The organism is Bacillus sp. G1(2015b), from assembly GCF_001482475.1.
In the GTDB taxonomy this organism is placed as follows: Bacteria; Bacillota; Bacilli; order Bacillales; family Bacillaceae; genus Bacillus; species Bacillus safensis.
Genome location: NZ_LKIC01000010.1, coordinates 115,344 through 201,958, shown reverse-complemented (window position 1 = coordinate 201,958; position 86,615 = coordinate 115,344). Strand labels below are relative to the sequence as shown.

The following is an 86,615-nucleotide window of genomic DNA, read 5'->3' as shown; positions in this document are numbered from 1 at the left end:
AACCTTTGAAGTCTAGGAAGTTCGAGCACTGGAGCGGAGCGAATTTGACATTCGTGAGCACCAGCGCGCAGGACTGACACCGAATGCGAGGGTTTGTCTACACGCTGAAAGGAATAATAACTCGCTATTATTCCTTTTTACATGGTCAAAAGACGAGAATCGGCTGGATCTCACGTAATGCTTGTTTTTTGAAGTGTGCATCATATAACATAGAACGTAAAGACAAACTGAGAATAAAACGCCTAGGGGGGTCAAATATGAATAAAGGTCAAAGGCATATTAAAATTAGAGAAATCATTGCAAGCCAAGAGATCGAAACACAAGATGAATTGGTCGATATTTTGAAAGCCGATGGATATAATATCACACAAGCGACCGTTTCTAGAGATATTAAAGAATTACATTTAGTGAAAGTTCCGACGAATAATGGAACATATAAATACAGTCTTCCTGCGGATCAGCGGTTTAACCCGCTGTCAAAGCTGAAACGATCCCTAATGGATGCATTTATTAAAATGGATGCTGCCAGTCATTTAATTGTTCTGAAAACAATGCCGGGTAATGCTCAGGCGATAGGTGCTTTAATGGATAATTTAGATTGGGAAGAAATTATGGGGACGATTTGCGGAGATGATACCATTTTAATCATTTGCCGCACCCCAGATGATACAGAGACAGTTTCGAGCAAAATTTTAGAGCTTCTATAAAGAATCAGGTTTACTAAAAGAGGTGTCAAATGAGTGTTAGCAGAACTAACCATTAAAAACTTTGCAATCATTGAAGAGTTAACGGTTTCATTTGAAAAAGGACTCACAGTCCTAACAGGGGAAACAGGTGCCGGAAAATCCATCATGATTGATGCTGTCTCACTTCTCGTGGGAGGAAGAGGGTCCTCTGAATTTGTCCGCTACGGTGAAAAAAAAGCAGAGCTGGAAGGGCTTTTTCTTGTACCAGCCGATCATCCTGTATTTGCTCTATGCGAAGAGCAGGGAATTGACGCATCAGATGAAATGATGATCCTCCGCCGTGATATTAACAACAGCGGGAAAAGCATTTGCCGGATTAATGGAAAGCTTGTCACCATCTCACTTTTACGTGAAGTAGGACGGCTTTTGCTTGATATACATGGTCAGCACGATAACCAGCTGCTTATGGAAGATGAAAATCATCTGCATTTGCTCGATCAATTTGGAGCAGAAGAAATTGCACCGGCTCTCTTGCAGTATCAAGAAGCATATGATCAATATATGAAAACGGCTCAAAAGCTAAGACAGCTGTCCGAGAATGAGCAGGAAATGGTGCACCGCTTAGATTTACTGCAATTTCAGCTAGAGGAGATTGAGGCAGCGCAGTTAGAGCCGGGAGAAGATGAGCGGCTTCAGGAAGAGCGTCATCAAATCAGCAACTACGAAAAAATCTATTCCTCACTTCAAAACGCGTATAACGCCTTGCGTAATGAGCAAGGAGGACTAGATTGGGTTGGCATGTCCTCAAGCGAGCTTGAGCAAGTGTCTGAGATCAATGATGATTTGAAAAAGCTATCTGAACAAGTATCGAATTCCTACTACTTATTAGAGGATTCAACTTTCCAAATGCGAAGCATGCTGGATCAATTAGAATTTGATCCGGCTCGTCTTGATTTTATTGAATCCAGGCTGAATGAAATGAAGCAGTTAAAACGAAAATACGGCTCAACCGTTGAGGAAATTTTGGAGTATGCGGCGAAGATTGAAGAAGAAATAGATCAAATTCAAAATCGAGACAGCCATCTGCAGACGCTCAAGAATAAACTGGATGCGATGAGCCGTGATGCCCTGCTGGAAGCACTTAACGTTTCGGAGCTGCGTAAAAAATGGGCCAAAAAGCTAGCGAAGCAAATCCAAACGGAGCTCAAGGATTTGTATATGGAGAAGTCTTCATTTGACACAGCTTTTTCTATTCGATATGCGCCTTTTGGAAGCACCGATTGTCCGCTATTAGACGGAAAACCTGTCCAGCTCGGGAAAAATGGAATCGACCAAGCACAATTTGTCATTTCTACAAATACAGGCGAACCGATGAAATCTTTATCGAAAGTAGCCTCAGGTGGAGAAATTTCACGTGTCATGCTCGCTGTGAAGAGTATTTTCTCAGCCAAACAAGACGTCACATCCATTATTTTCGATGAAGTTGATACAGGCGTCAGCGGCAGAGTCGCACAAGCCATTGCTGAAAAAATTTACAAAGTAGCATCTGGATCACAAGTGCTCTGCATTACACATCTGCCTCAAGTAGCCGCAATGGCAGACACACATCTCTTCATTTCGAAACGCTCGAAAGCGGGCAGAACACTGACGAGTGTCAAACCATTAAGTCATGAAGAAAAAGTGAGCGAAATTGGCCGGATGATTGCCGGTGTGGAAGTCACTGAGCTGACAAAACAGCACGCAAAAGAACTATTGCACCAAGCAAATGATGTCAAAACAACAGGGTAGCTGAATCATCAGCTGCCTTTTTTATATGTTGTGTAAAAGCCGGCGTATATACCCATAAAATCGTCTTTTTCTTTTATCAATTTATCCAATCATTTTCTAAAGCTGCCGGTTATAAATCCTCTCGAAGAAGGCAAAAGTAAAGATGTAGCCAAAACATGAGTGTTCTGGTGTGGGTAAGGAGCGAGGAGAGTGAAAAATGAATGCCCGAAAAGATGAGAAAAGCCATTGGTGTGATTCTCCTTGTTTCTTTAATAAGTACAGGGTTTATGAGCATAGTGAAGGAATACATCAGCATTCCAACAAATGTTGCTGTATTTGAAAAACAGAAGCACTCAATTGACACATCGATTGAAGCGTCAGCCACTGCTTCTTCGCCAGCCTTTAGCCTATCAGAGAAAGAGAATCAGCTGGATATTACAGGACAAAAGGCGGGAAAAGCCGAAATTGTTTATGATTTTAAAGGATTTCCTATTAAGAAAACAAAAGTTGATGTTCTCCCTGAATTAAAAGTCGTTCCTGGAGGACAATCCATTGGCGTCAAGCTCCACTCTGTAGGAGTTCTCGTTGTAGGTTTTCATCAAATCACAACAGCAGACGGCAAAAAATCACCAGGTGAAGCCGCAGGCATTCAATCAGGGGATATGATCATTGAAATCAATGGTCAAAAAATGGAGAAAATGAATGACCTCACCCCATTTATTCAGAAAGCAGGGAAAACGGGTGAAACGCTTCGTTTGCTCATAAAGAGAGATCATAAAACCTTTCAAACAACATTAACACCCGCAAAAGATGCAAGTGAAGGCATCTATCGAATTGGTCTTTACATTCGTGATTCTGCAGCAGGAATCGGCACGATGACCTTTTTTGAACCTTCATCTAAAAAATATGGTGCCCTTGGGCATGTGATTTCTGACATGGATACAAAAAAACCAATTGTTGTCGACAATGGTGAAATTGTCAGATCAACCGTGACATCGATTGAAAAAGGTACAGGAGGCAATCCTGGAGAAAAATTGGCGAGATTCTCTTCTGAAAGAAAAACAATAGGAGATATCTCCCGCAACAGCCCTTTTGGTATCTTTGGTACGTTAACCGAAAAGCTTGAAAATCATGTAGCAGATAAACCACTTCCAGTCGCTTTATCAAATGAAGTAAAAGAAGGCCCAGCAGAAATTTTAACCGTTGTGGATCATGATAAAGTGGAGAAGTTTGATATTAAAATCGTCAGCACAACACCGCAGAAATTCCCAGCAACTAAAGGAATGGTATTAAAGGTAACAGATGAGCGGCTCTTAAGCAAAACGGGCGGAATCGTCCAAGGAATGAGCGGAAGCCCCATCATTCAAAATGGCAAAGTCATTGGAGCTGTCACACACGTATTCGTCAATGATCCGACTAGCGGGTACGGCGTACACATTGAATGGATGCTGTCAGAAGCAGGAATCGACCTTTATCAAAAAAACAAAAAAGCAAGCTGATCATTTAACTGCCGCGAATCTTCCGGCAGTTTTTTTCTACCCTTTCTTTCTCTTCCATCATGTTATAAAATAAGGAAAAAGAGATTTTTCGACAAAATGGAAAAAAGCATGTTGTCAAATTGCAATAATCGTCGATTCTTTAAGAAAAACATAGAAAAAGCTAGATAATGCTCTATTATTCGGAAAATTAAAGTTTTTTAAAGGGGATAGCATGGTTTTGTCGAATTGAACACTCAGAAGAGAAATGCAAAAGACTAAAGGAATCGACATTGGGGAGGAAAGAACGTGGAGAAAATTAAAGTGTGTGTAGCTGATGACAATCGAGAGCTTGTTGGCCTTTTGACAGAGTACATTGAGGGACAGGAAGATATGGAAGTACTTGGCGTGGCGTATAATGGTCAGGAATGCCTGACATTATTTAAAGATAAAGAGCCCGACGTTCTCCTCTTAGACATTATTATGCCTCATTTAGACGGTCTTGCTGTACTAGAACGCCTCCGTGAAAACAATGAAATGACAAAACAGCCAAGTGTGATTATGCTAACGGCCTTTGGACAAGAAGATGTCACGAAAAAAGCAGTTGATTTGGGCGCATCTTATTTCATTTTAAAGCCATTTGATATGGAAAACCTAGTAGGTCATATTCGTCAAGTCAGTGGAAACGGCACACAAGTTACCCATCGCTCTTCATCAATCCAAAACAGTGTTCTTCGCAACAAACCTGAACCGAAACGTAAAAACTTAGATGCGAGCATTACGACCATTATTCATGAGATTGGCGTGCCCGCTCATATTAAAGGGTATTTATACTTAAGAGAAGCGATTTCTATGGTGTACAATGACATTGAGCTTCTCGGAAGCATTACTAAAGTGTTGTACCCAGACATTGCAAAGAAATTTAACACGACCGCCAGCAGGGTGGAACGGGCGATTCGTCATGCCATTGAAGTCGCTTGGAGCAGAGGGAACATTGATTCCATTTCCTCACTCTTTGGTTATACTGTCAGCATGTCAAAAGCGAAACCAACCAATTCAGAATTTATTGCCATGGTAGCTGATCGTTTGCGATTAGAGCATAGAGCTAGCTAGTTTATTTTTCATGAAAAAACGTTTCTTCATTGAGACGTTTTTTTATTTTGAAACATGTTGTCAAAAATTGGTTAGGTTGATAAAATCATCTTAATGTTTAAATTGGACAAACGGGCTGCTTTATTTTCAGAATAACATGAAAAATAAAGCATGAAAAAAATAAAAAAGACATAAAGTAGTGGTAATCAGCTGCGCCAATCGATCATGAAGTCTTCAAAATAGAAGAAGAAAACGCTCATTCGTAAGAAAAAGGATGAGAGGAAAAGGTCTTATGGAAATGGTAATTAAAGCAAACGAGATCGAAAGTTCTATTTCTATTGACCTGATTGATTGGCGTTTTAAAGTCACTGGCTTCTTAGAGATTGTGCCATTTGAACTGAATATTCCCATTGTCGAATTTAATAATTTTCACATTCTTTTACTATGCTATAATAATGAAAAGAAGAGGGTGAGGTTATGGGAAAGCTGAAAATCCACTCTGCTGAGGTAGCGAACGAAATTAGCAAGTGGACGAGGGTCATTTCTCAGAATGACTTAGAAAAATCTGCTATCTATAAAGAGAAAATTCAGAATTTGCTAAAAAATACAGATGAAGACCGTGAAGTTCTCCTTTATTATCAGCTTGTTGACGGCAGACATGAAATGTTACTTGGAAATATTGAAAAAGCCAATCAAATTATGAAAAGTGTCGGAACGCTCGATGAGAAGGCAGATGACATTATTAATTTTTATTTTTACTTTTACAAAGGCCAATATGCTGCATATGTGAAAAAGTATGATGAAGCTATTAGTTTTTACAAAATTGCAGAACAGCGGCTAAAACGTGTGAATGAAGACCTTGAAGTAGGAACTTTTCACCATAAGGTTGCTTCAATTTATTACGAACTGAAACAAAATTTCATATCCATTAATCATATTAAAAAAGCCATCGATACATTTAAAGCGCATGAAGAGTATACAGCGCAGGCAATTGACAGCTTGATTTTACATGCAAGTAATTGTATTGATTTGTTCCAATTCGATGAAGCAGAGGAGAAGTATCAAGAAGCACTTGAGAAAAGTAAGCGCATTAACAATGAAGTGCTGATTGGGAAATGCTATCACAATTTAGCTGTTCTTTATTATGCAAAGCATGATTATGAAAAAAGCGCACATTATGCAAAAAAAGGAATGGGCATTCAAATTCACCGTGACAATAGTCATTATTACATCCAATCTTTATATGTTCTGGCAAACGCCTTAGTGCATCTAGGAGATCAAGAGGCGAGGGAATATATTAAAGAGGGTATTCTGTATAGCTGCGATATCCAAAATAATGAATATATAGTAAAATTTGAAATTTTGGATTTGATGTGCGAGAATAGTGGGGCAGCAGACGTATTCTCTGAAAAATTAGACTACATAGAAAAAAATAGATTATATGTGGAGCTTGAGGATTTGTCTGAACAAATATCGAAATACTTCAAGGAACGAAATGATTATCAAAATGCCATTCGTTTTCTTGAAAAGAAATTCGATGCACAAATACTTCAAAAGAAAGTGGAGGTTATCTTATGAAAAAGTTGTTGTTAGGTGTAACCGTTGTTACAGCAGTCGCAGTTGTTTCTTCCCTTTTTGCTCTTGACGCAGAGACGACAGAGCAAGCCATCAGAGCGATTACGTGATCGAATTTATCTGTCAACCTCTTCATGCGAATCAGAAGAGGTTTTTTTATGTGCTCAAAACTGGAAAAACGAAAAAAGACACGTCATAATGAAAGGAAGCATCATATTAGAGGTGACCTATGACGAAAATTTTTGCACACAGAGGCTTTAAAGGCATTTATCCTGAAAACACCATGATAGCCTTCGAGCATGCACTCCATTCGGGAGCTGACGGAATTGAGCTGGATGTTCAGCTGACGAAAGACGGCAGACTTGCTGTCATTCACGATGAGAAACTGAACAGAACCACGAATATGAAAGGTTTAGTGAAAGACCATACATATGAAGAATTAAAAGCGGGAGATGCGAGTCATTCTTTTTATGAAGAAACCGGTGCTGTATCCATTCCTCTTTTAGAGGAAGTATTAGAGCTAGTGACGCAGCAATCATCATTGATCATTAATATTGAACTGAAAAACTCCATTTATCGATATCCAGGTATCGAGGAGAAAGTAAAAAAGCAAATCGAGCATTTTCAAATAGAAGATCGTGTACTTGTTTCATCGTTTCATCACGGCAGTTTAGCTCTTTTTCACAAACTGATGCCGCATGTTGAACTTGCTGTACTCACAATGGATGTGATTCATCAGCCGGAGATGTATATAAAAACAGTACCAGCAAGAGGCTATCATCCAAATATTAAGGGTGCAGGCGTGACCAAAGAGGTTGTGTCAACTCTCCATGCATCTCAGCAAGTAATCAGGCCGTTTACAGTAAACAGTGAAAAGCAAATGAAAAACATGTTTTCCTTAGGTGTCGATGGCATTTTCACTGATTTTCCTGACCGAGCCGTGAAAATAAGAGAAGAAATGAAATAAAGACCTGCTATCATCAGCGGGTCTTTTTTCACGTTTTATCTCTGCTTAAAGCGAGCAGTCACTTTATTTCGTTTACGGTCTCTATATAAAATAAAGCCAGCCACTACATAAAGCCCTCCCCCTAAAAATAACAACCCTGCAATTCCTTGCAGCCATAAAAATGGAAATGGTGCAATGATGATGCCGAAAACAGTGTCACGCAGCAGCTTAATCCCAAGTGCAGCAAGCGCGCCAGGTATTAAAATAATCACTAGTGCAAGTATTCTCCCCATCAAATGTCCCCTTAAACGTCATTTACTTCCATTGTCTAATTCAAAAAATATTTTGTCAAGAAAGGAAAACGTGGTAATATAAGAGTTGTGCAATTTTTTGCAACGGAAAAATATGGTGTGCAAATTTTTTCATATAAAGGGGTAACGGGATGCAGAGAGTCTTGATTGTCGGTGCAGGACAGGGTGGATCAGCATTGCTAGAAACATTGCTGAAAACAAATATGATTCAAATCATTGCGATCGCCGACCTTGATCTTGAGGCACCGGGGATGGCAGAAGCGAAAAAGAATGGAATTGATACGACAACGGATTGGAAAGAATACATAAAAGATGACATTGATATCATCATTGAAACAACGGGCAGTTCAGCAGTGCTGAAAGAGCTGATGGAAGAAAAGCCGGAGCATGCTGTCATTGTTCCAAGTTCAATGGCTTACGTCATATCAGAATTAATGTCAGAAAAACAACAGCTAATTCAAATATTAAAGGAACAAACCTATAAGCATGACCGCATTTTTAATGCAACGAACGATGGGATGATTTTTATAAACATGGACGAAGAAGTCGTCCTGTTTAATCGATCAGCGGCCAAAATGGTTGGATGTTCGCAAAAAGATGCGATTGGCCGCGACATACGAGAAGTGATCCCAAACACAAAACTTCCCGACATTTTAAGATCGAGAGAGCCAGAATTTAATCAAAAACAATTTCTGAACCAGCAAATACAAATTGTCACAACGCGTTTGCCAATTATTGATGACGCGGGGAGAATGCTAGGTGCTTTATCCATCTTTAAAGATATTACAGATGCCGTTGAGCTTGCGGAGGAAGTAACGAACCTTAAAGAAGTGCGAACCATGCTGGAGGCGATCATTCAATCGTCAGATGAAGCCATATCGGTTGTTGATGAGCAGGGAAAAGGGATTTTGATTAACCGAGCTTATACGAAAATGACTGGATTAACAGATAAAGAAGTTGTGGGGAAACCTGCAGGTGCAGATATTTCTGAAGGAGAAAGCATGCATTTGAAGGTGCTTGAAACAAGAAGACCGGTCCGAGGCGTCAGAATGAAAGTCGGGCCGAATAAAAAAGATGTGATCGTCAACGTAGCGCCAGTCATCGTTGATGGCATCTTAAAAGGCAGTGTCGGCGTCATTCATGACGTATCAGAAATTCAATCACTCACGAATGAACTAAATAAAGCAAGGCAGCTTATCCGGACACTTGAAGCAAAGTACACATTTGAAGACATCATTGGAGAAAGTGAGCAAATGCTTGTGGCACTGGAGCAGGCAAAGCTAGGCGCAAAAACGCCAGCCACCATTTTACTCCGGGGAGAATCAGGTACTGGAAAAGAGCTGTTTGCCCACGCCATTCACAATGAAAGTGACCGAAAATATAATCGCTTTGTACGGGTCAACTGTGCAGCCTTATCTGAGACCCTTTTAGAGTCAGAGCTTTTTGGCTATGAAGAAGGAGCGTTTTCTGGTGCAAGGCGCGGCGGGAAAAAAGGACTGTTTGAAGAGGCGAATCAAGGCAGCATTTTTTTAGATGAAATTGGTGAAATGACGCCAAGTACACAGGCGAAGCTGCTGCGCGTCATGCAGGAGAAAGAAATTGTAAGAGTAGGCGGAACAAAGGCCATACCAGTCGATGTTCGTGTCATCACGGCGACAAATGTCAATATTGAAAAAGCGATGGCGGAAGGAAAGTTCAGAGAGGACTTATATTATCGCATGAACAGATACCCGATCTCTATACCGCCGCTAAGGCAGCGCCTTGAGGATATTGATTCGTTAAGCAAACGTCTCATCCAAAAGATCAATTTAGACTATGGACGGAATGTGCGCGGGTTAACAGAACAGGCGCTTCATAGACTGCGATCATATAAGTGGCCTGGAAACGTAAGAGAGCTTGAAAATGTACTTGGACGAGCCATGATCTTTTTAAACCCGCAAGAAGAATGGATTGATGAGGGGCATATTTCTTTCATGGAGTCTGAAGATCAGGAAGAAAAAGAGCAGCAGGAACTGGCTGTCAGTCAATTTGAGGGAGAGACGCTTTCGGATGCTGTTGAGGCATTTGAAGCGCAGCTGATTAAACAAACCCTTGAAAAGCATCAATTCAATCGCACGAAAACAGCGAAAACGTTAGGGATCAGCATACGGAACCTTTACTATAAAATGGATAAATATCAACTTGCAAAAGATAGCATGCAATAAAATGCATGTAAACTGCAAAAGATTGCACGAATGGCATGCGAACTGCCTCATTTTACTGTATTTCAAACTGGCACGTAACTTGCATATAAAACTTGAACCGAGCACAAGGAAAGGTGGGCATATATGAAGCTTGACGATCTGATTATGAAAGCCGCCCAGCTGCAGAATAAAACGGCGGCTGTGGCTCATGCAGAAGACGAAGAAGTGCTTCATGCCATCAAGATGGCAATTAAGCGAAAGGTCGCTCGCTTTCTCCTGGTTGGGAACAAACGCAACCTGAAGGAGCTAGTGAAACAGCATGAAATCGATGAGGACTGGATAGATATTATTCATTCAGATTCTCCCGAAGAATCTGCCAAAATAGCCGTGCAGGCAGTGAGCGAGAAGCATGCAGATATTTTGATGAAGGGGCATGTCCCGACAGCCGTTCTTTTAAAAGCGGTACTGAATAAAGAATATGGGCTCAGGACAGCAAGTGTCTTATCACATGTCGCAGCATTCGAAGTACCGGGCTTTGACCGCTTTATTTATGTCACAGATTCTGCGATGAACATCGCGCCCGATTTAAATATGCTGAAAGAGATTACGATCAATTCTGTTCAAGTAGCACAAGCTGTCGGAAACGACATGCCAAAGGTTGCAGTGCTCTCTGCGGTCGAGGTCGTGAATCCGGCAATGGATTCAACTTTAACTGCGGCAAGTCTTGCGCAAATGAATCGGCGGGGGCAAATTTCTGGATGCCTGATTGATGGGCCTCTTGCTTTAGATAATGCTATCTCTCAAACGGCAGCTTCTCATAAAAATATTACGAGTGATGTAGCCGGCCATGCAGATATTTTGCTTGTGCCAACAATTGAGGCAGGAAACATTCTTTATAAATCTCTCATCTACTTTGCACATGCGAAGGTGGGAGCTGTGGTGGCAGGAGCCAAGGCGCCGATTGCTTTAACAAGCCGGTCTGATTCAGCTGAAAGTAAGCTTTATTCAATTGCGCTTGCCATCTGTACATCAAATTAAGCGGAAGTAATAGGAGGAATAACACAATGGAACTTTTTAAATATATGGAACGATACGATTATGAGCAGCTTGTATTTTGTCAGGATGAGCAGTCTGGCTTAAAAGCGATTATTGCAATTCATGATACAACACTTGGGCCTGCACTAGGCGGAACGAGAATGTGGACGTATGAAAACGAAGAAGCAGCTATTGAGGATGCACTGCGTCTAGCAAGAGGAATGACTTATAAAAACGCGGCAGCAGGACTTAATCTTGGCGGCGGAAAAACAGTGATCATCGGCGACCCGAGAAAAGACAAAAACGAAGAAATGTTCCGTGCATTTGGTCGTTACATTCAAGGGCTGAATGGCCGCTATATTACAGCGGAAGATGTCGGTACAACGGTAGAAGATATGGATCTCATTCATGAAGAAACCGATTTTGTCACAGGGATCTCTCCTGCATTTGGTTCATCCGGAAATCCGTCTCCAGTCACAGCTTACGGTGTATATAAAGGGATGAAAGCCGCTGCCAAAGCTGCTTTCGGTACAGATTCATTAGAAGGAAAAACAATTGCTGTCCAAGGTGTTGGAAATGTGGCCTACAATCTGTGTAAACATCTGCACGAAGAAGGCGCACAGCTTATTGTCACAGATATCAACAAAGACTCTGTCAAGCGAGCTGTTGAAGACTTCGGCGCAAAAGCAGTCGATCCTGACGATATTTATGATCAAGCATGCGATATTTATGCACCGTGCGCACTTGGTGCAACCATTAACGATGTAACCATTCCTAAGTTAAAAGCAAAAGTGATAGCAGGTGCTGCAAATAACCAGCTAAGAGAAACGCATCACGGAGACCTTATCCATGAAATGGGGATTGTATATGCTCCTGACTATGTGATCAATGCAGGCGGTGTGATTAACGTGGCTGATGAGCTTTATGGCTATAATGCAGATCGTGCGATGAAAAAAGTCGAAGGCATTTATCAAAATATTGAACGTGTGATTGAAATTTCAAACCGTGATGCCATTCCAACTTATAAAGCGGCAGACCGATTGGCTGAAGAGCGAATTGAAAGAATGCGCAAATCAAGAAGTCAATTCTTGCAAAATGGTCAACATATTTTAAGTCGTCGCTAATTGGAAGAATGAGTTGAAACGGAGGTTTTGTTTTTGCTGACAAAAGAATGGCGTATTCTCACGATTAATCCTGGCTCTACTTCAACAAAAATCGGTGTGTTTCATAATGAACGTTCTATTTTTGAAACGACACTTAGACATACAGATGAGGAATTAAAGTCGTTTCCTCATATCATTGATCAATTTTCTTTCCGAAAAGAAACCATTTTGAAAACACTGCATGAACAGGGGATGAATATCTCAAAGTTTGATGCAGTGTGCGCGCGCGGCGGTCTTCTTCGTCCGATTGAAGGAGGCACATATGAAGTCAATGAGCAAATGGTGAAAGACTTAAAAGAAGGATATGCCGGCCAGCATGCATCTAATCTCGGCGGAATCATCGCGAGAGAAATCGCACTTGGCCTGAATATCCCAGCTTTTATTGTCGATCCAGTTGTGGTGGATGAACTAAAGCCAATTGCTCGTATTTCAGGGCTGCCAACGATCGAAAGAAAAAGCATCTTTCATGCATTAAATCAAAAAGCGGTCGCAAGAAAAACAGCGGCTTCTTTTGGAAAAAGTTACGAAGATTTAAACATGATTATTACTCATATGGGCGGCGGTATCACCATTGGTGTTCATGAAAAAGGGAAAGTCATCGATGTCAATAACGGTCTGCATGGCGAAGGTCCTTTCAGTCCTGAGCGTGCGGGAACCTTGCCGACAGGTGATCTTGTAAATCTTTGTTTTTCGGGTGAGTATACCCAAGAGGAAATGCTCAAACGCATTATTGGTGAAGGCGGGCTAGCGGGCTATCTTGGCACGACAGACGCTGTAAAAGTGGAACGCATGATTGAAGCAGGTGATGAGCGTGCGGCGCTCATTTATGAAGCAATGTGCTATCAGATTGCCAAGGAAATTGGTGCGGCTAGCGCTGTTTTAAAAGGAGTAGTTGACGTCATTGTATTAACAGGCGGACTTGCGTACAGCAAACAAATTACATCAAGTATTCGCGGCTATATTGACTGGATTTCAGATGTTGTCGTGTATCCAGGTGAAAATGAGCTGCAATCGTTAGCGGAAGGTGCGCTTCGTATTTTAAAAGAAGAAGAATCACCGAAAGAATACCCAAATGATCAACAGGAAAAGAAAGGAGTGACAAGTCATGGCAACTGAATATGACCTCGTCATTCTTGGTGGAGGCACAGGCGGCTATGTAGCAGCCATCCGTGCCTCACAGCTTGGATTGAAAACAGCAGTTGTAGAAAAAGAAAAGCTCGGCGGAACATGTCTTCATAAAGGCTGCATTCCGTCTAAAGCGCTGCTCAGAAGTGCAGAAGTATATCAAACCGTCAAACGCGCAGCTGATTTTGGTGTTGAGGCAGGCGGCATTGCCTTGCAATTTGCGAGTGTGCAGAAAAGAAAAACAGAGATTGTCGAAAAACTAGCAGGCGGCGTCAAACACTTAATGAAACAAGGGAAAATTGATGTATATGAAGGAATTGGCCGTATTCTTGGCCCATCTATCTTTTCGCCAATGCCAGGAACGATCTCCGTAGAAATGGCAAATGGAGAGGAAAATGAAATGCTTATTCCAAAGCAGGTCATCATCGCAACAGGCTCAAGACCGCGGGTGCTGCCAGGGCTTGAAGCAGATGGAACACACATCCTCACATCAGATGATGCACTTGAACTGCCAGAGCTTCCGCAGTCGATGCTCATTGTCGGAGGCGGAGTGATCGGAATCGAGTGGGCGTCTATGCTCAATGATTTTGGTGTGAACGTCACTGTGATTGAGTTTGCAGACCGTATTTTACCAACAGAAGATCATGACATTTCTAAAGAAATGGAAAAACTATTATCTAAAAAAGGCATCACCTTTGTGACAAATGCGAAGGTACTGCCAGAGAGCGTAGAAAAGCAGGAAAATCTCGTGACAATTCAAGCGGAAAAGGATGGAGACATTCAGACGTTTGAAGCGGAAAAACTCCTTCTTTCAGTCGGCAGAGTACCTAATATCGAAGGCATAGGTCTTGAAAACACGGACATCCAAACCGAAAAACAAGGCATTGTCGTGAATGAACATTATCAAACGAAAGAATCGCATATTTACGCAATAGGAGATGTCATTGGCGGGCTTCAGCTGGCACATGTCGCTTCCCACGAAGGTATGATTGCTGTTGAACATATGGCTGGGAAAGATCCAAAGCCGCTCGATGAAACGCTCGTATCTAAATGTGTTTACTCTCACCCAGAAACCGCTAGTGTTGGACTCACTGAACAGGCGGCAAAAGAGCAGGGCTTTGAAGTCAAAATAGGGAAATTCCCATTTATGGCGATTGGAAAAGCGCTTGTGTACGGGGAGTCTGATGGATTCGTCAAAATCATTGCCGATCAAAAGACAGATGATATTTTAGGAATTCATATGATTGGTCCTCATGTAACAGATATGATATCTGAAGCTGGATTAGCCAAAGTACTTGATGCAACCCCATGGGAAGTGGGGCAGACGATACACCCGCATCCGACCTTATCAGAGGCGATTGGCGAGGCAGCCCTTGCTGTTGACGGGAAGGCGATCCATTTTTAATCAAGGAGGGAAACATGATGAGTAACATGCGTCATCAGGAATTAGGATTATCAGATGAACAAGCAATTGATATATATAGAACAATGCTTCTAGCGAGAAAAATCGATGAACGGATGTGGCTATTAAACCGTTCAGGTAAAATTCCATTCGTCATTTCTTGTCAAGGGCAGGAAGCGCAGCAAGTCGGTGCTGCATTTGCCCTTAATAGAGAAGAAGATTACGTCTTACCTTACTACCGTGATATGGGGGTTGTCCTTGCTTTTGGGATGACAGCAAAAGATTTAATGATGTCTGGTTTCGCAAAACAAGACGATCCAAACTCAGGCGGAAGACAAATGCCTGGGCATTTTGGACAAAAAGCAAATCGAATTGTGACCGGATCTTCACCTGTAACAACGCAGGTTCCTCACGCGGTGGGAATTGCCCTTGCTGGACGATTAGAGCAGAAAAACTTTGTCAGCTTTGTCACGTTCGGTGAAGGCTCATCAAACCAAGGAGATTTTCACGAAGGCGCTAACTTCGCTGCTGTGCATAAACTGCCTGTTATTTTCATGTGTGAAAACAATAAGTACGCGATTTCCGTGCCATATGACAAACAAGTGGCTTGTGAACGCATTTCAGATCGTGCGATTGGATATGGGATGCCTGGCGTAACTGTAGATGGAAATGATCCGCTTGAAGTATATGCCGCTGTCAAAGAAGCGAGAGACCGTGCGGCTAGAGGCGAAGGCCCGACATTGATTGAAACAATCTCTTACCGTTTAACTGCGCATTCGAGTGATGACGATGACTCAAGCTATCGAGAAAAAGAAGAAGTGCTCGAAGCAAGAAAGAAAGATCCGCTCATCCAATATGAAACGTATTTAATCGAAGGAAACGTCATGACTTCTGAAATGAAAGAAGAGATGACAAAAGAAATCATGCAAATCGTAAACGAAGCCACTGATGAAGCGGAAAACGCAGCTTATGCTGAGGCAGAAAGCGCACTTCGTTACGTGTATGCGGAGTAAGGGGGAAGAAAAATGCCTGTTATGTCATATATAGACGCCATTACACTGGCGATGAAAGAAGAAATGGAACGAGATCCGAAAGTGTTTGTGCTCGGAGAGGATGTCGGGAAAAAAGGCGGCGTATTTAAAGCGACAGCGGGTCTTTACGAGCAATTTGGAGAAGCGCGCGTCATGGATACACCTCTTGCAGAATCAGCCATTGCTGGTGTAGGTATTGGGGCAGCGATGTATGGAATGCGCCCAATTGCAGAAATGCAATTTGCGGATTTCATTATGCCTGCAATCAACCAAATCATTTCAGAGGCTGCAAAAATTAGATACCGATCAAATAATGATTGGAGCTGTCCAATGGTCATCCGCGCACCATACGGAGGCGGAGTACACGGGGCACTTTATCATTCACAATCGGTCGAAGCGATTTTTGCTAACCAGCCTGGTTTGAAGATTGTGATGCCTTCTACACCTTATGATGTCAAAGGTCTTTTAAAGGCTGCAGTGCGTGATCCAGATCCTGTATTGTTCTTTGAACATAAACGTGCATACCGCCTTATTAAGGGAGAAGTGCCTGAAGAGGATTACACTCTTCCGATTGGAAAAGCAGATGTGAAACGTGAAGGCGATGATATTACGGTCATTACATATGGCCTTTGTGTGCATTTTGCGCTGCAAGCAGCAGACCGCCTTGCAAAAGACGGCATTTCTGCTCATATTCTCGATTTGAGAACAGTGTACCCGCTTGATCAGGAAGCGATTATAGAAGCGGCTTCTAAAACAGGGAAAGTGCTTCTGTTAACGGAAGATACAAAAGAAGGCAGCATCATGAGTGAGGTTGCGGCAATCATTTCGGAGCATTGCTTATTTGATTTAGACGCACCAATCAAACGCCTGGCAGGACCAGATATTCCGGCAATGCCTTATGCGCCGACAATGGAGAAATTCTTCATGGTCAACCCGGATAAGGTAGAAGCTGAAATGAGAGAGCTAGCGGCGTTTTAAGAAAGAGGAGGGTTTCAAAGTGGCAATTGAACAAATGAAAATGCCTCAGCTAGGTGAAAGTGTAACAGAAGGAACTATTAGCAAATGGCTCGTTTCACCTGGCGATCATGTGAATAAATACGATCCGATTGCGGAAGTCATGACGGATAAAGTGAACGCAGAAGTCCCGTCTTCTTTTACAGGAACGATTACAAAACTATCGGCTGAGGAAGGCGAAACGCTGCAAGTAGGAGAAGTGTTCTGTGAAATTGAAGTTGAAGGAAGAGAGCAGCAGAGCGAGAAAGAAGCAGCACCTGAGCAAAGCAAAGCGCCTGAAGCAGATCAAACAAATGAGAATCAAAGTCAAAAGAAACGTTACTCTCCAGCCGTTCTTCGTTTAGCAGATGAGAATGGCATTGATTTAGCAGCTGTTCAAGGTACGGGAGCAGGCGGCCGAATTACTAGAAAGGATTTGCTGCAGCTTATTGAAAACGGCGGCGTCAAAGAGAAGACAGCACCTGTCAATGAACGTGCTGTTCAACCGGAGCCTGCGCAGCCGACTCAAGCAAAAGCGGCTCCTGCCATCCCTTCCATGCCTGGTGATGTTGAGCTGCCAGTCACGCCGATCCGGCAGGCAATTGCGGCCAATATGCTGAGAAGCAAACATGAAATTCCGCATGCATGGACGATGATGGAAGTCGATGTGACAAATCTAGTGACAAGAAGAAATCAGCTGAAGGATCAGTTTAAAGCAAAAGAAGGCTTTAACTTGACGTTCTTTGCGTTCTTTGTCAAAGCAGTGGCTCAGGCCTTAAAGGAATTCCCTGAAATGAACAGTATGTGGGCTGGAGATAAAATTGTGCAGAAGAAAGCGATCAATGTTTCGATTGCTGTCGCTACAGATGACGCGCTTTTTGTTCCAGTCATTAAGGATGCGGATGAAAAGACCATTAAGGGCATCGCCAAAGAAATTCATGAGCTGGCGTCTAAGGTGAGACAAGGAACGCTCAAGCAAAGTGATATGGAAGGCGGTACATTCACTGTCAACAACACGGGATCATTTGGTTCAGTACAATCAATGGGAATCATTAATTATCCGCAAGCGGCGATTTTACAAGTAGAATCGATCGTGAAGCGTCCAATGATAGTAAACGGAATGATTGCGGCAAGAGACATGGTCAATCTTTGTCTTTCATTAGATCACAGAGTACTAGACGGTCTTGTATGCGGCAGATTCCTTCAGCGAATTAAACAAATCCTTGAAGGCATCGACGAGCAAACATCTGTTTATTAAAACAATTCATTTTCCCCCTCCCGGCATGAGAGGGGGATTTCCACATCTAGGAGAAAGGAGCGATGATATGTCTGGACTAGATTTTTTTGCTTTTCTAACGATTGGTCTCATGTTTATCACAGCGATTGCCTTCGCTTTTCTGCGGTACATTTCTAAATCACGCAATCATCCTCAACGATTACTGCTTATCATATCGATCGTTTCAATCATTCAAATCGTGTACTGTCTGCTGATTGTCGGTGGCTTCAAAGGAGCAGCCAATAGCTTTTTAGGAATATCACTTCTCGCTGGTACACTTCTCGGATATGCACTTGAATATTTATACAGACGCTATATCAAAAAAAAGCCCGAATCAAAATGATGTCGGGCATTTTTTTATTCTGCTGGAACAATAAAGGTCAAATGCTGTTTTAACACTTCTAAAGAAGAGGGAGCCTTCATATAAACCTCACCATCCGTATCAGCATCCATTTCCTCTTTTGTGTGGATACGAATACTGGACGCTTGAATGAGAGACAGATCGCCGGTGAAATCCTCCAGCTCTTCCCGGTTCATTGAGAAGATTTCTTTTAAAGCAGAGAAACTTGTATTTCTGCAAATTAAGATTTCAGCTTTTCCATCATCAATGGATGCATTAGGCAAATCAATTTTATTTGTACCGATAAAATGTCCATTCATGACAAGAACGATGACTGCTTCCTCTTCCCAGCTTTCCTCTTCGGTCTCAATCCGTACGTGAAAAGGATCTGTTTGCTGCAGTGTGCGCAGGGCACTTGTGAAGTAGCTGATTTTACCGAGTACGGCTTTTTCCTTGTCGTTAATGTTGTTGGACGTGTCTGCGATCAGCCCAATTCCCCAAAAGTTTAACACGTATCGATCTTCTGCTTTGATTAAGTCGACCTTTTTCTCTTTGCCGTCTACAATCATTTGAGCGGCTTTTTGCATCTGTTGAGGAATACCAAGTGTTCTAGAAAAATCATTGCATGTCCCGCCTGGTAATATCGCTACAGCGGGCCTTTTTTCTAAGCCGCCAATACCGTTCATACATTCATGCACGGTACCATCTCCGCCTAATATGATGAGCAATTCCACCGTCTCATCAATATGACGGCAGAAATTATAAGCATCATTTGGCTGCTTTGTTGGTTTAAGAATGAGTTCATCAATATGTAGAGAAAGAAGAGGCACTGTTTGACCGAGTGTTTTTTCCATGTTTTTTTGTCCAGCATTTCCATTATAAATGAGCATCGCTTTTTTGAATTGTGCCATCACGCAGTTCTCCCTTTCATCTCTTTATCATCACTTTTCCCCAATTTGACAGCTCATAAACGATGTTCGGAAAAAGAGGCGATGGATAAGACAACACATTTGCCCGCAGGCGTTTTCCTTGTTATGATGGAGTTAAAATGGTTATGGTACGCTAAAGGAGTGGACGGACATGAATATTGATTTTAATTTATTTATGAATGATATTGTAAAACAAGCGAGAGAAGAAATTAAGCAGGCAGGCTACACTGAGCTCACGTCAGCTGAAGAAGTAGACGAAGCACTGACTAAAAAAGGAACGGCACTTGTCATGGTGAATTCAGTATGCGGCTGTGCAGGCGGTATTGCAAGACCAGCTGCCGGCTATTCTGTTCATTACGATAAGCGTCCAGATCAATTGCTGACAGTGTTTGCTGGGCAGGACAAAGAGGCAACAGCAAGAGCTCGTGAATACTTTGAAGGCTTCCCACCATCTTCACCATCCTTTGCCTTATTAAAAGATGGAAAAATCATCAAAATGGTCGAGCGTCATGAAATTGAAGGGCATGAGCCAATGGAAGTCGTGTCAAAACTACAAGCCGCTTTTGATGAGCATTGCGAAGAAATCTAACATATGACTTTTGAATGAATAAATATAAAGCAGTCCGGTCTTTAGATCGGTCTGCTTTTTGTTTTATAAGACAATAGAATCAAAATAATTTTAGCAAAATACTATTGCATCTTAAAAAGAAAGTGTTTAAAATACATTATAGTGAATAAATATTCAAATCAATACATGATTTTAAATACTGGGAGGCATCATCATATGAAAAAGTGGTTATTATTACTTATGACAGCTGGTCTTGCAGCTGCACTCGCAGCATGCGGAACTTCTTCTAATAATTCAAACGCATCAGGAGATGACAAGACACTCGTGATGGCGACATCAGCAGATTATCCGCCATTTGAATCAAAAGACGGAGATAAAATTGTCGGTTTTGATGTAGATCTTGCAACAGCACTAGCGAAAAAGAACGGCTACAAGCTAGAAATTCAAGATATGGACTTTGCTAGCCTTGTATCAGCCCTTAAAACGAACAAAGCTGATATTGTCCTTGCAGGAATGACACCTACAGAAAAACGTAAAAAACAAGTTGATTTCTCTGATGTTTATTACAATGCTAAAAACTTGGTTGTATCAAAGAAATCTAGCGGTATTAAAGCAGAGAAAGATTTAAAAGACAAAACAGTCGGCGTTCAATTAGGTTCTATTCAACAAGATGAAGCAAATGGATTGCAAAAGAAATATAACCTTACAGTTGAAGACCGTAATAAAATTTCTGATATCATTCAAGAGATCAAAGCAGGCCGTTTTGATGCAGCAATTATTGAAGATAAAGTAGCTGCTGGTTACTTGAAAAAGGAAAAAGACTTCCAAGCATTTGGATTGAACAGCTCAAACGAAGGTTCAGCCATTGCATTCAAGAAAAATAGCGACTTAACAGCGAAGTTTAATAAATCATTAAATGAAATGAAAGATAATGGTGAACTTGATAAATTAATTAAAAAATGGTTTGCTGATGAAAAGTAAGTCAGGAAAAGGATCAGCGTCATTCAAGAAAATCAAGTAGAAAAGCGCTGAAAAGTTCAACTCGTGTTGAACTTTTTTCCTGTTTTGTATGAAGGCAAAAAAAAGGAGAATGTCATGTTTGATTTTAAAGATGTAATACCTCAGATGCCCTTTATTCTAGAAGGGCTTAAGGTCACACTTTCTATTGTAGTGGTATCCCTTTTCCTTGGATTTATCTTAGGAATATTATTAACGCTTTGTAAAATTAGTGTGTTTAAACCGCTCATTTGGATTGCAGACTTTTATACGTCAATTTTCCGAGGCACACCGCTTGTGCTTCAATTGCTCATTATTTATTTTGGTCTGCCTCAGCTTCTTGGGTTCCAAATCGATCAATACTGGGCTGCTGTAGCGGCATTTTCACTCAACTCCGCGGCATACGTATCTGAAATTATTCGTGCGGGTATTAATGCCATTGATAAAGGTCAAAAAGAAGCGGCCGTTGCTTTAGGCATCCCTTATGCTAAAATGATGAAGGACTTATTGCTTCCGCAGGCGTTTAAAAATATTTCACCTGCACTTGTGAATGAAACGATTACACTGACAAAAGAATCAGCGATTGTAACAGTCATCGGACTGGGTGATGTCATGAGACGAGCCTATCAAGCTGGGGCCGTCACGTATAATTATCTTGAACCGCTTATTTTTGCGGGTCTTATCTATTATGTCATCGTGCTTGTTCTCACCTTTGTCGGCAAATCGGTGGAAAGGAAGTTAAAATCAAATGATTAAAATAGAGAAACTCACAAAATCTTTTGGTAAAAACGAAGTTTTAAAGGGGATCGACACGACCATTAAAGAAGGGGAAGTTGTTGCGGTTATTGGACCATCTGGTTCAGGAAAATCGACCTTCCTCCGCTGCATCAACTTACTTGAAAAGCCGACTTCCGGTGTAATAACAATTAAGGACACCGAAATCACCAATCCAAAAACGAATGCACTAAAAGTGCGTGAGAACATCGGAATGGTATTTCAGCATTTCCATCTGTTCCCGCATAAAACCGTGCTGGAAAATATTACGTATGCGCCAATGAATGTGAAGAATCAATCGAAGGAAGACAGCATCAAGCAAGCTGAAGACCTGCTCAAAAAGGTAGGGCTTCTAGAGAAAAAAGATGATTTCCCGAACCGTTTGTCCGGCGGTCAAAAGCAGCGTGTGGCGATTGCACGTGCGCTTGCAATGACACCAGACATTATGCTGTTTGACGAACCAACGTCTGCCCTAGATCCAGAAATGGTCAAGGAAGTATTAGAGGTCATGAAAGAGCTGGCTCAATCTGGAATGACACTCGTCATCGTCACACATGAAATGGGCTTTGCAAAAGAAGTGGCTGACCGTGTGATCTTTATGGATGACGGGAAAATTGTAGAGGATGCAAACCCTGTACAATTTTTTGAATCACCGTCTTCACAGCGTGCGCAGGACTTCTTACAAAAAATATTATAAAGAAAAAGGGAAGGAGACTTAACATCTCCTTCTTTTTTTGATTATAATGGGGAAAGTAAAAAAAGTTCATCATTTCACAAAAGTGAATGGAAACAAGACAGAAAAGAGTGAATCACATCATGTTTAAAATCGGCTACCGAACGCTGAAAACAGCATTAGGAACAGCGATCGCTATTTATATTGCACAATTGCTTGGCTTGCAAAATTATTCAGCTGCCGGGATTATTACGATCCTGTGTATTCAGGTGACAAAGAAAAGATCACTCTTAGCATCGGGAGCCCGCTTTGCAGCATGCAGTCTTGCTATTTTATTTTCTTATTTATTTTTCGATCTGATCGGGTATCATCCTTTTGTGATCGGTTTGATGCTGCTTGTCTTTATTCCAACAACGGTTCTGCTTCGAATTAAAGAAGGGATTGTCACAAGTTCAGTCATCATCCTCCATTTATACATGTCTGGCGGGATTACCCCGCATCTCATTTGGAATGAATTGCTGCTGATTACCATTGGTGTTGGGGTAGCGCTGATTATGAACCTCTATATGCCTAGTGTTGATAAAAAACTCAAACACTACAGCGAACAGATTGAAGCCAACTTTGCTAAAATTTTTGAGGAAATCGAGCAATACTTAATGACAGGGAAGCAAGACTGGACAGGAAAAGAAATACCAGAGACACATCAATTGATTAAAGAAGCAAAAGCTCTCGCGTATCGTGATGTTGAAAACCATGTATTAAGACATGAAAACCTGTACTATCATTATTTCAACATGAGACAAAAGCAATTTGAAATCATTGAGCGTGTGCTGCCCAAAATTACGTCGATTTCCGTCACAACGGAGCATGGACAAATCATTGCAGAATACATTAGAGACTTACGCGAACATATTCACCCAGGGAACACAGCGCATAAGTTTTTAAGACGTCTCATTGATATGAAAGAAGAATTCGACGCACTTCCGCTCCCGCAAACACGAGAAGAATTTGAGGCAAGAGCGGCACTCTTTCATTTCCTCGGTGAAATGGAACAATATTTAGTACTGAAAAGCTATTTTAAAGGGATGAAAGAATAGAGACGCATGAGTTCCTCCTTCATTGGTCAATCTAATGAAAAAGGAGGAGCCTATGCGTCTTTTATTTTATACCGTACTGACCATGTCCCTTTCACCTATCTGGCCGCTTGGCCAAAACCCGCTGCCAGGTGACCCATTTGTCATTATTAATAAACAAACAAATGAACTTGCCTTTATTGATCAAGGGAAAATTCAAAAAGTATATCCTGCCTCTACAGGAAAAACAGCAGATTTAACGCCAGAAGGTGAATTTACCATTATGATCAAAGCGAAAGATCCCTATTACAGAAGAAAAAATATTGAAGGCGGTGCGAAGAATAATCCTCTTGGACGAAGATGGATTGGATTTGATGCACGAGGAACAGATGGCAGAACCTATGGAATTCATGGAACAAGTGATGAAACTTCGATTGGGAAATTTATCACGGCAGGCTGTGTGAGACTTCATAATCAAGATGTAGAGCTGCTGTTTGATCAGCTTCCAATTGGAACAAAGGTATGGATTACAAAATCAAGTGCTTCCTTTGAAACGCTTGCCAAAGACAAACAGGCCATTCGTTGATATCCCGAATCACCTGCTTGTCTGCTCTTATTCAATCCTTATAAAAAGGCTGCTGCTCCTGCTAAAAGTGAAGAAACTAACAGCAGGCTAATCATAAGCAATACCATAAATTTCATGAATTTTTGAGACATATCGCACCCCTATAACCGAAGATTTTTGCGACAAGCGCAGTTGTCTTTATTTTATCTGGTTTTTTCATATGCGACAAGTGATCAGCAAAGGAAGTGAACGGATGACACAAATCGATCATATTGCCATTGCCGTCTTTTCTATTAAAGAAACATCTCAAAAACTTCATCAGCTATTTAATTGGCATTTTTCAGACATACAGGAGATTCCTGAGCAGGAGATTAAAGCGTCCTTCGCTTCACTTGATGATCTGCACATTGAATTAATTGAGCCAATCTCAGCCCGCAGTAAACTACATAATTTCTTAACAAAAAGAGGAGAGGGGCTTCATCATATTGCGCTAAAGTCGGGTGACATTCAGGCTGATCTTAGCCGTCTCGATCACCTTGGCGTGCAGCTTCTCCAAAAAACAGCACAGTTGGGCGCCAGCGGCAAGCAAATTGCATTTATTTCACCTAAAGAAACGTCAGGTGTGTTATTTGAATTGTGCGAGTCCTTGAAAGGAGAGAAACATAGTGATGAATGAATCGTTCAATGACTTGTCTGAATGGCGGAAGAAAGCGTTAATGGGTGGCGGCGAAAAACGAGCAGCGGTTCACAAGAACAAAGGAAAGCTGACGGCTCGAGAGCGGCTTCATGAACTTCTTGACGAGGGCAGCTTGATGGAAATTCAGTCATTTGCAACAGGCGATCTGTCAGAGCATGTTGGAGACGGTGTCGTCATTGGAACGGGACTCATTCATGGAAAACCAGTATGTGTTTATGCACAAGATGCAACAGTATATGGGGGCTCATTAGGCGAAATGCATGCGAAGAAAATTGCCGCTTTAATGGATCTGGCCGCTAAAAATCAGATGCCGGTCATCGGTCTAAAAGACTCAGGTGGTGCGAGAATTCAAGAGGGTGTGGTATCATTAGAAGGATACGGACAGATTTTTAAACGGAATGTGCTGTACTCTGGTCGAATCCCGCAAATATCTGTTATTTTAGGTTCATGTGCTGGAGGTGCAGTCTATTCTCCTGCATTGACTGATTTTGTCTTCATGACAGAGCAAACAGCTCATATGTTTTTAACTGGTCCGAAAGTAATAGAAAAAGCAACAGGAGAAACGGTCTGTCCTGACCGTCTTGGCGGTGCAAGTGTTCAGCATCAGACAAGCGGGAATGTGCACTATACTGGGAAAGATGAGAAGGACGTGTTAAAAGCGGTTCGAACTCTTTTAACGTACATACAAACGAAACAACAGGCTGTCACACGCGCTGGGGTACGAAAGCACGATTCCGCCGATCCAGGCAGAATTCTGCCAAAGAATCCATCACGCACCTATGATGTCAAACAAGTGGTGACAGCGATAACCGATCCAGACTCATTCTTTGAAACGCAGCCTTGTTTCTCAAAAAATATTGTCACAGGTTTTGCCAGATTACAAGGAGCCTCCATTGGTGTTGTTGCCAATCAGCCAAAGGTGCTGGCAGGCAGCCTTGATCTTGACGCTTCCGATAAAGCGGCCAGGTTTATTCGATTTTGTGATGCGTTTCATATTCCGATCTTAACCCTTGTGGACGTTCCTGGTTTTTTACCAGGGGAGAAAGCTGAGCATGCAGGAATTATCCGCCACGGTGCAAAGCTTTTATATGCGTATGCTGAAGCAACCGTTCCCAAAATTACTGTGATTTTAAGAAAGGCGTTTGGCGGTGCTTATGTCGCGATGAATAGCAAGGGCTTAGGCGCTGACTTTGTTTATGCATGGCCAGAGGCCGAAATTGATGTCATGGGGAAAACGTTCGCAGACGAAATTGTTCATCCTGCTTCGCGCGAGTCTGAAAACAAACCAAGTGTATGGAAAGCGGCCCAGGCAGGTCTGATAGACGATATTTTTATGCCAGCTGAAACGAGAGAGCGATTGATCCGCTCATTTGATTTGCTTCGCAGTAAGGAAGAAGATAGACCGTTAAAAAAGCATGGCAACATGCCGCTATAAGAGGAGGAGCATCATCATGATCAATGAAAAACGCTTACTAGACGAATTTTTAGAATTAGTTCAGGTTGATTCAGAAACAAAACACGAAGAGAAAATTGTCGAAGTATTAAAAGAAAAATTCTCGCAGCTTGGTCTTAAAGTGGTTGAAGACGATTCAAAAGCGGCAACAGGCCACGGTGCAGGCAACCTTGTCTGCACATTAGAAGGGAACCAAGAGGCAGATACGATTTATTTCACTTCTCATATGGATACAGTTGTGCCGGGAAATGGCGTAAAACCAGTCATTGAGGACGGCTATGTGAAAACAGATGGAACAACTATTCTTGGTGCTGACGATAAAACAGGACTTGCTGCTATGTTTGAAGCGATCCGTGTGCTGAAAGAGAAAAATTTAAAGCACGGGAAGATTGAATTTGTGATCACAGCAGGCGAGGAATCAGGACTTGTTGGAGCAAAAGCGTTAGACCCAAATTTGATGACAGCGAAATACGGCTATGCCCTTGATTCAGATGGCAAGGTTGGTACGATTATCGTAGCTGCACCAACACAGGCAAAAGTACGCGCAACGATTTACGGAAAAACCGCTCACGCAGGTGTCGCGCCTGAAAAAGGTGTGTCTGCGATTACCATTGCATCAAAAGCAATTGCCAGCATGCCACTTGGCCGCATCGATGAAGAAACAACAGCGAATATCGGCCGTTTTGAAGGCGGAACACAAACGAATATTGTGTGCGATCAAGTCGATATTTTGGCGGAAGCACGCTCTTTAGAACCAGCAAAAATGGAAGCTCAAGTAGCGAAGATGAAAGAAGCCTTTGAAAAAACCGCTAAAGAAATGGGCGGAAGTGCCGATGTACAAATTGACATCATGTATCCAGGCTTCAAATTCTCACACGGCGATCAAGTCGTAGAAGTGGCGAAAAAAGCGGCAGCAAAAATTGGCCGTCCTTCAGAACTGCAGACGAGCGGCGGAGGCAGTGATGCAAACGTCATTGCAGGCAACGGCGTCCCAACTGTCAACCTAGCTGTTGGATATGAAGATATTCATACGAAAAATGAGAAAATGCCGATTGAAGAATTAGTCAAAACAGCTGAAATGGTTCTCGCCATTATCGAAGAAACGACAAATCCATCGTAAAGGCAGGAGACTCTGTGAGCGCGCAAAAGATTATTATTTTTCAGGTGGGGCAAGAGGAGTTTGGCATCAGTGTAGAGCATATTCGTTCGATTGAAAAGGTCCCTTACTTACAAGAAGTTTCGAACCTTCCAAAAGAAATTAAAGGGCTGATGTCATTAAGAGGAGAGGTCATTCCTGTCAGTGACACAGGTGTGATGCTTCACGGTAAGCCTCTTGATGTAAACGAGCAGTCAAAGGTGCTGCTATTTGAAGTAAACGATCAAATGATTGGCTGTCTTGTCTCAGATGCAAAAGATATTATCGATATCGAGCAAAGCGAGATCAAGCCATTTCATATGAACACGAAGGCCTCTGAATATTTCTTCGGCGTTGTGGAGAGAGAAAACAAAATGATTTTACAAGTGGACCCAAATAAGTTCCTTGGGAAAATTGAGGACCTCGATCAATTGCCAGACCGGTTGAAAGAAGAATTAGCATAATGAAAAGCCCCTTATCGTGAGATAAGGGGTTTATTTTTATTCAGCAGCTGGTTTGGCTTGTTCGTTAGCCGCAGCTTTCGTTTTTGATTTTTGGTACATGACATTTAAAATAATCGTTTGAATCGTGAGTAGTAGTCCGCTTGTCATCCAGTATAAAGGAAGAGCAGCGGGTGCATTAATTGAAAGAAACAGCATCATGATTGGGAAAATCATGCCCATCACTTTCGCCTGCTTCAGCGCAGCCTCTGTCTGGGTGCCTGATTGCTTCGCATATTTTTGCGTGACATAAAATTGTAAGAAATACATAGCCCCTGCAAAAATCGCCACCAATAAATCGGTTTGTCCTAAATTAAACCATAAGAACGTATGAGTTGCGATCTCAGGTGTTGAGCGGATTGCTGAGTAAAAGCCAAGAACAATTGGAATTTGTATCAGCATCGGCAGACAGCCCATGGCAAGCGGGTTCACATTGTTCTCTTTATATACTTTCATCATTTCCATTTGCAGTTCTTTTTGTTTTTCAGGTTCTTTCGTTTTCTTCAATTTGCTTTGTATTTGGTCAATCTGAGGCTTCACCAGTGCCATTTTTTCCTGCATGACTCTTTGCTTCTTAAATTGATTCGCAAAAAGCGGAAAAATCAGCAGGCGGACAATCAAGGTGACGAACATAATCGATAAACCATAATCATCATGAAAGAAGTTCGCAAGCCAAATGATCAGCTCAGAAAAAGGCTGAACAAAATAATGATGGAAAAACCCATCAGAGCTCGTATTCGTTTGCGTACTCGCTGCAAATGCAGGTGACGCAATCATCATCAAACATAAAGTCGTAAAAACAGTCAATAAACGTTTCAATTCGTTTCCTCCTCATGATTAAAAAAATTTAATAAGCGAGAGGAAGCGAATGGTCTTCATCATCATTAGATGATCTTTTCATTCGAATGACTTTACTAATCCAAGTTGTAATGCGATCATATATGATAAACAGAAAGTCTGTTCGATTCAAGCAAGATGCGTCCAACTCTTCCAAACGATGCCCACCAAGGTGTTCGTTCATACGGCAGTCTTTTAGTAAAAACGCAATGCCGATGGCCGTCAGCGCTGGAAGAATAATCGTAAAGAATTCAACAAGGAAAAAGACTTCATTGAAGGTATCAATAATCATGATTATCACATCCATTTCATTACTCACAGTGTACTATACACATGGTTAAATGTCTAACAGAACCGCGTGTTTTCTCCATTAAATAAAATTCCTTATTATGTATAAAATAGTAAATGTCATCCAAACTTCATATTTCCTATCCTATAATGAGGGGGATGAAAAGAAATGGAGGTTTTGAATATGACAAGTATTTACCCAAAGTTTCGAGCAGCTGCGGTACAAGCAGCACCAGTCTATTTAAATTTGGAAGCAACCGTTGAGAAATCATGTGACCTGATTGACGAGGCAGCTTCAAATGGTGCAAAGCTTGTGGCATTCCCAGAAGCATTTTTACCAGGTTATCCTTGGTTTGCTTTTATTGGTCATCCAGAATATACAAGAAAGTTCTATCATGAATTATATAAAAATGCAGTTGAAATCCCTAGCTTAGCCATTCAAAAAATCAGTGAAGCAGCAAAAAGAAATGAAACGTACGTTTGTATATCATGCAGTGAAAAAGATGGCGGCTCTCTCTATTTAGCTCAGCTTTGGTTTAATCCAAATGGAGATTTAATAGGAAAACATCGGAAAATGAGAGCTTCTGTAGCAGAAAGACTCATTTGGGGGGATGGAAGTGGCAGTATGATGCCAGTGTTTGAAACTGAAATTGGAAACCTAGGCGGATTGATGTGCTGGGAGCATCAAGTCCCGCTAGATCTTATGGCGATGAATGCCCAAAATGAGCAGGTACATGTAGCCTCTTGGCCAGGTTATTTTGATGATGAAATATCAAGCAGATATTATGCCATCGCGACACAGACATTTGTGCTGATGACATCATCTATATATACGGAAGAAATGAAAGAGATGATTTGTTTAACGCAGGAGCAAAGAGATTACTTTGAAACATTTAAGAGCGGGCATACGTGCATTTACGGGCCGGATGGGGAGCCGATCAGTGATATGGTTCCAGCTGAAACAGAGGGAATTGCTTACGCTGACATTGATGTAGAAAGAATCATTGATTACAAGTATTATATTGATCCGGCTGGACACTACTCCAATCAAAGTTTGAGTATGAATTTTAATCAACAGCCTACTCCGGTTGTGAAACAATTATACCCTCAAAAAAATGAAGTATTCACATATGAGGACATTCAATATCAACATGGTATACTTGAAGAAAAAGTGTAAATGAACGTGAAACCTTCTCTTTTTTAGAGAAGGTTTTTTTAAGGAAAGATGAAGTAAATCAATGTATAATCAAAAGCAGCTGATCAAAATTTAGGTAGACAAGAAAATGGGGTTATGCCAGTGTCAAATATTATTTTTCATATAGACATGAATGCTTTTTATGCCAATGTAGAAATGGCGTATGATCCTTCTTTGCGAGGGAAACCTTTAGCCATCAGCGGAAATGCAAAAGAGCGTAAAGGGATTGTTGTGACGTGCAGCTACGAGGCGAGAGCATTAGGTGTGAAGCCCCCGATGCCCTTGTGGGAGGCGAAGCGGCTATGTCCGGGACTCATTGTCCGCACACCGAACTTTGACCGGTACCGCAGCTCCTCACAAGAGATGTTTACAATACTTAGAGAATACAGCGATTTAGTCGAACCTGTATCGATTGATGAGGGCTACATTGATTTAACGCATACGCCATATGCCGAGCATGCGGTAAAAACAGCTCATGATATTCAAACAAGGCTAGTAGAGGAGCTGATGCTTCCTTCAAGTATCGGCATTGCACCGAATAAATTTTTAGCGAAAATGGCGTCTAATTGGAAAAAGCCAATGGGCATCACCATATTGCGTAAACGAGATGTTCCGAACATGCTTTGGCCGCTCCCTGCTGGTGATATGCATGGGGTTGGACAAAAAACGGCAGATAAATTGAAAACCATCGGAATTCATACTATAGAAGACTTAGCGAAAGCGAATGAGTATACGCTAAAAGAATTGCTTGGCATTAATGGACCGAGATTAAAGCAAAAGGCGAACGGTGAACATGACGGCATCGTGGACCCAGAAAGAATATACGAATTTAAATCCGTCGGCAATTCATCCACTCTGCCTCATGATTCGGATGATTCAGATGAACTTGTCACGTTAATTGATAAGCTGTCACAATCTGTGAGTGCAAGGTTAAGGAGAAAAGAAGTGATGGCGAATCGGCTGCTCATCATGATTCGGTATGCAAGCTGGAAAAATATCACGCGAAGTGTCATGCTCACAAATCCAACGGATCGAAAGGAAGACATATTTGAAGCGGCAAAACAGTTATTCCTGAAACATTGGAATGACCAGCCAGTGAGGCTCTTAGGTGTGACGGGGACAGACCTTGTCGAACGAAAAGCAGCCGTTAAACAGCTTGATTTATTTTCATATACAGAAGATGCAAAAGAAGAGCCCCTCCAAACCATTTTAGATGGACTGAAAGAAAAATATGGAAAGCCACTGGTGCAAAGAGGGATCACCATTAAGGAAAAAGAGAGTAAAACAAGCGGGACAAGTTTTAATAAAGATTTTTTTCAGGACGAAAGAGGAAATGACTAGCCTGAAAACTTGATAAAAGAGGTGATGTTGTGGTAATTTCAAAGGGTACATCATTTCAGCAGTAATCAATATAGTGTGTTAGAAGGGACGTCAGAATTATGTCAAAACAACAAATCGGTGTGGTTGGACTAGCCGTTATGGGGAAAAACCTTGCCCTCAATATTGAAAGCCGCGGTTTCTCCGTATCCGTTTATAACAGATCTAGCAGCAAAACAGAAGAGTTTCTTCAAGAAGCAAAAGGAAAAAACGTTGTTGGCACATACAGCATCGAAGAATTTGTTCAGTCGCTTGAAACACCGCGTAAAATTCTTTTAATGGTAAAAGCTGGTGCAGCAACAGATGCAACCATTCAATCATTACTTCCTCACCTAGAGAAAGGTGACATTTTAATTGATGGTGGAAATACATATTACAAGGATACACAAAGACGTAATCAAGAGCTTGCAGAAAGTGGCATTCACTTTATTGGTACAGGTGTTTCCGGCGGTGAAGAAGGCGCGCTAAAAGGTCCTTCCATCATGCCAGGCGGTCAAAAAGAAGCGCATGAGCTAGTGAAACCAATTTTAGAAGCGATCTCTGCGAAAGTAGATGGCGAGCCTTGTACAACGTATATCGGCCCAGATGGAGCAGGACATTATGTCAAAATGGTTCATAACGGTATCGAGTACGGAGATATGCAATTGATCTCTGAATCATACTTTATCTTGAAGCATGTTGCTGGATTGTCAGCAGGGGAGCTTCATGAAGTATTCTCAGAGTGGAACAAAGGCGAGCTTGACAGCTATTTAATCGAAATTACAGCTGACATTTTCACAAAAGTGGATGAAGAAACAAACCAGCCGCTTGTGGATGTGATCTTAGATAAAGCTGGTCAAAAAGGAACTGGAAAATGGACAAGCAAAAGCTCACTTGATCTAGGTGTCCCGCTTCCAATCATTACTGAGTCTGTTTTTGCGCGCTACATTTCAGCAATGAAAGATGAGCGTGTGGAAGCAAGTCAATTGATCCAAGGTCCTGAGCCTGCGCAATCAGCTGAGAATAAACAAGAGCTGATCGAAGCGGTTAGAAAAGCCCTATTCATGAGTAAAATCTGTTCTTACGCACAAGGCTTTGCGCAAATGAAAGCAGCGTCTGATGAATATAACTGGGATTTAAAATACGGTGAAATTGCGATGATCTTCCGCGGCGGATGTATCATTCGTGCAGCCTTCTTACAACAAATTAAAGAAGCATATGACCGTAATCCTGAACTGAAAAACCTATTGCTTGATCCATACTTTAAGGATATTGCTCAAAACTATCAATCATCACTTCGTAAAGTCATTTCACTTGCAGTGGAACAAGGAGTTCCTGTTCCTTCATTCTCAAGTGCACTTGCTTACTTTGATAGCTATCGCACAGCTGTCCTTCCAGCGAATTTAATTCAAGCACAGCGTGACTATTTCGGTGCACATACGTATGAGCGCACAGATAAAGAAGGCGTATTCCATACTGAATGGATGAAATAAACAGAACGACTGATAAACCTTACCTTTGGTAAGGTTTTTTTGTTTGCATATTTTCGGCTAAAAATGAGAAAAAGAGGGATGCTATGTAAAAAAGACAAGAAAGTAGGGATAGAAGTGGGCATCTTATATGCACTTCTCCCAGCGATATTTTGGGGAAGTATAGTTCTCATCAGTGTCAAACTAGGCGGGAATGCGTATCAGCAAACCCTCGGCATTACGCTCGGCGCGTTTTTATTTTCGATTGTAGCTTTTTTCATTAAAATGCCAGAGCTGACCCCGCTTATATTTGCGGTTTCCGTCATTTCAGGCATCTTTTGGAGTATTGGACAAATGAATCAGCTTTCAAGTGTCGCTTTTCTCGGCGTGTCTAAAGCGGTTCCTTTATCAACGGGCATGCAGCTTGTGAGCACGACCCTATTTGGCGTCATGGTCTTCAAAGAATGGCAGACAATGACGGTCATACTCATTGGTTCCTGCGCCATTTTACTAATCATTGCAGGTGTTGTCATGACATCGCTCGGTCAAAAAAAGAACGGCGGCGAGAATGGCAGAGGCAATTTTAAAAAAGGGATCATTATTCTACTCATTTCAACCGTTGGCTACGTCGGATATGTTGTCATTTTAAGATGGTTTGATATTGATGGCTGGTCTGCACTCGTCCCGCAATCTGTCGGCATGCTGCTTTCATCCTTAGCGATTAGTTTAAAGCAGGATCCATTTAGTAAATATACGTTTAGAAATATCATTGCCGGTCTTGTTTGGTCAACTGGAAATCTTGGACTGCTTTTGGCCATTCCATTAATTGGCGTAGCCGTAAGCTTTTCAATGTCACAAACAGGGATTGTCATCTCAACACTAGGCGGCATTTACTTATTAAAAGAGAAAGCATCTAGAACAAGCTTTGTCATTGCAGGCTGCTTGATGATTATTGCAGGCGGTGTGCTGCTAGGCTTTACAAAATAGGAGGTAACACGAATGTATCCAGATTTAGAAGGAAAAACAGTTCTGATTACAGGCGCAGGTACAGGAATTGGCCAAGCGATGGCACGCCGATTTGGACAAGAAAAAGCCAATGTGGTGATCAATTACTTCTCTGATAAAGAAAATCCGGATGACACCATTGCAGAAATTCAAAAACTTGGTGGACAGGCTGTGAAAATCAAAGGAGATGTATCAAAGGAAGAGGATATGCAGGCAATGATTAATAAAGCTGTTGATACATTCGGCAGTCTTGATGTGATGATCAATAACGCAGGCATTGAAAATGAAGTGCCTTCCACCGAAATGACGCTGGATAATTGGAACAAAGTGATGTCTACCAATTTAACAGGTATGTTTCTAGGATGCCGTGATGCACTAAAGTATATGACGGATCATGGGATAGAAGGCTCGATCATTAATATGTCGTCGGTTCATCAGCAAATTCCTTGGCCTCATTTTGTCCATTATGCAGCTAGTAAAGGAGGCGCCAAGCTTTTGACAGAAACATTGGCACTTGAATATGCCCCTAAAAAAATCCGTGTAAACAGTATTGCACCAGGCGCCATTGATACCCCGATTAATGCGGAGAAATTCGATGATCCGGCCTTGAAAAAAGGCGTAATTGAGCTGATTCCAATCGGCTATATTGGAAAGCCGGAAGAAGTGGCAGCATGCGCTGTCTGGCTGGCATCAAAAGAAGCAAGCTATGTTACGGGCCTAACGTTATATGTAGACGGCGGCATGACAAAGTATCCAGGTTTTCAGGCAGGAAAAGGATAATATAAAAAAAGAGCGTACAATACGCTCTTTTTTTATATTAAATACAGACAAATAAAATTAAATGTCTAGACATTTAAAAATAAAATTATATAATATTAATTGGAAGCGCTTTTATTACAACGATGGGGTGAGAGAAATGAAACGTATTTTATTAGCATGCAGTTCAGGAATGTCTACGAGTTTACTAGTGACAAAAATGAAAGCACATGCCGATTCAATTGGGGACGAAGCAGAAATTTGGGCAGTTGGGCAAGATCAAGCGAGAAAAGAAATGGCGAATGCGGATGTTGTGTTAATTGGACCGCAAATGAGCTTTTTAAAAGGAGATCTGCAAAAAGAAGCAAAAAAATACGGGATTGAGGTAGAAGTCATTGATATGCAGGCATACGGGCTTGCCGATGGACAAAAAGCGTATGAACAGGCACTTGCACTGATGGGGGAATCTTAAAGGATGGAAAAGAAAACACTCGAAGGGCTCACGGAGGAACAAGTCAGCTTTCAATTGATCTTACACAGCGGGAATGCGCGCAGTAAATTGCTCGAGGCTCTGAAACAATATCGAGAAGGTCTAGAAGAACAGGCTTTTGGTCTCATGAAAGAAGCGGAAGAAGATTTACGGCATGCACATGACATCCATTTTCAACTCGTACAGAAAGAGGCAGGAGGAGAAACAACATCCTTTTCCTTACTGCTCATGCACGCCGAAGATCACTTAATGTCGACCATTACCATCAAGGAGCTTGTGGGAGAGCTCCTGCCGATATTCCAATCGCTGAAACAATAAAGGGTGTAAACAAGGGGGGAAACCAATGTTTGATAAAATAAGTGCCATTTTGGTTCCGATTGCTGGGAGATTGAACAACAACCGCTATTTAGGCGTATTACGGGATGCCTTTATGCTTGCGTTCCCGCTCACCATCTTTGGTTCCATTATGGTTGTGCTGATGAATTTGCCATTTTTAGATAAAATCATGAGTAAAACCGTACTGGAAGGCGTCCAGTCTGCACTGAATATCGCACCGAGTGCAACCATCAGCATTATGAGTGTGTTTGTTGTATTTGGGATCGGCTACTATTTATCAAAAAGCTATGATGTAGAAGCTGTCTTTGGCGGCGTGATTGCTTTAGCCTCTTTCTTGCTTCTGACTCCGTTTTTACTAGAACAAGAAGGCGGTGCAACGATTGCAGGCGTCATCCCAGTCGATCGTTTAGGTGCAAAGGGGATGTTCCTAGGAATGATCACAGGCTTTTTATCTGCTGAAATTTATCGTTATTTTGTCCAAAAGAAATTTGTGATCAATATGCCGCAAGGGGTTCCGCCAGCTGTTTCCAAGTCTTTTGCTGCACTGATCCCGGCTACTTTGACACTTACAACCTTTTTATTAATTAATATCATCATTACACAAGGCTTCAAAACAAATATGCATGATCTGATTTATCATGCAATTCAGGCGCCACTTGTCGGTCTTGGAAGCGGTATCATTCCGACGTTGATCGCTGTTTTCTTTATACAAATTCTTTGGTTCTTTGGGCTTCACGGTCAAATTATTATCAACTCTGTCATGGATCCGATTTGGAATACATTATCCATTCAAAACCTAGAGAGCTATACAAAAACAGGTGAGGTTCCTAATATCATCAGCAAGCAGTTTATTGAAATCTATACGGTTGGAATGGGTGGAACCGGTATGACGCTTGCTGTTGTGTTTACCATTTTAATTTTCCTGAAAAGTAAGCAATTAAAACAAGTAGCCAAGCTCGGCTTAGGACCAGGATTATTTAACGTCAATGAACCGATTATCTTCGGTTTACCAATTGTCATGAATCCACTTATTCTGATTCCGTGGATTTTGGCGCCAATGGTCATTACATGTATTACTTATTTTGCGATGGCATCAGGCATTGTACCGCCGCCTACAGGCGTGAATATCCCGTGGACAGTACCGATCTTTATTAGCGGAATGATGGCGACAAATTCACTAGCTGGCGGTCTGCTTCAGTTGTTTAACCTGATGATTGTGTTTGTCATTTGGTTCCCGTTCCTGAAATTTATTGACCGGATGAATGTGAAAAATGAAAAAATAACGACAACAGAAAATACGAAGACAGCAAACATCAAAGGTGAAGGAGACTCAATACATGTCGATGGAAACTAACAAGCAATCATATACATTTCCAGAAGGTTTCTGGTGGGGATCTTCTGCTTCTGCGACGCAAACGGAAGGGAGCGTCCCTGGTGATGGAAAGGGACCGAACATTTGGGATCATTGGTTTGAACAAGAGCCTACTCGTTTTTTTGATGGCGTAGGGCCGAACGTGACATCTCAATTTTATCGAAAATATAAAGAGGATATCCGTCTCATGAAAGAAATTGGCCACAATTCATTTCGGCTGTCGATTTCATGGTCACGCCTTTTACCTGAAGGAACAGGTGCAGTCAATGAAGAAGCGGTGTCCTTTTATAATGATGTGATCAATGAACTGATTGCACATGATATCGAGCCATTTGTGAACCTATACCATTTCGATATGCCAATGGCGCTGCAGGAGAAAGGCGGCTGGGTGAACAGACAGGTGGTCGACGATTATGTCAGCTATGCGACATTATGCTTCCAATTATTTGGTGACCGGGTGAAAAAATGGTTTACCCATAACGAACCGATTGTCCCTGTAGAAGGCGGATATATGTATAGCTTTCATTATCCAAACGAAGTCGATTTCCAAAAGGCTGTGCAGGTCGGTTTTCATGAACTGTTATCAAATGCGAAGGCGATTGCGGCTTATAAAGAGATGCAGCAAGACGGTAAGATTGGCATCATCTTAAACCTGACCCCTTCGTACCCGCGAAGCCAAAATCCGCGCGATGTAGAAGCAGCTGAGATGGCCGATGCTTTCTTTAACCGCTCCTTCTTAGATCCTGCGGTGAAAGGACATTTCCCGGAAAAACTAGTAGAAGTCTTAAAGAAAGAAGGCTTTATGCCAAGTATGGAAGAAGGGGATCTTGAGCTGATTCAAGAGAATACGATTGATCTTCTTGGCATCAACTATTATCAGCCAAGAAGAGTGAAAGCGAAAGAGCATATGCCGCATCCTCAAGCACCATTTATGCCGAACCATTACTTTGATTCTTTTGAAATGCCGGGAAGAAAAATGAATGTGTATCGAGGCTGGGAAATCTATGAAAAGGGCATTTACGATATATTGAAAAAAGTCCAGACAGACTATGATAATATCGAATGCTTTATTTCTGAAAATGGAATGGGTGTCGAAGGAGAAGAGCGGTTTAAGGATGAAGAAGGAATGATTCATGACGATTACCGTATTGACTTTATATCTGAGCACCTCAAATGGGTGCATCAAGCCATTCAAGAAGGAAGCAATGTGAAAGGTTATCATCTGTGGACATTTATGGACAACTGGTCCTGGTCGAATGCATATAAAAATCGTTATGGATTTGTCTCAGTTGATCTTCAAAAAGACGGGAAACGAACGATTAAGAAGAGTGGATACTGGTTTCAATCAGTTTCAAAGAATAACGGTTTTTAATCAAAATACTTGCTCTTTCCTTGAAAAGGGCAAGTATTTTTCTTATGTGACGGTAAGTGGATGAAACAAAAATGGCTGGCACCTTTTAAGCTCACATCCCTTAGTGTAGAATGAGAAGAAGGCTAAAAAACGCCATATTCCTTCTTGAAATAAGGCGCTATGAAAAAACAAGTCAGTTGGTGGTGTGAGATGAAGAAGTACGAACTCATTTCAGAAGAAATCAGAAAACGAATAGGAACAGCATATTATCCAGAAGATCAACCCATTCCAGATGAAAACTCGCTTGCCGCTGAATTTCAATGCAGCAGAATGACGATGAAGCGTGCGCTTGATCTTCTCGTTGCAGAAGGTCTGCTCTTTAGAAAAAGAGGCCACGGTACATTTATTGTGAAGGCAGCGCTCAATCAAGGGGCCATCAATGTATCAGGCCATGAAAATAAAGGGTTTACAAAAGTCATGGCGGATAAAAACGTCACGACTCAAATCATTCACTTTGATGTCCATTTTCCAAGCGAAGAGGTGGCAGCCCATCTATCTATTGACTCAACCACACCTGTTTATGATATCATCCGGCTCCGTCTTGTGGATGAAGAGCCTTATGTATTAGAAAAAACGTTTATGCCTGTCAATCTCATTAAGGGCATAGATGAAGAAGTTCTACTGGGTTCTATCTATGGCTATATTTCAAATGAGCTTCATTTAAAAATAGCAGGAGCGCACAAGAAAATTAGAGCGGCTAAATCAGATCAGCTGGATCAGCAGTATTTAGGGTGTGACCCAACAGATCCTGTGCTTGAAGTCGAGCAGGTTGCTTATTTAAACGCAGGGCAGCCATTTGAATATTCATTTAGCCATCATCGCTATGATAAATTTGACTTTTCAACGGTTGAAATCACGAAAACAGGACGTTAAAAAAAGAGCAGAACCCCCAAGGGAGACTGCTCTTTTTTCATTTGATTTTATATGTTCCACCAATGATATCCATCTTTTTCTAGAAGCTCATCCGCTTCTTTCGGTCCCATAGAACCAGCAGGATAGTTTGGTTTTAATGTTTTGTTTTCTGCCCATTTCTCAGAAATCGGATCAACGAAGTTCCAAGAAAGTGCTACTTCATCCCAGTGAGCAAAGTTTGTTGCATCGCCTAGTAAGCAGTCATGAATCAGTTTTTCATATGCTTCTGGTGTATTCATGATGTCGTTATAGTTTGTTTGGTAGTCGAGTTTAATCGGTTTCGCATACGTGCCGCCATCCAGCTTGCGAGCATTCAGGTGAAGGGTGATGCCTTCATCTGGCTGAATATGAATGACAAGTAGGTTTGGATGCATGGCATTTCCGTTACCATAGTACAGGTTCATTGGAATGTCTTTAAATTGAACCACGATTTGAGTAGATTTCTTTTCTAACCGTTTTCCTGTACGAATGTAAAATGGCACCCCGGCCCATCTAAAGTTATCAATCAGCAATTTCCCAGCAACAAATGTTTCTGTGTTTGAGTTCGGGTCAACATTTTGTTCTTCCAAATAAGAAGGAACCACGCTGCCATCAATCGTACCCGTATCATACTGTCCGCGGACAAAGAATTGATCGACCTCATCTTTAGAGAAAGGACGAAGAGCGCGCAATACTTTCCGTTTTTCGCTGCGGATTTCCTCTGTATTCAGTTTAATTGGCGGCTCCATTGCTAAAAGGGCAACCATTTGAAGCATATGGTTTTGGACCATATCTCTTAGTGCACCAGAATTTTCGTAATATCGAGCCCGGTCTTCAACCCCCAATGATTCACTGGATGTAATTTGAATGTTTGAAATATAGCGGTTTGTCCAAAGCGGTTCAAAGATGGCATTCGCAAAACGGATAACCTCAATGTTTTGAACCATTTGCTTACCAAGATAGTGGTCAATACGATAAATTTGATCTTCTGTGAATGCATCACGAATTTCTTCATTTAATGTTTTCGCACTTGGCAGATCATGCCCAAATGGCTTTTCAATGACAAGTCGTGACCAGCCGGTTGTTTCTGATACGCCCTCACTCTTTAGGAACTTCGCAATCGTTCCGAAGAATTCAGGTGCCATAGCTAAATAGAACATGCGGTTATTTGGAATACTGTACGTATCTTCAAGGCCTGTTAGAAGCGTGTTAAGTGATTGATAGGAAGCAGGGCTTGATACGTCAAAATCGTGATAATAGAAATGTGAAATGAACTCTTCTGTTTTCGCTTCTGCATCATCAGAAGAAACAGATTCCTTTACCACAGATCTGAGGTCCTCATGAGACCACGGACGGCGTCCAACTCCGACAACAGCGAATTGATCACCGAGCTTTCCGCTATGATAAAGTCTATGTATAGAAGGGTAGAGCTTGCGTTTGGCAAGGTCTCCTGTTGCGCCAAAAATGACAATGACTGCTTTAGGGTTATTAGTTTCTGTATTCACGAGAAGTACCTCACTTTATTCGTAGCATTGTTGTAAAAACCGAGAATGTATGTACATTTTCTTTATTTTAAAGGTTCATTGTTCGTAAAGCAAACATTTGATTCGACTTTTTCTGCTCTCGTTTCACTTTTTTCAAAAATTCCGCTGAATTCACATTTACCTTGTCTTCATGTATTCTATATGAATGAAGATATTGTATACCGGCTTTAGGAGGAAAAGTAATGGAACTGCTCTTTTTAGGAACAGGTGCAGGCATTCCTGCAAAAACAAGAAACGTCACTTGCACAGCGCTAAAGCTTTTAGAAGAACGAAATGCAGTGTGGCTTTTTGATTGCGGAGAAGCAACACAGCACCAAATCTTACATACAACGATTAAACCGAGAAAGATCGAGAAAATATTTATCACACATATGCACGGAGATCATGTATATGGCCTTCCGGGACTTCTTGGCAGCAGATCCTTTCAAGGCGGGGAGGATGAATTGACGATCTATGGACCAAAGGGCATCAAGGCCTTTGTAAACGCATCACTTTCAGCCTCGCAAACGCATTTGACATATCCGCTGCATATCATAGAAATAGAAGAAGGGATCGTATTTGAAGATGATACCTTTCAAGTAGAAGCAAGAAGAGTCTCTCACGGGATTCCAGCTTACGGCTACCGGGTTGTGGAAAAAGATCTGGCTGGTTCATTAAAAGCCGAAGACCTAAAAGAAATGGGTGTAAAACCTGGACCTTTGTATCAGAAGTTGAAAAATGGGGAAACCGTGACACTCGAAGATGGAAGAACCATCGATGGAACCGATTATTTGGAACCCCCTAAAAAAGGGAGAATCGTTGCATTTTCAGGAGATACCCGTTTGTGCGAGAATATAACAAGGCTTGCCAAAAATGCGGATGTGTTAGTCCATGAAGCAACATTCGGTAAAGAAGATGCAGATTTAGCCTACAATTATTATCACAGCACAACAGAACAAGCAGCGAAAACAGCACAGGAAGCAGGCGCAAAAAGGCTCATTTTGACCCATATAAGTGCACGTTACCAAGGAGAAGAGGCACTGAAACAACTGTTGAAAGAAGCCCGCGATATATTCCCGCTGACAGAAGCTGCACATGATTTCTCTTCTTTCCCCATTGAACGCACCCTGTAAAAATTGGATGAATCGTCAAAAAAAGTTGTGTGATTTTTTTGATATTTATGATGACGCTCTTTTTCAGGTAGTGGTAAAATGGTGAAGAAAAAACAAATGACGAATTAAACTATGAAGAATACGGGAGGCACAATCAAAGATGAGCGGTTTTACAGCATTAAGTGAAGCAGAATTGAATGACCTATATGTGGCACTACAAAATGAGTATGAAACTTACAAAAGTAAAAACTTGCACTTAGACATGTCTAGAGGGAAGCCTTCACCAAAACAGCTCGATTTGTCTATGGGCATGCTCGATGTTGTGACATCAAAGGATGCAATGACAGCTGAAGATGGCACAGATGTGCGAAACTATGGCGGCTTGACAGGCCTTCCTGAAACGAAGAAATTTTTTGCAGATGTTCTTAATTTAAAGCCAGAACAAATCATCATCGGCGGTAACTCAAGCCTGAATATGATGCATGATACCATTGCACGTGCGATGACTCACGGCGTATGTGACAGCAAAACACCTTGGGGAGAGCTGCCAAAGGTAAAATTCCTTGCACCAAGCCCAGGGTATGACCGTCATTTTGCCATTTGTGAGCTATTTAACATAGAGATGATCACGGTCGATATGAAGGCTGATGGACCTGATATGGATCAGGTAGAAAAATTGGTCGCAGAAGATGAAGCAATTAAAGGCATTTGGTGTGTACCGAAATATAGCAATCCAGACGGCATTACGTATTCAGATGAAGTCGTTGACCGCTTAGCCTCAATGAAAACAAAAGCAGACGACTTCCGCATTTTTTGGGATGATGCATATGCAGTCCACCATCTAACGGATACACCTGATAGGTTAAAAGATATTTTTCAAGCAGTTGAAGAGGCAGGATACCCGAACCGTGTGTTTATGTTTGCGTCTACGTCTAAAATTACATTCCCAGGCTCAGGTGTTGCACTGATGGCATCTAGCCCGGACAATGTGAGCTTTACTCAAAAGCAATTATCGATTCAAACGATCGGACCGGACAAAATCAATCAACTAAGACATCTTCGTTTCTTCCAGAATCCAGAAGGTTTGAAGGAACATATGAAAAAGCATGCAGCGATCATTAAGCCAAAATTTGACCTCGTTCTTTCCATTCTTGACGAAAAACTTGGCGGAAAAGATATCGCTGAATGGCACAAGCCAAATGGCGGATATTTCATTAGTTTAAATACACTTGATCATTGTGCAAAAGCGGTTGTGCAAAAAGCTAAAGAAGCAGGTGTCACAATGACAGGTGCAGGTGCAACATATCCATATGGAAAAGATCCGCTTGATCGTAACATTCGCATTGCACCAACATTCCCGGCTCTTGAAGAACTAGAGCAAGCGATTGACATCTTTACATTATGTGTTCAGCTTGTCAGCATTGAAAAGCTGCTTTCAGAAAAAAGTCAATCTGCTCCAACGGCATAAATAAAAGAAACTCCTTGACTCATAATGGGTCAAGGAGTTTTTCGTTTTAATTAGCAGTTTGATAATAGGAGACAGGTTGTTTGGCTGCGCACCATACATCATAGATGGCAAGCTGTACAATATGCGGTTCATCATGATGAATATAGTGCGAGCTGTTCTGCGCTTGAATCCATCCGCTTTGGGATGACAAAGACAGCATGCGTTTATGCAGTCTGAGCCAAGCTTCATGCGCTGGATGAAACAATCGGCTCTTACCTGATGAAATGACAAGAAGCGGCATCATCCCATAATGGGTTTGCTCCTCTTTGATTGTGCTTAACATTTGCTGAAAGTCCTCATGCGTACATTCTGCTGTAAATTGCGCCATATATGAAGTGCGTTCTTCCTTTGATAAAAGCGGCAGGATCACCTGCTCTTGTTCCTCACTTGCTGGGTCTAGCAGCACCATGCCGATGACATCATCTCCTCTTCGGCTTGCCCATAGCCGGCTGACAAGAGAGCCGAATGAGTGAGCGACGATGAGAAATGGCGGCTGAATATTGGCTTCTTTCAGCAGCGCATCTAAATCATCAGCGAGGTCATGCAAGGTTCTTCCTTCACCGCTCTTACTGCTCTTTCCATTTCCTAAACGGTCGTATAAGAAAACCCCAAGCTCTGGGTCAATATCACGGGCCATATTCGACCACGTATCACTAGAAATGCCGTAGCCAGCTTCAAAGATAATCGTGGCTTGCCTTTTGCCTTGACGATGTTTTGTATAAAAATGGTGTCCATCTATATGATACATTTTTTCAATCATTGCCGAATTCATTCTTCCATCTCCTCTAAGTGGTTCTTTAGCTAAAAGACGGCACAAAAGGCAGATATGTTTCTCTTAAAAACAAAAAAGATGCCTATTTCGAAAAATAGACACCTTTTTTCCTAAAAGCTTTTACCAAGCACGATCATATTGACGCGGGCTTTCAATGGATGTGCGGAGCTCTTGAGCAGCTGTTTTTGGAAAGTATGGATCGCGTAAAAATTCTCTGCCAATAAAGATCAAATCTGCACGCTGATTTCGTAAAATCTCCTCTGCCTGTACACCAGATGTGATCAGACCGACAGCAGCTGTTTGAATGCCGGCACCTTCTTTTATTTTCTCAGCGAATGTTACTTGGTAGCCGGGGAATGTGTTGATTTTCGCCTGTACGACAGCACCTGAGCTGACATCAATTAAGTCGACTCCTTGCTCTTTGAGCCAAGTGGCAATCCCAATATAATCTGCAATATCAAGTCCTTTTGTTGTGTAATCAGAAGCCGACACACGTACAAATAAAGGTCCGTCCCATACGGCGTTGACTGCGTCTACGACTTCTCTTAAGAAACGATAGCGGTTTTCTGGTGAACCGCCATAGTCGTCTGATCGGTGGTTCGCAAGCGGTGAAAGAAATTCATTGATCAAATAGCCATGTGCACCATGAATTTCAATGATGTCAAAGCCCGCTTTTTTTGCCCGTACAGCTGCATCCTGAAACGCCTGAACGGTATCTTTGATTTGATCAACAGACATCTCGATAGGGGTTTTAGATGTTTCATCAAATGGAATGCTTGATGGTGCAAGGATGTCCCCATCAAGTTCAGCTTTACGTCCTGCATGGGCTAGCTGGATGGCTGTCTTCGTTCCGTATGCTTTGATTTGTTCGTTTAATGAAGCAAATCCTTCAATGTGCTCATCGCTCCAAATACCGAGGTCTTGATCACTAATTCTTCCCTCAGGAGATACAGCACTTGCTTCCACCATAATGAGGCCAGCCTGACCTTGTGCACGGGAAATATAATGTGTGAAGTGGAAAGGCTGTAATTTCCCATCACGGTCATAAGATGAATACATACACATCGGGGACATCACGATGCGGTTTTTCAGTGTAACACCTTTTAATGTCCAAGGTGAAAAGAGTTTTGTTTCCAAATACCTTCGCCTCCTCATGGAATTGTATAGCCGATTATAACAGCCATTCAAACTTTCGTCATAAAAGGTGCTCAAAGAATATAGCTTTTATACACGTTTTTGTATAATGGAGAGATAGAGACATCAAAGGGGGAGAACGGATGAAATGGCAAACAGAGAGTGAACTAAAGGAGCTCCTGACAGCTCTTATGCAGTATGAAAGCATATCAGGTACAACAGGAGAAGTCGCGTTAGCGGAGTACTTATATTATTTGCTAAGGGAACGGCCTTATTTTGAGCAGAACCCTGATCATTTGGCTTTGCATCCGATGAAAGATGGCCGGTATTATTTAACGGCACTTGTGAAGCGCAGTACGCTGCGGCGTACCGTGCTGCTTCTTAGTCACTTTGATGTAGTTGATACAGAAGATTACGGCGAATTTCAAAACATGGCATGCAAGCCTGAAGAGTTAATGGCATCCTTTTCGCAAAAAAGTGCGCTTCTTCCAACGAGGGCAAGAGAGGACCTTGCTTCAGGTGACTGGCTGTTTGGGAGAGGGGCCATGGATATGAAAGCAGGTCTCACCGTGCAGCTTTCTATGCTGGAAAGAGCGATGACAGAAACATTTGATGGAAATGTCCTGCTCGTCACAGTCCCTGATGAAGAAGTGAATTCACAAGGAATGCTTGAGGCTGTCCCGAAACTAAAGGAGCTTAAAGAAAAGCATGACCTTGACTATACCGCGTGTTTAAACAGTGAGCCCATGTTTGAAAAGTATCCAGGGGATGAACATCATTATATGTATACAGGCAGTATAGGAAAGGTATTAGCCGGATTTTTCTGTAAAGGGATTGAAACGCATGTAGGAGAGCCATTCTCAGGTTTAAATGCGAATTTTATGGTATCTGAACTAAACCGGCTGTTAGAGCTCAATAGTGATTATTGTGAGGAAGTAGATGGTGAAGTAACTCCGCCCCCAACGAACTTAATGCAAAAGGACTTGAAAGAAGCCTATTCCGTTCAAACACCTCACACAGCCGTATCTTTATTTAATGTGCTCATGATGAAACGTTCAAGTGAAGAACTGCACGGCCTTCTCTATGATACTGCGAAACAAGCAGCAGACCAAATCGAGGCCAATCTTCAGCAAAAAACAGCTGACTTTCAGCGCTTCAAACACTTTACACCAATTGACACTCGGGTTACGGTACTCACGTATCACGAGCTGTATCAAAAGGCCGCAGAACGCTCTGGTGAACAGGAGGTTGAGCGCATTGTCAACTATGCCTTTGCCAACCGGGGTGAGCTTGGAGATCGTGATTTTTCAACGAAAATTGTCTCGGAGCTGACGACGCTTTGTAAAGAAGAAGGACCGCTGATTGTTCTATTTTATAGTCCGCCATTTTACCCTTCTGTGTCCTCAACAGAAGATCCGCATATTCAGAAGACATTCAAGAAGATTCAAGAAGAGGCAAAAGAGGTGTACGGACTTGAAGTAGAGGAAGTGAAATATTTCCCGGGATTGTCTGATTTAAGTTACTTACAGCTCGAAAAGCAGGAGGTAGGTCATTACACGACCAATATGCCGCTTTACCAAAAAGGCTATTCTTTACCGCAAGGAGAAAAGGAAGCCCTTTACGTTCCAGTCATCAACGTGGGTCCATTAGGAAAGGACCCGCACAAATGGACAGAACGGCTGCACGTCCCGTTCTCTTTTGGCATTTTGCCAGAATTACTAGAATCAACGATTCATGCTTTATTAGAGAAAAAGTAAGTAGATGTGTGAAGAGCTCTATCTTGATGATAGGGCTTCTATTTTTAAATAAACGATCTTTCCACTTAGATAAATAGAGTATGATATTGATGAAGACTTACATTTATTTGAAGGGGGTAAGAACATTAAATGGAAACTGGGATATTAACAAAAACAGACATCATCACATCGCTTCAGGAAAGTATGCGTGAACTTGAGAAGCTAGTGGAGGCTTGTGATGATAACACACTGGATCAATCTTTAGGGGAGGGGAAATGGTCAATCAAGCAGCTCGCCGGTCATTTGTATGACACAGAAGAAGTCTGGTCAGAGCGGATAGAGCAGACAATATCAGATGATCAAATGCCCTTTCAATCGTATGATTCTGAAATGTATGTGAAAGAAAGAGCGTATGAATGGTATAACGCAGAGGAGATCAAAGCATTGATCAAACGGATGAAAGAGAGAAGATACAACACGCTTCGGCTATTAGAAAAAGATATATGGGAACAATCAGGCCTGCATCCGGAAGAAGGACTGATGACCGTTCAAATATTAGCAGAAACCATCGCTTTACATGAACAACATCATCTGGATCAAATCAAAGCCATCATGTCAATGAGGCAGTGAAAAAGCACCTGTCATCAAAACAGGTGCTTTTCAAATTCATTTATACGTGCTTGCTGAAAACATTTCGTTTAATTCTGCTGCGCGTTTAGTGGCTGTTTTGACACAATCGACAACAGCTTCTTCAAATTGATAGGTAGCCAGTGTGTTCAGACCGGCTTCTGTTGTTCCGCCTTCACTTGTGATTTCTTTGCGCAGTTCGGCAGGTTCTTTTCCGCTGTCTTGAAGCATATTGGCGGCGCCTGCAATCATTTGGCAAATGAGTAATTTCGCAGTTGCTTGGTCCATTCCAAGTTCCGAAGCACCTCGCTCCATTCCTTCTATCAAATGATAAATGAAGGCAGGGCCGCTGCCTGCGATGGCTGTCACCGCATTTAACTGTGATTCATCTAATACGGTGACGTGCCCGATTGTTTCAAACAGTTCGACGGCCTTTTTCTTTTGCTTTTCAGTAACTTCACGACTTACGGCAATACCTGTTGCTGACTGCTGAATTGCCGCTGATGTATTTGGCATCGCACGAACGACTGCACTCTTTCCGCCAGCGTAGTGTTGAATCGTTTCAATGGAAATACCCGCTAAAATAGAAATGATCAGCTGGCCATGTAAATGAGGCTGGACTTCAGAAATTCCGCTTTCTGCATCCTTCGGTTTTAAGGCAAAAACGAGAATATCCGCTTCTTCATAAATAAAGGACCGAGCGAAATCCGTTTTGACCCCATATCGCGCCTGTAATTCCTCTAATCGTTTTTCATTCGTTTTGTTTGTGACAATGATATCTTCATTCGACATCATGCCGCTTTTTAATAAACCTTTGATCATAGACTCTGCCATCGAGCCTGCACCGATAAATCCAATTTTACTCATAAGCTGCTCCTCCTTGTAGAAAATAAAAAAACCTCTCGCCTGAAAAGGACGAAAGGTTTTTCGCGGTACCACCCTCAATTAGCATGCAAACATGCATACTCAGCTCTAGTCCCTTAACGCGGGAAACGTTTAGGTTTGCCTAACAGCTCAAAGGGCAGGTTCAGCAAATAAGAGGATGGTGAAGTCTTACAGCCGGCGGACCTCACTCTCTTGCATCATTATTTTGCTTACTAATCCTTGTCATCGCGCATCATATATTTGTTGTTCATTATGCAACGATGGACAAGTTTATGTCAATAGGGGCAGTTAAAAAAATTGCCCATCTAAACCGCATGACAGTCTGCCTTTTGCAAGATACAATGAAGTAAGAAGACTGAGTCCCACAATCATGAGTCAAAAAGCAGGAGATGACATATAAAAGTGAAAGAAGACATCATTCAATTATCCATCCCGACGCCGTTTGCCGTTGGGGATGTGCATGCATATGTATTAAAAGGAGAGGCCGTAACCTTAGTAGATTGCGGGCCGATGACAGAAGAGGCAGAGCATGCCTTTGTCACCCAACTAAAGGAACATCGTTTATCGATAGACGATATTGATCAAGTGGTGCTGACCCATCATCATGCAGATCATGTCGGTCTATTGAATTTGATGAAACCTCATGTCCGTGTGATCGGGCACCAGCTAAATGAGCGGTATATTAGTCAGGATCCAGTGTTTAAGCAGCGCCAAGTGGACTTTATGGTTCCTTTTTTTCAGCAGTTAGGTGTGCCGCTTCGACAAAATGAGTGTGAAAAAATGGTGAAGCAATCTTATACATATTCTTGTACTTCACATGTAGATGAGGTCATAAAAGAAGGTGATCGTTTAAGCGGGCATGAACACTTCTTTGTGATGGAAACACCCGGACACGCACAGTCTCACCTTTCCTTTCTAGACGAAAGAACGGGGAATTTTATTGGCGGCGACCTGCTTTTGACGACCATTTCCTCAAATCCGTTAATGGAAGCACCGGATGAAGGTGAGGAACGTCAAAAATCACTGCTTCAATATAAAGCATCACTTAATCGGTTATTGCGTCTGCCAATCAAAACGATTTATCCGGGACACGGTCAGCTCATCACGGCTCACCATGAATTGATCGAAGAAAGATTTAAGAAACAAGAAAAACGGGCAAACACAATGTATCAGCTGCTCAAACAAAAAGAAATGACGGCCTTTCATCTTTGCCGTAAGCTATTTCCAGTGTTATATGAAGAGGCCTTATTTTTAACGATGTCAGAGACAGTCGGTCAGCTTGATGTGCTCTTAGCGGCTGGGCAAATTGAAGAAGCAGAAAAAGACGGAATCGTCTATTACAGGGCAAACTAAGGAGTGAAACGCATGGGGCGATTGACAGGAAAAAGAATTTGGATTACAGGCGCATCTGGGGGCATTGGTGAAAAAATGGCGTACTTGGCAGCAGAAGAAGGCGCAGAAATCATAATTTCAGCAAGACGAACAGAAAAGCTTACAGATGTGAAAGAAAAAATTATGAGCGCTGGCGGGGTGTGTCACATCGCCCAGCTTGATGTCAGCCAGCTCGATGACATTGATCGCGCGTATGAAGAAGTGGGGCCGGTCGATATTTTGGTCAACAATGCCGGCTTTGGTGTATTCGATCTCGTCGAAGATGCGTCCATCGAAGAAATGGTGTCGATGTTTGAGGTCAATGTGTTTGGCTTAATCGCTTGCACGAAAAAGGTCATCCCTGAGATGAAGCAAAGAGGGCAGGGACATATTATCAATATCGCATCCCAGGCAGGAAAGGTTGCGACGCCCAAATCAGCCATTTATTCCGCATCAAAGCATGCCGTTCTTGGATTTTCAAACAGCCTTAGAATGGAGCTGGCAGACTCAGGCATTCACGTAACAACAGTCAATCCAGGACCGATTGCAACAGATTTCTTTACCATCGCTGACCGCAGCGGTGAATATGTGAAGAACGTTGACTTTATGATGCTGAGTGCGGACAAGGTGGCAGGCAAAGTCGTATCTGCCATGATGACGAAAAAGAGAGAGATTAATCTGCCCGGGTGGATGAACGCTGGCAGCAAATTGTATCAGTTATTCCCATTTTTATTTGAAAAAGCAGCACGCAAAGCGTTGATGAAAAAGTAACAAAAAAGAAACCGGTTTTGAACTGGTTTCTTTTTTTGATCAGGCTTCATTGCGCCACTTTCTATATCCGTCTTGCCGCTTGCTGAAGCGGGTCCCATACACTGTTGAAGGGCGGTGCATAGCTAATATCTAAATCTTCAAGATCTGTTATGGTCAGCTCTTGGTAAAGGGCAGCCGCCACGATATCTATCCGTTTATCTACACCGTTTCTGCCGATGATTTGGGCACCAAGCAAGGTATGGTCATCGCTTCTGTAGATTAGTTTCACTTTCATTTTCTGCGTATCTGGGTAATACCCTGCGTGATCCGTACTATCAATGGTGATCACGGAGAAAGGAATGTCCGCTGCTTTTGCTTCTTTTTCTGATAAGCCTGTTCTTCCCGCTGTCAAATCCATAAATTTCATGATGGCTGTTCCAGTCACGCCTTGAAACGCCCGGTTTGTTCCTGTCATATGAAAGCCTGCGATTCTCCCTTGTTTATTCGCAGTTGTGCCAAGCGGAATATAATCCAGTGATTTTTTGATGCGGTGATAGGTCGCCGCGCAATCACCAGCAGCATAAATGTCTTTTATATTGGTTTGCATGTATTGATTTACTGCAATAGCGCCATTTTGAAGACGCTTGATACCGGTATGATGTAAAAAGGAGGTTTGCGGAGTGACGCCGATGGCCATGATGACCATATCTGTTTGAATGGTTTGTTTGTCTGTGATAACAGCTGTGACATGTGACTTGCCTTCTAATTGCTGCACTGTTTCTCCAAGTGATACGTGAATACCCTTGGCGTCAGCCTCTTCTTTAAGGTATTTTGCCATATCGGAGTCAAAGCCCGGGCCGAGTGCTGCTCCCCGCTGAATGATATGTACGTTTTTTCCGAGCGCTTTTAAATTTTCAGCCATTTCAAGGCCGATATATCCACCTCCAATGATCGTGATATGTGTGATGTCCTTTTCTAAATGTTCTAAAATGGACAGCGCATGCGGGATGGTTTTTAATACGTGTACGCCTTCTAATGGCTGGCTGTCTAAATCCAGTGTGACAGGGCTTGCTCCTGTCGCAATTAAGAGGCGGTCGTAGCTTTCTGTAAAGGGTTCTTTTGTTTTCGTATGATGACCCGACACTGTTTTTTGCTCTGGGTCAATGGAGGTCACTTCGTGTAAGCATCTGGCGTCAATTCCATATTTCTCACGAAAGGTTTCAGCACTGCGTGCGATCAGCTTTCTGTGATCATCAATGAGACCGCCGATCAAGTAGGGGAGTCCACACTGTCCATATGAGAAAATCTCTCCTTTCTCAAAAGCAACAATGTGCGCATCTGGATCCTCTCTATATATTTGCATAGCGCAGCTCATTCCTGCTGCATCTCCGCCAATCATCACATATTTCATTTGGTGTGCTCCCTTCTATCTATCGTACTGAATACTCTTATTTACCCTCATATCCCTTTTTTTAATGCTTTTTTTTGCAAAAGAAGCAAACTTTAGTTGAAAAATAAAGACAGCGCCTTCATTTTAAGCTACAATCGGATTATCGTCTTTTTGGGTTACGAGTTTAGTGAAGATTGGTGGGAAAGACTTTGAGTGACACGCGACTAGATTTTAATACGTTATACACGCGCCATACGAGAGAGGCCTGGGCCGCTCTTGGAGAATATATGCCGGTATCTGTTTCAGAAGAGGAAGCGAGAGCGCTGCAAGGATTAAATGACTATTTATCGCTTGAAGAAGTTCGAGATATTTACATACCGCTTATTCGTTTTCTGACATTACATGTCTTTGCAGAAAAACAAAAAAACCAGCATGTGAATGCCTTTTTAAACTACCCGCATCATGCCAAAATTCCCTTTTTAATTGGGATTGCTGGAAGTGTAGCTGTCGGGAAAAGCACAACGGCTCGTATCATTGAAACGCTTTTATCGAGGCTTGGAGATGGGCTGAAGGTAAGTCTTGTGACAACAGATGGCTTTTTATATCCTCAAAAAGAATTAAAGGATCGAGGGCTGATGGAAAAGAAGGGATTTCCAGAAAGCTACGATGTCAAAGCTCTGCTGTCTTTTTTAAATGAATTAAAATCAGGTAAACAAACTGTGCATGCCCCGGTATATTCGCATCTGACCTATGACCGGCTAGAAGGAGTGTATGAAACAGTAGAGGATGCAGATATTGTCATTATTGAAGGAATCAATGTGCTCCAATCACCAGCGCTGGATGATCTGAAGGATGAACCGCGTGTGTTTGTATCAGATTTCTTTGATTTTTCGATTTATGTAGACGCCGCTGAAACGCAAATTCAATTATGGTATAAAGAACGGTTTCGTTTACTAAGGGAAACAGCCTTCCAAGACCCTGAATCCTTCTTTCATCAATATAAAGATTTGACGGATGAAGAGGCAGATCAGATGGCAAGCACGATTTGGAATACCGTGAATCGGCCTAATTTATATCAAAATATTTTGCCGACAAAATATCGAGCTGATCTCATTTTGAAAAAAGGTGATCAGCACAAGGTGGAAGAGATCGCCATCCGCCGGGTATAAAGAAAAAACCGCTCAAACGAGAGAGCGGTTTTTTTAATGATCTCCACTTACTTTAACAGCTACGTCTACCGCCGATCGCTTTTTTAAACGGTAATATCCTATGAGTAAGAATGGAACGCCTGCGATGGTGATCATCGACAAGACCGTAAAAATGGAGAGGGGATGGGCTGCGCCAAAATAGTCAATGCACAGTCCGCCGACAAACGGTCCGATGACGCTGCCGAGCTGAGAAAATCCCATCGCACCAAAGTACGATCCCTTCACTTCAGGCTTTGCAATATTGTCTACAAAAAGATCCATCATCGCAAACAGCAGAACCTCGCCAATCGTAAACACGACAATGATGAAAGCAAGCATGCCGAGACTCTGTGAAAAAGCAATGGCAAACAAACTGCCGGCAAGAAGAATATTCCCAGTGGTCAGCGACAAAATGGTGGAGTAGCGCTTCGCAATCATGATGAGCGGGTATTGTACGACAATGACAACCACTGCATTTAAAGACAAAAGATATCCAAACAGTTTAGGACCATCCTCAATCATAGGTGACGCTGATAAGTATTGAGGCAGTGTTGAGCTTAAATGCGAATACCCGAACGAACATAAGGTAACGCCGATGAGGATGATGCTAAAGACCGTATCTTTTTGAATAATGGAAAGGGCTTTTTTGACGCTGATTTGTTTTGTGCTTTCTGGAGCAGCAACTGGATGTTTCTGAAATTGCCAGGCCAGTGTTAATCCGTATAACAAATAAATAAAGGCAGCGACAAGAAATGGAAACGTTGTTTTCGATGACCCGAGATATAAGCCAAGCAGCGGGCCGAAGATTACACCAATATTAATGGCCGTATACCGTAAATTAAAAACAAATAACCGAATACTTGATGGGGTGACATCAGATAAGAGTGCCTTAGACGTCGGTTCAAACAGTGCCCGGCACAGTCCATTTAAAGCATTCATGAGGAAGAAGACCCAAATGGCATCTGCAAACGCAAAGCCAACAAAGACAAATGACCAGCCGAAGATGGATAGAAGCATGACTTTTTTTCTGCCGATTCGGTCAGAAACATAGCCGCCGTAAAAACTCGCAACGATTCCAATAAGGGAGCTGACGGCAATGATTAACCCAGCTGAAGAAGCTGAAGCCCCTTTGACTTGTGTCAAATAAACGGCCAAAAAAGGAATGCTCATGGACGTCGCCATTCGGCCGAATATGGTGCCGATGATGATCGTCCAACTAAGTGGATGTAAAGTACGTAAATTATTTTTCATGCTGTTTCTCCCCTGAGTGTTAAGATGTTCCAATCATACATGAAAAATTGTGCAAATTAAATACACAATTTGATGGAGGAGACATCCGCCATATGACAGAGGAGCTCCGAATAGCCCGCAAATTTGGAGAGCATGTTTTTTCTGCCGATGCTTCTATGTCTTTTAGATCTGCCGATTCGTACGATCACTTAAAGACCATTTAATCAAGATCAATCGCGGCAATTTGCTGCAAGGACAGGTGGAGAACATCTTCATCATTGACGATTTTTATGCGCTGCGTTTCATAATGAATGGCTTTCACCCAGCCCCAAAACTGCTGTTTCATACCTGCTGCAGCATATGTCACGCAAATCGCTTGATCCTCTGTAATCGACTGTGTGATCAAAAAATTCATTTCCTCTAGCTGATCAGTGCTCAGCGGAGGAGGCGTGTATTCTTTTTTCTTCCGTTTTTGAGCAAGCAGCTGTTCGCGGTGCTCTGGGAGCATCATTCGGCTTGATTCCCACATGATGTTGTATCCAGGTGTTAATTTATTGGGATTCATGGATGTTCGCCTCCGTTATTTGTAATGTCCACCAATTTTTTCGGCGCGGTGATACGCCTGCCCTGCGCTTGTTAGTGACGAAGCGTGCAAGAGTGCAGCAGGTCCATACTTCATATGGATGGCATCAAATACTTTGCTGAGTCTGTCTTTTTTTAAATGGTGATCAAATAAACTCAGCTGATATTGGCTGTCAGGCTGCAGCTGCGAGAGAGTAATACCTACACTGCGAATGGGCTGGCCGTCCCAGTGCTGCTGGCATAGCTGAATGGCTGCGTCTGCAATATCTGTCCCGTACTGTGTGGGTGAATGGAGCTTGATTTGTCTATGAAATCCAGTCGGATGAGAAAAATCAGCGCCTCTTACGCCAACAGACACCGTTTGCCCAACATAATGCTTGAAGCGCGCACGTCTTGCCACTTCTTCACTCAATTCAAGAATGGCGACTTTGATGTCCTCAAAGGACGCATAATCATGGGGAAGGGTCATATGATGCCCAACCGCTTTTTGCTGATCATGTGTGTGAAGAGTGACCGGGGAAGGGTCGTGTCCTAAAGCAGTTCGCTGCAGAAGCTCCCCGTTGATTCCCCAGCGCTTTTTTAGCCGGTCTAACGGATAAGTAGCAAGTGTCCCAATGGTACTGATGCCCATTCGTTTTAAATGGTGCTCCATTCGTTTACCGACGCCAAATAGTTTTCCAACCGGAAGCGGCCATAAATCAGCCGCCACCCGGTCTGCACGAAGCTCATAGATGCCAGATGTGTTTTTTTTAGCAAAATGGTCACAGGCCATTTTAGCGAGCACTTTATTAGGACCAATGCCAACACGTGCGTAAATGCCTGTTTGGTTCATAATGGTCGTTTGTATATTTTGGGCGATCTCGCGGGGTGAACCGAGTAGTGTCACACTCCCCGTAATATCGAGAAACTGTTCATCAATTGAATAGGGTTCGACAAGATCTGTGTATTGTTCAAGCAGTTCTGTCATCATGACAGAAACATCAAGGTAGCGCTGCATACGTGGACGTACGACGACGGCTTCAGGGCATTTCTCCTGTGCTTCCCATAATCTTGATGCATTTTGTACGCCCCGTTTTTTAGCGAGCGGGCAGGCCGCAAGTACGACCCCGCTCCGCCGCTCAGGATCTCCTGAGACGATGAGCGGCACATCCTTCAAATGGGGAGCCTCCACTTTTTCGACCGACGCATAAAATGACTGCATATCCACAAGCAGAATGGCTCGTTCATTCATCATTTTCACCTCTTAGAACGTATGTTCTGTATATATTTTAACCGCCAGAAGGTGAAATTGATACTGGTAAATCATTCAAAGAGAAGAGTGTAAATCCATACAAAAAAGACGAAGTGTCTCCACTTCGTCTCATCTGTGTAAAATGAGCCATTTTAAGCATGTGCCAAGTTATTGGATGCTTGGAGCGGCTCAGAACGCAAACGATAGGCCGTTAGCTTTTTCTTAGGCTTATGAGTAAACTGCCGCACCACATCCACGTGGTCATCGTAATGATACAGATAAAGGGTCACATCATGCTTGCCAAGCTTTGTTTGCATGGTAAGCGGCGCTGGTCCTTCCTGCGGATGAAGAAAACGTTCTTCGTCACCAGGATAAATATAATAGCGTTCAATAAAGATCGCATCATTAAAATGTTGAATAATTTCAGATGTTTGCTGATCATCGAGTGGACGTCCTTGAAACGTCATCGTTGTTTGATCACTTGTTACTTTTGCATGCACCGCATAACGACTAAAAAGGCGTTCAACAACACCAGAAGGCAGCGAAGTGACAAGCAGCTTTAAAAGACTAAACACAACAAGTGAAGTAACAATCCAAACCAATATCATCATCTCCAATAAACTTTTGTTCCATTTCTTATATGAACAATTTTAACATAACAAAAGAATGGATCTTTCGCATAAAAAGTGAACTTTTTGAAATAAGTGTGAAGATTTAAAAGGAGATGACCGCGAAAAGACGAAGAACCAACAAAGCTGAAGGAAAAAAGGCTGATACATCACCTTTACAAACAATTGATCAGACAGGTAGACTATTGAAACAGTTGATTTTTTGTGAAACGGTACAGCTAAAAATGAAAAGGGGCGAGGCCATCATGATACGTCAAGTGAAGCCGTCAGATTTTTATGCGGTCACATCCGTCATTCAAAGCTGGTGGGGAGGCAGAGATTTGCGCGCAAAATTGCCAAAGCTATTTTTCGAACATTTTCAGCAAACAAGTTTTGTCGTTGTTGAAAAAGGTGAACTGATCGGTTTTTTAGTCGGTTTTTTATCGCAATCGCATTCAGATGAAGCGTATATTCACTTTGTAGGGGTACATCCAGACCATCGAAAACTAAAGATTGGAAAAATTCTCTATCAAGCGTTTTATGAAGCGGCTGAAAAGGAAGGAAGAACAACGATTAAGGCGATCACAGCTCCTGTCAATAAAGTTTCGATTGCTTACCATACAAAGCTCGGTTTTCAGATAGAAAAGGGAGATAAAACGGTCGATGGCATTTCAGTTTTTTCAGATTACGACGGCATTCATGAAGACAGGGTGCTATTTGTGAAAAAGCTGGAGGCGAAAGCATGATCATTAGACTGGATCAAAAAAATAAAGAACAAGCAAAAGAGCTGTTACATATCCAATTGGCTGCATATCAGCGGGAGGCAGAGCAAATTGGCTATCAAGATTTACCGCCCTTAAAAGAAACGGTTAAAGACATAATAGAAACAAATGAGATTTTCATAGGATTTGAAAAAGAGGGGCATTTGTTAGGGATCGCTTCATATGAACTGCATGACGACCGGATCATCCTCAGCCGGTTAGCTGTGCATCCACATCATGTCAATCAAGGCATCGGGACAGCGCTCCTGCAATCCATCATCCAGCATCAAAAAACAATTGAGCTCACAACAGCGGAAGCAAATATACCAGCAATCAAGCTTTATGAAAAACTAGGGTTTAAACAGAAGGATCGTTTGCAGGTGGAAAACAATCTGATGTTAACAAAGATGGAACGTTTGATGCTTCGAAAAGTGGAAGTGATTGAATACCAAGCGAGCTGGCCAAAACAATTTCAAGATGAGCATGACAAGCTGAAAAAGATAGTTGGCGATAACTGGATATATGGCCACCATATTGGCAGTACGTCAGTCATAGGAATGGCGGCTAAGCCAATTATTGATATATTGCTAGAGGTGAAGCATATCAGTCGCTTAGATGAATGTAACCACCTGTTTCGTCAGCTTGGATATGAACCGCTCGGAGAAAATGGACTCAAGGGAAGACGTTTTTTTAGAAAAGGCGGCTTGAATCGAACACATCACGTTCACGCCTATGAAGCTGGACATGATGATGTAAAAAGGCATTTGGTGTTCCGAGATTATTTAAAAGCTGCACCTGATCGTGCCAAAGCCTATGCCGATAAAAAGCGTCAATTGGCAAAAGCATATCCTGAAGATATGGCAAGTTATATGAAAGGAAAAGATGGGCTCATTAAAGAAATTGAACAAGATGCGTACAATTGGTCAGAGCAGTTAAAGAAAAACGATCAGACATAAGAGCTGGCAGTACGTGAACATGTTTAATTAATGACTGATATGTTACAATGTAACAATCAACGAAAAAAGGATGTTCGGCATGTATATTCATATAACAGAACCAGCAGCAGCGTTCCTTACAAAACAACAAGCAGCGCATGAAACAAAAGAACTGCTCCTTCGATATGATTCAGATGGGTGCGGCTGTGCGGTAAGCGGTGTCCCAATGATTTGGCTCACAGGTGAAAGAACAGGCGAATGGGAAGAGCTCAAGCATAATCAGCTCTTTAAGCTGTACATACACACAGCACAAAAGGTCTTTTTTGACGAGGAAATGACGATTGATTTTAATGAAAAAGCCAACACACTCATGTTGAAAAGTCCTCAACAAATACTCAGCCCGAGAATGGGTATACTTGTAAAGTAAGGTGGAAATGTAGTGGATCAAAAGCTAAAAGTGATACAAAATACGGCACAAAATAAAACATGGGTGTCGTTTTTAAATAACAATCATCCCTATAGCCTTTTGCACTGGTCAATAGGTGGAATGGATTCGGTGAAAAAGGACGTTTGGCTTCTTCAAGATGAAGTCACATTTGAAACGGAAGAATTTCCAACGCTCGAATTAGCTGTCAATTGGATCAAAGAGAATATGGACCAAGTAACAGATGTATTATAAAAGCCCTTTTTCGAAAGGGTTTTTTTCGTGCGTTCATCATCTCATCAAACGGCACGGTTGTCTAATCTGAAAAATGATCTTTTGAAGCAAAAAAAGCAGTTTTTCAACAAACAATTCGACAAAATGAGCAAGCTGGAAATAAAAAAATAATGGCTGTAAATGCCGAAAAATAGGCATTCGCAGCGTTTATTGCGGGATACCGAAAACTTTGCGAAAAATGACATTTCATATTTCTTCCATTCGAGGAAATGTGATAGAATACAACATGTATCGTATATGAGAAGGGAGGTGCTAAAGTGAATTGAAGCTCAAGCTGTCATCGCCTCAGGTTGGAATCAAAATAAACGAATGGTATAGGCAGATTTGCGGATTTCATGTGATGAAAGCAGAGAAGCTGAAGGCGGAGATCGAGCAGGAAATCCTCGAAATGGAGCAGGATCAAAACTTGTTATTGTTTTACCAGCTGATGGATTTTCGCCACAAGGTAATGCTTGAATATTTTGAACCGGCAAAGAAAGCCTCGAATGATGAAGAGATTAAGAATTTGCTAGAAACGATCGAACATTCACAAACGAAATTAACGGATATGCTTGAATACTATGTTCATTTTTTCACAGGAATGTTTGAATTTGAACAGAGAAACTACTTAAGTGCCATTGCTTATTACCGCTCAGCAGAAAAAAAGCTCAATCTCATATCAGATGATATAGAAAGAGCAGAATTTTACTTTAAATTAGCAGAAATTTACTACCACATGAAACAAACCCACTTTTCGATGCACTATGCCTTGCAAGCGTTAGATACGTATTCTGCCTACAGAACGTACACGCTGAGAATCATCCACTGTGAATTTGTCATTGGTGCAAACTATGATGATTTGAAATGCTATGAACATGCATTGCCCTACTTTAAAAATGCTCTAAAGCGAGCACGCTCAATTGGAAACCCTCGAGTCATAGGTTCGGCCCTTTTCAACTTAGGTAACTGTTATTATCAAATGAACGATCTTGCGGAAGCAAGCCGTTATCTGAAAGACTCTATTGAAGTGTTTGAAAAGGAGAATTTAACCCATCTTAATCGCTCTCTAGACCCACTATTTATGCTGACACAAATCCTGTTTAAACAAAAACAAATAGAAGAGTCGTTAACCCTCTATCAACAAGGTATTATGAAGGCCTGTGAATTAGAAGATGAAATTTACATCTGCAAATTTCAGTTCTTAAAAGCATTGTACGTTGATGCAGACATAACAATCATAGACGATACATTAGACCTGCTCGAGGACAAGCGCTTATACCCAGATATTGAGGAATTGGCACTTGATGCGGCTCATTATTACAATGAGCTTGGACTGTTTGAAGTATCTACCCGGTTTTACGAAAGGAAAATTCAAGCCATATCAAAAATTCAAAATGGGGGTCATTTATATGAAAACGAGTTTGATAGTTCTTTTATTGGCAGCAACTGCAGGATTATCGGTCATGAGTCAGCAGCAATCGGAAGAGAGCCATATGGAGCTTGCGGGCAGACACCATACAACAGTGGTGACTATCGCATAAGTTAGCTCAAAAAGAGGGGACGAACTGCTGTTCATTCTCCTCTTTTATTTTCATTCAATTCAAATCTTTGAAGAAATGCTTGAATTTCTTGTTCATAAGCTTCCTTATTTTCGCTAAAAGACATTGCATGCGCACCGTGTGGCGCAATAAATAACTGTTTGTCACCCTTTTTTTGTGCATATAACTGCTGACTTTGCTCACAGGGGATATAGTCGTCATGGCGGCTATGAATAAAAAGTACAGGTTCTTTCACCTGATCGATCACATCAAGAGGGGAAACTTGCCGGATGCGGTATCCGTCCCGCCATTTTAACACTTGATCACTTAATGGAAGAATCCATCGCCCTGAAAGGCGAAAATCTGTTTTTAATCGATACAGAAGCTGGTCCTCAAAAGAAGCAAAAGGGCAGTCTGCTATGTAAAAATTGGCGTTTGCTTCCGGCTTTGCGGCATATAACAAGGTCGTGACTGCACCCATTGATTCTCCGTGTATCCCAATGATGGCACTTTCTCCGAGTTTTTGTCTGAGCCACTTTACGATCTTTGCTAGATCTTCTTTTTCATAATATCCATAACTCGTGGTTTTCCCGCCACTCATCCCGTGTCTTCTATGATCATAAAGCAGCACATTCCATCCGAGCTTTTGGAATAATTTCATATACTTAACGGAATTAATCAAACTGACTGTCACACCGTGGCAAAGTACGATTGTGCGTGTTGTATGAGGATGCGGCACAAAATAGCCATGTAGATTATAACCAAATGCTGAAGGAATACACACTTTCTCTTTCTTAAGCTCCTGAAATTCCTCGTGATGATAATGGCCTCCATCTGATTCTCGTTTGATGAGCTCTTCATCCGTTAATTTTCGAATATACATCATTTTATTGGTGAAAAAAATGCCGATGACAGCGAGTGGACATAATATGAAGGCAAATATAGCGATCCATTTCTTCATCTAGCCGATTCTTCCTTTCCGGAGTTTTTTCTATGACGATCATACCACATCTTGGTAGATTGGCGTGCCTCTTGCTCAGAAAATAAAACGGATGATACACTAAGTCAAAAGGAGAGAGGCACAATGAAAAAGACCAAGCAGGATCAAGCGAAATTAAAGGACGGCATAAAGGACGATGTCAAACAGCAGCTTCTTCAAATGAAACAGAACCTTGCCGTCGAAACAGAAAAAAGAGAAGAACAAAAACGACAAGACCTCCTTCGGCAGCAGAAAGAAAAAGAAAAAAACAAAAGCTTTTCAGAGCTGCTAGATGAAAGCCATTTAGACTGGAGAAAGTATAAAAGCTAAAAAAGGGAGCAATGATGCTTCCTTTTTTTCATGTCATCATCCTTGAGATAGATGCACAGAGAATAAACATAGGTCCATAAAGAGAGAAGCATTTTTGCCTCCTTCACATCACTTCATTTCAGAATCGCGACAGTATGATTTTTTAAACGAAATCCCATAGCTTATGTTTGAAACAGAAATAAAAAGGTGAGTATTGATTTATTTAAATTCCTTTTTATTGAAAATATGGTCATTAAGACCCTTTTGGTAGAGGGTCGTTCTTCTTATAATGAAGGTGTGTTACAAAATTTGGGAATGGAGATGATTCACGTGAAATTGAGAAAAACAATGGCTGGAGTCGCTTTATCTTTAGGATTGCTTTTACCTGTTTCTGGACAAGCTCTTGCAACAAATGAGTTAACGAATGCAGATGTGAGTACAAAGGCTACTTCAATTGTAGATTGTTCTGTAACTCCTTTTAAAGGTGCAAGTAATCGATTATGTATGCATTCAGATAATGGTTCTTTTGCAAATAGTTTCAGTCGTTTTGGTACCACATTTTATCTTAAAGGCAAATCTGGAAATTATGCATATTACGAAAGTGCAAGATAAGACAACGGGGCTTTTAGCCCCTCCTTATTTTATATAGAGAAAACATAAAAAATGTAGAAAAACATGAGTTTTTCTACATTCTGACGAGATCAAATGATGTGATTTTTTCTTATTAGGATCGGTGCGCTTCATACACAAACGGTTTTGTATAGTAAGTTACTGCTTTGACTTCTTGGTCACTTAAAGAACGTGCATTTGCTGCTGCTATGTTTTCTTTTAACTGATCCACCGAGCTCGCGCCAAATACAACGGAACTGACCGCAGAATGTTTCAGTATATACTGAATGGACAGTTCAGTGAGTGATAGGTCATAAGCGACTTTCTTTAAAGAAGGAATGATCTGCTGAAGCTCTTCAAATGAATATTGAAGATAGCCGTTTTTTTGAATCGCTGCACTTGCTTGAGAAAGTGGTTTTTCAGTTAATAATCCTTTCGCTAAAGGACCTCTTGCGACGACGCTAATGCTTTGTTCTTCAAGAAGAGAGAACCATTCTTCCGGGCGGCGGTCGAGTAAGCTATATTGCATCATCACGCTTACGATATTGGACTTTTTGGCATATTCTTTAATGACATTTGGGCGGATAGATGAAATGCCATAATAGCGAATAACGCCTTCCTCTACTAATTCTTCAAAAGCCTCAATCGTTTCATCAATGGGGTCATCAATCGTGCCTCCATGCAATTGATATAAATCAATATAATCTGTTTGAAGCCGCTTGAGGCTTTGTTTTACTGCTTCCTTTATGTACGCCTTTGAAGGGTCCCAGTCCCAGCCTGGTTTGCCTTTTTCAAAGCGGTTGCCGCCTTTTGTCGCCAAAATCAAATCTTGCCGTCTATTTTTGATGGCTTCCCCAACAATTTCCTCATTTGTCCCAAAATCATATAAATCGGCTGTATCCAAATAGTTAATTCCGAGATCAATGGCCTCATCTAATAAAGAGAGCGCTTTTTCTTTATCAGTCCCAAGAGACATGCATCCTAGTGCCGCCTCGCTCACTAAAAGATCTGAGGTGCCAATACGTCTTTTTTTCAATTCCATCACACTCCTATCCTTTCACATTAAGTGAAAAAAATCAGGAATTCAAGCTAGGTGATTTCAAATGGCGCATTGAAGCAAGCGTTTCGCTTTTCGCTTCTCTTAAATCATCTATGTTAAAATAAATGAAGTAAAAAGTGAAAGTAGAACGAGGAGCTGACAAAATTGAAGGACTTTGAAGAAAAAACATTATCGTCGAAAGAATTATACAACGGAAAAATCATTGATTTGGTACTTGAAGATGTAGAATTGCCTAACGGAAAACAAGGCAAACGCGAAATCATTAAACATCCTGGTGCAGTAGCTGTCATTGCACGTACAGACGAAAATAAAATCATCTTGGTCAAACAATACCGTAAAGCATTAGAGAGAGCCATCGTTGAAATTCCGGCTGGAAAACTAGAAAAAGGGGAAGAGCCGGCACATACAGCATTAAGAGAATTAGAAGAAGAAACAGGATATACAACTCAGCAGCTTCAAAAGCTGACGGCCTTTTATACATCACCTGGTTTTGCAGATGAAATTGTTCACATTTATCTAGCAGATCAGCTAGTTCCGCTTGAAGAAAAAAGAGAGCTGGATGAAGATGAATTTGTCGAAGTAATGGAAGTTTCATTAGAAGAAGCCTTGCACCTCATTGAAGATCAGCATATTTACGATGCAAAAACAGCCTATGCCATTCAATACTTACAACTGCAAGAGGTACTTGAGTCAACAAAATGAAGGAATTTTTTGCAGACATCCATATTCATATTGGCAGAACAAGAACAGGCAGAGCTGTCAAAATTACAGGTGCAAGGTCATTGACAATTGACCAAATTCTCATTGAAGCAGCAGAAAGTAAAGGGATGGGGATGATTGGTGTGATAGATGCACAATCTCCAGAAGTCTTAGAAGAGTTAATAGAGGGTGTAGAGGAAGGCCGGTACACGGAACTAAATGACGGCGGTCTATCATTTGGACCGACAGTGCTGCTTTTAGGCAGTGAATTAGAGATCAATGATGACCATTCAAAAGGTCCGATTCATGTGCTGGCATTTATGCCCACACTACACAAAATGTCTGAGTTCTCCGCATGGCTTTCGCTTCATATGAAAAATGTCCATTTGAGCTCACAGCGCCTCTATGTTGATGGGAAAACACTTCAGCACAAAGTAAAAGAGCTAGGAGGATTGTTTATTCCTGCTCATATTTTTACGCCGCATAAAAGTCTATACGGCAAAGGGGTCAGCACTTCTTTAACGGAAGTATTTGATCCTGACCTTATTGATGCTGTTGAGCTTGGTCTTAGCTGTGATACGTCAATGGCGTCCCAGCTGAGTGAGCTGAACCGGTATCCCTTTTTAACGAATTCAGATGCCCATTCTTTAGGGAAAATCGCGCGAGAATATACAAAAATCAAAATGGATCATGCCTCTTTTGCCGAATTCAAGCTAGCCCTTGAAGAAAAAGATGGCAGAGCTGTCACAGGAAATTATGGACTTGCTCCGCGGCTTGGGAAGTATTATCATACGACCTGCGAGAAATGCGGGGTAAGACCTCACCCATCAGATCAGGAAGAGTGCCACGAATGCGGACATACCCGGATGACAAAAGGAGTAAGTGAGCGTTTAAAAGAGCTTGCTGACCAAGAAAGTGAAAAAAGAATGAGACCTCCTTATGTTCATCAGCTCCCACTTCAGTTTATTCCGGGTGTTGGACCTAAAACGCTGGAGAAGCTAAAAGCCGTGTTTCACACAGAGATGAATATTCTGCATCAAGCAACAGAACAAGAATTAAAAGCCGTTCTGCCAGAAAAGACAGCGGGCTACATCATCAAAGCAAGAAAGGGCGAAGTCGGACTAATCGCTGGTGGAGGCGGAGTGTACGGTAAGGTGGATATCAATCATGAGTCACATTAAATGGACATGTCAAACGTTTGAACAATTGTCAAAAGAGGATCTTTACTTGATTCTTATGGAAAGAGTCAACGTGTTTGTTGTAGAACAAACATGCCCTTACCCTGAAATTGATCACAGGGACCAAGAAGCAATTCATCTCATCGCAAAAGAGAATGGCACCATTGTGGCTTATTGCCGAATTTTTCAAAACGGGATCGTGTACAAAGAGGCGTCCATCGGCCGCGTTCTTGTGACGCAGGCCGGCCGGAAAAAAGGGTATGGAAAGATGCTGCTCATCAAGGCTTTGGAAAAGCTTAGTGAACTAGGTGAAACAAGTGTTAAAATACAGGCGCAATCCTACCTGAAGTCATTTTACGAATCATTTGGTTTCAAGGCTGTCTCAGATGTTTATGATGAAGATGGGATTCCGCATCTTGATATGGTAAAAACAGAAAGATAGACGTATTTACGTCTATCTTTTTTATGTAACATCGTGTATCATAACGTCAACGAAAGGGGTTTTGCCAAATGGGAAAAAGCAAAGCAAAGAAAAAACGAGAGCATATCCAAAGGCAGCACAGCCGTAATCCAGAACTATCAAGAGGAAACATGCCGCATTTTAGCACACACGAAAGGAAGACAAAAACAAAACAAGAAGTCTTGCAGCAAATGATGAAAAAACATAAAGGACGAAATGCTTATGATCACTATCAAGAGGATCATAAGCATTTTTATTTTGCTTTTTTGTGACAACTAGATCAAATAAATGGAAAAATTTTAAAAAATAGGACAAACGGTCGTTTCTTTTTGTCTAAAAATGTAGTTAAATGACAAAAAGAAACGAAAGGGAGAGTGAGTATCGTGAACGTCAAGTCATTTGGAGCAGGGCTTTGTATGGCAAGTGTGCTTGTGGCATCGGTCATGTTTGGCGCGTCAGATATTTCTGCAAAGGAGCAAGCAAAAAAAGAGTACATGATCGGCTTTTCTTCTTCCGTTCAAGACAAAATACAAAAACAGCTTGTAGAAGAAGCTGGCGGGCATGTGAAAGAATCCATAGAGCAAATAGATATGATGAAAGTGTCGTTGAATGAGACATCGAAAAAGAAACTGAATGAAGCAAAAGAAGTAACTTTCATTGAGGAAGACCAAAAAGCAAAAACAAGCAGTCAAACTGTTCCATATGGCATCAAAAGCATCAAAGCACAAAAGGTACATAAACAAGGATACGCTGGACAGAATGTCAAAGTAGCAGTTCTTGACAGCGGTATCGACGGCAAACATGAGGATTTACATGTCACCGGCGGGGTGAGCTTTGTACCGACAGAGTCCGATCCGCTTGTAGATCCGCATAAACATGGGACGCATGTGGCAGGGACAATTGCCGCTTTAGATAATAAGGTAGGTGTCGTTGGTGTTGCGCCAAAAGCCTCTATCTATGCTGTTAAGGTGGCAGATGAAAATGGTGACGGCTACTATAGCTGGATCATAAAAGGGATTGAATGGGCCATTGAGAATGACATGGATGTCATCAATATTAGTATGGGGGGAGCAAGTGAATCTGAGGCGCTGAAAGAAGCGGTAGATCGAGCGTATGATAAAGGGATTCTCATTGTGGCTTCTGCAGGGAATGAAGGAAGTTATGGCTCTCTCAATACGATTGACTATCCGGCTAAATACAGCTCCGTGATGGCTGTTGCCTCTGTTGACCAAAAAAAGCAAAGAGCTTTTGATTCATCTGTTGGCGAAGAACTGGAAGTCTCAGCACCAGGCGTTTCAACGCTGAGCACCATTCCTCATAACGAATACGGCTACATGAGCGGAACGTCAATGGCATCACCGCATGTAACGGGCGCTGCGGCTGTCATTCTATCAAAACATCCGAATCTGACTAACGATGAAGTGCGTGAGAGACTGTCAAAAACGGCGACAAAACTTGGAGAACCTTTTTATTACGGTGCCGGGCTTGTGAACGTACAAAAAGCCGCACGATAAATGAAAAAGAGAAAGCAGTGAGCAGGCTGCTTTCTCTTTTTTCTTTCAATAAAACTGTCATGTTTCGTAATCTCTCTCATAGAATCTAGTAACCTTACGATTTGGGAGGAAGACACATGCGGAAAAAGTCTTGGAAAGAGCATCTTCTACAGCACGTAAAAGATCATCTCTCGATTTATTTATTTGTCTCTGTACTCTTTTTAATGGGTGTGATCTTCGGGGCCATCATTGTTAATAGCATGACATTCAGCCAGAAAGAGGATTTATTCTATTATTTAAATCAATTTTTTGGTCAGCTGACGAATGAGAAAGCAGCAGAATCAAAAGAAATGTTTTTACAAAGCTTCCTGCATCATATGAAATATTTAGGCCTTATGTGGATACTGGGAATATCCATTATTGGTCTGCCACTCATCTTTCTCATGATCTTTTTAAAAGGAATTGTTGTTGGATTTACTGTTGGTTTTCTCGTGAATCAAATGGGGCTGAGTGGATTTTTTCTCTCGTTTGTATCGGTGCTTCCGCAAAACATTTTGCTTATTCCAGCCTATTTAGTGATTGGCACCTGTGCGATTGCGTTTTCCATCCGTCTCATTGGACAGCTCTTCATGAAAAAAAACATCAGTCAAGCACCCGTCCAGTGGTTTGGCCGGTATGCATCGGTTCTGCTGATGATTTTAGCGCTTGCTGCACTTTCATCTTTTTTTGAATCGTACATATCATTCATGCTGATGAAAAAGCTGGCAGGTGTTCTTTTATAATTGTTATTAATTAATAATCAATTTATTTATCAATTTAAAATGATTATAGTTGGCTCTCAGCACATCATTTGATATAATGATCAAGTAATGTGGCGTAGGAGGGAAAGTCAATGGAAAATAGGATTGATCGAATTAAGAAACAGCTTCATTCTTCCAGCTACAAGCTCACGCCACAGCGTGAAGCCACAGTAAGAGTACTGCTTGAGAATGAAGAAGACCATTTAAGTGCAGAAGATGTATACCTCCTCGTAAAAGAGAAGTCTCCTGAAATTGGTCTTGCTACTGTTTATCGGACGTTAGAATTGCTCACTGAACTGAAAGTTGTTGATAAAATTAACTTTGGAGACGGCGTTTCGCGATATGATCTTCGCAAAGAAGGAGCCGCTCACTTCCATCACCATCTTGTCTGCATGGAATGCGGAACAGTCGATGAGATAGAAGATGATTTATTAGAAGATGTCGAAGAGATTATTGAACGTGACTGGAAATTTAAAATTAAGGATCATAGATTGACATTCCATGGTATTTGCCACCGGTGTCATGATGATGAATCCGGCAAATAATCCGAATTGGAACCTTTTCATTTAAGATGAAGAGGTTTTTTGCATTTTCGCTGTATATTCCTTGTCCTACCTGGCATATGCTGAAGTAATGAGAAGGTGAGAAAGGACTTGAAGATCATGCGAAAATGGCTCAAAACAACAGGTGAAGTGATCAAAGTATTTATCTTGTTCACAGGTTTTACCGTCCTGTTCTATTATGCTATGATATGGATAAATTCAGAATATGAAAGCTACCATCGTTATGATAAACCAGAGGGTGCAGCAATTAAAGTGATGGAAATGGATCAGCCGAATCAAGACAATTGGCAAGACCGATTGATTTATTTTTATCAAAACGGGGAGTAGAAATCATTGAACGATCAATTATCCGACTTTATTCATTTTATGACCGTAGAGAGAGGACTCTCTGAAAATACCATTGTTTCTTATAAAAGAGATTTGCAGAACTACTTGTCTTTTTTAATGACACATGAACAGCTGACGGATATTAGCGATGTCACGCGCCTGCATATCATTCATTATTTAAAGCAGTTAAAAGAGGAAGGGAAATCGAGTAAAACGTCTGTACGGCATCTATCATCGATCCGTTCCTTTCATCAATTTCTGCTTCGGGAAAAAGTGACAACGGATGACCCGTCATGGAACATTGAAACGCAAAAAACAGAACGGACATTACCGAAAGTTCTATCATTAGGGGAGGTCGAAAAGCTGCTTGATACACCAAATCAGCACACTCCCTTTGACTACCGAGACAAAGCAATGCTTGAACTCTTATATGCAACCGGCATTCGCGTCAGTGAAATGCTGGATCTGACCCTTGCCGATGTCCACCTCACAATGGGCTTTATTCGCTGTTTTGGAAAAGGAAGAAAAGAGCGAATTGTGCCAATTGGTGAAGCTGCTGCAAGCGCAATTGAAGAATATATCGAAAAGGGAAGAAGCAAGCTGTTAAAAAAACAGCCGTCCGATGCCTTGTTTCTCAATCATCACGGGAAAAAAATGTCGCGCCAGGGCTTTTGGAAGAACTTAAAAAAACGAGCCATTGAAGCAGGAATTCAAAAGGAACTGACGCCTCATACGCTCAGACATTCATTTGCTACACACCTGCTTGAAAACGGTGCGGACTTAAGAGCTGTACAGGAGATGCTCGGACATGCCGATATCTCAACAACACAAATTTATACACATGTGACGAAAACAAGACTGAAAGATGTGTATCACAAATTCCATCCAAGGGCATAAGTAAAGCATGACACGATGAACGGGTGTCATGCTTTTTCATCTTTACACCGTTTATGGTTGTCAACTGGCTTGTAAACGGTTTATACTTGAGATGTCTGACCTCTTACTGTTTGTAAGGTCAAAAGACAAGAATATTGAAGGAGGCGCTTTTTAATGCCTGATTATCAGTATAAACGCATTTTCCTCGTCGTAATGGATTCAGTAGGGATTGGGGAAGCACCAGATGCTGCTGATTTTAATGATGTAGGTGCAGATACACTTGGACATATTGCTGAAAAAATGAACGGGCTTCATATGCCGAATATGGCGAAGCTTGGGCTGAGTCATATTAAAGAAATCAAAGGAATTCCAGCGGATGAAAAACCGCTTGCGTATTATGGAAAAATGCAAGAAGCATCAAATGGTAAAGACACAATGACAGGGCACTGGGAAATCATGGGTCTTTACATAGACACACCGTTCAAAGTCTTTCCAGACGGATTCCCAGATGAACTATTAAATGAACTAAAAGAAAAAACTGGCCGGGGTATTATTGGAAATAAACCTGCGTCTGGTACGGAAATTTTAGATGAGCTTGGCGAAGAGCACATGAAAACAGGCGATTTAATCGTTTATACATCTGCGGATTCTGTGCTGCAAATTGCTGCGCACGAAGAAGTTGTGCCATTAGATGAGCTTTACCGTATTTGTGAAATTGCCCGTGAACTCACATTAGATGAAAAATATATGGTTGGACGGATTATCGCTCGTCCGTTTGTCGGAGAGCCTGGTGCTTTTGTTAGAACGCCAAACCGTCATGATTATGCGTTAAAACCATTTGACCGTACAGTCATGAATGAACTGAAAGATGATGGGCTCGATGTCATTGCGATCGGAAAAATCTCTGATATTTATGACGGCGAAGGAATCACATCTTCTCTTAGAACAAAATCGAACATGGATGGAATGGACAAGCTGGTTGATACACTTAAAACAGACTTTACAGGACTCAGCTTTTTGAACCTTGTTGATTTTGACGCTCTATACGGACATAGAAGAGATCCAGAGGGTTATGGAAAAGCATTAGAGGAATTTGACGCACGTCTTCCTGAAGTGTTTGACCTGTTGAAAGAGGATGATCTTCTTGTGATCACTGCAGATCATGGAAATGACCCGGTTCATCACGGAACAGATCATACAAGAGAATACGTTCCGCTCATTGCTTACAGCAAAAAGCATCAGGAAGCAAATGAACTGCCAACAGCAAAAACATTTGCTGATCTTGGGGCAACCGTTGCAGATAATTTCAAGATAGCGATGCCAAAATACGGAACAAGCTTTTTATCTAAACTCAAATAGGGGGAAATCTCGTGGGAGCACAGTTTTCAGAAGCGGCGGCATATATTAAACAAGCATCGACATATGTACCAACAGTTGGATTGATTTTAGGATCAGGGCTTGGCATTTTAGCAGATGAGATTGAAAATCCAATCAAAATTAAATATGAAGATATTCCCGGATTCCCTGTTTCAACAGTAGAGGGACATGCAGGGCAGCTCGTGATCGGAACGCTGAAAGGCACTGTCGTTTGCGCGATGCAAGGACGTTTTCATTTCTATGAAGGATATGATATGAAGCAAGTGACGTTTCCTGTCCGTGTGATGAAAGAAATTGGTATTGAAACATGCATTGTCACAAATGCAGCCGGCGGAGTGAATACTTCATTCCGTCCAGGAGATCTCATGCTGATCACAGATCATATCAATATGATGGGAACCAATCCATTAATTGGCCCAAATGACAGTCAAGGCGTTCGTTTCCCTGATATGTCTGCACCGTACGATAAAGAATTGCTGGCCCTTGCAGCAGAAACAGCCCAGCGTTTAGGTATATCTGTACAGCAAGGGGTTTATGCAGGGATGACAGGCCCTTCATATGAAACACCTGCTGAAGTTCGTTTCCTAAGAACACTTGGAGCAGATGCGGTAGGAATGTCGACTGTTCCAGAAGTCATTGTTGCGCGTCATGCAGGAATCAAAGTACTTGGCATTTCATGCATTTCCAATGCGGCATCTGGTATTTTGGATCAGCCGCTGTCACATGATGAAGTGATCGAAGTAACGGAAAAAGTGAAAGCAAGTTTTCTTGATTTAGTAAAAGACATTGTCAAACAACTCTCATAGCATGTGCCAAGAGCCTTCTGCTACCCTAGCAGAAGGCTTTTTTTATTTGTATTCATACGATCTCTGAATAAAACAGCCTGTATGAGGAAAAAATAGAAAGGATTACGATAATGGAGGTCTGCCACTTGAAACGTCATATATGTGCATTGTTTATTTTAATGATCCTTATCTCAATGGTTTCACCATCAGCGATAGCAAAAGAAAAGATAGAAAAACCAGGAGAAAAACAAACATCAGAATTGGCACACGAAGCCAAATCAGCGATCTTAATAGAACGAGACACGGGAAAGGTGCTTTACAACAAAAACAGCGATGAAAAGCTTGCACCCGCAAGTATGACCAAAATCATGACGATGCTTCTCATCATGGAAGCCCTTGATCAGGGTAAACTAAAAATGACAGACAAGGTCAGAACGAGCGACTATGCAGCGTCCATGGGAGGGTCACAAATCTTCCTTGAACCAGGAGAAGAAATGACCGTGAAAGAAATGCTGAAAGGCATTGCGATTGCGTCAGGAAATGATGCTTCAGTTGCCATGGCAGAGCATATTGCAGGATCTGAAGAACAGTTCGTAGAGCAGATGAACAAAAGGGCGAAAGAGCTTGGCCTCAACTCAACAATCTTTCAAAACCCAACAGGGCTCCCTGAAAAAGACCACTACAGCACAGCTCACGATATGGCAATAATGGCAAAAGAGCTATTGAAATATGAACAAATCACAAAATTCACAGGTGTCTACGAAGACTATCTACGGCAAAACACAGATAAAAAATTCTGGCTTGTAAACACAAACCGTCTGATTAAATTTTATCCAGGTGTCGATGGGGTGAAAACCGGTTTTACAGGTGAAGCGAAATACTGTTTAACTGCATCTGCTAAAAAAGGCAACATGCGCGTCATTGCGGTTGTTTTCGGCGCAAGCACCCCGAAAGACAGAAACGCTCAGGTAGTCAAAATGCTGGACTACGCATTTAGTCAATATACGACTCATCCGCTTTACAAACGAGGGCAAGATGTGGCGGAGGTCAAAGTGAGCAAAGGGAAAAAGAAAAATATTCAGCTCGTTACTTCTGAACCGATCTCCCTTCTAACGAAAAAAGGCGAAAATGTGGATCAGATCAAAAAAGAAATCAAATTGTCTCATGATGTCAAGGCTCCATTTTCAAAAGGAACGGAACTTGGTACGATCGTCTTGAAAAAAGATGGAAAAGTGCTGCATGAAAGTCCTGTAGAAGCAAAAGAAGGAATGGAAAAGGCAGGCATTTGGACTTTCTTCAAACGAGCAATGGCTGATTTTGTGAAATGGAAATAAAAGGAGAAAGGCTGCTGGAATGGGCAGTCTTTTTGCTATGAGGAAAAAGAAAAGAACATCTAAATGTGACGAATGGTCACTAGTTTTGTCATGGTGAAGGATTTGCTTCTTATAAAAGAGAAACACTCTTTATCCGAAATAGAGCAAGGAGGAATAAAAAGATGAGCCTTGGTATTGATTTTCAAGTAAAAGAGAGCGTACTTTGCATTCGGTTAACAGGAGAGCTCGATCATCACTCCGCAGAAACATTGAGACAAAAGGTGACGAATTATTTGGAAACAGAGGACATTCGCCACATTGTGCTGAATCTGGCTGATTTATCATTTATGGACAGCTCTGGACTCGGAGTGATTTTAGGAAGATATAAAGAGATTAAGCAGCTTGGCGGAGAAATGGTCGTCTGTGCCATCTCGCCAGCAGTGAATCGGTTATTTGATATGTCTGGTTTGTTTAAAATCATTCGTATGGAGCCTTCAGAGCAAACGGCTTTGCAAACATTGGGGGTGGCGTCATGAGAAATGAAATGAATCTGACTTTTTCGGCATTAAGCCAAAATGAATCGTTTGCGAGGGTGACAGTCGCGGCGTTTATCGCTCAGCTTGATCCGACTTTAGATGAATTAACAGAAATCAAGACCGTCGTATCCGAGGCAGTGACAAACTCCATCATCCATGGCTATGATGGGAATCCAGATGGCAAGGTGCATATCCATGTCACATTAGATGACCATGTCGTCTACCTCACCATCCGTGACGAAGGCATGGGTATTACCGATCTTGAGGAAGCAAGACAGCCGCTTTTTACAACAAAACCAGACTTAGAGCGCTCTGGAATGGGCTTTACCATCATGGAGAATTTTATGGATGATGTCATGGTGGACTCATCTCCAGAAATGGGAACGACCATCCGTTTAACAAAGCATCTATCAAAAAGCAAAGCGCTTTGTAATTAAAGGAGCTGCTCATATGGATGTGGAGGTAAAAAAGCAAGCTAAAAAAGCCCAGCTGTCAAATGATGAAGTCAAAGAGCTCATCAAAAAAAGCCAAGACGGTGATCAGCAAGCAAGAGACCTCCTCGTAGAAAAAAACATGCGTCTTGTTTGGTCCGTTGTTCAGCGCTTTTTAAATAGGGGATATGAACCAGATGATCTGTTTCAGATTGGCTGTATTGGACTGCTGAAATCTGTGGATAAATTTGATTTGTCATATGATGTAAAGTTTTCAACGTACGCCGTCCCAATGATCATCGGGGAAATTCAGCGATTCATTCGGGATGATGGGACGGTTAAAGTGAGCCGGTCATTAAAGGAACTCGGAAATAAAATCCGGCGGACAAGGGATGAATTGTCTAAGTCTCATGGAAGAATGCCGACCGTGCAAGAAATTGCCGAATACCTTGATATCACACCAGAGGATGTCGTCCTCGCCCAAGAAGCGGTCCGCTCACCATCATCCATTCATGAAACAGTGTATGAAAATGATGGGGATCCGATAACATTGCTTGATCAAATTGCCGATCATTCTGAAGAAAGATGGTTTGACAAAATTGCTCTGAAAGAAGCGATCAAGGAATTAGAAGAAAGGGAAAAACTCATTGTGTATTTAAGGTATTATAAAGACCAGACACAATCTGAGGTTGCAGAAAGACTTGGCATTTCACAGGTGCAAGTCTCACGGCTTGAAAAGAAAATTTTAAAGCAAATCCAAATGCAAATGGATCAAAAAGACAGCTAGCCAATTCGGCTGGCTTTTTTTGTGTGGTAATTACCGGTAAATCAAGTTCTATCAGTATGAGAACCATTTTTCACCACATACTATTTTTAACCCCTCGTATAGGAAGTGACTTGGATGGACGGACAAATCTTTATTCGGCTGCGCCATCGAATCAAGACCGGAATAGATCAGCTCATTTATTTAGAGGATGTCGCCCAAATCACTGGTGATGAGTTTGCTGTGCAAAAGCTTAGCAAAATGCCGGTGTATCATGTCAGCAAAAAGGATCGTCACATCGCCGTTCTTGATATCATGCATGTCGTCAAAACGATCAAAAAAACGTGGCCGGATATCGACATTCAAACCGTTGGCGGCTCTGAGGCCATTGTTGAAATTGATACAGGCAAACGCCAGCTTTCTCCCGTTTTATTTGTGTTTGTATGGATTCTATTATTTGTCGGAGCGGCGCTTGCCATTATGAATTTCCACGAGGATGTCAGTATGCGGCTCGTTCATATCCGCCTATATGAAATGATCACAGGGAAAACGGTTGAGCATCCGTATTTATTACAAATTCCATATAGCTTTGGACTCGGCTTTGGCATGATTTTGTTTTTCAATCATGTATTTAAAAAGCGTTTAAATGAAGAACCAAGTCCGCTCGAAGTGGAAATGTTTAAATATCAGCTCGATCTCGATCATTATGTCGCACTCAATGAAAATAAAGAAACATTGAAGGATATCCATGATCGGTAAATGGCTTTTTGTCGTACTCGTTGGACTTGGCGGCGGTTTAACAGTCGGAGCAGGATTTGTGGCATTTCTTACAGTGCTTGGCATCATTCCCCGCTTAATGCAATTAACCAAAACGCAGCGCTTCATACAAGGGTACGAGGCGGCAGTCATTAGCGGGGCAGTTGTTGGCGGCTGGGCCACCTTAAGTCAAATACATCTGCATTTAACCAAATGGCTGGCGCTGCCGGTCGGTCTTTTATCAGGCATCTTTGTCGGCATGCTTGCAGCTGCACTTACTGAAGTATTAAATGTACTTCCTATATTAACGAAAAGAATTGGAATGGACGGGAAAATTGTTTTGCTGCTCATGGCCATCGTCTTAGGAAAGATATTTGGTTCACTATTTCATTGGCTTATTTATATTTAAGAAATTGGAGGGAACAACACGTGTCGAGTTTAAAAGAGAACTATCCATCTAAGGTGAAAACGTATCAGCCCAAACCTCCTTATGTCCTCAACTGCATCAAGGCGTTTTTAGTAGGTGGCTTGATCTGTCTAATAGGTGAGGGGCTGCAGAATTTCTATATCCACTTTTTTGATTTTAACGAAAAGACAGCAGGGAACCCGACAGTGGCAACCCTCATTTTAATTTCTTCTCTATTAACGGGTATCGGTATTTACGATAGAATCGGCCAGTTTGCTGGAGCGGGATCGGCCGTACCGGTAACAGGCTTTGCTAACAGTATGACAAGTGCTGCCCTTGAGCATAAAAGTGAAGGGCTTGTTTTAGGTGTTGCCACAAATATGTTTAAGCTCGCTGGGAACGTCATTGTGTTCGGTGTCGTCTCGGCATATATCGTAGGGATCATTCGATACATCTTGGAAAAGATGTTTTCGTAGGAGGAATGAAAGGTGAAACTAACAGGTAAACAATCTTGGGTATTTGAGCACAAGCTTTATGTCAATGCAGAAGGAACTGCTGCAGGACCTAAGGAAAAAGAAGGTCCAATTGGACATTTAATTGATAAAACATACGATGAAATGCACTGTGATCAAAAGAACTGGGAAATGGCTGAAAGGAAGCTCATGGATGATGCGATATCAAGTGCTTTATCAAAAGCAAATTTGCAAAAAAGCGATATTGATCTGTTGCTGGCTGGAGATTTACTCAACCAGAACGTCACTGCAAACTATGTGGCAAGAGAGCTGAAGATCCCGTTTCTCTGCTTGTTTGGAGCATGCTCGACCTCAATGGAATCGGTCGCCATTGCGTCAGCACTCATTGATGGTGGCTTTGCAAATAGAGCCATCGCAGCAACAAGCAGTCACAATGCGACCGCAGAACGCCAATTTCGAAACCCGACCGAATACGGCGGACAAAAGCCAGATACAGCAACAAGTACCGTAACAGGGAGCGGAGCCGTTATTATCAGCCAAGAGCCCTCACAAATTCAAATTACAAGTGCAACGGTAGGCAGGGTCATGGATCTCGGCATTACAGATCCATTTGATATGGGATCGGCCATGGCACCGGCCGCGGCAGACACCATCAAGCAGCATTTAGAAGACTTAGGAAGAACAGTAGATGATTACGATTTGATTTTAACTGGAGATTTATCAGGCATTGGTTCACCGATTTTAAAGGATCTCCTGAAAGAAGAAGGCATCCAGCTTGGGCGAAAACACGATGATTGCGGTTTAATCATCTATACACCCGATCAAAACGTATTCGCTGGAGGCAGCGGCTGTGCTTGTTCAGCTGTTGTGACATTTAGTCATATTTTTCAAGAAATGAAAGCAGGGAATCTGCAAAGAGTACTCGTTGTCGCAACCGGGGCGCTACTCAGCCCAATGATGGTTCAGCAAAAAGAGACCATTCCAACCATTGCGCACGGTGTCGTATTTGAGCGTGCAGGAGGAGAGAGCTAATGGATTATCTTATCGCTTTTGTGGCAGGCGGACTTATTTGTGTCATTGGCCAGCTTTTGCTAGATGTACTCAAACTCACGCCGGCACATGTCATGACTACTTTTGTTGTGGCAGGTACCATTTTAGACGGATTCGGTATTTATGATAAATTTATTGAATTTGCAGGTGCGGGCGCAACCGTACCAATCGTCAGCTTTGGTCATAGCTTGCTTCATGGGGCAATGCACCAGGCAGATGTACATGGATTCATCGGCATCGGTATCGGGATTTTTGAATTAACCTCGGCTGGAATATCAGCTGCGATTTTATTCTCATTTATTATCGCACTGATCTTTAAACCGAAAGGATAACCGAATATGGGGCAAAGACGGAAAGTCATTTTAGTGACAGACGGAGATATATATGCTGCCAAAACCATTGAGCTCGCCGCTAAAAACGTCGGCGGACGATGTATTTCCAGCTCAAAAGGAAATCCAAGCAAACGGACAGGACCTGAACTTGTTCAGATGATTTTAAAAACACCGTATGATCCAGTCTTTGTGATGTTTGATGATTCTGGACTGACCGGTGAAGGAACAGGCGAGACGGCGATGAAACATGTAGCACGCCACCCTGAAATCGAAGTCATTGGCGCGATTGCAGTTGCATCCAAGACGCACCAAGCCGAATGGACAAAGGTCCATGTCTCCATTGACCGGGAAGGTGAACTGACAGAATACGGTGTCGACAAACACGGTCTTCCCGAAATGGAGCCCCATAAAATGAGCGGGGATACAGTGTATTGTCTTGACTCCCTCAATCTCCCGTTCGTTGTCGGGATTGGAGATATTGGCAAGATGGGACGGAAAGATGATCTGAGCAAGGGATCTCCAATCACGATGAAAGCAGTGGAATTAATATTAGAAAGGAGTGGCTTCCATGAAGAAAGACAAGGTAAACGTGTACCGGGACCCGAAGAAAAATGAAGATTACTTCAAAGAAAATGTCGGAATGGGTCTCAGCTTTGACCTTGGTGTTCGGAAAATTTATATACACGATCAGGAAATCCAGCTTTACTATGTAAACGGATTGTGTGATACACAGTATGTCATCTACTTATTAAAAGAACTAATCGAAATCAATGATAACGAACCAGAATCAGATGATCTTGCACATGTAGTCGAGAACCGCCTTGTCAATCAGCAGGTCTCCAAGGTAGAAACGCTGGATGAAGCGGTGGATCAAGTACTGTCCGGGCTTGTAGCAGTTGTTGTAGAAGGTGAAAACTACGCCTTTATCATTGATGTTAGAAGTTATCCTGGCAGAATGCCTGAGGAGCCGGATACAGAAAAGGTTGTCAGGGGAGCAAGAGACGGTTTTGTTGAAAACATTATTGTAAATACAGCGCTTATTCGAAGAAGAGTGCGGGATGAAAAGCTGCGATACAAAATGCTCAAAGTAGGCGAACGTTCCAAAGCCGATGTTTGTGTTTGCTATATTGAAGATATTGCAGACCCAGATCTTGTAGATATTATAGAAAAAGAAGTATCAGGAATTAAGGTCGATGGGCTGACGATGTCTGATAAAACGATTGAAGAATTTATTATTAAGCAAGGATATAATCCCTTTCCGCTAGTGCGTTACACCGAGCGTCCAGATGTCGCCGCTAACCACATATTAGAAGGGCATGTCATCATCATTACGGATACATCCCCTAGTGTCATCATTACACCAACCACTATTTTTCACCACGTTCAGCATGCAGAAGAATATCGCCAGGCACCTGCCGTTGGTACATTCCTAAGATGGGTACGCTTTTTAGGCATTTTATGTTCTACCTTTCTTTTGCCGATTTGGTTTCTTTTTATCCTTGAACCAAATCTTCTGCCTGACAATTTAAGCTATATTGGGTTTAACAAACCTTCTCATATCCCTGTGATTCTCCAAGTGTTCCTTGCTGATTTCGGGGTGGAATTTTTAAGGATGGCAGCAATTCATACGCCAACCGCCTTGTCGACCGCCATGGGACTGATCGCGGCTGTTTTAATTGGACAAATCGCTATTGATGTCGGTTTGTTTACACCAGAGGTCATCTTATACGTTTCACTGGCGGCGATCGGTACCTTTACAACGCCAAGCTATGAGCTGAGTGTCGCCAATAAGATTGTCAGGCTCATCATCCTAGCACTAGTGGCGATCTTCAAACTGAATGGACTCATCATTGGTTTTACGTTGTTACTCATTTATTTAACTTCCATTCGTTCATTGCAGACGCCTTATATGTGGCCGTTCCTCCCTTTTAATGGGAAGGCTTTGTGGCAAGTGCTGATTCGGACGTCTGTTCCTGGCTCAAAAGTAAGACCGAGCATCGTTCACCCTCAAAACAGATCAAAAATTCCGCCAAATTCTTAAGGCTCATTGAAAGTGGCTGAAGATTGTGATATTGTATTTTTAACTTTGAGACAAGGCAAAAGGCAGCTCACGCAGCTGCCTTTTTTCAGCCGAAGCGGAGAAAGAGGGAATGACATTGTATTTACACGGCACTTGCAGACAAAATGAACTCGGTCATTTAGAAATTGGTGGTGTTGATGCTGTTTCTTTAGCTGAAACGTATGGGACACCACTTTATGTATATGATGTGGCTTTAATACGGGAGCGCGCAAAAAGCTTTCAAAAAGCATTTATAGAAGAAGAATTAACAGCGCAGGTAGCATACGCGAGTAAAGCATTTTCTTCCATCGCCATGTTTCAGCTTGCTAAAGAAGAAGGATTATCTCTTGATGTTGTCTCAGGCGGTGAGCTTCACACAGCCATTTGCGCTGGATTCCCAGTAGAAAAAATTCATTTCCATGGCAATAATAAAAGCAGAGAAGAATTAAAAATGGCTTTAGAGCATGGGATCGGCTGTATAGTTGTGGATAATTTCTATGAAATGAAGCTCATTGAACAGCTTGGTCAAGAGCTGTCAAAAAAAGTGAAAGTATTGCTCCGCATCACGCCTGGTGTCGAAGCACATACGCATGATTACATTACGACAGGTCAAGAGGATTCAAAATTTGGCTTTGATCTTCACAATGGACAAGCAGATGAAGCGGTGAAACAAGTGCTTCGTTCAGAAGTGATCGAGCTTTTAGGTGTTCATTGTCATATCGGTTCACAAATTTTTGATACGGCTGGTTTTGTCCTTGCGGCAGATAAAATCTTTTTGAAGCTGGATGAATGGAGAGAATCATTTGGTTTTATTTCTACAGTGTTAAACTTAGGCGGCGGCTTTGGGATTCGTTATACAGAAGAGGATGAACCACTTCCTGCGACAGAATATGTCGAGAAAATAATCCAAGCTGTGAAAAAGAACGTGGCCCGCTATGAGTTTGATATGCCGGAGATTTGGATAGAACCAGGCCGTTCTCTCGTTGGAGATGCAGGGACGACTCTTTATACGATCGGATCATCAAAACACGTACCTGGCATCCGCGATTATGTTGCGGTAGATGGCGGAATGAGTGACAACATTCGTCCGGCTTTATATCAAGCGAAATATGAAGCGGCAAGTGCCAATAAAATGAGTCAAACGCATGATCAAACCGTTTCAATTGCCGGTAAATGCTGTGAAAGCGGAGATATGCTCATTTGGGATATCGATCTGCCAGAGTTATCACAAGGGGATTTATTGGCTGTCTTTTGTACCGGAGCTTACGGCTATAGTATGTCAAACAACTATAACCGCATTCCGCGCCCAGCGGTTGTGTTTGTAGAGGACGGGGAAGCGCAGCTTGTGGTTGAGCGTGAAACCTATGAGGACATTGTCAAACTTGATTTACCGTATCAATCAAAAGTGAAATCATCTAATTAAAAAAGCTGCCTGGGGTACAGGCAGCTTTTTTTCATGGATTATTTTCCTCCAGTGAATACAGAGACGATCGCGTTCCAGATGGAGACAAAGAAATCCCAAATCTTTTGAAGAAGGTTTTTCCCTTCATCTGATTCTATGAATTTTGTAATCTTGTCTTTTGCTTTATCAATTTGAGATCCTACTTGATTCCAATCGATATTGATGTTTTTCATTTTATCAAATAGCGAGACAAGCTGATCTTTTTGATCCTGCGTCAGATTTAAGTTCAAATCAGAAGCAGCCTGATCGACTTTTTCTTCTACTTCTTTGGTGGTTTTAGGGACACCGTTTTTTGCAATGTCATCTTTGATTTTTGCAATAAGGGCAGAAGCGTTGTCTTTCCCGATAGAGTCACCTAATTTAGAAGTAGTCACAAGCTCTTCGTTTGCCACCTGCTTCACATCTTCTGGAATGGCTTTGTCGCTTGACACCTCATACGCTTTAAGTAAGCCCGTCAGTGCGGCTGTACCAGATACTTCAAATGGAGCAGTGACGACAACCTTGGCATCCTTGACACCTGCTGTCATTAAAGCATTTAAATACATCTCATCTGTAATGGTCTTGATGTTGTGTGTATCCACAGTCAGACCAGTACCTGATTTCTCAATGGTGATAGATGAAGATGATAATGCTCTCGTCCCGATAGAAGAACGAGGGATATACTTTCCTAAATATTCGTGCTCTTCTTTATTGGTTACTTCAATTTTTGTCGCATTTTCAGGTGGATTCAACTCGTCAAGCACCTTTTGTCGATCAGCTGGTGTTAAGTCTTGCCCGAGTGTGACGATGACATCGCCGACAGCTGCATCCGCTAAGCTGACTTTTGGCGCACCAATTAGGAAAAGGAGCGCTGCCATCATACCAAGCATCATTTTTTTAAACATGTTGACCTCCTTCAAGTCGAAAGCGTTCCTCTTTCAAGAGAAATTCAGCTTTTGAGTACACGTACAGAAATGTACTCCATCATATAGACGTAACAAAATGACTCGACGTTTCAATTTTCTTTTTAAGATGTGTTCCTTTTCCAATAAATGAAAACATGTCATTTCGTCACATATCATTTTATTAGGAAAAAAGAATCAAGCAATCCTATTTTATCAATCATCAGTTAAGAGGTAAATGACAATCGAAGAGCAGGGGATGTTTAACATTACCGAAAATGTGCTATAATGAGCGTTGTTTAACCTGAAAGGAGAATGTGAAAAATGGCGAAAAAAGGATACATACAATTAACGAATGGAAAGAAAATTGAGTTTGAACTTTACCCAGAGGCTGCTCCAGGTACAGTAGCAAACTTTGAAAAATTAGCGAATGAAGGCTTCTACGATGGATTGAAATTCCACCGCGTGATTCCAGGTTTCGTCAGCCAAGGCGGCGACCCAAACGGTAATGGAACGGGTGGTCCTGGTTACACAATTAAATGTGAAACAGAAGGAAATCCACATCAGCACGAAAGAGGTTCATTATCAATGGCACATGCTGGTAAAGACACAGGCGGCAGCCAATTCTTTATCGTACATGACCCGCAGCCGCACTTAAACGGTGTTCACACTGTTTTTGGCAAGGTAACATCTGGTATCGAGGCTGTACTTGATATGGAGCAAGGCCAAGGCATGGAAAAAGTTGAAGTTGTAGATGCTTAATCTAAAACACCGCTAAACGCGGTGTTTTTTATTTTGTATCTGATTTTACAGTTATTTGTTCTGTTAAGCGGTAGGTGATGATCCAATACAAAATGGCTGTGGCGCTGATAGCGGCACCAAATAGACATACCCCATTCCAGCCATAGTTTGCGTATATGCTGGTTGAAACAATTGAACCGGTCGCACTACCGATGGAGTAAAAAATCATGTAAGCAGCCGTAAGCCGGCTTCTCGCCTCAGGCCGCACTGTGAAAATCATAGTCTGATTCGTTACGTGTACTGCCTGCACAGATAGGTCAAGAATGATAATGCCAATGACTAAGGCAATAAGTGAATGTTCAGTCAAACTGATGAAAAACCATGAAATGAATAATAGGACAAGGGCTATACCGCTTGTGAACTGTCCAAAACCTCGATCAGCAAGGCGGCCAGCCCGAGCAGCCCCTAACGCTCCGGCTGCTCCAGCAAGACCAAATGCGCCAATAGCAGTATGTGAAAGAGAGTGTGGCGCAGTACTGAGAGGCAGCACGAGTGAAGTCCACAACGTACCAAAGACGATAAAAATCAGAAGAGCTAGAATCCCGCGGATGCGCAGGATTCGTTCTTGTATAAACAATGTAAACATTGAACGAAGCAGATGAACATAGGATAATGACTCTCTTTTGCTGTCATCACGCGGGAGCACTCGGAACAATACGCCAGTTAGGATCAGCATGATGACGGCAGAAACAAGATATACAGACCTCCAGCCAGCAAAATCGGTTAATACACCAGCAAAGGTTCGGGCGAGAAGAATACCGATGACGATTCCACTTTGCACCAAGCCGACGATACGGCCGCGCTCTTCTGGAGCAGCCCAACTTGCTGCAAACGCAACGAGTACCTGAGTGACTACAGCGAGCAGTCCGACCAATGCTAATCCTATAAATAGGACGGTGACGATAGGAGCGATGCCGACTAGAATGAGGGCAAGCACAGATAAAAGCATCTGACCAATGATGAGCCGGCGTCGATTCAACAGATCACCAAGTGGTACGATCAGTAGCAGCCCCGCCGCATAACAAAGCTGAGTAATCGTAATGACAATACCTATGGATGAGTACGTGATACCAAACTCGACTGCCAGTGAATCTAGTAACGGTTGTGCGAAGTATATGTTTGCAACAGCCATCCCGCAGGCTGCTGCAAAAAGTAGTGCCATATAGTGAGTCATTTTATCTTTAACCATTCATTGCATCACCTCCTTTTTATACTAATCGGTACAAAATGATTCCTGTTAAGGATAACCATCAAAATGTTTTAAAGTCAAGAATTTATTCTGTGTTAATCTTGAAAGAAGAAAGACAGTTTGACAATTTTACCTGAACAAAATACAATCATAATGTACTGATTAGTAATGAAAAGAAAATGATATCCTGATAAATAAAGAAATAGACAATTGTTATCGTGAAAGGATTTTATTGTTGAAAAGAGGAATTGATGATGGTTCGACAGCGTGAGTTTGATGAGGAAAAAGCGTTGAATGATGCAATGATGCTTTTTTGGGAAAAGGGGTATAGAGCTACAACGTTAAGCGATTTGACTGCAAAAATGGGAATACAGCGGCCAAGTTTATACGCAGCCTTTGGAGATAAAGAGGAATTATTTGAGGCTGCATTACGCACATATACAAAGCAGCATGCAGCCCGTATTCGAACAAAACTTCAAAACAATCGATCTGTAAAGGAAGCATTTCATCTATTATTGACAGATGTAGTGGAAGAGGAATATGGAGATGGCCCAAGTAAAGGCTGTCTTTGCATTAATACAATAGTGGAGCTTGCTCCACACGAAGAGAAATTTGAAATTTTGACAAGAGAGCATCAGATGTATCTTTCGGTTATTTTTGAAGAAAAGATAGTGCAAGGCATTCGCTCAGGTGAGCTCGAAAGCGGCTTGAATGCTAAAGCCTTAGCACAGACACTGGTCGTTTCTTTCATCGGGCTTACCGTCCTCATGAAGTCACGTCCAGAGCGTTCATTTGTAGATCATTCTGTAGCGACGATCCTATCCATTTTAAAATAAAATGGATAACACCTATGACACCTTCTGAGAAAAAGCGTATTTTGATCCATTACATCAAAATACGCTTTTTCTTTTAGGGCATTCATGCACAGAATCTTTTTTTATGATATGATAAGAGAACAAACATTCGTATTTGTGAAATGCCAGCATATCCAGCTGCAAATGAAGAAAATAGAAAGAAGGGGAGACTTTGAAAACACTCACTAAAGAAGAAAAAAATCAAATGATGATGGCCATTCAGCGTTACTTTGCCGAAGAACGAGAAGAAGAGATTGGTGAATTAGCAGCCATTAATATACTAGAATTTATTACAAAAAACCTTGGAAGCTACTATTATAATCAAGGGGTTCGCGACAGCCGCAGCATCGCTGTTCAGCGGTCACAATTGTTAGAGGAAGACTTATTCGCACTCGAAAAAAGAATATAATCGAAAAGCCTGCAGTATCGTGTGGGACGAACTGATAAATAAGAAAAAGACCCCCTTAATAAAGAACGCATATTCGTATCATATGTAATGATTAAGAGGTGGAACCAAAGGGCTATCTGAATCGTTATATAAGTAACCATTAATGAAAATCAGCTTTTTTGGTTTTATTTCAATAAAAGAAGGAATAAAACATACAAATAGGCGAAGTGCAGATGATGGAGGTTCTAAATATGGGGAAAATTAAATTAAAAATGGCAATCTTATTTGTTTTACTGCTTTGTTTAGGCGCAGGTTATTTATACATGAATGGCATGAAAATTGAAGATGTGCCAACAGCCATTGGCGAGAGCTTAACAAATAATGATAAAGATTACACTATCTATGAATATACCATTACGAAAATTGATGGAGATGAATATTACGGTCAAGCAAAGAATGGCACCAAAATCATTTTTAATGGTAAGAAATTTGAAGATGATGTGGCCGATCTGAAAAAAGGCGATCGTATTAAAGCCTACTTTAGTAATGAAAAAAGAATAGATGGACTGATAAAAGTAGTAAAAGTCGTAAATTAACATGTCTCCTTTCCTATAAGGAGGCTTTTTTTTTGAAGAAATCTTGATTGTTGCATTTGACAACA

General features: G+C 41.8%; 95 protein-coding genes and 1 other annotated feature. Of the genes, 77 read left to right on the top strand and 18 right to left on the bottom strand.

Features of this window, described 5'->3' with window-relative positions:
• Positions 1-257 precede the first annotated feature (257 nt).
• From ahrC to AMR95_RS07820, 7 genes are all read left to right on the top strand, one after another.
• Complete coding sequence (gene ahrC, locus AMR95_RS07850; protein WP_024422938.1) at positions 258-707, top strand: transcriptional regulator AhrC/ArgR; 450 nt, start codon at positions 258-260, stop codon at positions 705-707.
• A gap of 33 nt (positions 708-740) precedes the next feature.
• Positions 741-2,474, top strand: coding sequence for a DNA repair protein RecN (gene recN / locus AMR95_RS07845; RefSeq protein WP_058838022.1), 1,734 nt, complete (start codon positions 741-743; stop codon positions 2,472-2,474).
• Between the two features lie 200 nt (positions 2,475-2,674).
• On the top strand, positions 2,675-3,952 hold the full coding sequence (spoIVB, locus tag AMR95_RS07840; RefSeq protein WP_058838021.1) for a SpoIVB peptidase: 1,278 nt from the start codon (positions 2,675-2,677) through the stop codon (positions 3,950-3,952).
• A gap of 285 nt (positions 3,953-4,237) precedes the next feature.
• Entirely contained in the window at positions 4,238-5,041 is an 804-nt protein-coding gene (gene spo0A / locus AMR95_RS07835; protein ID WP_024422935.1) for a sporulation transcription factor Spo0A, read from the top strand.
• Positions 5,042-5,312: 271 nt separating this feature from the next.
• Positions 5,313-5,510, top strand: coding sequence for a hypothetical protein (locus AMR95_RS19220; RefSeq protein ID WP_039179847.1), 198 nt, complete (start codon positions 5,313-5,315; stop codon positions 5,508-5,510).
• On the top strand, positions 5,498-6,598 hold the full coding sequence (locus AMR95_RS07825; RefSeq protein WP_039179845.1) for a Rap family tetratricopeptide repeat protein: 1,101 nt from the start codon (positions 5,498-5,500) through the stop codon (positions 6,596-6,598). Before AMR95_RS19220 ends, AMR95_RS07825 begins: the two co-directional genes overlap by 13 nt.
• A gap of 226 nt (positions 6,599-6,824) precedes the next feature.
• A complete protein-coding gene (locus AMR95_RS07820) occupies positions 6,825-7,562 on the top strand; it encodes a glycerophosphodiester phosphodiesterase (RefSeq protein WP_058838020.1) in 738 nt (245 codons plus the stop codon).
• 35 nt (positions 7,563-7,597) lie between these two features.
• On the opposite strand, the gene AMR95_RS07815 is transcribed toward AMR95_RS07820, so the two are convergent.
• Positions 7,598-7,834 (bottom strand): DUF2627 domain-containing protein, encoded by a 237-nt coding sequence (locus AMR95_RS07815; protein WP_039179838.1) that lies wholly within the window; start codon positions 7,832-7,834, stop codon positions 7,598-7,600.
• A 149-nt stretch (positions 7,835-7,983) separates the two neighbouring features.
• Between AMR95_RS07815 and AMR95_RS07810 the strand changes: the two genes are divergently transcribed.
• The 9 genes from AMR95_RS07810 to AMR95_RS07770 all read left to right on the top strand — a co-directional run bounded on the left by AMR95_RS07810 (position 7,984) and on the right by AMR95_RS07770 (position 18,403).
• Complete coding sequence (locus tag AMR95_RS07810; protein WP_047202268.1) at positions 7,984-10,056, top strand: sigma-54 interaction domain-containing protein; 2,073 nt, start codon at positions 7,984-7,986, stop codon at positions 10,054-10,056.
• A gap of 123 nt (positions 10,057-10,179) precedes the next feature.
• Positions 10,180-11,073, top strand: coding sequence for a phosphate butyryltransferase (gene yqiS, locus AMR95_RS07805; RefSeq protein ID WP_047202267.1), 894 nt, complete (start codon positions 10,180-10,182; stop codon positions 11,071-11,073).
• A gap of 26 nt (positions 11,074-11,099) precedes the next feature.
• Positions 11,100-12,194: a branched-chain amino acid dehydrogenase gene (gene bcd, locus AMR95_RS07800; protein ID WP_003215658.1), complete on the top strand. Its 1,095-nt coding sequence runs from the start codon at positions 11,100-11,102 to the stop codon at positions 12,192-12,194.
• A 33-nt stretch (positions 12,195-12,227) separates the two neighbouring features.
• Positions 12,228-13,349, top strand: coding sequence for a butyrate kinase (gene buk, locus AMR95_RS07795; RefSeq protein ID WP_058838019.1), 1,122 nt, complete (start codon positions 12,228-12,230; stop codon positions 13,347-13,349).
• Positions 13,339-14,763: a dihydrolipoyl dehydrogenase gene (lpdA, locus tag AMR95_RS07790; protein ID WP_058838018.1), complete on the top strand. Its 1,425-nt coding sequence runs from the start codon at positions 13,339-13,341 to the stop codon at positions 14,761-14,763. The genes buk and lpdA overlap by 11 nt, the downstream gene beginning before the upstream one ends.
• A 17-nt stretch (positions 14,764-14,780) precedes the next feature.
• Positions 14,781-15,773, top strand: coding sequence for a thiamine pyrophosphate-dependent dehydrogenase E1 component subunit alpha (locus tag AMR95_RS07785; RefSeq protein ID WP_039179824.1), 993 nt, complete (start codon positions 14,781-14,783; stop codon positions 15,771-15,773).
• Between the two features lie 12 nt (positions 15,774-15,785).
• Complete coding sequence (locus AMR95_RS07780) at positions 15,786-16,769, top strand: alpha-ketoacid dehydrogenase subunit beta (protein WP_024422925.1); 984 nt, start codon at positions 15,786-15,788, stop codon at positions 16,767-16,769.
• Positions 16,770-16,788: 19 nt separating this feature from the next.
• Complete coding sequence (locus AMR95_RS07775) at positions 16,789-18,042, top strand: dihydrolipoamide acetyltransferase family protein (RefSeq protein WP_058838017.1); 1,254 nt, start codon at positions 16,789-16,791, stop codon at positions 18,040-18,042.
• Positions 18,043-18,109: 67 nt separating this feature from the next.
• Entirely contained in the window at positions 18,110-18,403 is a 294-nt protein-coding gene (locus AMR95_RS07770) for a YesK family protein (protein ID WP_058838016.1), read from the top strand.
• Between the two features lie 14 nt (positions 18,404-18,417).
• On the opposite strand, the gene AMR95_RS07765 is transcribed toward AMR95_RS07770, so the two are convergent.
• Positions 18,418-19,311, bottom strand: a complete 894-nt coding sequence (locus tag AMR95_RS07765) for a YegS/Rv2252/BmrU family lipid kinase (RefSeq protein ID WP_058838015.1) — start codon at positions 19,309-19,311, stop codon at positions 18,418-18,420.
• A gap of 169 nt (positions 19,312-19,480) precedes the next feature.
• Here AMR95_RS07765 and AMR95_RS07760 point away from each other — a divergent pair, with 169 nt between their 5' ends.
• The 6 genes from AMR95_RS07760 to AMR95_RS07735 all read left to right on the top strand — a co-directional run bounded on the left by AMR95_RS07760 (position 19,481) and on the right by AMR95_RS07735 (position 23,999).
• Positions 19,481-19,918 (top strand): BrxA/BrxB family bacilliredoxin, encoded by a 438-nt coding sequence (locus AMR95_RS07760; protein WP_024428021.1) that lies wholly within the window; start codon positions 19,481-19,483, stop codon positions 19,916-19,918.
• A gap of 195 nt (positions 19,919-20,113) precedes the next feature.
• Positions 20,114-20,878, top strand: a complete 765-nt coding sequence (locus AMR95_RS07755) for a transporter substrate-binding domain-containing protein (RefSeq protein WP_041086095.1) — start codon at positions 20,114-20,116, stop codon at positions 20,876-20,878.
• A 114-nt stretch (positions 20,879-20,992) separates the two neighbouring features.
• Entirely contained in the window at positions 20,993-21,649 is a 657-nt protein-coding gene (locus tag AMR95_RS07750; RefSeq protein ID WP_039179807.1) for an amino acid ABC transporter permease, read from the top strand.
• Positions 21,642-22,364 (top strand): amino acid ABC transporter ATP-binding protein, encoded by a 723-nt coding sequence (locus tag AMR95_RS07745; RefSeq protein ID WP_034280282.1) that lies wholly within the window; start codon positions 21,642-21,644, stop codon positions 22,362-22,364. Before AMR95_RS07750 ends, AMR95_RS07745 begins: the two co-directional genes overlap by 8 nt.
• A gap of 119 nt (positions 22,365-22,483) precedes the next feature.
• Entirely contained in the window at positions 22,484-23,437 is a 954-nt protein-coding gene (locus tag AMR95_RS07740; protein WP_058838014.1) for an aromatic acid exporter family protein, read from the top strand.
• Positions 23,438-23,489: 52 nt separating this feature from the next.
• Positions 23,490-23,999, top strand: a complete 510-nt coding sequence (locus AMR95_RS07735) for a L,D-transpeptidase (RefSeq protein WP_041106809.1) — start codon at positions 23,490-23,492, stop codon at positions 23,997-23,999.
• Between the two features lie 38 nt (positions 24,000-24,037).
• Here the strand turns inward: AMR95_RS07735 and prli42 are convergent, their stop codons facing one another.
• On the bottom strand, positions 24,038-24,130 hold the full coding sequence (prli42, locus tag AMR95_RS19490) for a stressosome-associated protein Prli42 (protein WP_149126490.1): 93 nt from the start codon (positions 24,128-24,130) through the stop codon (positions 24,038-24,040).
• 101 nt (positions 24,131-24,231) lie between these two features.
• Between prli42 and mce the strand changes: the two genes are divergently transcribed.
• Genes mce through AMR95_RS07715 form a run of 4 tightly spaced genes read left to right on the top strand, consistent with a single transcriptional unit; the run spans position 24,232 to position 27,727 of the window.
• Positions 24,232-24,654: a methylmalonyl-CoA epimerase gene (gene mce / locus AMR95_RS07730; RefSeq protein ID WP_058838013.1), complete on the top strand. Its 423-nt coding sequence runs from the start codon at positions 24,232-24,234 to the stop codon at positions 24,652-24,654.
• Positions 24,647-26,110: an acyl-CoA carboxylase subunit beta gene (locus AMR95_RS07725; RefSeq protein WP_058838012.1), complete on the top strand. Its 1,464-nt coding sequence runs from the start codon at positions 24,647-24,649 to the stop codon at positions 26,108-26,110. The genes mce and AMR95_RS07725 overlap by 8 nt, the downstream gene beginning before the upstream one ends.
• A 16-nt stretch (positions 26,111-26,126) precedes the next feature.
• The gene (locus AMR95_RS07720) at positions 26,127-27,248 is read left to right on the top strand and encodes a M20/M25/M40 family metallo-hydrolase (RefSeq protein WP_058838011.1); all 1,122 of its coding nucleotides are present in this window, start codon (positions 26,127-26,129) and stop codon (positions 27,246-27,248) included.
• Between the two features lie 14 nt (positions 27,249-27,262).
• Positions 27,263-27,727 carry a chemotaxis protein CheW gene (locus AMR95_RS07715; RefSeq protein WP_039179788.1) on the top strand — a complete coding sequence of 155 codons (465 nt, stop codon included), beginning with the start codon at positions 27,263-27,265 and terminating at the stop codon, positions 27,725-27,727.
• A gap of 36 nt (positions 27,728-27,763) precedes the next feature.
• On the opposite strand, the gene AMR95_RS07710 is transcribed toward AMR95_RS07715, so the two are convergent.
• Together AMR95_RS07710 and AMR95_RS07705 are read right to left on the bottom strand one after the other, a co-directional pair.
• Positions 27,764-28,582, bottom strand: coding sequence for a membrane protein insertase YidC (locus tag AMR95_RS07710; RefSeq protein WP_058838010.1), 819 nt, complete (start codon positions 28,580-28,582; stop codon positions 27,764-27,766).
• Positions 28,583-28,610: 28 nt separating this feature from the next.
• Positions 28,611-28,892 carry a hypothetical protein gene (locus AMR95_RS07705; protein WP_058838009.1) on the bottom strand — a complete coding sequence of 94 codons (282 nt, stop codon included), beginning with the start codon at positions 28,890-28,892 and terminating at the stop codon, positions 28,611-28,613.
• Positions 28,893-29,072: 180 nt separating this feature from the next.
• On the opposite strand from AMR95_RS07705, the gene AMR95_RS07700 reads away from it, so the two are divergent.
• From AMR95_RS07700 to AMR95_RS07655, 10 genes are all read left to right on the top strand, one after another.
• The gene (locus AMR95_RS07700; RefSeq protein WP_058838026.1) at positions 29,073-30,065 is read left to right on the top strand and encodes a carbon-nitrogen hydrolase family protein; all 993 of its coding nucleotides are present in this window, start codon (positions 29,073-29,075) and stop codon (positions 30,063-30,065) included.
• A 114-nt stretch (positions 30,066-30,179) separates the two neighbouring features.
• On the top strand, positions 30,180-31,424 hold the full coding sequence (locus tag AMR95_RS07695; RefSeq protein ID WP_058838008.1) for a DNA polymerase IV: 1,245 nt from the start codon (positions 30,180-30,182) through the stop codon (positions 31,422-31,424).
• Positions 31,425-31,522: 98 nt separating this feature from the next.
• Positions 31,523-32,932, top strand: coding sequence for an NADP-dependent phosphogluconate dehydrogenase (gndA, locus tag AMR95_RS07690; protein ID WP_039179776.1), 1,410 nt, complete (start codon positions 31,523-31,525; stop codon positions 32,930-32,932).
• A gap of 114 nt (positions 32,933-33,046) precedes the next feature.
• A complete protein-coding gene (locus tag AMR95_RS07685) occupies positions 33,047-33,895 on the top strand; it encodes a GRP family sugar transporter (protein WP_039183192.1) in 849 nt (282 codons plus the stop codon).
• Positions 33,896-33,907: 12 nt separating this feature from the next.
• Positions 33,908-34,693: an SDR family oxidoreductase gene (locus AMR95_RS07680; RefSeq protein WP_058838007.1), complete on the top strand. Its 786-nt coding sequence runs from the start codon at positions 33,908-33,910 to the stop codon at positions 34,691-34,693.
• A 136-nt stretch (positions 34,694-34,829) separates the two neighbouring features.
• Positions 34,830-35,141, top strand: a complete 312-nt coding sequence (locus AMR95_RS07675) for a PTS sugar transporter subunit IIB (protein ID WP_039179770.1) — start codon at positions 34,830-34,832, stop codon at positions 35,139-35,141.
• A 3-nt stretch (positions 35,142-35,144) separates the two neighbouring features.
• On the top strand, positions 35,145-35,477 hold the full coding sequence (locus tag AMR95_RS07670; protein WP_041086062.1) for a PTS lactose/cellobiose transporter subunit IIA: 333 nt from the start codon (positions 35,145-35,147) through the stop codon (positions 35,475-35,477).
• Positions 35,478-35,502: 25 nt separating this feature from the next.
• Positions 35,503-36,849 (top strand): PTS cellobiose transporter subunit IIC, encoded by a 1,347-nt coding sequence (gene celB, locus AMR95_RS07665; protein WP_041086060.1) that lies wholly within the window; start codon positions 35,503-35,505, stop codon positions 36,847-36,849.
• Positions 36,833-38,239, top strand: coding sequence for a glycoside hydrolase family 1 protein (locus AMR95_RS07660; protein ID WP_058838006.1), 1,407 nt, complete (start codon positions 36,833-36,835; stop codon positions 38,237-38,239). The genes celB and AMR95_RS07660 overlap by 17 nt, the downstream gene beginning before the upstream one ends.
• Positions 38,240-38,428: 189 nt before the next feature.
• The gene (locus AMR95_RS07655; protein ID WP_024428032.1) at positions 38,429-39,151 is read left to right on the top strand and encodes a GntR family transcriptional regulator; all 723 of its coding nucleotides are present in this window, start codon (positions 38,429-38,431) and stop codon (positions 39,149-39,151) included.
• A gap of 47 nt (positions 39,152-39,198) precedes the next feature.
• Here AMR95_RS07655 and zwf read toward each other — a convergent pair whose 3' ends face one another.
• Entirely contained in the window at positions 39,199-40,674 is a 1,476-nt protein-coding gene (gene zwf, locus AMR95_RS07650; RefSeq protein ID WP_058838005.1) for a glucose-6-phosphate dehydrogenase, read from the bottom strand.
• A 221-nt stretch (positions 40,675-40,895) separates the two neighbouring features.
• Between zwf and rnz the strand changes: the two genes are divergently transcribed.
• Positions 40,896-41,825, top strand: coding sequence for a ribonuclease Z (gene rnz / locus AMR95_RS07645; RefSeq protein ID WP_058838004.1), 930 nt, complete (start codon positions 40,896-40,898; stop codon positions 41,823-41,825).
• Positions 41,826-41,964: 139 nt separating this feature from the next.
• On the top strand, positions 41,965-43,272 hold the full coding sequence (locus AMR95_RS07640; RefSeq protein ID WP_058838003.1) for an aminotransferase class I/II-fold pyridoxal phosphate-dependent enzyme: 1,308 nt from the start codon (positions 41,965-41,967) through the stop codon (positions 43,270-43,272).
• 46 nt (positions 43,273-43,318) lie between these two features.
• Here the strand turns inward: AMR95_RS07640 and AMR95_RS07635 are convergent, their stop codons facing one another.
• Positions 43,319-44,083 (bottom strand): alpha/beta fold hydrolase, encoded by a 765-nt coding sequence (locus tag AMR95_RS07635; protein WP_058838002.1) that lies wholly within the window; start codon positions 44,081-44,083, stop codon positions 43,319-43,321.
• 120 nt (positions 44,084-44,203) lie between these two features.
• Positions 44,204-45,220: an NADPH dehydrogenase NamA gene (namA, locus tag AMR95_RS07630; RefSeq protein ID WP_082672219.1), complete on the bottom strand. Its 1,017-nt coding sequence runs from the start codon at positions 45,218-45,220 to the stop codon at positions 44,204-44,206.
• A 140-nt stretch (positions 45,221-45,360) separates the two neighbouring features.
• Here namA and AMR95_RS07625 point away from each other — a divergent pair, with 140 nt between their 5' ends.
• Positions 45,361-46,974, top strand: a complete 1,614-nt coding sequence (locus AMR95_RS07625; protein WP_058838001.1) for a M20/M25/M40 family metallo-hydrolase — start codon at positions 45,361-45,363, stop codon at positions 46,972-46,974.
• Positions 46,975-47,103: 129 nt separating this feature from the next.
• Positions 47,104-47,583, top strand: a complete 480-nt coding sequence (locus AMR95_RS07620; RefSeq protein WP_058838000.1) for a DinB family protein — start codon at positions 47,104-47,106, stop codon at positions 47,581-47,583.
• A 36-nt stretch (positions 47,584-47,619) separates the two neighbouring features.
• Here the strand turns inward: AMR95_RS07620 and proC are convergent, their stop codons facing one another.
• Positions 47,620-48,447, bottom strand: coding sequence for a pyrroline-5-carboxylate reductase (gene proC, locus AMR95_RS07615; protein WP_058837999.1), 828 nt, complete (start codon positions 48,445-48,447; stop codon positions 47,620-47,622).
• A gap of 41 nt (positions 48,448-48,488) precedes the next feature.
• Positions 48,489-48,700, bottom strand: a binding site (T-box leader).
• Between the two features lie 167 nt (positions 48,701-48,867).
• Between proC and AMR95_RS07610 the strand changes: the two genes are divergently transcribed.
• Together AMR95_RS07610 and AMR95_RS07605 are read left to right on the top strand one after the other, a co-directional pair.
• The gene (locus AMR95_RS07610; RefSeq protein WP_058837998.1) at positions 48,868-49,818 is read left to right on the top strand and encodes an MBL fold metallo-hydrolase; all 951 of its coding nucleotides are present in this window, start codon (positions 48,868-48,870) and stop codon (positions 49,816-49,818) included.
• Between the two features lie 12 nt (positions 49,819-49,830).
• Entirely contained in the window at positions 49,831-50,607 is a 777-nt protein-coding gene (locus AMR95_RS07605) for an SDR family NAD(P)-dependent oxidoreductase (protein WP_058837997.1), read from the top strand.
• Between the two features lie 61 nt (positions 50,608-50,668).
• Here AMR95_RS07605 and AMR95_RS07600 read toward each other — a convergent pair whose 3' ends face one another.
• The gene (locus tag AMR95_RS07600; protein WP_058837996.1) at positions 50,669-51,997 is read right to left on the bottom strand and encodes a CoA-disulfide reductase; all 1,329 of its coding nucleotides are present in this window, start codon (positions 51,995-51,997) and stop codon (positions 50,669-50,671) included.
• 188 nt (positions 51,998-52,185) lie between these two features.
• On the opposite strand from AMR95_RS07600, the gene coaA reads away from it, so the two are divergent.
• Positions 52,186-53,145 (top strand): type I pantothenate kinase, encoded by a 960-nt coding sequence (gene coaA, locus AMR95_RS07595; RefSeq protein WP_039179731.1) that lies wholly within the window; start codon positions 52,186-52,188, stop codon positions 53,143-53,145.
• A gap of 33 nt (positions 53,146-53,178) precedes the next feature.
• On the opposite strand, the gene AMR95_RS07590 is transcribed toward coaA, so the two are convergent.
• The 4 genes from AMR95_RS07590 to AMR95_RS07575 all read right to left on the bottom strand — a co-directional run bounded on the left by AMR95_RS07590 (position 53,179) and on the right by AMR95_RS07575 (position 56,808).
• A complete protein-coding gene (locus AMR95_RS07590) occupies positions 53,179-54,414 on the bottom strand; it encodes an MDR family MFS transporter (protein ID WP_058837995.1) in 1,236 nt (411 codons plus the stop codon).
• A gap of 199 nt (positions 54,415-54,613) precedes the next feature.
• Positions 54,614-54,958, bottom strand: a complete 345-nt coding sequence (locus AMR95_RS07585) for a YolD-like family protein (RefSeq protein WP_047202242.1) — start codon at positions 54,956-54,958, stop codon at positions 54,614-54,616.
• A 15-nt stretch (positions 54,959-54,973) separates the two neighbouring features.
• Positions 54,974-56,206, bottom strand: a complete 1,233-nt coding sequence (locus tag AMR95_RS07580) for a DNA polymerase IV (RefSeq protein ID WP_058837994.1) — start codon at positions 56,204-56,206, stop codon at positions 54,974-54,976.
• Positions 56,207-56,358: 152 nt separating this feature from the next.
• The gene (locus tag AMR95_RS07575) at positions 56,359-56,808 is read right to left on the bottom strand and encodes a YfmQ family protein (RefSeq protein WP_047202240.1); all 450 of its coding nucleotides are present in this window, start codon (positions 56,806-56,808) and stop codon (positions 56,359-56,361) included.
• Positions 56,809-57,080: 272 nt separating this feature from the next.
• On the opposite strand from AMR95_RS07575, the gene AMR95_RS07570 reads away from it, so the two are divergent.
• From AMR95_RS07570 to AMR95_RS07550, 5 genes are all read left to right on the top strand, one after another.
• Complete coding sequence (locus AMR95_RS07570; protein WP_024428048.1) at positions 57,081-57,560, top strand: GNAT family N-acetyltransferase; 480 nt, start codon at positions 57,081-57,083, stop codon at positions 57,558-57,560.
• A complete protein-coding gene (locus AMR95_RS07565) occupies positions 57,557-58,531 on the top strand; it encodes a GNAT family N-acetyltransferase (RefSeq protein WP_058837993.1) in 975 nt (324 codons plus the stop codon). The genes AMR95_RS07570 and AMR95_RS07565 overlap by 4 nt, the downstream gene beginning before the upstream one ends.
• Before the next feature lie 79 nt (positions 58,532-58,610).
• Entirely contained in the window at positions 58,611-58,937 is a 327-nt protein-coding gene (locus AMR95_RS07560) for an iron-sulfur cluster biosynthesis family protein (RefSeq protein ID WP_047202238.1), read from the top strand.
• Between the two features lie 12 nt (positions 58,938-58,949).
• Positions 58,950-59,189 carry a YqkC family protein gene (locus AMR95_RS07555; RefSeq protein WP_024422884.1) on the top strand — a complete coding sequence of 80 codons (240 nt, stop codon included), beginning with the start codon at positions 58,950-58,952 and terminating at the stop codon, positions 59,187-59,189.
• 301 nt (positions 59,190-59,490) lie between these two features.
• Positions 59,491-60,753: a response regulator aspartate phosphatase gene (locus AMR95_RS07550; RefSeq protein WP_024428051.1), complete on the top strand. Its 1,263-nt coding sequence runs from the start codon at positions 59,491-59,493 to the stop codon at positions 60,751-60,753.
• Between the two features lie 26 nt (positions 60,754-60,779).
• Here the strand turns inward: AMR95_RS07550 and AMR95_RS07545 are convergent, their stop codons facing one another.
• Positions 60,780-61,706: an alpha/beta hydrolase gene (locus AMR95_RS07545; RefSeq protein ID WP_058837992.1), complete on the bottom strand. Its 927-nt coding sequence runs from the start codon at positions 61,704-61,706 to the stop codon at positions 60,780-60,782.
• A 123-nt stretch (positions 61,707-61,829) separates the two neighbouring features.
• Between AMR95_RS07545 and AMR95_RS07540 the strand changes: the two genes are divergently transcribed.
• Both AMR95_RS07540 and AMR95_RS07535 read left to right on the top strand, forming a co-directional pair.
• On the top strand, positions 61,830-62,054 hold the full coding sequence (locus tag AMR95_RS07540; RefSeq protein ID WP_039179706.1) for a YqkE family protein: 225 nt from the start codon (positions 61,830-61,832) through the stop codon (positions 62,052-62,054).
• Positions 62,055-62,240: 186 nt separating this feature from the next.
• A complete protein-coding gene (locus AMR95_RS07535) occupies positions 62,241-62,645 on the top strand; it encodes an antimicrobial peptide LCI (protein WP_231746874.1) in 405 nt (134 codons plus the stop codon).
• Positions 62,646-62,757: 112 nt separating this feature from the next.
• Here AMR95_RS07535 and AMR95_RS07530 read toward each other — a convergent pair whose 3' ends face one another.
• Entirely contained in the window at positions 62,758-63,678 is a 921-nt protein-coding gene (locus AMR95_RS07530) for an aldo/keto reductase (protein WP_039183182.1), read from the bottom strand.
• 168 nt (positions 63,679-63,846) lie between these two features.
• On the opposite strand from AMR95_RS07530, the gene AMR95_RS07525 reads away from it, so the two are divergent.
• The 23 genes from AMR95_RS07525 to lysA all read left to right on the top strand — a co-directional run bounded on the left by AMR95_RS07525 (position 63,847) and on the right by lysA (position 81,802).
• The gene (locus AMR95_RS07525) at positions 63,847-64,404 is read left to right on the top strand and encodes an NUDIX hydrolase (protein WP_039179704.1); all 558 of its coding nucleotides are present in this window, start codon (positions 63,847-63,849) and stop codon (positions 64,402-64,404) included.
• Positions 64,401-65,582 carry a TIGR00375 family protein gene (locus AMR95_RS07520; protein ID WP_058837991.1) on the top strand — a complete coding sequence of 394 codons (1,182 nt, stop codon included), beginning with the start codon at positions 64,401-64,403 and terminating at the stop codon, positions 65,580-65,582. The genes AMR95_RS07525 and AMR95_RS07520 overlap by 4 nt, the downstream gene beginning before the upstream one ends.
• On the top strand, positions 65,569-66,021 hold the full coding sequence (locus AMR95_RS07515) for a GNAT family N-acetyltransferase (RefSeq protein ID WP_058837990.1): 453 nt from the start codon (positions 65,569-65,571) through the stop codon (positions 66,019-66,021). Before AMR95_RS07520 ends, AMR95_RS07515 begins: the two co-directional genes overlap by 14 nt.
• Positions 66,022-66,089: 68 nt before the next feature.
• Positions 66,090-66,311 (top strand): hypothetical protein, encoded by a 222-nt coding sequence (locus AMR95_RS07510; protein WP_058837989.1) that lies wholly within the window; start codon positions 66,090-66,092, stop codon positions 66,309-66,311.
• Positions 66,312-66,422: 111 nt separating this feature from the next.
• Positions 66,423-67,553, top strand: a complete 1,131-nt coding sequence (locus tag AMR95_RS07505; RefSeq protein ID WP_082672218.1) for a S8 family peptidase — start codon at positions 66,423-66,425, stop codon at positions 67,551-67,553.
• A gap of 116 nt (positions 67,554-67,669) precedes the next feature.
• On the top strand, positions 67,670-68,314 hold the full coding sequence (gene spoIIM, locus AMR95_RS07500; RefSeq protein WP_058837988.1) for a stage II sporulation protein M: 645 nt from the start codon (positions 67,670-67,672) through the stop codon (positions 68,312-68,314).
• Positions 68,315-68,424: 110 nt separating this feature from the next.
• Positions 68,425-68,877 (top strand): ferric iron uptake transcriptional regulator, encoded by a 453-nt coding sequence (fur, locus tag AMR95_RS07495; protein ID WP_003215577.1) that lies wholly within the window; start codon positions 68,425-68,427, stop codon positions 68,875-68,877.
• A 117-nt stretch (positions 68,878-68,994) separates the two neighbouring features.
• Positions 68,995-69,222, top strand: a complete 228-nt coding sequence (locus AMR95_RS07490) for a YqzK family protein (RefSeq protein WP_024428058.1) — start codon at positions 68,995-68,997, stop codon at positions 69,220-69,222.
• 6 nt (positions 69,223-69,228) lie between these two features.
• On the top strand, positions 69,229-70,119 hold the full coding sequence (gene xerD / locus AMR95_RS07485) for a site-specific tyrosine recombinase XerD (protein ID WP_039179686.1): 891 nt from the start codon (positions 69,229-69,231) through the stop codon (positions 70,117-70,119).
• Positions 70,120-70,272: 153 nt separating this feature from the next.
• A complete protein-coding gene (gene deoB, locus AMR95_RS07480) occupies positions 70,273-71,457 on the top strand; it encodes a phosphopentomutase (protein ID WP_058837987.1) in 1,185 nt (394 codons plus the stop codon).
• Positions 71,458-71,468: 11 nt separating this feature from the next.
• Positions 71,469-72,281 carry a purine-nucleoside phosphorylase gene (locus AMR95_RS07475; RefSeq protein WP_047204125.1) on the top strand — a complete coding sequence of 271 codons (813 nt, stop codon included), beginning with the start codon at positions 71,469-71,471 and terminating at the stop codon, positions 72,279-72,281.
• 158 nt (positions 72,282-72,439) lie between these two features.
• Positions 72,440-73,594, top strand: a complete 1,155-nt coding sequence (locus AMR95_RS07470; protein WP_412056898.1) for a D-alanyl-D-alanine carboxypeptidase family protein — start codon at positions 72,440-72,442, stop codon at positions 73,592-73,594.
• 161 nt (positions 73,595-73,755) lie between these two features.
• Positions 73,756-74,109 carry an anti-sigma F factor antagonist gene (gene spoIIAA, locus AMR95_RS07465; protein ID WP_024422866.1) on the top strand — a complete coding sequence of 118 codons (354 nt, stop codon included), beginning with the start codon at positions 73,756-73,758 and terminating at the stop codon, positions 74,107-74,109.
• Positions 74,106-74,546: an anti-sigma F factor gene (gene spoIIAB, locus AMR95_RS07460; RefSeq protein ID WP_024422865.1), complete on the top strand. Its 441-nt coding sequence runs from the start codon at positions 74,106-74,108 to the stop codon at positions 74,544-74,546. Before spoIIAA ends, spoIIAB begins: the two co-directional genes overlap by 4 nt.
• Positions 74,547-74,559: 13 nt before the next feature.
• Positions 74,560-75,327 carry an RNA polymerase sporulation sigma factor SigF gene (gene sigF, locus AMR95_RS07455; protein ID WP_058837985.1) on the top strand — a complete coding sequence of 256 codons (768 nt, stop codon included), beginning with the start codon at positions 74,560-74,562 and terminating at the stop codon, positions 75,325-75,327.
• Positions 75,328-75,441: 114 nt separating this feature from the next.
• Positions 75,442-76,062, top strand: a complete 621-nt coding sequence (locus tag AMR95_RS07450; protein WP_058837984.1) for a stage V sporulation protein AA — start codon at positions 75,442-75,444, stop codon at positions 76,060-76,062.
• Positions 76,052-76,468, top strand: coding sequence for a stage V sporulation protein AB (locus AMR95_RS07445; RefSeq protein WP_039179670.1), 417 nt, complete (start codon positions 76,052-76,054; stop codon positions 76,466-76,468). Before AMR95_RS07450 ends, AMR95_RS07445 begins: the two co-directional genes overlap by 11 nt.
• A gap of 20 nt (positions 76,469-76,488) precedes the next feature.
• Positions 76,489-76,941, top strand: a complete 453-nt coding sequence (gene spoVAC / locus AMR95_RS07440; protein ID WP_058837983.1) for a stage V sporulation protein AC — start codon at positions 76,489-76,491, stop codon at positions 76,939-76,941.
• Between the two features lie 12 nt (positions 76,942-76,953).
• Positions 76,954-77,970 (top strand): stage V sporulation protein AD, encoded by a 1,017-nt coding sequence (spoVAD, locus tag AMR95_RS07435; protein WP_058837982.1) that lies wholly within the window; start codon positions 76,954-76,956, stop codon positions 77,968-77,970.
• Positions 77,970-78,320, top strand: a complete 351-nt coding sequence (gene spoVAE / locus AMR95_RS07430) for a stage V sporulation protein AE (protein WP_007501045.1) — start codon at positions 77,970-77,972, stop codon at positions 78,318-78,320. Before spoVAD ends, spoVAE begins: the two co-directional genes overlap by 1 nt.
• A 6-nt stretch (positions 78,321-78,326) precedes the next feature.
• The gene (locus AMR95_RS07425) at positions 78,327-78,935 is read left to right on the top strand and encodes a stage V sporulation protein AE (protein ID WP_058837981.1); all 609 of its coding nucleotides are present in this window, start codon (positions 78,327-78,329) and stop codon (positions 78,933-78,935) included.
• On the top strand, positions 78,889-80,361 hold the full coding sequence (locus AMR95_RS07420; RefSeq protein WP_047204120.1) for a spore germination protein: 1,473 nt from the start codon (positions 78,889-78,891) through the stop codon (positions 80,359-80,361). Before AMR95_RS07425 ends, AMR95_RS07420 begins: the two co-directional genes overlap by 47 nt.
• A gap of 115 nt (positions 80,362-80,476) precedes the next feature.
• Complete coding sequence (gene lysA, locus AMR95_RS07415) at positions 80,477-81,802, top strand: diaminopimelate decarboxylase (RefSeq protein ID WP_058837980.1); 1,326 nt, start codon at positions 80,477-80,479, stop codon at positions 81,800-81,802.
• 38 nt (positions 81,803-81,840) lie between these two features.
• Here lysA and AMR95_RS07410 read toward each other — a convergent pair whose 3' ends face one another.
• Positions 81,841-82,725 carry a DUF1002 domain-containing protein gene (locus AMR95_RS07410; RefSeq protein ID WP_024422856.1) on the bottom strand — a complete coding sequence of 295 codons (885 nt, stop codon included), beginning with the start codon at positions 82,723-82,725 and terminating at the stop codon, positions 81,841-81,843.
• Positions 82,726-83,046: 321 nt separating this feature from the next.
• Here AMR95_RS07410 and AMR95_RS07405 point away from each other — a divergent pair, with 321 nt between their 5' ends.
• On the top strand, positions 83,047-83,484 hold the full coding sequence (locus AMR95_RS07405; RefSeq protein ID WP_008359679.1) for a peptidylprolyl isomerase: 438 nt from the start codon (positions 83,047-83,049) through the stop codon (positions 83,482-83,484).
• Between the two features lie 28 nt (positions 83,485-83,512).
• Here the strand turns inward: AMR95_RS07405 and AMR95_RS07400 are convergent, their stop codons facing one another.
• A complete protein-coding gene (locus AMR95_RS07400) occupies positions 83,513-84,712 on the bottom strand; it encodes an MFS transporter (protein WP_058837979.1) in 1,200 nt (399 codons plus the stop codon).
• A 254-nt stretch (positions 84,713-84,966) separates the two neighbouring features.
• Here AMR95_RS07400 and AMR95_RS07395 point away from each other — a divergent pair, with 254 nt between their 5' ends.
• The 3 genes from AMR95_RS07395 to AMR95_RS07385 all read left to right on the top strand — a co-directional run bounded on the left by AMR95_RS07395 (position 84,967) and on the right by AMR95_RS07385 (position 86,550).
• A complete protein-coding gene (locus AMR95_RS07395; protein ID WP_058837978.1) occupies positions 84,967-85,548 on the top strand; it encodes a TetR/AcrR family transcriptional regulator in 582 nt (193 codons plus the stop codon).
• Positions 85,549-85,738: 190 nt separating this feature from the next.
• On the top strand, positions 85,739-85,975 hold the full coding sequence (locus tag AMR95_RS07390; protein ID WP_058837977.1) for a DUF2164 domain-containing protein: 237 nt from the start codon (positions 85,739-85,741) through the stop codon (positions 85,973-85,975).
• A 230-nt stretch (positions 85,976-86,205) separates the two neighbouring features.
• Entirely contained in the window at positions 86,206-86,550 is a 345-nt protein-coding gene (locus AMR95_RS07385; protein ID WP_034623431.1) for a hypothetical protein, read from the top strand.
• The last annotated feature ends 65 nt before the right edge of the window (positions 86,551-86,615 follow it).

What these genes read in the sequence shown, in the direction of transcription:
- ahrC (WP_024422938.1), top strand. Translation starts at nt 258, where the DNA reads ATGAATAAAGGTCAAAGGCATATTAAAATTAGAGAAATCATTGCAAGC.
- spoIVB (WP_058838021.1), top strand. Translation starts at nt 2,675, where the DNA reads ATGCCCGAAAAGATGAGAAAAGCCATTGGTGTGATTCTCCTTGTTTCT.
- AMR95_RS19220 (WP_039179847.1), top strand. Translation starts at nt 5,313, where the DNA reads ATGGAAATGGTAATTAAAGCAAACGAGATCGAAAGTTCTATTTCTATT.
- AMR95_RS07825 (WP_039179845.1), top strand. Translation starts at nt 5,498, where the DNA reads ATGGGAAAGCTGAAAATCCACTCTGCTGAGGTAGCGAACGAAATTAGC.
- AMR95_RS07820 (WP_058838020.1), top strand. Translation starts at nt 6,825, where the DNA reads ATGACGAAAATTTTTGCACACAGAGGCTTTAAAGGCATTTATCCTGAA.
- AMR95_RS07815 (WP_039179838.1), bottom strand. Translation starts at nt 7,834, where the DNA reads ATGGGGAGAATACTTGCACTAGTGATTATTTTAATACCTGGCGCGCTT.
- AMR95_RS07810 (WP_047202268.1), top strand. Translation starts at nt 7,984, where the DNA reads ATGCAGAGAGTCTTGATTGTCGGTGCAGGACAGGGTGGATCAGCATTG.
- yqiS (WP_047202267.1), top strand. Translation starts at nt 10,180, where the DNA reads ATGAAGCTTGACGATCTGATTATGAAAGCCGCCCAGCTGCAGAATAAA.
- bcd (WP_003215658.1), top strand. Translation starts at nt 11,100, where the DNA reads ATGGAACTTTTTAAATATATGGAACGATACGATTATGAGCAGCTTGTA.
- lpdA (WP_058838018.1), top strand. Translation starts at nt 13,339, where the DNA reads ATGGCAACTGAATATGACCTCGTCATTCTTGGTGGAGGCACAGGCGGC.
- AMR95_RS07785 (WP_039179824.1), top strand. Translation starts at nt 14,781, where the DNA reads ATGAGTAACATGCGTCATCAGGAATTAGGATTATCAGATGAACAAGCA.
- AMR95_RS07780 (WP_024422925.1), top strand. Translation starts at nt 15,786, where the DNA reads ATGCCTGTTATGTCATATATAGACGCCATTACACTGGCGATGAAAGAA.
- AMR95_RS07770 (WP_058838016.1), top strand. Translation starts at nt 18,110, where the DNA reads ATGTCTGGACTAGATTTTTTTGCTTTTCTAACGATTGGTCTCATGTTT.
- AMR95_RS07765 (WP_058838015.1), bottom strand. Translation starts at nt 19,311, where the DNA reads ATGGCACAATTCAAAAAAGCGATGCTCATTTATAATGGAAATGCTGGA.
- AMR95_RS07760 (WP_024428021.1), top strand. Translation starts at nt 19,481, where the DNA reads ATGAATATTGATTTTAATTTATTTATGAATGATATTGTAAAACAAGCG.
- AMR95_RS07755 (WP_041086095.1), top strand. Translation starts at nt 20,114, where the DNA reads ATGAAAAAGTGGTTATTATTACTTATGACAGCTGGTCTTGCAGCTGCA.
- AMR95_RS07750 (WP_039179807.1), top strand. Translation starts at nt 20,993, where the DNA reads ATGTTTGATTTTAAAGATGTAATACCTCAGATGCCCTTTATTCTAGAA.
- AMR95_RS07745 (WP_034280282.1), top strand. Translation starts at nt 21,642, where the DNA reads ATGATTAAAATAGAGAAACTCACAAAATCTTTTGGTAAAAACGAAGTT.
- AMR95_RS07740 (WP_058838014.1), top strand. Translation starts at nt 22,484, where the DNA reads ATGTTTAAAATCGGCTACCGAACGCTGAAAACAGCATTAGGAACAGCG.
- AMR95_RS07735 (WP_041106809.1), top strand. Translation starts at nt 23,490, where the DNA reads ATGCGTCTTTTATTTTATACCGTACTGACCATGTCCCTTTCACCTATC.
- prli42 (WP_149126490.1), bottom strand. Translation starts at nt 24,130, where the DNA reads ATGTCTCAAAAATTCATGAAATTTATGGTATTGCTTATGATTAGCCTG.
- mce (WP_058838013.1), top strand. Translation starts at nt 24,232, where the DNA reads ATGACACAAATCGATCATATTGCCATTGCCGTCTTTTCTATTAAAGAA.
- AMR95_RS07725 (WP_058838012.1), top strand. Translation starts at nt 24,647, where the DNA reads ATGAATGAATCGTTCAATGACTTGTCTGAATGGCGGAAGAAAGCGTTA.
- AMR95_RS07720 (WP_058838011.1), top strand. Translation starts at nt 26,127, where the DNA reads ATGATCAATGAAAAACGCTTACTAGACGAATTTTTAGAATTAGTTCAG.
- AMR95_RS07705 (WP_058838009.1), bottom strand. Translation starts at nt 28,892, where the DNA reads ATGATTATTGATACCTTCAATGAAGTCTTTTTCCTTGTTGAATTCTTT.
- AMR95_RS07700 (WP_058838026.1), top strand. Translation starts at nt 29,073, where the DNA reads ATGACAAGTATTTACCCAAAGTTTCGAGCAGCTGCGGTACAAGCAGCA.
- AMR95_RS07695 (WP_058838008.1), top strand. Translation starts at nt 30,180, where the DNA reads ATGCCAGTGTCAAATATTATTTTTCATATAGACATGAATGCTTTTTAT.
- gndA (WP_039179776.1), top strand. Translation starts at nt 31,523, where the DNA reads ATGTCAAAACAACAAATCGGTGTGGTTGGACTAGCCGTTATGGGGAAA.
- AMR95_RS07680 (WP_058838007.1), top strand. Translation starts at nt 33,908, where the DNA reads ATGTATCCAGATTTAGAAGGAAAAACAGTTCTGATTACAGGCGCAGGT.
- AMR95_RS07675 (WP_039179770.1), top strand. Translation starts at nt 34,830, where the DNA reads ATGAAACGTATTTTATTAGCATGCAGTTCAGGAATGTCTACGAGTTTA.
- AMR95_RS07670 (WP_041086062.1), top strand. Translation starts at nt 35,145, where the DNA reads ATGGAAAAGAAAACACTCGAAGGGCTCACGGAGGAACAAGTCAGCTTT.
- celB (WP_041086060.1), top strand. Translation starts at nt 35,503, where the DNA reads ATGTTTGATAAAATAAGTGCCATTTTGGTTCCGATTGCTGGGAGATTG.
- AMR95_RS07660 (WP_058838006.1), top strand. Translation starts at nt 36,833, where the DNA reads ATGTCGATGGAAACTAACAAGCAATCATATACATTTCCAGAAGGTTTC.
- AMR95_RS07655 (WP_024428032.1), top strand. Translation starts at nt 38,429, where the DNA reads ATGAAGAAGTACGAACTCATTTCAGAAGAAATCAGAAAACGAATAGGA.
- rnz (WP_058838004.1), top strand. Translation starts at nt 40,896, where the DNA reads ATGGAACTGCTCTTTTTAGGAACAGGTGCAGGCATTCCTGCAAAAACA.
- AMR95_RS07640 (WP_058838003.1), top strand. Translation starts at nt 41,965, where the DNA reads ATGAGCGGTTTTACAGCATTAAGTGAAGCAGAATTGAATGACCTATAT.
- AMR95_RS07635 (WP_058838002.1), bottom strand. Translation starts at nt 44,083, where the DNA reads ATGAATTCGGCAATGATTGAAAAAATGTATCATATAGATGGACACCAT.
- AMR95_RS07625 (WP_058838001.1), top strand. Translation starts at nt 45,361, where the DNA reads ATGAAATGGCAAACAGAGAGTGAACTAAAGGAGCTCCTGACAGCTCTT.
- AMR95_RS07620 (WP_058838000.1), top strand. Translation starts at nt 47,104, where the DNA reads ATGGAAACTGGGATATTAACAAAAACAGACATCATCACATCGCTTCAG.
- proC (WP_058837999.1), bottom strand. Translation starts at nt 48,447, where the DNA reads ATGAGTAAAATTGGATTTATCGGTGCAGGCTCGATGGCAGAGTCTATG.
- AMR95_RS07605 (WP_058837997.1), top strand. Translation starts at nt 49,831, where the DNA reads ATGGGGCGATTGACAGGAAAAAGAATTTGGATTACAGGCGCATCTGGG.
- AMR95_RS07600 (WP_058837996.1), bottom strand. Translation starts at nt 51,997, where the DNA reads ATGAAATATGTGATGATTGGCGGAGATGCAGCAGGAATGAGCTGCGCT.
- AMR95_RS07590 (WP_058837995.1), bottom strand. Translation starts at nt 54,414, where the DNA reads ATGAAAAATAATTTACGTACTTTACATCCACTTAGTTGGACGATCATC.
- AMR95_RS07585 (WP_047202242.1), bottom strand. Translation starts at nt 54,958, where the DNA reads ATGAATCCCAATAAATTAACACCTGGATACAACATCATGTGGGAATCA.
- AMR95_RS07580 (WP_058837994.1), bottom strand. Translation starts at nt 56,206, where the DNA reads ATGAATGAACGAGCCATTCTGCTTGTGGATATGCAGTCATTTTATGCG.
- AMR95_RS07570 (WP_024428048.1), top strand. Translation starts at nt 57,081, where the DNA reads ATGATACGTCAAGTGAAGCCGTCAGATTTTTATGCGGTCACATCCGTC.
- AMR95_RS07565 (WP_058837993.1), top strand. Translation starts at nt 57,557, where the DNA reads ATGATCATTAGACTGGATCAAAAAAATAAAGAACAAGCAAAAGAGCTG.
- AMR95_RS07560 (WP_047202238.1), top strand. Translation starts at nt 58,611, where the DNA reads ATGTATATTCATATAACAGAACCAGCAGCAGCGTTCCTTACAAAACAA.
- AMR95_RS07545 (WP_058837992.1), bottom strand. Translation starts at nt 61,706, where the DNA reads ATGAAGAAATGGATCGCTATATTTGCCTTCATATTATGTCCACTCGCT.
- AMR95_RS07540 (WP_039179706.1), top strand. Translation starts at nt 61,830, where the DNA reads ATGAAAAAGACCAAGCAGGATCAAGCGAAATTAAAGGACGGCATAAAG.
- AMR95_RS07520 (WP_058837991.1), top strand. Translation starts at nt 64,401, where the DNA reads ATGAAGGAATTTTTTGCAGACATCCATATTCATATTGGCAGAACAAGA.
- AMR95_RS07515 (WP_058837990.1), top strand. Translation starts at nt 65,569, where the DNA reads ATGAGTCACATTAAATGGACATGTCAAACGTTTGAACAATTGTCAAAA.
- AMR95_RS07510 (WP_058837989.1), top strand. Translation starts at nt 66,090, where the DNA reads ATGGGAAAAAGCAAAGCAAAGAAAAAACGAGAGCATATCCAAAGGCAG.
- spoIIM (WP_058837988.1), top strand. Translation starts at nt 67,670, where the DNA reads ATGCGGAAAAAGTCTTGGAAAGAGCATCTTCTACAGCACGTAAAAGAT.
- fur (WP_003215577.1), top strand. Translation starts at nt 68,425, where the DNA reads ATGGAAAATAGGATTGATCGAATTAAGAAACAGCTTCATTCTTCCAGC.
- AMR95_RS07490 (WP_024428058.1), top strand. Translation starts at nt 68,995, where the DNA reads ATGCGAAAATGGCTCAAAACAACAGGTGAAGTGATCAAAGTATTTATC.
- deoB (WP_058837987.1), top strand. Translation starts at nt 70,273, where the DNA reads ATGCCTGATTATCAGTATAAACGCATTTTCCTCGTCGTAATGGATTCA.
- AMR95_RS07470 (WP_412056898.1), top strand. Translation starts at nt 72,440, where the DNA reads ATGATCCTTATCTCAATGGTTTCACCATCAGCGATAGCAAAAGAAAAG.
- spoIIAA (WP_024422866.1), top strand. Translation starts at nt 73,756, where the DNA reads ATGAGCCTTGGTATTGATTTTCAAGTAAAAGAGAGCGTACTTTGCATT.
- spoIIAB (WP_024422865.1), top strand. Translation starts at nt 74,106, where the DNA reads ATGAGAAATGAAATGAATCTGACTTTTTCGGCATTAAGCCAAAATGAA.
- sigF (WP_058837985.1), top strand. Translation starts at nt 74,560, where the DNA reads ATGGATGTGGAGGTAAAAAAGCAAGCTAAAAAAGCCCAGCTGTCAAAT.
- AMR95_RS07450 (WP_058837984.1), top strand. Translation starts at nt 75,442, where the DNA reads ATGGACGGACAAATCTTTATTCGGCTGCGCCATCGAATCAAGACCGGA.
- AMR95_RS07445 (WP_039179670.1), top strand. Translation starts at nt 76,052, where the DNA reads ATGATCGGTAAATGGCTTTTTGTCGTACTCGTTGGACTTGGCGGCGGT.
- spoVAE (WP_007501045.1), top strand. Translation starts at nt 77,970, where the DNA reads ATGGATTATCTTATCGCTTTTGTGGCAGGCGGACTTATTTGTGTCATT.
- AMR95_RS07425 (WP_058837981.1), top strand. Translation starts at nt 78,327, where the DNA reads ATGGGGCAAAGACGGAAAGTCATTTTAGTGACAGACGGAGATATATAT.
- AMR95_RS07420 (WP_047204120.1), top strand. Translation starts at nt 78,889, where the DNA reads ATGAAGAAAGACAAGGTAAACGTGTACCGGGACCCGAAGAAAAATGAA.
- AMR95_RS07410 (WP_024422856.1), bottom strand. Translation starts at nt 82,725, where the DNA reads ATGTTTAAAAAAATGATGCTTGGTATGATGGCAGCGCTCCTTTTCCTA.
- AMR95_RS07405 (WP_008359679.1), top strand. Translation starts at nt 83,047, where the DNA reads ATGGCGAAAAAAGGATACATACAATTAACGAATGGAAAGAAAATTGAG.
- AMR95_RS07400 (WP_058837979.1), bottom strand. Translation starts at nt 84,712, where the DNA reads ATGGTTAAAGATAAAATGACTCACTATATGGCACTACTTTTTGCAGCA.
- AMR95_RS07395 (WP_058837978.1), top strand. Translation starts at nt 84,967, where the DNA reads ATGGTTCGACAGCGTGAGTTTGATGAGGAAAAAGCGTTGAATGATGCA.
- AMR95_RS07385 (WP_034623431.1), top strand. Translation starts at nt 86,206, where the DNA reads ATGGGGAAAATTAAATTAAAAATGGCAATCTTATTTGTTTTACTGCTT.